The sequence below is a fragment of the Pseudoalteromonas sp. 1CM17D genome (genome assembly GCF_023161805.1).
Lineage (GTDB): Bacteria > Pseudomonadota > Gammaproteobacteria > Enterobacterales > Alteromonadaceae > Pseudoalteromonas > Pseudoalteromonas atlantica.
On sequence record NZ_JALNTP010000010.1, the window covers coordinates 2,200 to 117,542 of the forward strand.

Here is a 115,343-nt window from a genome sequence, read left to right on the forward strand (position 1 = left end):
GCTATAACAGTAATAACTGGGCTCTAAATATGACTTTTAGATCACCTTTCGTAGAGCACCACAGCATGTGGCGTGTGGGAAACTGATCACCTTTTAACTTAATTTACCGGTTAGGCCACGACCTACCGCGCTATAACAGTAATAACTGGGCTCTAAATATGACTTTTAGATCACCTTTTAACTTAATTTACCGGTTAGGCCACGACCTACCGTGCTATAACAGTAATAACTGGGCTCTAAATATGACTTTTAGATCACCTTTCGTAGAGCACCACAGCATGTGGCGTGTGGGAAACTGATCACCTTTTAACTTAATTTACCGGTTAGGCCACGACCTACCGCGCTATAACAGTAATAACTGGGCTCTAAATATGACTTTTAGATCACCTTTTAACTTAATTTACCGGTTAGGCCACGACCTACCGTGCTATAACAGTAATAACTGGGCTCTAAATATGACTTTTAGATCACCTTTCGTAGAGCACCACAGTATGTGGCGTGTGGGAAACTGATCACCTTTTAACTTAATTTACCGGTAATACCACGGTCTACCGCGCTATAACGGAAAGAACTAGGTGGACTCCCAGCTTTCACTAGACAGTTTTTAACTCAGAATAGTACGCATCTTCAAACTTATCAGGTAAACACTGCATGTGTGTGAATGGCGCTTTTTAATTGTCGCAAAAAAGCTTTCTGCAACCGCATTATCATGACAGTTAACAGCGCGACTCATTGAAGGCACAAGATTATGTTCTTTCTAAAATGCGAGATTGGACTTCAGCTTCTACCTAACCAGATTGTTCTATGGCATTGCAAAGCTCAGCATCACTACACAGTTTATTTAAATAATTAGACCATCGCTGCATCATTGCACGTCTTTGAGTAAGATATTCAGCGTGGTTATATGCAAGAGCTGTGGAGTTGCCCACTTTATGGGCAAGTTGCATTTCAATATGCTGATAGTTTTCTTCTTGTTCGTTTAGTAATGTTGAAGCTGTTCCTCGAAAGCCGTGTGAAACGATATCATTAGCCGAGTAGCCCAATGCACGTAGACGATTATTCAGTACGTTTTTGCTAAATGGTTTAGAAGAACTCATCTCTGAGGGAAAAACGTACTTTGAGTAATTAGTGTATTTATAAATATCTCGAAATTTAGATAGAGTTTGAACTGAAAGAGGAACGATATGAGTTTTACCTGCTTTCATTAATTCGCCGGGTATTTTAATATATTTATTTTCAAAATCTACATGTTCCCATCTTAAGCAACGAAGTTCGCTAGGGCGTAAAAATAGATGAGGTAGTAGTTTCAATGCTTCCTGAGAGCAGTAAGAGCCTGAGTTGTTATTCTCAATAGTTAAAATGAGCTGTCCCATTTCTTTCGAGTTAGTAATAGCTGCATGATTTTTTGGAGCTGAAATTTTTCCAGTCAATGCTATGTAGTCGAAATTAGTTAATGGGCTATTGTTAGTGAGGTCTTTTGTAATCGCATAACGAAAAATACGATTTAGCATGGACAATAATGGGGGAACTTTTTTCACGGTATTAGCTTCAACTAGAGAGTCTACGATATTAATAATGTGATTCTTAGTAATATGGTCAATCTGTAGTTCACAAATCCCCTTAAGATCGCTTTTAAGCCAACGCAATAATTTTTCTTGGTAGGCATTGCTCCATTCTTTTTTATTAAGTTCGAACCATTGCAACGCAATCTCACCGAAATTTAAATCTTTGCACGTACTTTGAAGTTTAAGAAGCTTGCGTTGAGCCATCGGATCAATAGAATCACTGAGAAGCTGACGGGCCTTATCTGCTTTAGTGCGAGCTAGTTTTAGGGGTATTGTGGGGTATTTTCCTAAGGCCATTTCTTTATATTTACCACCAAACTTATACTTAAAGCGCCAAAGCTTAGAACCATGACTAGTTACTAATAAAAACAAGTTGTTACCATCATATTTTTTAAAATTTTTACCATTTTCTTTGGGCTTCAGTGCTTTAATCTTTTCGTTATTCAGTTTCATTTTTGATACTCTTTTTAAATTTATTTGGGGTATTTTATTTAAAAATGGATCTATTTTTACTCCTATGTATGTGAGTTACCCCACATTTACCCCTTAAACCTTTGAAATTTAAAAAGCGCCAATGAAACCTAATGAACTTATCGAAGTTATAAAAAAACCCGCAAAGCAGTGCTTTGCGGGCCTTATAAAACTTAATGAACTCTTATGAATTCGATAGGAGGAAGATCACATCATTCCGCCCATGCCACCCATTCCGCCCATGCCACCCATATCAGGGGCACCAGCAGCTTCTTCTTTAGGGATTTCAGCAACCATTGCTTCGGTAGTGATCATTAGACCCGCAATCGAACCTGCAAATTGTAGTGCAGAGCGCGTTACTTTAGTTGGATCTAGGATACCCATTTCAAGCATATCGTTGTATTCGCCAGAGGCTGCGTTGTAACCGTAGTTACCTTCGCCACCTTTAACAGCGTTTATTACTACTGACGCTTCGTCGCCTGCATTTGTTACGATTTGACGAAGTGGTGCTTCCATCGCACGAAGTGCAACTTTAATACCGTGGTTTTGGTCTTCGTTGTCGCCAAGTAGCTCAACTAGCTTGCTAGCAGCACGTACTAGAGCAACACCACCACCAGGTACTACGCCTTCTTCAACCGCTGCACGAGTTGCATGTAATGCATCTTCAACACGGTCTTTTTTCTCTTTCATTTCAATTTCAGTCGCTGCGCCTACTTTAATTACTGCAACACCGCCGGCAAGTTTAGCCATACGCTCTTGTAGTTTTTCTTTATCGTAGTCAGACGTTGCTTCTTCAATCTGTGCTTTAATTTGAGCAACACGGCCGTTAATGCCATCTTCTTCACCCGCACCATCAATGATAGTTGTATCATCTTTAGTGATTACTACACGCTTAGCAGTACCTAGGTCTTCGATAGTTGCTTTTTCAAGCTCTAAACCAATTTCTTCAGAGATAACAGTACCGCCAGTTAATACGGCGATATCTTGTAGCATTGCTTTACGACGGTCGCCAAAACCAGGGGCTTTAACTGCTGATACTTTAACAATACCGCGCATATTGTTAACTACAAGCGTTGCAAGTGCTTCGCCTTCTAGGTCTTCAGCAATGATTAATAGTGGCTTGCTTGCTTTAGCAACGGCTTCTAATGTAGGTAGTAACTCACGAATGTTAGATACTTTTTTATCTACAAGTAGAATGAACGGGTTGTCTAGCTCAACAGCGCCTTTTTCAGCGTTATTGATAAAGTACGGAGATAGGTAACCACGGTCAAACTGCATGCCTTCTACAACATCTAGTTCGTTCTCTAGTGATTGACCTTCTTCTACAGTAATAACACCTGTGTTACGGCCTACTTTTTCCATTGCTTGTGCAATGATGTCGCCAATTTCTTTATCAGAGTTAGCTGAAATAGTACCTACTTGTGCAATAGCTTTAGTATCAGCACATGGTACAGATAGCGCTTTAAGCTCTTCTACAGCAGCGATAATTGCTTTATCAATACCGCGCTTAAGATCCATTGGGTTCATACCCGCAGCAACCGCTTTAAGACCTTCGTTTACAATAGATTGCGCAAGTACAGTTGCGGTAGTAGTACCGTCACCCGCTGCATCATTTGCTTTAGATGCAACTTCTTTCACCATTTGTGCACCCATGTTTTCAAACTTGTCTTCAAGTTCGATTTCTTTTGCTACAGATACACCATCTTTAGTGATTACTGGAGAGCCAAATGATTTATCTAGTACTACGTTACGGCCTTTAGGACCTAAGGTCACTTTTACTGCGTTTGCTAGGATATTTACGCCTGTTAGCATTTTAGCGCGTGCGTCACCTGCAAAAAGTACTTCTTTTGCTGCCATCTTTAATTTCCTCTAAATTCTTAAATGTTTGTTAAACGAAAAGTAGGGTTAGCCTACAATGCCTAAAATGTTGTCTTCACGCATGATCAGGTACTCTTGACCTTCGATCTTTTCAGTTTTTTCAACATATGAGCCAAATAACACAGTGTCACCGGCTTTTACTTCTAAAGCTCTAACGTCACCGTTATCTAGAACGCGACCATTGCCAACAGCAATAACTTCTCCGCGAGTTGATTTCTCAGCTGCAGAGCCAGTTAATACAATACCGCCAGCAGACTTGGTTTCTTCTTCTAGACGCTTAACGATTACGCGATCTTGTAAAGGACGAATGTTCATTTTTTTAGTTCTCCTAACAGTTTCTGAACAGTACAGAAAAAAGCTTTTCTAATTTGCATTCATTAATGGGGGTAGAGTGTAAAATTCCAAGAGAAAAATCGATAAATTTTTAATCTTTTCTCTCATACTCGCCATCAATGGTAGTTGGTTTATTTACATGCTGTTGTTCTTGCTGCGAGTGTGGGTGTTGTGTAAAGGCTGAAGAGCCTTGCTGTGCACCTGTGCTCATGCGTACCGTTGCTTGACTTGCAAGGCCTGCAGCAAGTTTGTTGCGTATTGAGGGGGTTAATAATAGTAGGCCGAATACATCGGTCATAATGCCTGGGGTTAGCAATAAAACACCCGCAATGATCACGCAAATACCGGTAAATAATTCTTTAGCTGGCATTTGCCCCTGAGCCATTTGGCTTTGTGCATTTTGTAATGCACCCATACCTTGTTGTTTAACCATTCTGGCGCCCAAAATAGCCGTAACAATCACTAGGGCTATAGTCGCAAATCCACCAATTACATCGCTAACCTGTATTAGTAGCGCAATTTCGATGATAGGAATGATAATAAACAACACAAATAAAAATCTAAACATAGGGCTCTCTAAATAATGGCACTCAAAAGAGTGGATGAAATATAAGTGAGGGTGAAGGGGTCTATTTTCAAGGTTGAGCTTAAAGTGATTAATAATTGCTTAATATCTACAATTATTCATCGCCTACACATTACACTAGCTATCAGATACTATTGCATTAGTTCCCTATAAATTAGTAAAGGTTAATTATGACTACGCAATTTAAATTGATATTTACCACGTGCAAAGATGAGGCTGAAGCACGCACTTTAGCAAAAGCACTTGTAGCGCAAAAATTAGCGGCGTGTGTAAATATTTTACCAAATATGACCTCAGTTTATATGTGGGAAGGCGATGTTGCCCAAGAGATAGAAGCAAAGCTACTGATTAAAACAAAATCAGAAAAAATGAATGATGTTTTTGAAACTATCAAAAGTTTACACAGTTACGAAGTACCCGAAATTCAAGTGGTTGATGTGGCCACTGGTAATTTGGCTTATTTTCATTGGATGGATGAGGTATTAAATTAATGCGGTTTTTCTTTTTATTATTGGTTAGCTTGCTGGCGCTTCCTGCAAAGGCAAACACCAATAATGTGCTAGGTGATTTACTTGCCCCGCCACAGCAAACCTTTTTACCCGTAGACCAAGCGTTTGTATTTGATTTTGATCAGCAAGGTAGCACTTTATTTGTGGGGTGGGATATAGCCCCTGATTATTACCTTTATAAAAAGAAAATAGAAATTATCGCTAAAGGCGCCAACATAAAGGTCGGCGATGCCGGTACTGGCGAAATAATTGAAGACGAGTTTTTTGGCAAAACCGAAGTTTTTTTCAATAGTGTGAGTGTTATAAGTAAGGTCAGTAATGTTACAGAGGGTGCTGTTGTAAAGGTGCGTTATCAGGGCTGTGCCAAAGCAGGGCTGTGTTATCCGCCTGAGGTTATTAGTATTCCTTTAAGTGTTATTGCCTCAGAGCAAGCGCAAGGTAAAAACTCATCTGCTAATGCCGCTGATACATTAAACGCATTGACTCCTTCTGTAGACTCAACGCGTAGCCAAAGTAATACAACCACTCAAGATTTAAGTTTTACAGAGCGATTAGCAAGTCAAAGTTTAGTAACCAATTTACTCATATTTTTTGCTGTTGGGGTGGGGCTTGCGTTTACACCGTGTGTGTTCCCTATGTTTCCTATTTTATCGAGTTTAATTGCAGGGCAGCAAAATCTATCTACTAAAAAAGCGTTTGCGTTGTCGTTTGTATATATACAAGGTATGGCGCTTACTTATGCTGCATTAGGGTTAGTAGTGGCGGCCTTAGGCGGGCAAGTGCAGGGGTATTTACAACACCCTTATGTACTTATTAGTTTTAGTTTACTGTTTGTATTGCTGGCAATGTCGATGTTTGGCTGGTACGAAATTAAGTTACCCAGCGCCATGATGAGCAAGCTAACGCAAGTCAGTAATAACCAAAAAGGCGGCAATTACCTAGGTGTGTTTTTAATGGGGGTGTTGTCAGGGTTAATTGCATCACCTTGTACCACAGCTCCGTTGTCTGCTGCGCTATTATTTGTAGCGCAAAGTGGTGACTACCTTGTCGGTGGTTTAACCCTGTATGTATTAAGTTTAGGAATGGGCCTACCGCTTTTATTACTCGGTACGTCTGGTGGCAAATTGCTTCCTAAAGCTGGCGGTTGGATGGAGCAAGTTAAAACGTTATTTGGTTTTATTATGCTTGTTGTGCCACTTATTTTATTAGAGCGCATAATTAGCGCCGACATTATTTTACTTATGGCAGGTATTTTAGCACTGGCAACGGCTGTTTATTTACACTATTGGCAGAGTGCGCAGCCACAAAGCAAGCTTAAAACAGCGCTTTGGTTTAGTGCTACATTTTTAGTAGTTACTGGTTTTACATTAGCTAAAAACGTTATTTGGCCGCAGCAACAGGTTGAGCAGGTTAGTCAGCAAAGTAATGAGTTTAAACAAGTGGCTAATTTAACCGAGCTAAAAAACGCTGTTGCTGAAGCTAATCAGCAAGGCAAACTGGTGATGGTTGATTTATACGCCGATTGGTGTGTGGCATGTAAAGAGTTTGAACATTACACATTTCCAGATGCCAAAGTACAGAGCGAGTTTAGTCACTATCAGTTAATTCAAATCGATTTAACACAAAGTGATGACACCACCATTGAGCTGATGGAAGAGTTCACTGTGTTTGGTTTACCCAGTATTTTGTTTTTTAACACACAAGGGCAAGAGCTAAGTTCAGAGCGCGTTACAGGATTTTTAAACGCTGATGATTTTGCCAACCACCTAGCTGCAGTGCGCGCCAGCGCACAATAATAGTGCAATTTAGCCGCTTGGGCTTACCAAGTGGCTTGCCTCCAATTACGTCATATTTATTACACCTCCAGAGATTAGACCAGTATTTTGCTGCTATTTACATCGAACTGACTATAATAGTTGGCTAACGTGAGAATTTGTTGCAATTTTTGTTTTTTATACTTACTTTAGTGTACAAAATTAGCTCGCAACGGCTTAACTCATTACTTAGAGGATATATCGCGTATTATGGCTGCAAAATTTAAACTTTTAGTTATAAATGGTCCAAATTTAAACATGCTAGGAAAGCGTGAGCCAGAAAAGTACGGTTTGCACACTCTTGGTGAAATTATGAGCGAACTAACGACTGCCGCAGAGGGTCTAGATGTTCAGCTTACGCATTTTCAAAGTAATAGTGAGCAAGCCCTTATAGAAAGAATACACGATGCTTGGCAGGCAGTTGATTACATAATTATTAATCCTGCTGCATTTACGCATACTAGCGTCGCTTTACGTGATGCATTGTTAAGCGTTGATATTCCTTTTTTTGAGGTGCACTTAAGTAATGTGCATGCACGTGAAGCATTTCGTCATCATTCGTATTTTTCTGATGTGGCGCAAGGTGTGGTATGTGGATTAGGTGCAATGGGTTACCACGCAGCATTGAACGCTGCCGTGGGCCGGTTGCAAAACTCGAATTAATTTAAACTAACAAACTTATAGGCGGGTCGTTCATGGATATTCGCAAGATCAAAAAGCTAATCGAATTAGTAGAAGAATCAGGTATTGCTGAGCTAGAAATCACTGAAGGTGAAGAATCAGTACGTATTAACCGTAACAACATGAGCGCAGGTCCTGCTTACGCTCAGTACGCACCACAGCAATTTGCTGCTCCAGCGCCTGCGGCACCAGCACAAGCTGCGCCAGCCGTTGAAGCCGATGCTACACCAGCAGCGCCTGCAGGCCATCAAGTTAAATCACCTATGGTTGGTTCATTTTACTCAGCAGCTTCTCCAGAAGCGCCAGCATACGTAGAAGTTGGTTCTCAAGTTAAAGTAGGTGATACATTATGTATCGTTGAAGCAATGAAAATGATGAACCAAATTGAGTCAGATAAAGCGGGTACAGTTACAGCTATTTTAGTTGAAAATGGCGAACCAGTAGAATTTGATCAACCTCTATTCATCATTGAATAATTTAGTAACCTAAAGGCCAACTCTTATGTTAGATAAAGTAGTCATTGCAAACCGAGGTGAAATAGCACTTCGCGTATTGCGCGCCTGCAAAGAGCTTGGGATCAAAACGGTTGCTGTGCATTCAACGGCGGATCGCGATCTTAAGCACGTATTACTTGCAGATGAAACCATTTGTATCGGTAGACCTCCAGCCACTGAAAGTTACTTAGATATTCCGCGCATTATTGCGGCTGCTGAAGTAACAGACGCTGTAGCGATTCACCCAGGATATGGTTTTCTTTCAGAAAATGCAGATTTTGCTGACCAAGTTGAGCAAAGCGGCTTTGTATTTATTGGTCCAAAAGGCGACACTATTCGTCTTATGGGCGATAAAGTATCGGCAATCAATGCAATGCGCAAAGCCGGTGTACCATGTGTACCGGGTTCTGACGGTCCGGTATCGGATGACAAAGAACGCAACATGCAAATTGCAAAGCGCATTGGTTACCCGGTAATTATTAAAGCCGCTGGTGGCGGTGGTGGCCGTGGTATGCGTGTAGTACGTAGCGAAGCTGAATTAATTGATTCAATCGCACTTACTCAACAAGAAGCGAAACAGTTTTTTGGTAATAGCATGGTTTACATGGAAAAATTCCTTGAAAACCCTCGCCATATTGAAATTCAGGTACTTGCTGATGGACAAGGTAATGCTGTTCATTTAGGTGAGCGTGACTGTTCTATGCAACGTCGTCACCAAAAAGTAGTTGAAGAAGCGCCTGCTCCAGGTATAACGGCAGAAGTGCGTAAATTTATTGGTGAGCGCTGTACACGTGCATGTATCGAAATTGGTTACCGTGGTGCGGGTACGTTTGAGTTTTTATACGAAAACGGCGAATTTTACTTCATCGAGATGAACACCCGTATTCAAGTTGAGCACCCAGTGACTGAAATGGTAAGCGGTGTTGATTTAATTAAAGAGCAGCTAAAAATTGCTGCTGGGCAACCGCTATCTTTCACGCAAGATGACGTTGTTATCCGCGGCCATGCAATTGAATGTCGTATTAACGCAGAAGACCCAGAAACGTTTATCCCGTCGCCGGGTAAAATTACACGTTTCCACCCTGCAGGTGGTTTAGGTATTCGTTGGGATAGCCATATTTATGCTGACTATACAGTACCTCCACATTACGATTCGATGATTGGTAAGCTTATTACTTACGGTGAAAACCGTGATGTTGCTATTGCCCGTGCTCGTAATGCGCTGAACGAATTAGTTATTGATGGCATCAAAACAAACACGCCATTACATAAGAAAATTCTTGCAGACGAAAACTTCCAAAGTGGTGGTACAAATATCCACTACCTTGAGAAAAAACTAGGGCTATAAAGCACCAGTTAATTAAAACCGGCTTAGGCCGGTTTTTTTATGCCTAAAACGCCAATTTATCGCCTTCAAGAAATATTCTGGTATGATTAGCAAAGATGCGCTTTTAGTAAATTTTTGAGGTAACAATGACGCGTAGTTTTGAAGCTCACCTAAATGATGAAATAGCCACAGTAGCAATGGGTAACAAAGTGGCTGCTATTATAGAGCAAGGTGCAGTAATTTATTTACACGGCGATTTAGGTGCAGGTAAAACAACATTTACGCGTGGTGTAGTGCAAGGCTTTGGCCACACTGGTAAGGTAAAAAGCCCAACCTATACGCTGGTAGAGCCATACGAACTGACACGTGCTAATGTATATCATTTTGACCTATACCGGTTAGGCGATCCTGAAGAGCTTGAGTACATGGGTATAAGAGATTACTTTTCTGAGCAGGCTATTTGTATTGTTGAGTGGCCAGAAAAAGGGGGAGAATTTATACCAGTTCCCGATTTAGACATTACCTTAAGTTACGTTGGCGATGAGCGCAAAATTGTTATTAATAGTGCCAGCGAGCGCGGAATAGCAATTGTCGAAAAACTAACTAACCTAAACCCGAGTTAATATACTTACTAACACATTGAAATATAAAAGCATCAAAGTTACCTTTTTAGTTGGCGTACAAAATAGCAGCTTAAGGTAGATTTACTATCCAACGTTTAGGTTAATAAGCTAATAGCGGGTTAAGGCGCCCGCTCTCATAATAATAAATAGTTAAGGCAATGGTAGTTATAATGAATCGAGGTGTAGTTAAACTTTTTATTTGTTTCATAGTTTTCGCTGTGAGCTTACCGTTGTGGGCAAAAAATACCATAAATAGTGTACGCGTATGGCCCTCGCCAGATAGCACGCGGGTGGTATTTGATTTAGATGATAAGCCCGATTTTAGCTATTTTATGCTTAAAAACCCGAGTCGCTTAGTGGTCGACCTTGAAAACACCAAGGGGTTAAAAGTATTACCGAGTATTCCTTCTAAGCACAAAATTGTAAGCAAGCTGCGCTATTCAAAACCTAAAAATAAACAAAGTGTACGTTTTGTATTTGAGCTAACCGCGCCTATTAAGCCGGTTATTTTTGCGCTGGCACCTACTGGCCCGTACAAAAACAGGTTAGTTGTGGATTTATATAATAAAAGTGAACCTGCAGTAAGCTCTACACCTGCCCAAAAAGCAGCTAAAAAGCGCCAGTTAAGCCAAGAGCGAGACATTGTTATTGCAATTGATGCGGGCCATGGCGGAGAAGACCCTGGTTCTATTGGCCCCTCTGGTACGTATGAAAAAACCATTACCCTGCAAATAGCTAAACGTTTAGAGCGTATGATTGACGGCGAACGTGGCATGATTTCGCGCATGGTAAGAAGTGGCGACTACTTTGTTAAGCTTAATACCCGTACCAACCGAGCACGCCAGAAAAAAGCCGACTTTTTAGTGTCAATTCATGCTGATGCATTTACCAGCCCTGGGCCAAATGGTGCTTCGGTGTGGGTGTTATCGCTTGGTCGCGCTAATTCTGAGATTGGTAAATGGATAGAAGATAAAGAAAAACACTCAGAGCTTTTAGGTGGTGCAGCCGATGTAATTAAAGATGCTGCTAACGAAAAATACCTCGCGCAAGCGCTGCTCGATATGTCGATGGACCACTCAATGAAAACGGGGCTTAGTGTGGCCGAAGAAGTAGTAAAAGAGCTAAAAAAGGTCGCTAAATTACATAAAAAAGATCCACAACATGCAAGTCTTGCCGTATTAAAGTCGCCAGATATCCCTTCCATTTTGGTTGAGACAGGTTTTATTTCAAACCCCCGTGAAGAGCGCATGTTAAAAAGCGCTAATCATCAGGAACGCTTAGCTAAAGCGATGTTTACGTCTATAAAAAATTATTACTTAAAAAACCCACCAGATGATTCGTTATTTGCAAAGCTTAAATCGCAGTACCCAACTAAGCATAAAGTTCGCCCAGGTGAATCGCTAAGCCTATTAGCGAGTCGGTATGGCGTATCGGTAGCCAAATTAAAGCAAGTTAATCAACTACGCTCAAACACCTTGTTTATAGGTCAAGAGCTGGACATACCGCAGAGTTGATGTTTATTAAACCTGTACACGTATTAGGGGCCTCATGAGTATTGAAATATTACCTGCACGATTAGCTAACCAAATAGCGGCAGGTGAAGTGGTTGAACGCCCGGCTTCAGTGGTTAAAGAATTAGTAGAAAATAGCTTAGATGCGGGCGCTACGCGTGTGCAAATAGACATAGAGCGGGGCGGTCACAAGCTTATTCGTATTCGTGATAATGGCTCAGGTATTGGCAAAAATGAGCTCACTTTAGCGCTTTCTCGCCATGCAACAAGTAAACTTAAATCACTCGATGATTTAGAAAACATTTGCTCCTTAGGCTTTAGAGGGGAAGCGCTTGCATCTATTAGTTCGGTATCGCGTTTAACGCTTAGCTCAAAGCCCAAAGCACAAGATGCCGCGTGGCAAGCGTTTGCACAGGGGCGTGATATGGACGTGCAAGTAAAGCCGGTAGCCCACCCAGATGGCACAACGATAGAAGTTAAAGATTTATTTTTTAACACCCCAGCAAGGCGCAAGTTTTTACGCACCGAAAAAACCGAATTTAGCCACATTGATGAGCTTATAAAGCGTATTGCACTGAGTCGTTTTGATGTGTCGATTACACTGACGCATAACCAAAAGGTAGTTAGGCAGTACCGTGCTAAAACCGATCCAAATCAAGCGATTACTCGGGTTGCGCAAGTTGCAGGTAAAGCCTTTGCTGAGCAAGGATTGCATATTCAATCTGGTGAAAGTGGTTTACAGCTACATGGTTGGGTATTGCCAGTGGGATCAGCTAATACCACGCAATATACATATGTAAATAATCGCATGATGCGCGATAAGCTAATTTTACATGCTATTCGTCAGGCGTTTGAAGAGGTAAGTGGAGCGCAAGAACTCCCAGGTTTTGTTATTTATATTGATATTGACCCAAGGCAAGTGGATGTAAATGTTCATCCTGCTAAGCACGAGGTGCGTTTTCATCAAGGCCGGTTAGTGCACGACTTTATATTACAGGCGATTAAGCAAGTAGTTGTGCCTCTACAAGGCGAATTTGCAACTAATCAAGCGCCCACAGACGATTACCAATCCTCCGCGTTTATTGAGCAGCCAAATCATGCGGCTAATAACCAGACAGTTCAGCAGGGGTATGAATACCCTAAGTCACAGTTGCAGCCAATAGATTCACAAAACGGTGGTTTTACTAGTCGTGCCTCCTCTAATCGCGCAGGGTCAGGTGGTGGCGCTACGGGGTATGCTTCACCGTCTCAAAAACATGGTGCAAATCATCACGATGTAAATGCATTTTATCAAGGGGTGAGTGAGCAACAAGCCGCTCATTTTGAGCATAGTGTATCAACGCAGCCCGTTACTGATGAAAGCGCTGCACACGCATTAAAAAGTGTGCAGGTATTAAATGTAAATAAAGGTGTGTGTGTATTTACTCAGCAGCAGCAGTTATTTTGCTCACACTATAAGTATGCACTTGTTGATTACTGGCATGCACAAATAAAAGAGCTGGGTAATTTAGAGGGTAAAGCCTTGCTACTACCCGTAAGGGTTAACCTTGAAAAAGCTGACTGCGAACTAATAGCTCAGCAGCAATCGTGGTTTACTTTATTAGGCTTTGAGCTAGTTATTGAAAAACAGTTTGTGATGGTTAAAAAGCTACCCACGTGTTTATATTTACTTGAAGTATCATCTGCGGTCGAGAGCTTGCTTGGCGCATGTAAAACACAGCTCAACGAGTTACAAGCGTGGCTTACATGGCAGCTTGGTTGTGTACCAGAACGCTTTTATGAAAGTAATGCATTTATTGAATTACAAATTAGCTTACAAAATAATCCGCAAACAATTGAACGTTTAAAAGAAAAAGCAGTTAAAATAGACCTAGAACACTATTTAACGCAATTAAATTAAGGTACCCGTGTTGAGCAATTTACCGGTCATATTTTTAATGGGCCCAACCGCAGCTGGTAAAACGGCGTTGGCAATTTCACTGTGTGAGCACTTAAATACAGAAATAATCAGCGTTGATTCAGCGTTAGTGTATAAAGGTATGGACATAGGTACGGCAAAGCCCGATGCAGAAGAGCTTGCTCGTGCTCCGCATCATTTAATTGATTTACTCGATCCGAGCGAAACCTATTCGGTCGCCGATTTTAGACGTGATGCGATAAAAAAAATTGATGAATTCCATCAACAAGGTAAAGTACCAATATTAGTGGGTGGCACCATGATGTACTTTAAATCTTTAATTGATGGATTATCGCCACTGCCAGAAGCCTGCTCAGTAGTTAGAGCAGAGCTTGAATCGCAAGCAAAACAATTTGGCTGGCCACATTTACATCAAGAGCTGGCTAAAGTAGATCCGCAAGCGGCCGACAAAATAAGTGAAAATGATTCACAAAGAATAAATCGAGCTTTGGAAGTTTACCGTATTAGTGGTAAAACAATGACTGAATTGCAAAAGCAAAAGCAGCCAACGTTACCATATACTTTTCATCAATTTGCGATTGCGCCTGATGATCGCAGTGAATTACATCAGCGAATTGAAAAAAGGTTTAAAATAATGATAGAACAGGGGTTTGAAAAAGAAGTTTCGACCCTATATCTACGTAAGGATTTACACCCCAATATGCCTTCTATTCGTTGTGTAGGTTATAGACAAATGTGGGATTATCTTGCGGGTGAAGTAGACCATGATGAGATGGTTTTTCGCGGCATTGCTGCAACGCGTCAACTGGCAAAACGTCAGCTAACGTGGTTACGGAGTTGGCCTGATGTTACTTGGTTAACAACAGACGATGAAGAAAACTTGCATCGCGTAGTAAGTTCGCTAAGCTAGTAGTAGTTGCGAATTATTTAATTAAATAAGTTCAGCTACTTAAATTATAATAACACCTAGAACGAAGGAACAATAACATGGCAAAAGGCCAATCGTTACAAGACCCATTTTTGAATGCACTACGTCGTGAGCGCATTCCAGTATCAATCTTTTTGGTAAATGGCATAAAATTACAAGGTAAAATTCAGTCATTTGACCAATTTGTTATTTTACTTGAAAACACTGTAAACCAAATGGTGTATAAACACGCAATTTCAACAGTTGTACCTGCTCGTGCAGTCAACTTCCAAGGTGTTCAAGGGAGCGATGACACTGAAGAGCAAGAACCAGGAAATATTTAATTAGGAGCGTAATGCTTGTTTGACCGCTATGAATCCGGCGAACAGGCAGTCTTAGTTCATATCGACTTACCTAAAGATGGCGATCGTGAAGATCTTCATGAATTAGAGTTGTTGGTATCTTCTGCTGGTGTTAGTAGTTTGGCGGTTGTGCAAGGCAGCCGCCAAGCACCACATCCGAAACTATTCGTCGGTACCGGTAAAGCAGAAGAAATAGCTGAGATTGTCAAAATCCACAATGCAGATGTTGTCATCTTTAATCATCAATTAAGTCCGTCTCAAGAACGTAATTTAGAGCGCGTTTGCCAATGTCGTGTACTTGATAGAACAACACTTATTCTTGATATTTTTGCCCAAAGAGCCCGTACCCACGAAGGTAAGCTACAAGTAGAGCTTGCTCAGCTTAGGCATATGTCTACTCGATTAATCCGAGGGTGGACTCACCTTGAGCGCCAAAAAGGGGGAATAGGTTTACGAGGCCCAGGCGAAACACAGCTTGAAACCGATAGACGTTTATTGCGCGCGCGCATTAAAAATATTCGTGCCCGATTAGCCAAAGTTGCTGTACAACGTGAACAGGGTAGGCGTGCGCGTACGCGTAACGAAATTCCTACCGTGTCGCTTGTAGGGTATACCAATGCGGGTAAATCAACCCTGTTTAACCGTATAACAGACTCAGATGTATACGCAGCGGATCAGCTTTTTGCCACGCTTGACCCAACACTACGTAAACTTGATATAGGTGATGTTGGTTCGGTTATTTTGGCCGATACAGTGGGATTTATTCGCCACTTACCACATGACTTAGTGGCAGCCTTTAAAGCAACATTAACAGAAACGCGTGAAGCCGACCTACAATTACATGTAATTGATGTGGCAGACCCGCGCAGACGCGAAAATATAGAGGAAGTACAGTCGGTTTTAAAAGAGATTGAAGCTGATGAAGTACCGCAATTATTAGTTTATAACAAAATTGATGCGCTTGATGATGTAAGCCCACGAATTGATCGGGATGACCAAGGGCTGCCTATAAGAGTATGGTTATCTGCACAAACCGGCGAAGGGTGTGAGCTACTTAGCGAAGCAATAAGTGACCTGCTTGCTAAGAAAATGCTTAGTGGTACGTTATTACTTGCCCCTCAATATGGCCGCTTAAGAGCGTCTTTATTTAGCTTAAGTGCAGTCCATGAAGAGCGCTTTGATGAAAAGGGTAACTGGTTGTTGGATGTACGTTTACCTATGGTTGAATGGAACCGATTAATTAAAGAGTTTGGTCCTGAAATTGAAGGTTTTATCAATCGCGATTAAAAATTGGCATATAAATGTCGGTTTTTGTATGAGAAACGCGGTAGATTTGATAGATTTAACACAATTTCCTAATTTATTTAGATAACAATGGAGTATAGCTATGGCCTGGAATGAACCGGGTAATAATGGCAATGACAAAGATCCGTGGAACAATAAAGGCGGACGTGATCAAGGCCCACCTGATTTAGACGAGGTGTTCCGTAAGTTTAGCAACAAGTTAGGCGGCATATTTGGCGGTAAAAAATCCGGCAATAATAGTGGCGGTGGACTTGGCGGAGCCGGTATTTCATTTATCCTCATTATCGCCGCAATTGTGTGGGCGTTAAGTGGTATTTATACGGTTAAAGAAGCCGAACGTGGTGTGGTACTGCAATTTGGTAAGTATGACCGTATTGCAGAGCCAGGCTTACGCTGGAAAATGACCTTTATTGAAACGGTTATCCCGGTAGATATTGAAGCTGTACGTTCATTATCTGCATCAGGGTTTATGCTAACGGAAGATGAAAACGTAGTAAGCGTTGAGTTTGAAGTGCAATACCGTGTTATTGACCCGTACCTTTACAAGTTTAGCGTAACTAATGCTGATAACAGCTTAGAAGAAGCGCTTGATAGCGCGTTACGTTACGTTGTTGGCCATGCAAAAATGGACCAAGTACTGACTAATGGCCGTGAAGTTGTTCGTCAAAATACGTGGGATGAGCTTAATAAAATCATCGAACCGTATAACTTAGGTTTAATTGTGACCGATGTGAACTTTAAAGATTCACGTCCACCAACTGAAGTAAAAGATGCATTTGATGACGCTATTGCCGCACAAGAAGATGAAGAGCGTTTCATCCGTGAAGCAGAAGCGTATGCACGTGAAATTGAACCGCGCGCGCGTGGTCAAGTAACACGTATGACGCAAGAAGCAGAAGGTTATCAAGAACGCATTACACTTGAAGCACAAGGTGAAGTGGCTCGTTTTGAAAAGCTATTACCTGAGTACCAAGCAGCTAAAGAAGTAACGCGCGAACGTTTATACATTGATGCTATGGAAGAGGTGCTTAGCAGCAGTTCTAAAGTCATTGTTGATGTTAAAGGCGGTAACAACATGATGTACTTACCACTTGATAAAATTATGGAAAAGCAAGGCACTGCAACACGTGTAGCTTTACCAAGCTCAAGTGATATTCAAGATTTACGCAATAAAGTAAATACATCACGAAATAGCACTGTGAATAGCGGTAATGACCGTTTTAACAGTGATCGCTTTAACAATAACGGGAGATAAGCGTAATGAAAAACTTTAGTTTAGTCATACTATTAGCTGCCATTGTTATGTCTTTCTCTGCGGTATTTGTAGTACCTGAAGGGCAAAAAGCGATTGTGTTGCTATTTAGCAAAGTTGAAAAAGACAGTGAAGACAAAGCCGTTGTATACAGCCCAGGCCTTCACTTAAAAGTACCATTTTTTAGCCAAGTACGTCGTATTGATGCACGTATTCAAACGCTAGATGGCACGCCAGACCGCTTTGTAACAAGCGAGAAAAAGGACTTAATTGTTGATTCGTTTGTTAAATGGCGCGTAAATGACTTTAGCGCATTTTACCTTCGTGCTCGTGGTGATAAGCAATACGCTGAAACACTACTAAAGCAAAAAGTTAATAATGGTCTGCGTACTAACTTTGGTACGCGTACTATTCGCGAGATTGTATCGGGTGAGCGTAGTGAGCTAATGGAAGAGGCGTTAGTACAAGCTTCTGAAAGTGCGCGCGAGTTAGGTATTGAAGTACTTGACGTGCGTGTTAAGCAAATTAACTTACCACAAGAAGTGAGTAGCTCTATTTACCAACGTATGCGCGCTGAGCGTACTGCTGTTGCAAAAGAGCACCGCTCGGAAGGTCAAGAAAAAGCGGAAACTATTCGTGCTAATGTTGACCGCCGTGTAACGGTAATGCTTGCTGATGCAGAGCGTAATGCGCGCTCAGTACGTGGTCAAGGTGATGCAGAAGCTGCCGCTATTTATGCTAAAGCATACAACAAAGATCCAGAGTTCTTTGGTTTTGTTCGTTCTTTAGAGGCGTATAAAAAGACCTTTAAAGATAAACAAGATGTTATGGTACTTTCGCCAGATAGTGACTTCTTTAAATATATGAAAGGCGCTGCAGCGCAATAAGCGATGCCTTAATCATTTAAAAAGTTATAAAGCCCCGCCTATGCGGGGCTTTTTGTTAAGTATAATTTAAAACTTTAAATTACTGTTATATATGTGGTTATTTAAAAAGTGTGATGGCCTAAAAAATACGCGCAGAAAAAATAAGCTGAACAGGGGTGATCTTTACTTCCGTTTTCTGGTAAAATCTCGTCCTAATTTTCTCGAAGTGAATTTACAATGGGTAAAAACGTTGTTGTATTAGGCACCCAATGGGGTGACGAAGGTAAGGGTAAGGTTGTTGATCTCCTTACAGACAAAGCATCTTTAGTAGTTCGATACCAAGGTGGCCACAATGCGGGTCATACTTTAGTTATTGACGGTGAAAAGACAGTTCTACACCTTATTCCATCGGGTGTATTACGTGACAATGTTAAATGTGTGATTGGTAATGGTGTGGTTTTATCACCAGAAGCGCTAATGAAAGAAATTGGCATGTTAGAAGAGCGTGGCGTACCTGTACGTGAGCGTCTTTTAATTAGTGAAGCATGTCCGTTAATTTTGCCTTTCCATGTTGCATTAGATGTAGCTCGCGAAACTGCTCGCGGCGACAAGCCAATTGGTACAACTGGCCGTGGTATCGGTCCTGCGTACGAAGATAAAGTAGCCCGTCGCGGTTTACGCGTAGGTGACTTATTCAATCCAGAATTATTCGCAGCTAAACTAAAAGAAGTACTTGAATACCATAACTTCACTTTAGTTAACTACTACAAAGTAGATGCTGTTGATTTCCAAAAAACGTTTGATGATGCAATGGCTGTTGCAGACATCTTAAAAGCAATGGTTGTTGATGTAACTGAGCTTTTAGATCAAACACGTTTAGCGGGCGAACACATTTTATTTGAAGGTGCGCAAGGTACATTACTTGATATCGATCACGGTACTTACCCTTATGTAACCTCTTCAAACACCACTGCTGGTGGCGTTGCGACTGGTGCTGGTTTTGGTCCATTAAACCTTGACTACGTGTTAGGTATTATTAAAGCGTACACTACACGTGTTGGTTCTGGTCCTTTCCCTACAGAGCTTTACGATGGCCTTGAAAAACAAGACCCAGTGGGTAAGCACTTAGGTGATAAAGGTCATGAGTTTGGCGCGACAACAGGTCGTTTACGCCGTACTGGTTGGTTAGATGCTGTGGCAATGCGCCGCGCAGTTCAAATCAACAGCATCTCTGGTTTTTGTTTAACTAAGCTAGATGTTTTAGATGGTTTAGAAACGCTTAAAATCTGTACTGGTTACCAGCTTGAAGATGGCACAGTGACTAATGTAACGCCATTAGCTGCTGAGGGTTACGAGAAAGTAACACCAGTATATGAAGAGATGCCAGGTTGGTCTGAAAACACCGTTGGTGTAACTAGCCTTGAAGGCTTACCAAAAGCTGCGATTGACTACATCAAACGTATCGAAGAAATCACAGGTGTACCTGTTGATATTATTTCTACCGGCCCAGATCGTGTAGAAACAATGGTACTTCGCAACCCGTTTGCTTAATCACCATTAGTTTAAAAAAAGCTGCTTTTTGCAGCTTTTTTTATGCCTAAAATTCAACTTGGAACGATCTTTGTATATTATTTGATAAGTTTTATTTTATACGTGGTAAACATGCGCCTATCTACCTGTAACACTTTTCTAGCGTCTTTGCTCACTCCGTTACTTTTATCTATAAGTAGCAATGTGTTAGCTGAAGAAACGCCCGCTGCGGTGCCGCTTTATACCGAACCGGAGCTGATTGCACTAATAAATAAAAATACACATTTGCAGCGTGTAAAGGCAGACGATTGCCAATTAGTACAAGATATAGAGGCAAGGGCCAATAAAATGGCGCTGCCATCTTACCAATTTTTATATGGCGATATGCTGGCATATAACGTGTGTGTTGAACGCAATGTGGAATTAGGTGTGTACTACATGCGTAAAGCGGCTGAACAAGGCTTAGCGGCTGCGTTAGAGCAGCTTGGACGTTATTACGACACGGGTCGCTTAGTGCAGCAAGATAAAGCTATGGCCATTACCTACTTACGAGAGGCCTCAGCGCAAGGGAACTTAAAAGCACAGCTAAGGCTGGTTAAGCTTTTTAATGCAGGCTACGGAAGCCCACGTGACTTTGAAGATGCGTATCGCTGGTTATTCAATGCCATGGTGGCAGATAAAGCAACCCATAAAAAAATTGAGCGTGCGCTTAGCTTACTCGCTCAAAAAATGCCCGATAGTGTTGTTGCCCGCGCGAGATTACCCATGTAAGTGTCGATAATGCACGCTATTTTTATAAAATAAAAAAGCCCTAATATTTAATTAGGGCTTTTTTGCAATAACTAAAAAGAGGTTAGCTCTCTTCTTTATTTTTTGTTTTAGCGGGGTCTTTTAACACCGACATTTTTGGCGGCTGAAGTGCAAAAATACGCTCTCCCTCCTGCGGTGGCTTTTCCATATTACTGGTAAATGGGCGAAGCTTTACTGGCGTATCGTCGTCGTTGTCTTTATCACCTTTTAAAATAAACAACGGGATCGCTTCAGGGTTCATCTCTTGGTATTTTTCCCAATCAAATTCTTCTGAAATACGCGTCGCACTCACTTTACCGCCTTTAGCAATAATACTGCTTAGGCGAGCGTAAGAGCCATCTTCACCAAACAAAATTTGTCTAGATAGGAATGTTGCACTGTCTTTATTCGCTTTAGCATGCGAGGTAGATGAGCGCAGTGAAAATACATTTTTTTCATTCAACAAGTGAGAAAAATATTGTACACCAAGCGCATTATGGTGGCGGTTTGGTGAAAGTGCTAATACCGTTCTTATTGTTGTGAGCGGCAAGTAACGCTCAGCATGCTCTGATTGTGGGTTACCATAATAACAGGCAAGGCCGTCCATACGAGCCATTTTACAGTTCTCCCATGCGGGGTCTGATAGATGAACAGGAATGCTTTGCTCTTGTAAACCTTTACCTATAGCGCGAGATACATGGTTTGCACCAATAATCAGTATGGTATTTGGAGAAGGTTGGCGCACGCCCAATAGTTTAGCAACAGGAATAGCAGTTAAGCTTTGCAATACTACAGTGATGATAATAACGGTAAATATTAACGGCACCATTTTTTCTGCATCAGCTACGCCAGCTTCCATCATACTTAGCGCAAATACCGAGCCAACAGCAGCTGCAACAATACCTCTAGGGGCTATCCACGATAGCACCAAGCGCGATTTCATTGGCAAGTCAGTACCAAAAGTAGATATGGCAATACACAATGGACGCGCTATAAATAACACCACTGCAAGGAATATAAATACGTCGCTGTCTAACATCATCAAGTCAGAAAGCTGTAGCCGCGCAGCAAGTAAAATAAACAGTGATGATATTAAAATCATCGATAAGTCTTCTTTAAACTCAAGTACAGAATCGATTTCTAAATCATTTTGATTAGCAAGCCAAATACCAAATACGGTAACAGCCAATAATCCCGATTCGTGACTTAAGTGATTAGATACCGAAAAGCTAATAAGCACTAAGGCAAGTATGCCAAATTTATGTAATTCAAACGGTAGCCATTCACGGCGCATAAGCTGTGTGGTGATCCAGCCCGCAACAACACCTATAGAAAGCCCTACGCCGACTGTTTTAACAAGTGCAACAATAGTGTGGCTAAGCACTTCTCCTTGGCCTACCAGCATGACTGCTTCAAATACAAGCACAGCAAAAAGAGCGCCGATTGGGTCAATTACAATGCCTTCCCATCGTAATATACGGTCAATATCTTGTGTTGGGCGCATCGAATTAAGTAAAGGGGCGATTACCGTAGGCCCCGTTACTACTAGTACAGCGCCTAATACTGCAGCCACCCGCCAGTTAAGCTCCAGTAACCAATAGGCACTTAAGCTTATTACCACACAGGTGGTGATCATGCCGATAGAGCACAGGTTACGTACGACCTTACTTATGCCTTTTAACTCTCTAAAGTGCAAAGTAAGGGAGCCTTCAAATAAAATGACAGCCACACTCAGTGACACAACAGGAAATAATAAATCACCCAGTAAAGCATCAGGGTCTAATACACCACTAAACGGCCCTAGCAATAAACCGGTAAGCAATAAGAACAAAATAGCGGGTACTTTAAACGCCCACGCTACCCATTGGGCAAGCACCGAACAAAGTGCGATACCGGCTATATAAATTGCTGACATAAATTAAGAATTCCTTATTTATCACAATGTGAAAAGTATAACTTTTGTTAAATATTAATACAGGGGTATACACGTGAAATGTTTAATTTGCTAATAAAATTTTAGCGCTTAATACAAAAATTGTAGGTTAAACTTATTGATTTATTTATAAAAATTGAATTAAAACTCAAAAATAAATATAACCCCTTGATTTTAAATGATTAACCGCTTAGAAGTGAGGCGTAGCTCTACATTAGAGTGATTTTTAGCCTTGATCTTACCCCTTGAAATGTCGTATTATATTTAGAGTTCAAACAATTAGTCATCTAAATATAATTTTGCAAAATAACGGTATGTATTAATACTAGCGTCATATTTGCCCTCTAATAATAGATTTGTACGCTATTTTTACCATTAATTAGTAGCTATTGTATTATTGAATATCTTGGTATGGTTTTTTCAAACAAGTTTATTTAAGCAATTAAGTAAATAAATGTTTGAGTTGAACTATTACTTTCAATGTTTAGCTCCCATCGTGGCGGCTAAATCTCGGTCCTTAAGTCATCACCCTATCTGTTGGTGTATCTGACTTTAGAGGCTCTATGTATGTTGTTAACAAAAAGGCCGCACACAGCTTTTTACAGCGATACATAAACAACACTTTTTATTTTTATATTTAATAGACCTCCATTTAATTTGGTTGGTGCTGTTTCATGTCTTTACAAATCTAAAAGCAATTTTAGGTCGTGTATTTGCGTGCGTTTAAAAAGTGTATAAACAAACAACCTATTCGAAATTGCGTGTTTTTTTCGCAATTACCTAGTTTTAGTTCACACTATGTGAATGCAGATAAAATGGAAAGTTGAGATTTTATGCAAAAGTTAAATTGGCGTCGTATTGTTTTAAAAGTAGGTAGTGCATTAATTGCTCCAGATCAAGATGGGTGCCGTTCACGCTACTTATTAACCATTGCGCAATTTATTGTTCGCTGTCGTGCTCGTGGTATTGAAGTTATTTTAGTATCTTCAGGCTCAGTAGCTGCAGGCTCACACTTATTCCCATCTGACATTCCACGTTCAGTTGTGATGAAAAAAGCGATGGCAGCGGCAGGTCAAACTGAAATGATGGCCATGTGGGATCGCTTTTTCGATTTTCCTTCAGCGCAATTATTATTAACCCATGGTGATTTGCGTGACCGTGAGCGCTATGAAAGTATTCGCGAAACTATTTTTACTTTGTTAGAGCATGGTGTACTGCCTATCATTAACGAAAATGATGCTGTAACAACGGATGACTTAAAAGTAGGTGACAACGATAACTTATCAGCCATGGTAGCGGCGGCCGCTGATGCAGATGCATTAATGATTTTTTCTGATGTAGATGGGCTGTATGATAAAAACCCAAATTTGCACGACGATGCAGTTTTACTGCCTGAAATAAAATCAATTGATGAGTCTATTTATGCTATGGCAGGATGTGCTACAAGCTCTGTAGGAACCGGTGGCATGAAAACCAAAATTGAAGCTGCCGAAAAAGCAACGTCTCACGGTATTGCTACTTATATTATTAATGGCTTTAAAGAAGAAACCTTTAATAGATTATTGGCAGGTGACAACCCTGGTAGTGTTTTCCTTCCTTATGAAAAACCAATGCAAGAAGCTGTGCACTGGATGACGCATACAGCTAATGAGCAAGGTGAAGTAGTTGTAGATGGCTCGTTTGATGAGTCTCTTGAAGGTGAAAACGGTTGCATACGTGGCGATGAAATAATGGAAGTTCATGGTGAGTTTGCCATTGGCGATACCATTTTAGTTAGAAGCGAGGATGGCACACGTTTAGCAAAAGCCACCGCAAATTATAGTAGTTGCTTGTTAAGCTTTATTGCAGATAACGAGCAAAGTGAATTTAGCGAAAAAATGCAGGATTCTATTGGTCCTGTTATTTCAGAAAAAGATATCGCATTATTGGAGAAGTCATGAGTTTGATTACGGATATTTCACGCCAGGCAGCAAAAGCTGCAAACACACTTGCTTTACTCGACACCGAGACCAAAAACCAAGTGTTAACCGAAATGGCGGCAGCATTACGCGCAGAAAAAGCATTTATAATTAAAGAAAACGAAAGTGATTTAAGCGCAGCACGCGATAATAACTTAGCCGCTTCGATGATCGACCGCCTAACGCTTAACGAAGAGCGCATTGAAGCAATGGCAGAAGGTATTGAAGTTATTGTAAGTTTAGATGATCCTGTCGGTCAGCTACGCGACATTGCAGAGCGCCCAAATGGCATTAAAATACGTAAAATGCGTGTGCCATTAGGTGTTGTATGTATGATTTACGAAGCGCGTCCTAATGTAACTGCGGATGCAGGCGCATTGTGTTTTAAATCGGGTAATGGTGTTATTTTACGCGGCGGTAAAGAGGCCCTTAAAAGCTCGCAAGCCATTGCAAGTGTAATGCACGATGTACTTGAAAAACATAACTTACCTAAAGCGCTGATCTCAGTTATTCCTGATCCAGACCGTGCATTGCTTATGGAACTAATGCAGCAACGCGAAAGTATTGATTTAATCATCCCTCGTGGTGGCGAAGGCTTAATTAACTTTGTTACAGAAAACAGTACTATTCCTGTTATTCAGCACTTTAAAGGTGTGTGTCATTTATACGTAGACAAAGATGCCGACTTAGAGGTTGCACTTAATTTACTATTAAATGGTAAAACACAGCGCACAGGCGTATGTAATGCGCTTGAAGGGCTAGTGGTTCACCAAGACGTTGCTGATGAATTTTTAAATTTATGTGCCGTTGTATTGCGCCAAGAAGGTGTGAAAATTAATGCAGATGAGCAAGCTGCAAAATACTTCGATAACGCAACAGTACTTGCTGATAATGAATTTGGTGAAGAATACTTAGATTTAGAAATTGCTATTCGTGTAGTACCAAGCTTTAGTGCTGCTGTGGAGCATATTGCTCAATTTGGTTCAAACCACACTGAGGTTATTTGTACTAAAAACGATACTGCGGCTGAGCTTTTCCAACGCAGTGTTGATGCATCGGTAGTAATGGTAAATGCATCATCACGTTTCTCAGATGGCTCGCAATTAGGGTTAGGTGCTGAAATTGGTATAGCTACAACTAAGCTACATGCTTATGGTCCTATGGGTCTTGAGTCACTTACAACTGAAAAGTATTTAGTTAATGGCGAAGGCCAAGTACGGAAGTAATATATTTCACATATAAAAAACGCCGATTGTTTAATCGGCGTTTTTTTATGCGTTTTGCAAAGTATGGTTTAGTTTTTCTAACCAGCTTTCTAATGGCTCAGGCCGGTGCAGATGGTATCCTTGTAGGATAACCTCAGGGTACTCTTGTAATAAGTCAAAGTGCGATTGATTCTCGACTCCCTCCGCTACCACTTCTAATTGAAACAACCTGCCAAGGCTGACAATCATATCAATAATTAATTTATCGTTGTTATCAGTGGGGGCTTCAAGCACAAATGAGCGATCTATTTTTAGCTCATGAATAGGTAACTGTTTTAAGTAGGTTAAACTTGAGTAGCCCGTGCCAAAGTCATCTATTGATACACGTACGCCCAGCTTTTTAAGGTAGTGTACGGCTTCAATGGCCGCTTCCATGTGATTAAGTAACGTCCCCTCTATTATCTCAATGGTGAGTTGCTGAGGATTAATATCAACATTTTTAATTTGCTCGCTTATAAAGTTTAAAAATCGCGGTTCATGAAAATGTCGACCGCTTATATTTACCGAAATATTCAAACTTGGGTGGCTGTATTTAAGCTTGGTAAGTAAATTAAGTGCATTAGTTGTAACCCAGCAGTCTAACTCAAAAATAACATCAGATTCTTCAGCTATTGATATAAATTCACATGGGCTTATAAAACCTTTTTGAGGGTGATTCCAGCGCAGCAGTATTTCTGCGCCTTTTAACGTTTGCTTACTATCAAATTGCGACTGTAAAAATATGGATAGCTCATTTTGAGGAATGGCTTTTCTTAAGTCTTGTTCAATTTCAAAACGTCGTTTAGCCTGCTCGCCAAATGTGGTATCAAAAAATGTAACTCTGTTTCCGCCTTTTTCTTTGGCTTTATAGCAGGCTGCTTCACAATTTCTGATTGTCTCAATAGCACTTTCCCATACATCGTCTCGCGGGAAAATATAAGTGCCTATACTAATTGTTAAGCTAACCTCTTGCCCATCAACGTCAAAAGGGCGGTTGACTGCGTTTAAAAGCTCTTGCGCTTTGTTTTCGGCGATTGATTGCGCACGTGTACGCCCAATTCCTTTATCTACGCTACATAAAGCAGCAAATTCATCACTGCCTAAGCGTGCAATAATATCTTTTTTATCTACATTGGCATGAATACGCTGAGCAAGCTCCTTTAAAATATTATCCCCTGCTAAAAGCCCTAAGCCATCATTAATAGAGTGGAAGCTGTCAATGTCGATAATATAAATATAGGCACATGTTTTATCGCTACTGCAATCTTGTAGTTGCTGTTCTAATTGCTTTAAAAAACCGTTACGGTTTGGCAGCTTAGTAAGCTCATCATGCCAAGTTAGGTAATCTATGCGCTCTTGCGTTACTTTTACGCTTGAAATATCACTAAAAACGCCAATGTAGTGAATGTTGGTATCTTGCTCGCTTTTTACCATGCTAAGTGTTAATAGCTCAGGGTATAGCTCGCCATTTTTTCTTCGTGTTACAAGTTCACCGCTCCAGTAGCCCGCTTCGTTAGCGTGCTTCCATACCTCATCAAAGCTAATACTTGGGTGATTATTTTGTTTGATCTCTTTTAAATCCATTTCCAACGATTCGGCTTCGCAATAGCCGGTAATTCTACAAAACGATGGATTAACAGCGATAATCTTGCCATCGCTATTAGTAATTACAACACCATCGGCGGTACTGGTAAGTGCCTGGTAAAATAACTTTTGCTTAGATGACAGCTGCTTTAGTTCTTCCTCGCGTTGGCTTAACTCTTTTGCAAGGGCTTCTATTTCGAGTAATTTGTCGTGTAAGTCAAAGTTTTTTTCGATAAGTCTGTCTAGCATGCCTTGTGCAGTAATGTGCGTACGTATGCGCGCTCTAACCAAAGCTAACTTGTAAGGTTTATGGATATAATCAATGGCACCCATTGCAAAGCCTTTCTCTTCAGACTCTACTTCAGTAAGTGCGGTGACAAAAATGATGGGAATGCCTTTGGTATTTTGCTTTGCTTTTAATCTTTTACATACTTCATAGCCATCCATGCCTGGCATCATAATATCGAGTAAAATTAAATCTGGGCGTGTGGATTCAACAAATACAAGCGCTTGTTCACCACTTGTTGAAATGCGTACATCGTAGTCTGCAAGTAGGCCCTCAACTAATACATGTAGGTTGCTAGGTTCATCATCAACAATGAGTATCAAAGGCTTTCGCGGTTGAGTTACTGCAGGTTGATTGCTGCCAGCGAGAAAGGTTGAATGCACACTAAATCCTTATTCTTTAATTACCCCTTAAAGTTAGTTTATAGTTGCCATAATTGTCTAGTTTTTATAGTTATTTCTGTATTTATCAATAAGTTTAATCACTAAAGCGTAGTTAAAGTTATCTATTGCCTCTTTTAGCTTGAATAATGGATGGGAATGATCGAATTTTTGAAGCGCAATTTCTCTAACTAATTTACTAGGAATAGGGCGGGCAGATAACGCTAAAGAATAGATTTCATCAATTAATGTATCTGGATTTTGCCCAGAGCTCATAGCTTCTGGCTGATGATTATAAGAGTTTGTTACCAGTAGCTGTCTTACTGCATAAAGTGCTAAGGTCAATTGTTCATTAAAAACACTAAGATCGGTGCATGCGTTACTGCTCAGTTCTAACTCTGCTTTTTTAGCGCTTTGCTCTAGTAGCTCTAACCCTAGGGTGCCGGCTAAGCCTTTTAAGTTATGCATCGCTCTAGCTAATGTTTTATGCTCATTATTTTTCAAGTGCTTTACAGCTACCTCCATAAAGTGGCTGTAATCGGTATTAAACTTAGTGAATATTGAATTAATGAGTTCATTATTATCTTCAAGATTAGAGCGTGCTACATTGAGGTTTAATGTACTTAACGTATGGGTTTTTGTTAGATGCTTTTCTATGCTGTCACAAAGCAGACCAAATAATAACGGCTTGACTAAATAGTCATCCATGCCTGCTCGAATGGCGGCTTTCTTATCATTAGAAAACACTGCTGCAGTTACAGCAACAATAGGCGTTGTATAACCCCTTTGACGCAATATACGTGTCGCTTCTAGGCCATCCATCACTGGCATTTGAATATCCATAAAAATAATATCAATTGTGTTTTCTTCTACTTTAATGAGTGCTTCCTCGCCATTACTTGCAGAGATAACAGTCATATTCATTTTAGTTAATAGTGCTTCAAGAATCTCTTGGTTTACAGGGTTATCATCTACTGCAAGTGCGGTGTAACCGGTAAACTGTGGGTAAGACTCTCCTTCTTTAAGCTGTGTTGAGTCGGGTAATAATAAACGCATTAACTGAGAATCAGTGTGAGTATTACCTATTGTTATAATATCAATATGATCGCTATCGGGGACTGCCTGCGGGTGCTCTTGATCGTTAATGAGTAAAATAAGCAGCAGTTTGTGTTTATTTTTTTGTTTTTGTAAGTACAGTTGCTGCAAAATAAAATTATCTTTTAGTTCTTTGTGTGACAACGTCATGATCACAATATTAAAAGGGTTACTCGGTTGAGACATTTTTGCAATTGCACGTAGCGGCTCTTGGGTAATTTCTGCAGTAATATCAGCGTTACTTAATAACTTAGTGAGTGATTTTATTTGCTCAGTATCGGGACTAATTAGTAAGGCATGCTTTTTAAGCGCTTCTTTGCTCGTCATTTTAAACGGTAGTGTAAAATAAAACTCACTCCCGACGTGGGGTGTGCTGCGTACTTGTATTTCGCCGCCTAGTAACTTGGTTAGTTGCTTACAAATAGTTAAACCTAATCCGGTGCCGCCATATTTACGTGTTGTACTGGAATCGCCTTGGTAGAACGAGTCAAAAATTGAGGCGGTTTGCTCAGGCGTCATGCCTATGCCAGTGTCTTTAATACCAAAGCGTAACTGTATTTGCTGCTCATCTTGTGTTGTGGCTTCAATTGTTACTGTTACTTCACCGCGCTCTGTAAATTTAATGGCATTACCTACACAGTTATTAATAACTTGACTCAAGTGCAGTGGATCGCCCATCAGCTCAAGCCCTGCATCAACATGCAATACAAAATTAAGGCGCAACCCTTTTTGTTTCGCATTTACCGAAAATAAATTTTTTACATTAGAAACCACGGTATGCAAAGTAAAAGGGATTGATTCAAGCTTTACTTTGTCAGACTCAAGCTTTGAAAAGTCGAGTACGTTATTAAGTATTTGCAGTAAGTTTTGAGCACTAGAAAACGCTTTATCTGCATAGTGTTTTTGTTTTGCTGGAAGAGCGCTGCTTTGTAATAGCTGCAGCATGCCTAAAATACCGTTCATTGGAGTGCGAAGCTCATGGCTCATATTAGCTACAAAGTCACCTTTCGCTTGGTTGGCATTTTTTGCTTGGGTGATGGCAACTGTAAGCTCTTTATTCATTAATTCCATTTTAGAATTAAGCGCTTGGGTTTCTGCTAGTAGCTCTTTTGTTTGTTTGTTTTTTAAATACAGCGCATTAGCCGCGGTAATAACCGAGTTAATTTCATTTTGATGATGCTCATCACTATTTAGTGTTACTTGCTTTTCATTGCTCATATCATTTAACAGCTTAGTTAATTTCGCAATGGGCTTAATGACAGAGTTAAATATAAAAAAGGTAATTACTATTATGATAACAGTGATCAGCGCGGCAAAAAGGTTGGCCATTTCGGTACTTTTTAATACGTGGTCTCTTAGCTGCTGCTCGGTCTGGGTGAGCTTTTGCTTCTCTACATCCCTAATTTTTTCGGCTAGGTAAAGCAGCTCGTTTTCTATTCCTGTTAAAACTACATTTATCGAAAACGTATAGCTACGGGTTAAAATAACTAATTGGCTATACGCTTGCTCAAGCTCGTCAGTATTATTAAGTAGGTTAACATTAGCGGTTTCAATACTCGCCAGTAGGGTATTTAAGTGTGCTAGGTTATCTTGCACATTTTGTGCTTCATCATAATTTGGCTTGTGTAAATAATTGGTTGTTGCTTGTTCTATATTGCTAATAGTTAAAAGGGTATTCACTATTTTATTTTGCTTGCTGGTTAGCGTGTTTTTTTTAAGCTCATTAAGTTGTGCTTTTAGCGCTTCAATAGGTTGTTTGAACTGTGTAATGTACAGCTGCTCTCGTTTGGTTCTGTTAACGACTACGCGATTAAATGTATCTTGGTAATTATTTAAGTACTCGTTAAGGCGCTTTATATTGTTTTGATAGTTTTCATCATACTCATTTAAATATGTACTTAGCGTATCTAAATCCCTTTTTGCAGCATTTAAGTGCATATTAAACTTTTCAATGGTATTGCTATTAGCATGATCTAGATAAGCAATGGCTTGGCTTTGTAAAGAAATCACATCGTTTTCTAAACGGGTAACAGACTCGCTTTGTAATAAAGCTTTGTGCTGCGCATTTTGCAGCTCAAAAAGTGATTTTTGCGAATAATTGAATAGGTAACTTTGCAAAATTAATAAAGTAATTAATACGCATAGGGCAATTATTATTTTTGATTTTATTGAACGGGTTATCATTATCTGCTTATTAACTCATACCATTTTTGCAAGCTGTAATCGTAAGTCGGCATAACGCTATTCCAAACAGCTACATTGCTTAAGCGTTTTAAATAGCTACCACCATTTCGCTGCTCGCCGGCTTTTACTGCGACTTGTTTTTGGGTGTTTAGTAAGTCAACCGTAGTGGGCTTGCCTAAGTACCAGTAATCCCATTCACTTGGTGAAAGCATTGCTTTTGAGCGTTGTGGGTTACTAATGTAATACCCTTGGCGAGCAATAAATGCGCCGGCCCACCCCGAAAGCCACCAGTTCATGTAATCGTATGCGGCATCTTTTTGGTTATTATTAACCTGTGACGATAAGCACATTACCCCATGCCAGCCACGGTAGCCCTCTTTTGGAGCGGCAAATCGCACGTTAACATTTTGACTATTGAGCGCGGCCACAGCGGGGGAAAACATACTTTCTATGTGCACGCGTTGGCTTTTCATAAATTCAACAGACTCTGGCACCGAGTTCCAATAACCTGCAAAATGCCCTTGGCGTTTATAGTCAATTAAAATACTAAATAAACGGTCAAGCTCGGAGCGAGTAATCGCACCAATATCTTTAAATGTTATTAACCCTTTGCTTTGTGCTGCCAAGGCAAGGTCAAATAAGCCAATTGTGGGTGCATTTACAATGCCTACTTTACCCCGGTGGGCATCATCAAGTAACCAGCCCCAACTTTCAGTTTCGTAGGCAATACCAGGTTTTATCTTAGCGGTGTTATAGCCAAAAGAGTCAACATTATGTACATAGGGCAAAAAGCTAATGTAATCGCTTTCGTTTGCGCTTAGTGTGCCGTCCTCTTGTACATTGAGTAATTTATAAGGAGCGTCGCCTGCACCTAATTTTGCATCGGGGGTGAGCTTCCCCGTTTTGGTAAGAGAATTTATTTCATTAAAGTAGGTTAGCCGTTTTTTTTCTATAGGCTGAATAGACCCCGCCCGCCAAAGTACATTAATACTGTTTGACCATTGCTCGTATAAATCAAAGGAGCCAGGGTCCATGGAGGCTTTTTGTAATACGGCAGCACTACCAGCAGGGGAAAATTCTATATTTATGCCTAAATCAAGCATTGCTTGTTTACGAATGGCTTCTTGTAGCGTTACATGTGTTCCTAAGACTCTTAGGGTTACTTTTTTTCGGGCAAACACATATGGTACATGAGTAACTACACCCGCGGTTAAACCGATGACAGCGAGCTTTTTTAACGTGGTGCGTTTAGGGGTATCCATTGTTTAAGCCAAAAGTATGATTGCTACAGATGAGATAATTTATAGCCAACAAAGACTAAACAAACAAGGAATGCGCAAATATAAAAGTTATTTTGTAGAAGATAAAAGAATAATAAGACGATGAAAAATAGGAAGTAATAGAAGAGTAGGAAAGTGGTGGAGCTAAGCAGGATCGAACTGCTGACCTCCTGCGTGCAAGGCAGGCGCTCTCCCAGCTGAGCTATAGCCCCACATTCCTAAATTACATAGTTGTAATTACTTGGCTGCTGAGTTCCAAGCGGGGTGAACTTTAAATATTTTTATAAATTTGGTCAAGTATTTTTTAGCAATATTTAACTGTTATCGTTTATTTTTGATAGACTCGAGAAAAATACCTCGCGAAACGACAAAAACAATGAAAAAAAGTATCTGTATACTTGCTTTGCTACTTGCAGGGTGTGCCAGTAATGAAGCGCCTCCTTATGAAATAAATAACAAGCAGTTTTATGAGAACGTGGATGAGCAAGGTAACAAAATATTTGCTTATGTTGTATCGGTAAAGGCTGAGCATCGCAGTAACATAAACTTAAATAACGGCGGGCGAGGCGAAAAAAGACCGAGCCGCTCTGATGTAAAACGTTACATAGAACAAGAACACTTCGAAGACTCTAGTGTGTTAAAACTTAAGCTTGAGGATGAAGCCGTCAGGTTTTTAAACGAAACCCTCAGTGAAAATAACTATTGTGAAAATAAACACGAAATTACACAAGTACTATGGCGTGACTTAAGTGTGCAGCTAAGAGGGCGTTGTTTGTAGTATGTTGGCCGATAAAGCAAAGCTTGCGCAGTTGTTAGCGCAATTAGGTATAAATTACGATGTAATAGAACACCCTGCGTTACATACCAGTTTAGATGCTGATGCATTTATGGTGGAGCGCCCAGGTACGCGACTTAAAAACTTGTTTTTGCGTGATAACGAGGGCAAAAAGCACTTTTTAGTAATTACCGCACACGACAAACAGCTCGATTTAAAAACCCTATCTAAGCAACAGGGACTTTCTCGGTTGGGGTTTGCCTCTAGCGAGCGGTTAGCACGTTATTTAAAAGTGGCGCCCGGGTGTGTGTCTATGCTTGCTTTAGCAAACGATAAACAAAGCAATGTTACTTTGTGGCTTGATCAAGATATTTGGTTTAACGAGCTGTTTCATTGTCACCCGTTTGAAAACACCCAAACTTGGCTGCTTTCAAAAAATGATTTAAATACCTTTTTTGAGCATACAGGGCATCAGCCTCGGGTAATGTTTTTACCTTCTCGATAGCCTAAAGTGACTAAGACTAAACCAATAAAACACACACTCAGTAAGCAAAGCATAAATGCAGTTTGCCCTGAGTGTTGATAAACAATACCAGGCAATAACGAGCCCAGTGCCCCGCCACTATAATAAAACGATACATACCCGCCATTTGTTACACTTGCAGGCGCTTTGCTAATCTTGTTAACAAGCGGAGCAGCGCTTGAGTGTATAACAAACATAGCAGCACAAAATAACGTAAACGCGATTAAAAATACACTCAGTTGCTGGCTTATAAGTAATACAATGCTTAAGTTATACACGATAAAAACCGCAGCAAGTAAATGCCAAGCTGAAGGCACTTTTTTAGCAAGCCAAGGTGTTGCAATAGATGCTAAAGCACCGATTAAGTAGCCGCTGTACACTAAGCCAATATCGCGTGTGTTTGTAATTAAAAAGGTGTTTTGCAAAATAAACGGTAGGTAATTTAATAAGGCTGCAAAGCAAAAAAACATACAAAAAACGGCACCATACAATTTTAGTACTGCCGCATCTTTTAGCTGCTTAATATACGTTAACGGCGTAAGTGCTGACTGATTAGATACCACAAAGCCCGTGGGCTTTATACTGATAGCCAGGCCAATAAGCACAATCGAAATAACATAATAAAAACTTTGCCAATGCCATACATCACTAAATAAAGCGGCCAATACTCGGCCAAAGTAGCCCCCAGCTATGGTACTGCCTATGTATAAGGTCATATTTTTTTGTAAGGCATCTGCGCTGTAACGTATACCAATAAAGCTTGTCATCGCGGTGAGCGCGGCAGGTAAGGTTAAGCCTTGTATAAAACGCACCAAAAGTAATAGCTCAAAACTTGGCGCTACTGTAAACAGTATGCAGCTCACTCCTAAAATAAACATAGCAATACGTAAAATAATAAGCGGGTTTTGCTTGGCTAAAAATAGCCCATAAACCAAAGGTGCAATTGCTAAAGGCAGCATGGTTACGCTCATTAAGCTGCCGGCAAGCGCAGGGGGAACGTTAAATTCGCTAGCAAATAAGCTCAATAAAGGCTGAGGCGCGTACAGCACAAAAAATATAAACACCGAGCAAATAAGTAAGTGAGCAAAACGCATTGTAGGGCTTAAAACATAAGCTGATAAGTTAGCCAAAGTATATGAAAAATGGCTTATATTTCATAGGTTAAATCATTAACAATTGCGCTAAATCAAAGTGTATATTCAGCCCTTTGCTAGATTAATGCTAATAGCACTGTTATTTGTACTCGTTGGTGATTAAAATAAACCTAATATAAGTTTTTAGTGGAACAAAGCCATGGGTTCATTACAAGACCAATTGCTGCAAGCAGGGTTAACAACATCGCACAAAGCTAAAGTTGCTAAGTCAGAAAAACGTAAGCAACAAAAAAAGCAAAAAAAAGGGGCTACCAGTAACCCAAGCGATCTGCAAAAGCACATACAGCAAACTAAATTAGAGCAGCAAAAAAAGGCTGAAGAACTTAACCAGTCGCGCCAAGAAGAGCTTAAGCAACGTGAGCAAGTTGCTCGTGTTAAGCAAATACTTGAGCACCATAATCAAGACTCTATTCGTGGTGAGCGTACCTTTAATTTTACTTACGATAACAAAGTAAAAGGGATAGATGTAAACGAGAAAACCCAAAAAGCGTTATCGGGTGGTCGTTTAGCTATTTGTGTACTGGAAGGGCAGTTTTACGTACTCGATGATGAGCCGGCGCGTAAAGTCGCAGAAGTTGATGAAAAGTACATTGTTTTTCATGTTGAACCTGAAAACAAACCAAAAGATGAAGACGACCCATATGCAGACTTTGAAGTACCAGATGATTTAGTATGGTAAGTGTCTGTTCAGTATTGTTTGCTAAAGTTAACAACAATGGCTGAAAACGTAGTCATGTTTGTTTGATCGCCTAACGTAAATTGATACGTATGCTTTTTACTAGATTGTTTACTACAATCAATAGACTATTTTCTAACCGTCAAAAAGAAGAGTGAATATAATGAGCAAGATGAAAGCACTAATAGTAGGCGCGGGTATTAGTTTAGCCGCAAGTTTTTCGTTTAACGCCGCCGCTGCTGATGGCGAAGCCCTTTACACCCAAAAAATGTGTCAAACATGTCACGGTGCAGAAGGTAAAGCACCTATTATGGGCGCATACCCTAAAATTAATGGTCAAAACAAAGACTATTTAGTGGCCCAAATGAAAGATATTAAATCGGGCGCGCGTAGCAATGGTATGACTGCCGCAATGAAAGCAATGGTTGCAACGGTAACGGACGAAGAGTTTGAAGCAATTGCTGACTACCTTTCAAAGGTAAAATAAAGCACCGCGTTTAAAAACGTATTATCGTTTTAAATTAAAGTGCAGCGTAAACAGCCACACAATTGTGTGGCTGTTTTGTTTGTGTTTGCTATAAAATTAATACTGCTTTAGACTTCTAAACATCTATTCGTACTTGTGTTGTTGTACGTATTTTAAAAGGCTGATTATGATTGATTTACCCCAACTAGATTTAAAAAATAAAGTGTCGGAGCAAGAGTGGCAATTGCGCGTAGATTTAGCAGCTTGCTACCGATTAGTAGAGCATTTTCGTTGGGGGGATTTAATATACACGCATTTATCGGCACGTTTACCTGGCACTGATCACTACCTTGTAAATGCGTTTGGCTTAACGTTTGACGAAGTAACTGCATCAAACTTAGTAAAGGTTGATTTGCACGGCAATATTATTGACGACACCCCCTTTAGCATTAACCCAGCTGGTTTTACTATCCATAGCGCAATTCACGAAGTGCGTGAAGATGCTCATTGCGTTATTCACTTACATACTAAAGAAACCATTGCCGTTGCTACACAAAAAAATGGCCTATTGCCACTAAGCCAATACTCTATGTTTTCGCTCCCTTCGCTGTCGTACCATGGCTATGAAGGGCTGGCTGTAAATGATGACGAGCGCAAAGTATTACAAGATGATTTAGGCAATACCAATCATATGCTATTGGTAAATCATGGTGGCTTAACCGTAGGTCCAACCGTAGGCGATGCCTTTATGCGTTTTTATGACTTGCAACGTGCCTGCGAAATTCAGCTTGCATTACAAGCCAGCTCACAAGAGGTTATTCCGGTGCCGCAGCCAATTATCGACAATATTTATAACCAAGCTAATGTGGTACATAGCGGCAGCACAGGTGGGCAATTAGCGTGGCCTGCCATGCTGCGAAAAGCGTACCGACTTGATCCCAGTTTTGCACAATAGCCTGCGTGGCTAATAAGGAATTTTAATGAAAGTAAATCGCGTAGAAGTATTTGATATTCATTGCCCAGAGCGTCCAGCTTGGACGCCGGTTTTTGTACGTATTCATACCGATGAAGGTATTAGTGGTGTAGGTGAAGCTGGTTTAGCTTACGATTTAGGCCACAGCGCAGCAGCAGCAATGATAAAAGAAATGGCTGATGCTTTTTTAATTGGGCACGACCCGTTTCAAACCGAAAAGTTATGGTCGCGTATGTTACGCGAAAGCTTTTGGGGTTTAGGTGGCGGCCCTGTTGTTTATGCAGCAATGAGCGCCATAGATACAGCACTTTGGGATATAAAAGGTAAAGCACTTGGTTTACCGGTATACCAATTACTAGGCGGTAAAGTAAACGATAAGCTACGTACTTATGCATCGCAGCTACAGTTTGATTGGGACAGCGAATTTAAAGCGTTAGTACAACCGCAAGAATACGCAGAAGCGGCGTTAAAAGCGATTGGCGAAGGTTATGATGCAGTAAAAGTTGACCCTATCCAATACGATAAAGACGGCAATACGTATTACGACCGTACTAAAATAATTTCTCGCGCTGAAATGAAGCTATACCGTGCTCGTATGCAAGCTATACGTGAAGCAGTTGGCGATGAAGTGGATATTATTTTTGAATGCCACAGCTTACCTGGCGCAACCTCTGCTATACAAATTGGTGAAATAGCCGAAGAGTTTGATTGCATGTACTACGAGGAGCCAGTTAACTACTTAAACCATTCTTTACATGCAAAAGTAGCAGATAAAGTGGCAGTGCCAATTGCAGGCGGTGAGCGTTTATACAACCGCTGGGGTGTGCGCCCTTATTTAGAAGATCAAAGCATTGATGTACTTCAACCTGATATCGGTTTATGTGGTGGCTTTACTGAAACTAAAAAAGTATGTGACTACGCTGATATTTTTGATGTGCGTATTCAGGCGCATGTATGTGGTGGGCCTGTTGCTACTGCCGCGTCGTTACATTTAGAAACCGCTATTCCTAACTTTTTGATTCATGAGCATCATACATATGCCATTAAAAAGTGGAACCGAGAGCTGTGCTTACAAGATCCACAACCAAAAAATGGCTTTTTTGAAGTATCAGAAGAGCCAGGCTTAGGCATTGAATTAAATGATGAGATTGTTATGCGCTCGCAACGTGTAGAAATTAAATAATTTAAGCTTTATTTAAAGAGCGTTATTTAAATACTATTGTTTAAAGTAAAAGCCGGTAAGTGATAGCTCACTTACCGGCTTTTTTATAGCTGTGTTTCTCTAATACCTATGAGCAATACCATTTGAATAGTTAGTGGGTTTAATTGGCAAGATTGATTGTACACGTAACGCCTTTTATCTCAGCGGTGGCTTTACTATCAAGGTGGCGTATATAGCAGCGATTATTGTTTATCATTAATTCAAATTGATCAGGAAAGTTAAGCTGTTGATTGGCTGTTATATCGCTACGGTTTGTGTTTTTAAGAGTAAAGGTACTGGTGTGAATAAAGATATCGTCAGCAAGCGTTACGTTTTTTATATGCATTAAGCGCTCTATAACACGCTCTACCGCTTGGCTATTTGGCTCGGTAAGTAAGGCGTGGTGCAGCTTAGGAGTAGGCTGCGTGTTAGATGCGCAACCACTTAAAATAGTTAAGATGCCAAGGGCTGATAATTGCGAATGTAATGTCATAGTCATTGCCGCATTTACGTAAGTGGTTAAATTTAATATAGCTTATCTAGGGTATGTTATAAAAATGCTTAGCATTTGCGTAGCTAAGGTTGTGCCATATTTTATTTGTTTTACACAAAGCTTGATGGCTATGCCAAACATCATTATAGCTTGCGTTAATTTGGCAAACCGGAAAGTTACTCGCAAACATAATGCGCTGCTCGCCAAAGTACGAGAGCATAGTTTCAAAACAATCTTGTTGCTGTTGTAAATTCAACGCTAAAAGCTCAAAACCCGAAAACTTAATCGCTATATTATTGTGCGCACTTAGCATGCGAATGCTTTGCTGCCAGTTATTAATATTATTAGGTAGGCCGCCATGGTTTATTATTATTTTTAGCTGAGGCAGCGCCTTAGCGTAACGAGCAAGCTGAGCAGCTATTGCAGTATTTTCAAGCTCAAACTGGGCTTCATAATGCAGCCCTTGCTGGCAAAGGGTTTGCAAATTACTAAAGCACTCTGGGTTTAATAATCGCTGTGCATCTGAGCCTTCGGTGATATCCCGTATGCCTATTAAATGCGGGTGGGCAAGGGCGTTTATTGCTTTTGCAAATTGCACAGGTGCGCAATCTAACTGAGCGTAACTAATGGCTTTAAAGGGAAGCTTTTTTAAATGCGCCGTTAGCCAATTAAGTTCGTTAATGGGGGCGTTGTTATCAAAACCTGCCTCTATATGTACTATGCCGGCGAGGGTAAAGTCACTGCTCTCTAGTAGCTTTTTTTCACTAATAGGTTGTTTTATTAACTCTAAATTTGGCCATGCTGGTGGGTTTTCGCCTTGCAGCCAAGTATATTGCCCCTCGGCAAGGTTAAAAAAATGCACGTGGGGGTCAATAATTTTCAGGCTCATCGGCATGTGCTCATTGTGTGGTATAGCCGCCATCAATATGTTGTAGGCTACCGGTTATAAAGCTTGCATCATCACTTGCTAAAAAGCTAACTAACGCGGCAACTTCATCAGCTTGTCCTAAGCGGTTTAGCGGTTGAAGGCTTGCCTCTTCTGCCACTATATCGGCCTTGTTAGCCCCACTTTTTTTACAATAAGCATCTATCGCGTTGTGAAATAGAGGGGTTTCTATTGTCCCTGGGCATACCGCATTCGCGCGAATATTAAATTGGGCGTAATCAAGCGCTGTGGTTTTTGCCATAGAAGCAAGAGCATGCTTTGTCAGGTTGTAGGCAAACGAGTTAGGTTTACCAATTATTGCCTGATCTGAGGCTATTAAAATAATGGCGCCATTGTTTTGCGCTTTCATGCTGGGTAGTACACTTTGTACAGCCGCATAGGCCCCTTTAACGTTCAATGCAAATAATGCATCGAAAGTATGCTCATCGGTATCCTCAATGCTAGCACTGAGGTGTTTACCGGCGTTAGAAACAAGTACATCTATGCGTGGGCTTTGTTTACAAATGGCCGTAATACATGCTTTTACAGCACTAACATTACTCACATCGCATTGGTGAAAAACCCCCAGCTCGCTGTACTCAATATCCAAATTGTGCACCGTGTAGCCATTTTCAATAAAGCGTTTTACAACTGCTAATCCAATGCCTTTTGTACCGCCTGTAACAATAGCAACCTTAGACATACTTGCTCCTAATTTAAGGTGTGTGATTAGTGAGAGTGACCACAGCCGCCTTCAGCGTGAACATGGCCATGCGAAATCTCTTCACTGGTTGCTTCACGAACCGATACCACTTCTAAATCAAACGTTAGTGTTTTGCCTGCAAACGGGTGGTTTAAATCGCAATCTGCATTAAAGCGGCCTACTTTAACTAATGTTACCTGGTGTTGTCCTTGGTTTGAGTGCACCATCGCAGTCATACCTGGTTTCCACACCTTTACGTCACCTTGTAGGTGCTTAAGCGGAATACGCTGAATTAAATCGTCAACGCGCTCACCGTATGACTCGCTAGGTTCAAGTGTAACGCTAAACTTATCGCCTGCGGCTTTACCTTCAAGGGCTTTTTCTAAGCCAGGAAGCATGCCTTCGCTGCCATGAATATAGCTAAGAGGCGCGTGGTTTATACTGCTTTCTAGTTGCTCGCCCGCTTCGCTTAATGTGTAATGAAATTCAACTGCTGAATTTTTGCTAATTTGCATGCTTGTCTCTTTAAGTTTTTGACTAAGTTAAAAGCCGATTTTACGCGAAATACCGAGCTTTATAAACTCAGCGTGGTTGAATAAGTGATTTTTGTAGATCTTGCAGTAAATCTTGTTTTTGCTGCGGCTGTTTGGGTTTTTCTGCCTGGGGAATAAATAGCGTTAATTGCGTGCCAGGCTTTAAAATGCTTGAGGCACTTAAGTTGTTCCATTTAGCTAAATCACTGTGCGGCACTTCGTAAAGCTGACTAATGCTCCACAAGCTATCGCCTTGTTTTACTTCATAGTCTATTTCAAGAGTGGGGATCACGACTTCTTGTGGCTCTAAATAAGGACTAATTTGATAATCTATAGTGAGCGATTTTGGGAGCGTTTTAGGCTGTCCAACCAGCAGTTTTTCACCTATGCCTATCATATTATTTTGTTTGCCATTGAGCTGCTTTAACGCGCTTACCGACATGCTGAAGCGTCTTGCAATGCTGTATAGCGTATCATTTTTTTTAACGATGTATTCGCCAGCAAAATTAGACTTAAAAAACTTACTTTTTAACAGTGCCTCTTGGCCGATAGGTAAAAGCAATGAGTGGGGGCCATTAGGTGAGCTTTGATTTTTTAAATAGCCCTGGTTAAGCGCGTGCAACTGTTTTGAGCCAACCCCAGAGAGCTTAGCGATGACCGAAAAATCAAACTGTTGGCCAACATTCATTTGCGTTGTTATTGGTTTATTAGCCAGTTTAGGACGCTTAAAGCCTTTTTGCGGGTGTTTAACTAAGTAGCTTAGCGCTAACAGTTTAGGTACGTAGTCGGCCGTTTCTTTTGGCAGCTTTAGAGAAAAGTAATCGGTACTTTTACCGCGTTTTTTATTTCGCTCAATGGCTCGTTTAACACGCCCCTCACCACTATTATAAGCCGCTAGGGCGTGTAGCCAGTCGCCATCAAAGCGTTTGTGTAAATAGCTGAGGTATTCAAGTGCGGCATCGGTGGAGGCAAGTACATCTTGTCGTCCGTCATACCACTGATCGGATTTAATCCCAAAATGATGCGCTGTGGCGGCCACTAATTGCCACACGCCTACTGCTTGCTGCGATGAGGCAATGGTGGGTCTAAAATCACTTTCTACAAAGGGCAGTAAAGCCAGCTCCATAGGCAGGCGCTTTTGCTCAATTTTTTTTACGATATGATACAAATAAGGCGCGGCGCGTTTATTTACCGTGGGTAAATAGTTAGGTTGTTTTAAATACCAGTTAATACGCTTTTTTAAGGCGCGATTTTGATACACCGTAAAATGTAGGTTGTTGGCAATATGCGCCCATAGGTTTTTAGCTTTGGTGGGGCGCTTTTTTACAATTGTTTTTTTTGCCTTTACTGGCGGCGCAGTATTGGCTTGCTGTAATTGTTTTGGCTGTACAGGCTCAAGCTCTATTTGGTTTTCGTAGCTTGGCTCAAAGTGAGTAAAAATTTGTGGTGCGTCTGTTTCGGGTTGTGTTTGTGTGCTGTTACAGCCATACAAAAAAATAATTACACAACTTACAAGCAATCCACGCATCTTCATCTCTTATCTACAATCCTTTATTTTATAACACTACTGCGCGTGCTCAATTAACTGGGCGCGCTTAAGCCCAGCCTGTAAAAATAACTGGCTCGACTTTGTATTTAACGCTTCTTGTTTATATGGTGCTAAAACATCCGCAGGGAAACTCTCAGTAAGTTGCTCAAGCGTTTGTTTTTTATTGTTTTTCACATGGGTTATTAAATTTGTTAAAAACAATAAAGGCTGCTTAAGTTGTGCTTTTTCAAGCGCCCCGCCGTGGCCGGGAAGTATTGTACGCAAATTAGGCTGATTAATATAGCGTTTGAGCAAGGCTTGCCAATTTTGTAACTGGCCGTGGCCTGGGTAGGGTAGCCAGTCAACAATATCGCCGCCTATTAGCAGCGTGCCATTATTGGTACTAAGTGTTAAATCGCCGTTTGTGTGGGCTTTTTCGGACGTTATTTGTACCGCAAAGTTACCTAAATCAATACTTTGTTGCTCGCTGATTACGGTGCTAGGTGATTGTAAGTTATAGTTTTTCCAACGTAAAAAACGTTGTTTAGCTAAAGAGAGCTTTTCGCGCCACTGTGTTTGCTGTTGCTCGGGTAATGTGGCTAAGCGCTGATAGCTCAGCTCTATACTTTTTTCATAGCCTGCTAATTTATCATCGTAAGCCTGTTGGTATGTGGCAAAATTATCGGCTACTTGTTTATGTACTATTAGCTGCGCTTTTGGGAAGGCATTTTGTAATACGGCCATGCCGAGTAAATGGTCGTCATGAAAGTGAGTCGCAACTAAATAACAGAGCGGGGTTTTAAGGTGTTTTTTTAACTGTTTTGCTAGTGCTTCAACGGCTGCAAAGTTTCCGCTTGCATCTACCATTAGTGCGCATTGCTCGCCCTCTATGAGCACTTGGTTGGAATCGTAAAAACGTAGCTTATCTTGTTGTTTTAAAAATTGTACATTTTCGTTTATTTGCTGCCAAGTAACCGCTGCCTTACTAGAGTGAGAAAATAGGCTAAGGGTAATAAAAAGGGCGGGGATTACAGTTACTAAAAGGGGTTTTAATGTCATTGTGTGTCTCTGCGCAGCATTTATTTACCCTCATAATAAACAAAAAGCGCACGGGGCGCTTTTTATTTTTTTATTGGGTCACTCGCCAAGCATTGGCTGAGTTTATCAATGAGTTGATCTTGCTGCTGTTGCTCTACACTGGCATGCGTTTTAGCTTCTAGCAACTCATGGCTAAGTGTAAGTGCTGCTAAAAGTATCGCCTGTTGTTCGTTACGAACTGATGAGCGTTGCTTTGTTTGCTCAACCAAGTCATTTAAATTTTGTGCTGCTGCTATTAATGCATCTTCTTGCCCAACCGGGCATGCAAACTGCTGCTCTTTACCTAGCAACTCAACTGTGACCCGCTGGTTTTGCAGCTCAGACATTAGCTTGCCTGTTGTGCGCTTTGTAGTTTATCAAGTAAGCCTGTTAACGTAGAGCTGGCATCTTTTTGCTTTTCTTCGTTTTCAAGGGCTTCTAGTTGTAAAATTTCGTTTTCGTCACTTAGTTTTGCGTTTTGCTCTTTTAAGCTAGCAACATCTGTTTGTAATTGGTTGTTGCGCTCGATAAGCGAGTCAATCAGTTGTTCGAGTTGTTGAAGAGTTGTGTTGTTCATAAAGGCGCTCATATAACTGTAATTAATGTCATGCAAATGTAAAGCAAAGTGTGTTGTTTTGCCAGCATTTACGGTGGTTTTAGCACAATTTTATTGTTTATTAAGTGATAATTCAGGGTGGCGGCTTTTTTGTTCATAAATGGTTCACTTAACTGCTCGCAAAGCGGTGTATAGGTTGCCAAAATACAGAGCTTATGGTTCACTGCCGATATTAAATTGCGTATAGCGAAAATTAACAATGCTTAGTTACAGACACTCTTTTCATGCAGGTAACCCTGCCGATGTACTTAAACATTTAGTACTTGCACAGGTACTTCAATATCAAACCATTAAAGATAAACCCCTCGATTATATTGATACCCACTCAGGTGCGGGATTTTTTGAGTTAAGTTCATCTGATGCCCAAAAAACACAAGAATACAAAGAGGGCATTGCTAAGCTTTGGCAACATAGCAGTAAACACGAAGCGCTAAACGATTATATTGCATTAATTAAATCGTTTAATGATGGGGATGAACTGGCGTTTTACCCCGGTTCGCCAAAAATTGCTGAGCATTACTTACGTCGTCAAGACAAAGGCTGGTTTTTTGAATTACACCCGCGCGATTTGCAGTTACTTGAGCAAAACATGCAAGGTAAGCGCTCTATTCGCGTACGTGGCGAAAACGGTTTTGCCGGATTAATAGGGCTACTTCCGCCAGCTTCGCGCCGTGCATGTGTGCTTATTGACCCACCTTATGAGATAAAAGACGATTACGAAACTGTTGTAAGCACACTAGTTAAGGCGCACCAGCGCTTTGCAACCGGCACATATATGATTTGGTATCCCGTTGTTGATAGAGAGCGAATCAATACAATGGAGCAAGGGCTGATTGAGTCGGGAATGCGTAATATTCAATTATTTGAGTTAGGCACGCAAGCGGATACTGACGTACACGGTATGACGGCATCAGGCATGATTGTTATTAACCCACCGTGGAAATTAAAACAAACTATGGACAGCATATTGCCTGAGTTAGTTGAGCTTTTAAGTGAGCCTAGCGGGTTTTATAGAAGCGAGCAGTTAGTCGACGAATAACTGCCTGCCATTATGTAAAGTAAAAGCCCAACAGGGCTTTTATTTAATTAAAATAAACCGCATTAAAGGTGGCAAGCGTGTTGCCACTGTTATCTTTTAATTCTAAAGACTCGCCTTCTATAGCCCACTTTTGCGTGTTATTGAGCATGTTTAACATAGCCGCTTCTTGCTCCATGCTTTGTGAGCACATTTTTTTTGTACTTGCCAATTGGCTAAACGAAATTGAATGTTGCTCTGTGTTATAGCTACCGCTTACGTTATTACACCCTAAAAAGCCGTTAACGCGGTTATCTTTATCAAATTGTATAAATGGCTCTTTTGTTCTTACACTGACTGTTTGCGCGTTAATTGTAACGGCTTTCCAGTATGTATTTGCAAGGGTAACATCGCTTTTAGGTGAGGCGACTTTTTCAAGCTCAATTTCGTGAAGAATCCCCGAGTTTGCATTTTTAAAAGGGTCGTACTGCATTGTGCTGGTATAAAGAACCTTGTCTTTATTAATGATTCTAGCGGTGAGGTTATAGCGGTGTTTATCAACAATGTTGTTGTCATCATAAGCTAGCTCCACGGTATACGGCGGTGCTTTATTTATATCAATTACTTGTTGCGTAATTATTTCGGCTTTTACATCTGCTTTTGACACATCAGATAGCGTTACAATTAGTTGTGAGCCAGGGCGTGGCATACTGCGATCTTTATAGCTCACTTGCGTGGTTAAACCCATAACGCTTTTTTCTTGTACTGTGGATTGTGATTCGTTAGCTGGTTTTTCACAACCCGCTAATGTGAGTGCACTTAGGGCTAATAAACCTAAGCCAGTAAATGTACGTTTTTGAAACCTAAATTGCTGCTTTGCCATGCTTGCGCTCCTTATTCCTATATTGCTGGTAAGTGTAGGGGGGAGGAGCTTAATCATGGCTTAATTTTTTTAGCCACAAAAAAAGGCGCTAATGCGCCTTAATATAATGCTTTAACGCTATTTTTTTACAAACTTTGTTAAAATAACAATACGTTGGCCGTCTACTCGCCCTTCAATATGTTCAGGGTTATTTGTTAAGCCTATATTGCGTACCGCTGTGCCGCGTTTGGCGGTCAAGCTACTACCTTTAACGTCTAAGTCTTTAATTAAAGTAACCGTATCGCCAGCTTGTAGCACTACGCCGTTACTGTCTACGTGTTTTATATCGTCATCTTCAGCAAGGGCTTTTTTGGCCCAAGCAAGGGTGTCTTCTTCTAGGTAAATCATATCTAGCGCATCTTGTGCCCAGCCATTATCAACAGCTAAGCGCGTTAGCATTCTGTAAGCCACTACTTGTACGGCAGGTGTTTGGCTCCACATGCTGTCGTTTAAACAGTGCCAATGTGTTGGGGTAAGCTCGCTGTTGTTTTCTATTTGATCTTTACAGATTTGGCAGATGTAAATGCATTTGTCTGAATGGGTTTCGGTAACAGGAGGCACTTCGTAAACAGATAAATGTTCGGTTGCGCTGCATAATTCACACTGGTTATTACTGCGCTCTATTAAGGCTTTTTCAATACTCATAAGGCGTTCTTATATAGGAAGAGGTTTACATTTGGCCGTATTATACCCTAGCAAAGGTGGGCGGCGATACTAATCCCTTAAATTTTGTGCGGGTATTGGGTTAATGTATTTATCTTCTATGCGTTTTATGTAACCACTGCTATGTAAGTGGGCAAGGGCTTGGTTAATTTTAGGCAGTAACGCTTTGTGCTTAGCAAGTAAACGCACTCTTAAATAACCATGCGAATGCTGGGCGCCAAACTCAGTATTAATATTTAATTGTTTAGACCAATACGCTGCGGTATGAATACCCATAATAGCAACGTCAATACGCGCTTTAGATAATGCAATCATTAGCTCTTTTTCAGAGGGAAAATCGACGCGGTTAAATTTTGCATCATCATGGTAGTAGTAGCCAAGTACTGTACCAACCTCTTTAGAGTATAAACTTTGCTTAGTTTGATACTGCGCGACGTTATCAGGCAGGGCGACAATCATTTCGGTTGCGGGGATCAGCGGCTCTGAAAATATATAGTATGGATTATCTCGCTCGCTTTGCGCTAACCATTTTAAAGAAATTACATCAAAATCAATAAAGCCGTTTTCTAAATATTTGGTAATTCGCTTAGAGGGAAGCTCAACGTGATTGGCGGTAATATTTGCTTGCGCCATTAAAGCGGTGATTATTTCTGGCAAAATGCCGGGTTTTTCTGGGTTGTTGGTGTAAAAAGGGTAGTGACTACCTGACGCACTGACATTGTAATTTAGTTCTGGCTGGTTTTGCTGGGCATGAGCAAACGTAGCAAGATGCAAAATAAATAAGGGTAAAAACAACTTTAAAAAAAACAAATACGTAACCTTTGCTAAACTTTTAACCTTGAGCGTTATGTAATTTAACTCCGCTTGTAATGATTCTAGAATCTTCATAGCGGTTGAATTACAGTGTATAACCTAATTGTAATAAACAACGTCAAATTAGATAGGCTTTTATTAAGTGAATCCCACAAATATTTTACAGAACGGGCAAAAGATAACACAGTTTGTTGCAAGGCAACCTATTTTTGATGCGCAGCAGAATGTGTTTGCTTATGAGCTGCTTTATCGTGATTCAGCCCATAATGCATTTCCTGTGGGAACATCTGATGAGCAAGCAACCAGCCGTTTGTTTTTTAATACGCTGATGATGCTAGGGCCAGACAAACTTACAGCGCATCATTTAGCGTTTATTAACCTTTCTTCAGCCACTATTTTAGAAAATTTTCCTAAATTGTTAGTACCACAAAATTGTGTGTTAGAAATCGTTGAGCGTACGAACAAAATAGCTGAGGTAACTCAGCGCGTGAAAGCGCTCAAGCAAGAGGGATACAAGTTTGCCCTAGATGATTACGATGGCGACGATAAATGGGCGCCATTACTTGCGCATGTAGATTACATTAAAATTGAAATGGACGATGTAATAATTAAAACCAATATGCGCATAAAAAAAATTAAACGTGCTAATCCGCATGCAAAAATTATTGTTGAGCGTATAGAAACTCATGCGCAATTTCACTCGTTAAAACAAGCCGGTTGCGATTTATTTCAGGGTTACTTTTTTGCCCGCCCAGAGATGATCACTTACAAAGATGTGGAGCCGGGTAAGGTGATTGTGTTTGATTTACTGCGCTTTACGGCAAAAGAATCTTTATGCTTTGATGAAATACAAAAACAAGTAGCCAGGGATGTGGCAATTACAGCGCGAGTATTGAAATTAGCGAATGCCCGCTCGGGCAGTACTAAATTAACCATTACCTCTATTTCGCAAGCGGTTGTGTATTTAGGAGAGGACAGTATAAGGCAACTGGTACGCGTGCTGGCGCTGAGCGAATTAGGCGCCGATAAACCCTCAGAACTCACAAAACTTGCCTTAACCAGAGCGCAGTTTATTGCGCTATTGCTAGGGCAAAACCACGCAGAACTGGTTGGTCAGGGTTACTTGGTGGGGTTGTTTTCTGTGATGGATGCAATTTTAGATACAGACCTTGAAGCGATTGTTAAAGAGTTTTCGCTAGATGAAAGTATTGCTCAGGCATTATTAAACAATGAGGGCATTTTAGGGCAAAGCCTTGCGCTTATTAGGGCGTTTGAACTAGATGAAATGGATAAAATAGCGGTGTTAATGCCAGTAATAAACAGTGATTTGCACATAGGCCATATTTTTAATTATGTTCTTGATGCACTGTTGTATAGTGACGAAATTATTGAGGCTATTGCAGAATAAATATGCGTAATTGGTTATCTATTTTAAGTATTGTGGTTGCATTAGGGCTGTTATTTCCTGGTGTTACCAAACCTGTATTATCGATTGAGGGCAACATTGATAAATCGCAACTCGCCAAAGCAGGCATAGAAATGCTGGCTGAGGAAGGCGATGGCCGTACTCGCAGTATGTTAATGATGTTCTCTAGCATGTTAGGACTTGATAAATTAGAGGGTGAAATAAACGCGTATAGCAAAACACAAAGTATTTGGGGGACCGTAAACGAGCTAGCTAATAATAATAATTTATTTGTAGCGGCGTTAGTTGGGTTGTTCTCTATTGTGATCCCAAGCTTAAAATTACTGCTGCAATTAGTGTATTGCTGCTTGTCGGCCAGCGCATTTAAAAATAAGTTAGCTGTGGTTATTTGCGTACTGAGCAAGTGGAGCATGGTGGATGTGTTTGTTATTGCGTTAATAGTGACTTATTTGGCAGGCAATGCACATGGCAAAAGTAGCGATTTACTAATTACGCATAGCACTTTTGGTGAGGGATTTTGGTATTTTAGTGCTTATTGTATTTTTGCTATTTTAGCGAGTAGCTTAATTAAACCGCCTAAAAAAGAAAATTAATTATTTGAGTTAGCTCAATAACTCAAATATTATTACTGGGTAATTTACTTAATAGGTTTTGTTTTGCAGCGTTTTTACTCAAATTTACTCGTTGTTGTGATGCTACTCACGTTTGTGGGGCAAGCCGTTGCGTCTGTAAATCAGCAGTGCGAAATGCCACACATGAGCCTATCAGCAAAGCATGCCACACATGTAATGAGCGAGAGTAAATTGCATACAGGTATGATGGAAATGGATTGCTGCAGTGATGAAGCAGATGTTCAAAATGATTGTCATTGCCCAATAAATGGCTGTGGAAGCAGCTCTATTTTAACGTCCCCGGCCTTATTTACTGCTTTTTCGTTATCGAGTGAAAAAGTTACCCAGCTTAATAGCGGTATTTCCTCCCCACCTAGTAATACCTTATATCGCCCTCCTATGTTTGCTTAAACGCAGGATAGGTGTGATACCAATCGACTTGATTATTTAGTCATTTAGCGTGCCAAATAAAGCGTTAACAGCGTTATAAACCTCTCGTGTAGAGCAACTACATGTCGATGTTTATGCCTTGTTATCACTCTATTTAACTGTCGCTATAAATAACTAATAACTCAACACCATTGGTATGAGTGAAATTTAGCTATATTCGCTAAAAGCGCCTGTTCTGCTTGTTAATTTAAGATTTTATTTTTAATTTTAGATGGAGCAGGCAATGACCCGCACTGTAATTTTTAAAGCTGTATTACTGAGCGCCACCTTATTTGGTGCTGTATTTAATAGTGATGCTATAGTAAAAGCATCAACCCTTAATTTAACGGATGCCATAAACCTAGCGCTCAATAACGAGCCGTGGCTGAGCGCCAGTGAGCAAAAGCAAGCCGCCGCCACAGCGCAAAGTATTGCTGCAGGAACACTACCAGATCCCGTATTAAGCATAGGTTTGCAAAGCGTACCCGTAGATGGCTTTGCGTTTGATCAAGAAAACATGACGCAGTTAAAACTGGGTATAAGCCAAAGCTTTAGCCGTGGTAATAGCCTAGCACTTAGCCAACAAGCAATAAAAGAAGAAGCACTTGAGCAGCCATGGCTTAGGGCCCAGCGAAAGGCGCAAGTAAAAGCTAGGGTAATAGAGCTGTGGTTAAATGCATATAGAGCACAGCAAAGTATTGCGTTAATTGAACAAGATAAAGCATTGTTTAGCCAGTTAATTGAAGTTACCGAAGCCAGTTACTCCAGTAGTTTAGGTAAAACCCGTCAGCAAGATATTATTCGCTCACAATTGGAGCTCACACGCCTTGAAGATAAACTGATTGTATTAGCGCAGCAGCTAGATGCCGCTAAACAAGGGTTAGCCCAGTGGTTACCACAGAGCATATTACGCCAACCATTAAGCCTAACTTTTACAGCGCCAGCCCCGCTTACCCAATTTAATAGCTTAGACTTTGATGAGCTCATTAAGTTACTTATGGCGCATCCCTCTATGGTGGCTATAGATCAACGTATAGCCGCTAAACGTACACAAGTGAGCCTTGCTAAACAAAGTTATAAGCCACAACTTGGCGTAAATATGGGTTATGGCTACCGCGCTGATAACCAAGCTGGTGAATCGCGTGCTGATTTGCTTTCGGTGGGGGTGAGTATTGATTTACCTTTATTTACCGACAACAGGCAAGATCAGCAAGTTAATGCGGCTATTGCTAATGCAGAGGCCATTAAAACCGACAAACGCGTGGCGCTACAAAGCTTAAAAGGACAGTACTTTAAAGAGGTTAGTCAACTTGAGCGAATTGAGCAGCGCAATACGCTTTATCAAAACACGTTAATACCGCAAATGTCGCAACAAGCTCAGGCTACTTTAAACGCGTATACCCGTGACGATGGCGACTTCTCTGATGTTATGCGCGCGCGTATTAGTGAGCTAAACGCCAAAATAGATGCCCTTAATATTCAAATAGACAAACACATAATTATTGCTCGCTTAAATTATTACGCAGCCAGTTTAGACTCGCTAGTAATGGCTGAGTTACAAGGATAAAACAATGAAAACTAACTTAAAATACCTTGTAGCGCTGCTTATTGGTGTCGCGTTAATGTTTATTGCTAATCGCTGGTTGATTGATAATACCGAGCACTTAGCCACAACCGCGGATAATAAAAAAACGAAGCCGCTGTATTGGGTTGCGCCAATGGACAGTAACTATAGGCGCGATGAACCAGGGCTATCACCAATGGGGATGGAGCTGGTGCCTGTATATGCAAACGCTGAAAACGACAGCCCAGGTACTATAAAAATATCCCCTGAAGTGGTTAACAACTTAGGCGTTAAAACCAGTAAAGTGCAAGTTAAAACACTGCAACGTGATATTCAAACAATCGGTTATGTGCAATACAATCAAGATCAGTTAACCCATATTCATCCTCGCGTAGAAGGGTGGATAGAAACCCTATTTGTAAAAGCGCAAGGAGAGCCCGTTAGTGCCGGTGAGCCTCTTTACACACTTTACTCTCCTCAACTTGTGAACGCACAAGAAGAATTTTTACTCGCAGTAAATAGAAAAAACAGCGTATTGATCAGGGCTGCTAAGGCGCGTTTAGAGTCGCTAAATGTGTCTGATGGCTTTATTAAGCGCTTAGAAAAAAATAAAAAAGTGATGCAAAACATTACATTTTACGCGCGCCAAAGTGGCGTGCTTGATGAGCTTAATATACGTGAAGGTTTTTATGTTAAGCCTGGCACCTCAATGATGAGCATCGCTAAACTAGATCAAGTATGGGTAGAGGCAGAAGTATTTGAGCGCCAAGCAGCTTTAGTGAGCAAAGGGCTACCCGTTACAATGACCCTTGATTACATTCAAGGTAAGCAGTGGCAGGGCGTAGTAGATTACATTTATCCAGCGCTGAATGCTCAAAACCGTACTCTACGTGTAAGGCTGCGTTTTGAAAATACCGCAGGGCTACTTAAGCCTAATATGTTCGCCCAAGTAAGTATTCACACACACAGTGACTCACCGCAATTAGTTATACCTAAGCAAGCGCTTATTCGTACAGGTGCACAAAACCGAGTAGTACTTGCCCTAGGCGATGGGCGTTTTAAATCGGTGGCGGTAAAAGTAGGGCAAATTAGCCAACATGAGGTGGCTATTCTATCGGGCATTACCAAAGAAGACCGTGTTGTGTCTGCTGCGCAGTTTTTAATAGACTCTGAGTCGAGTAAAGACTCGGACTTTAAGCGTATGAGCGCACCAAGCACTCATGCCATGAGCGACATGCCTAACATGGAAATGGACAAGGCTGAAGCGGTTCAAACAGCTACAGTAATGGGAACCATAAATAATATAAACGCAGCGCAGCGGGTTATTAATATTAGCAGAGAGGCTATCGCTAAATGGAACAGAGGCCCTGCTACTATGGACTTTATACTTGCTAAAGAGCTTGATATTAGTGCGCTTTCTCCTGAACAGCAGGTGCATTTTACATTTAGCATTATTGAGGGCGAATTTGTAATAAGCAAAATTGCTGAGCACCCTACTGACGAAGGCGCAGCTCATCATTCAATGCATGGGGAGTCATTATGATAGCTGCTGTTATTCGCTGGTCGGTTGTTAATCGTTTTCTCGTTTTGTTACTGAGTATTATTGTATTTGGCGCGGGTATTTACAGTGTTAAACAGACACCCGTTGATGCGCTTCCGGATTTATCTGACGTACAGGTAATTGTTAAAACCAGCTACCCAGGCCAAGCACCCCAAGTAGTGCAAGACCAAGTTACCTTCCCGCTCACCACGGCAATGCTATCTGTGCCCGGCGCTAAAACAGTGCGTGGTTTTTCGTTTTTTGGCGACTCGTATGTGTATATTATTTTTGATGAAAATACCGATATTTACTGGGCCCGAAGCCGCGTACAAGAGTATTTAAGTCAGGTAGAAAGCCGCTTGCCGGCAAGTGCAAAGGCACAACTTGGGCCCGATGCCACAGGAGTGGGGTGGGTATATTTATATGCGTTAGTCGATAAAACAAATCAGCTCAATATTAGCCAGCTTCGTAGCTTGCAAGACTGGTTTTTAAAATTTGAACTGCAAAGCGTTGAAGGTGTATCTGAGGTAGCCGCTATAGGTGGCATGATAAAGCAGTACCAAGTGGTTGTAGACCCCGTTAAGTTGCGTGCTTATGGCCTTCCTCTTAGTTTGATACAAACTGCAATTAGCCAAGGTAATCAAGAAACTGGCGCCTCAGTAATCGAAATGGCTGAAGCCGAATACATGGTAACCAGCACAGGTTATATTAAAAGTGTCGCCGACTTAGAAGCCATTCCATTAGAAATTAACGCCCAAGGAAGTGCATTACAATTACGAGATGTAGCAAATGTACGCTTAGGTCCTCAAATGCGAAGAGGCATTGCAGAGCTAAATGGCGAAGGCGAGGTTGCGGGTGGCATTGTGGTGATGCGTTATGGCGAAAACGCCCAAGAAACGATTTCTCGGGTAAAAGCAAAACTTGAGTCTTTAAAACAAGGGTTACCCGAAGGGATTGAAGTAATTCCGGTTTACGACCGCTCCACGTTAATAAAAAGCGCGGTTGATAACCTAAGTAGTAAATTGTTTGAAGAGCTCATTATTGTAGCCTTAGTGTGCGTGGTATTTTTATTTCATGTGCGCTCATCGCTGGTGGCTATTATTACCTTGCCTATGGGTATATTAATGGCTTTTATTGTGATGTATTGGCAAGGTGTAAACGCTAATATTATGTCTTTAGGCGGGATTGCTATTGCTATTGGCGCTATGACAGATGGTGCTATCGTAATGATAGAAAACATGCATAAACACATGGAAAAAACGCCACTGACCAAGCAAAACCGCTGGCAAATAGTGACTAAATCGGCCACCGAGGTAGGCCCTGCATTATTTTTTAGCTTGCTCATTATTACTGTAAGTTTTATGCCTGTATTTATTTTAGAGGCGCAAGAAGGGCGCATGTTTGCTCCGCTTGCTTATACAAAAACGTATGCGATGGCAGCCTCTGCCGGCTTAGCTATAACCTTAGTGCCGGTGTTAATGGGCTACTTTATTCGGGGTAAGGTCATTTCTGAGCATAAAAACCCTGTTAATAGAGCCTTGGTTGCAGGGTATAAACCGTTGTTAGCCACCGTACTTAAATTTCCAAAAAGTACGTTATTTATTGCATTTATAGTGACGGTTATAGGCTTTTATCCGGTAAATAAAATAGGCAGTGAGTTTATTCCTTTGCTAGATGAAGGCGACTTAATGTATATGCCAACAACTTACCCTGGGCTCTCTATTGGTGAAGCGCGAAAAATTTTACAGCAAACAGACAAGCTCATAGCCTCTGTGCCTGAAGTAAAAACTGTATTTGGTAAAATAGGGCGCGCCGATACCGCAACTGACCCCGCACCGCTGACAATGATTGAAACCTTTATTCAATTTAAGCCCAAATCACAGTGGCGAGAGGGCATGACGAAGCAAAAAATTAAAGCAGAGCTGGAAAGCTTAGTTGCATTACCGGGCCTTACAAATGCGTGGGTTATGCCAATAAAAACGCGAATTGATATGCTTGCCACCGGTATTAAAACGCCTGTGGGTATTAAAATTGCGGGCCCAAGCCTGTTAGAAATTCAAAACATTGGGCAGCAAATTGAGCAATTGTTAAAAGATGTGCCCGGCACAGCCTCAGTGTACTCAGAGCGTGTAGCCACAGGGCGTTATATTAAAGTGGATATAAACCGTGAAAAAGCAGCACGGTATAATCTAAATATAGCCGACATACAACAGGTTGTGGCCACTGCTATTGGCGGCTCAAACGTGACTGAAACAATTGAAGGGCAACAGCGTTACCCGGTAAATTTACGCTACCCGCAGAGCTTTCGTGCTTCGCCTGAAGATTTAAAATTATTACCTATTATTACACCATCAGGCCAACATATTGCACTTGGCGATGTTGCTAATGTATTTATTGAAGATGGCCCTACCGGCATTAAAAGCGAAAATGCGCGTTTAAATGGGTGGAGCTTAATTGATATTAAAGGCAGTGATATTGGCAGCTATGTAGCACAAGCTCAGCAAGTACTTGGCGATAATCTAAAATTACCCGCTGGTTATTCAATTACTTGGGCAGGGCAGTACGAATACATGCAACGCGCAAAAGCAAAGCTTACTTATGTGATCCCGCTTACACTCGCGATTATTGTAATACTGCTATACCTTAATTTTAAATGCCTAAGCGAAGTACTTATTATTATTGCCACCCTTCCTTTGGCTATGGTGGGCGGCATTTGGCTAATGTACTTTGAAGCGTTTAACTTTTCGGTGGCAGTGGGTGTAGGGTTTATTGCATTGGCCGGTGTTGCCGTAGAAATAGGCGTCATAATGCTTGTATATTTAAACCAAGCTTATACAGAGCAGCGCCAGCAGTGCGAGCAAACTGGAACTGCATTTAACTTACAAGCGCTACAACACGCTATTATGCAAGGTGCAGGGCTAAGAGTGCGGCCCGTAATGATGACGGTAGCTACCATTATTGCTGGCTTATTACCCGTTTTATACGGCACCGGCACCGGTAGCGAAGTAATGAGCAGAATAGCAGCGCCGATGGTAGGCGGGATGTTAAGCGCAATTATACTTACGCTATTGGTTATACCTGCGGTGTATTTACTGTGGAAAAAGCAGCATATTAGTCAATAGGTGTTGTTCTTTGTGAGTTAAAATTTGCTGAATGTAGGGGTGGTTAAATCGCGGTGTACGGTTTGTACCCTCGTGAGCTTGATAGCTGCCCCTAATTCAGCAGGCTCTAATAGCACACTGTGGGCAATACCTGTTTTATTGCCCTATAAAAATTACCCGTATTTTGTAACTTGTACCAAATAACCCGCCTAGCTGCTGTTTTTTTATTTTTAATACATTGTTTTTAATTGAGTTTATGTTGGCACGGTTTACGCAACCTATACCTTATACAGTCAACTTAGTAAGGAATGCACATGCAAGTTAAAACAATTAAAGAAGTGTACGATTGGACCGTTTTATTTCACACACAAATGGCGGCAAATTTTTACAGCGTTAAGGAGTTACTTGATGAACGTAACGCGATGCTAGTGGACTATTATTTAGATTATGAAAAAAAGTTAGCTGAAGACTTAGTTGGCTTTAAAGCAATTACAGAGATCAACACTTTAGATACTTACAGCTACGAATACTTTGCAGACAACCCCGAGTTAATTACATTTAACGATATTAGCAAAGACCAAGAATTTGATGAAAAGGTGATTCAAAACTACCTCTCTGAGCAGCACAAAAAAGTAATCGAACTTTACGAGTACTTATTAGAGCGCGCTGAGACAGAAAACGGTAAAGAAAAGCTCGAGCAAATTTTAGAGCTTGAAAAGCAAGGCGTTAAGCAAATGATGCAAAGCTCAAACCGCCATATGGATATGTAAACCTGATAAAATAACCTGGTTTTATCTTTATAGGTAAAGCTTCAAACGCCCTTGGGTTTACCCCGAGGGCGCTTTATTATGTGTGCTTTACATGGGTGTAAATAAAGCAGTAAGCTCACTTTAAAAAGCGCGTGTCGCAATTACATTACTTTAGAATAAACAATGTCACAGGCTTTTAATAGCCTTATAAAATTAAACGCACTCAAACTGAATCCCTGCTTTTTTAAGATAGAGCTGCTCTTGCTCTAGGTCTGCTTGTAGCAATGTATGCTCTTGCAAATAGCTGTTACTAAACTTAATAAATAACCCTAAGTTGCTTGCGCTTATTTCCATATCCGGCTTTAAGCTCACTTGGCGCTTTTGATTAAATAAAATGGCCAAGCGTAAAATAACAATCAGTTTAAGCACGTGCTTTTGAGAAATAGTTAAAAACTCAGGCAGCTCAGTCAGTTTAATTTTTTTACGATAAAAGCGTATAAGTGAGCTTAAAATAAGTTGCTCTTGCTGCGTAAAACCGGGTAATTGACTATTCGCCACTATATAAGCGCTGTGTTTGTTAATCCCCGATGAGTTAATTGATAAACCAATTTCGTGTAATTTTGCTGCCCACGTTAACAAAGCAATATCGTCGTTATTATCTAAATGCCATACATTTTTTAACTGTTTATAGAGCCAAATAGCCGTATCAGCAACACGCGCTGCATGCGCTTTATCAGCGGTGTAGCGCTCACTTAAATTATTAATGGTGTTTGAGCGAATATCTTTATCGGCCAGCTTTTGCTGCATTTCGTGCAGCAACCCTTCGCGCAAAGAAAAATCGCTGTAGGTCAGCTCTTTAATGGCAAACTCTGTAAATATCGCAATTAAAATTGCTAAGCCACCGCATATGCTTTGTTGGCGCTCGGGTGTAAGCCCTGCAATAGCTAAGTTATCAATATGTTTAGCACTAATAAACTGTTGTTTTAACGCGAGTAAATCGTCGTAAGTAATGTTAGGTTGTTGCGGGTTTGTGGCGCTTATCATCGCTAAGATTGACTTTATAGTGCCCGAGGTGCCAATTACTGATTGCCAATTTTCGCTTACATAATTAGAAAAAATAGCTTCAAGCTCCTGCTCGGCTCTTATTTGCGCTTTGTTAAAGCGTTTGGCCGTTATTTTTCCATCGCTAAAAAACTGCTTTGTAAAGCTAACGCAGCCCATATTACGGCTAGATAAAAGCTTATGCTTAAAATGTTTACCTATTATAAGTTCGGTACTGCCACCGCCAATATCGATCACTAAACGGTTTTCTTCATTATGAACATAATGCGCAACGCCCTGATAAATAAGGCGTGCTTCTTCTTGTCCTGCAATTACATCAATATGAAAAGGAAACACAGCGCTAGCTTGGGCTAAAAAGGCGTTAATATTTTTAGCGCGCCTAAAAGTGTAAGTGGCAGCTACCTTTACATTACTTGCGGGGAACTCATGTAAGGTTTTAGCAAATTGCTTTAGTACCACGAGGGCGCGGTCTATTGCAGCTTGGCTTAAGCGAAATTTATCATCTAGTCCATCGGCTAAATAAACGCGTTGTTTTTCTTTGTGCAAAATTTGCAAAGTGCCGTTTACTTCTCGGGCAACCACTAAATGAAAGCTGTTGGAGCCTAAATCAACTGCGGCTATTGAAGGGTGATCATTCATTATAATAAGTGTGTTCCCATTTTTTTAGATAATCGTAAATTGCTATTTGAGAGCGGATTTTTTTACGGTTACCCCTTCTTACATAAGCGTTTTTTTGCTCGCTATCAATAATGCGTGCTTTGGTACGGTCTTTAAATTGTAGCTCTAATATATCAACTATAAGGCGTTTTAACTTAACATCCAAAATAGGAACGCCTACTTCAACACGATGATCTAGGTTACGTGTCATCCAATCAGCAGAAGATATAAATACTTTTTCATCGCCATTGTTACCAAATACCATTACGCGAGGATGCTCTAAAAAGCGATCAACAATACTAATTACCTTAATATTATCGCTAAGTTTAGGCACGCCAGGGATGAGCGAGCACATGCCACGTACAATAATTCTAATTTTAACGCCGATTTGACCAGCTAGGTAAAGCCTGTCTACCAGCTCCTTATCGACGAGGTTATTTATTTTTACCGTTATTTTGCCTGGTTTGTTGTTTTTAACATGGTCAATTTCGTTATTGATTAAATTAAGCAGCGTTTCACGGGCATTAATTGGCGAAAGCATTAAGTAGTCAAATTTGAACGGTTTATAACTGCTTTCTATAAATCTAAATACGCTGTCGCTTTCTTCACAAATACCAGTGTGGCGAGTAAATAGGCTAAAGTCAGTGTAAATTTTGGCTGTTTTTTCATGGAAATTGCCTGTGCCAATATGAGCATATTTTACTATTTGGCCTTTTTCTTTACGGTGCACCACACATAATTTGCTGTGCACTTTTAGTGCGGGTATACCAAAAATTACTTTAATACCTGCACTGCTTAGCACCTTTGCCCATTCAATATTATTTTGCTCGTCAAAACGTGCTTTTAGCTCAACCATAACGGTCACTAATTTACCGTTTTGTGCGGCATTAATTAACGATGAAATCAGCCTAGATTTGCTCGCTACACGATAAATATTAACCTTTATTTGCGTAACCTTAGGGTCGAAGGCCGCTTGGCGCACATATTCAAGCACATGATTAAAAGTATGATAGGGGTAATACAGTAAAATATCTTGCTCGCTAATAGCGTCAAATACACTGGCATGTTTATTAAACGCACTACTTTGCAATGCTGGGAGGGGGTTGTTTTCTAAATATTGGCGCCCTACATTAGGAAACGATATAAAGTCTCTAAAATTACGATAACGCCCCCCGGGGATTAACGCATCATGATGCGTGACACCGAGGCGCTTTTTCATCACTTTTAGCATGTTTTCAGGCATGGCTTGATCGTAAACCAATCTTACTGGCTCAGCATAAATACGTTGTTTTAACCCTTTGGACATTTTATCAAGTAAGCCAGCCTCTAGCTCGTCGTCTAGGTTGTACTCTGCATCGCGAGTTAATTTTATCGCATAACCGGCAATGCTTTTATAAGAAAAAAAGCTACTAAATACATCGTTTAAAAAGTAAGTGATAACATCATCAAGCATTACAATGGTTTTATGGCGGCGGGTTTTTTCTGGAGGCAGGTTTATAAAGCGATCAACCCTGTCGGTGGGTACCTCAAGCATTGCGTAATAACTTTTTTCATCACTCATTTCTACAAATAAGTAGGTCATGGTGTCGTTTATATAGGTAGAGAAGTCTTTGTTCTCGTTTAGCAAAATAGGAGAGGTATGTTGAAGAACGTGATCATGAAAGTAATTTTTTAACCAGTTTAAATGAAACTCACTGAGCTCATCGGGGCGACTAACATGAATGTTATGATGGTTTAAGTCGGTTAATACCTGCTGGTGTATGTGGTTAAATTTTTTGCCTAACTGGAGTACTTTTTTTTGTATTTCACTAAGCAGTATTTCGTCTTCTTCAAAATTAGCATCGGGGAGTTTATTTAATAAAATTCGGCGCTTTACATCAGCAACGCGTACTCTAAAAAATTCATCTAAATTATTAGAGAAAATGCCCAAAAAACGCATGCGCTCAATAATCGGGTTATTTTTATCTTTAGCCTCTTGTAGTACACGCTCGTTGAATGACAGCCAGCTTAATTCTTTTGCAAAATATTCAGTTGTTTGAGGGGGTTCTATATGGGCATTCATATCTATTCCGTTATCAGGATATGTTTCAAATTTAATTTGGGGCTGTGCGTGCGCTTATGAGGTTTACAATGTAAAAAACGATAAAAGTAGTAATAATCAGCCCTTTTTACTCAAACATACGCCAGTTAGATGACATAAAAATGACTACCATGTCATTTTTATGTCAACGGCGTTTGGGCTATGCCTCTTCAATATCTACAATTAAATCACTGGTAATCGATTCAAGTGCATCAATAACTTCTTCTTTATTCATACCGCTGGGTAAGGTGACTGTAGCTACGGCACTAAAAATAGGCACTCCCCAATTTGGCGCACTTTGTTGCCTTGAGTTTAAGTGAGTAATGCTAGCGCCTTTGTGGCGTATTACACTTGCCAGCTCCTGCACAATGCCCGGGCGGTCATTGCCAGTAATGACAAAATTTATTTGCTCTTTGCTACTTGGCTCTACTTCTGTGTTGCCAGTTTCAATCCGTACGTCGAGTTTAGGTAAGGCATTTAATGCGTTTTGCAATGCTTCAAAGTGCTCTTGCGCTACTTCTACCTGAATAATGCCGGCAAAGTGGCCTAGTAAGTGGCTTAAATTACTGCTCAGCCAGTTACCCTTGTTTTGCAAGATAACCGATGAAATACTTTCTACTAATCCGGGCCGGTCTTGCCCTAAAATGGTGATCACCAACTGCTTCATAAATAGCTCTCTCTAAGCCTGAAAATGTAAATGCGTAGGCATTAAGTGTTTATAACGTTTCTATCATTGTAGTGGGTAATATAAACCCATAAAAAACTAATTGTTTATTATTACTTATTTGTGTCTTTATCGTTGAGTTTTTTTAACTTTAGCGCTGCGGTCTGGTTTCGTTATACATAGATTTAGTATTGTCTGCGTTAAATTGTTTGTCCAATAAAAGCACAAATTAGTTCCCATAAGAAGATAAACTCACACTGAATTTATTAACAATTTTATAGCACTTTTGATAATAAGTGTCATTTATGAACCATAACATTTATTTTTTCCATGCTTTGAGCGCTATGCACTTTATTTAACCATAAAAGTGTTAACAACTAATGCGCCATAAAGGCATAAATTTAGTCATCTCCAGCAGGGCAGTAAAACGCGTTATTAAATAGCTAAATAGGCACTAATTTAGGGCATTTATATTAAATATTTCCCCTTTTTTGTATCGATTTATGTTGTGGCATATCAGTGAGTAACAATTAAGCAAGCGCTGTCATTAGAAAAAAGGACTGATTTTAAAGCATTTAGGCGGGTATTTATTACATCTGTAACATTACTGTCATCTTGATGAAATATAATTTGCGCAACGACAGAATTAAAGGGTGTTTTGATGACTTCCAATCCGAATAAGCCGACTTTAAATACGGATCGAAGCCGTCTATTTAAAGACCGGTTTGCAAAGTGGGGTATTTCCGCAGGCGGAGTAATGGTATTAATAGCATTGTTATTAATATTCTTTTACCTTCTTTATGTAGTACAACCAATTTTTGAATCAGCAAAAGTAGAAAAACGTAACAGTTTTAACGTTGCTAATGCTGAACAAATTGTGGGCTTAGGTGTTGAGGAGCAAACTGAGGTTGCTTTTTTACTCTCTCAGCAAGGAAAGGTAGATTTTTATAGTGTGCAAGATGGCAGCTTTGGTAAAAAGCTTAAAACATTAAGCGCCGAGCTACCTAGTGATGCATCAAGCTTTGCAAACAGTGCGCCGTTTCAGGGGCATTATGCGTTTGGTTTAGAAAATGGCTCAGTGGTGCTGGTAGCACCTAAGTTTTTAGTTACTTTTCCTAACAACGAAAGAAAGCTAACGCCACGTTTAGATTACCCACTTGGCAAAATGGCATTAGAAGTTGACGAGCAAGGTGCTGCCATTAAGCGTTTTGCATTTAGTCATTACGAAGATAAAACAGCTGTGGTTGCTTTAACCGAAGACAAACGCGTTTTATTTAGCAGCTTTGTTGCTGAAGAAAACATGTTTACCGGTGAAGTAGAATGGGTAGTTGAGCGTACTGAGCTTAATATTGAAGGCCGTGTTGATGAGCTTTTAATTTCGCCAGACACCACCCGCACATTTGTACGTTCGGCGAATCAAATTTATGTTTACGATACACGCTATCCAAGCGAAGTAGAGCAAATTCAGCTGCTTTCGGCTAACGAAGAAAGTGCTAACTTAGTGTCTGCGCAGCTACTTGCTGGTGCTAACTCACTCATGCTTGCAAACGATAACGGTGAAGTATCGCAGTGGTTTGAAGTCAATACAGACAGCGGCCGTGAGTATCAAAAAATTCGCTCGTTTGAAACAACTAAACAAAGCAAGCTGAACATTTTTACCGAGTTTTATCGTCGAACTTTCTTCACTACGAGCAGTAACGGTGAGTTAGGTGTGTATTACACCACTAGTGAGGCAAAACTTTGGCAAGGTAAAGTAAGTGATGGCGAGATTAAAAACTTTGCTATAGCTCCGCGCTCAAATGCCGCCCTTATTTTAGCCGATAATCAACTAACCGTATTAGAAATTCATAATGAGCACCCAGAGGTTACCTGGTCTGCACTTTGGCAAGAAGTGTGGTACGAAGGTTACCCTGAGCCTGGTTATATTTGGCAATCTACATCGGCAAGTGATGACTTTGAGTCTAAATTTTCTTTGGTTCCTATTTCGTTTGGTACGTTAAAAGCAGCGCTTTACGCCATGCTATTTGCAGTACCTATTGCGCTTTCTGCTGCTATTTACACCGCTTACTTTATGTCGAGCGAGCTGCGTAAAGTGGTAAAGCCAACGGTAGAAATTATGGAAGCCCTTCCGACTGTAATATTAGGCTTTTTAGCAGGCCTGTGGTTAGCGCCACTTATAGAAGAGCACCTACCTGCTATTGTCGGCTTACTGATTTTATTACCGTTAGGTGTATTAGCAACAGCACTAGGTTGGACTAAGTTACCAGCGAGTATTCGCCATAAAATCCCTGAAGGGTCGCACTCTATTTTACTTATTCCGGTTGTTCTATTAATTGGTTGGTTCTCGTTCGCGATGAGCGAAACAGTAGAGCTTTGGATGTTTGATGGCAATGTACGTCAATACTTAACAAATGAGCTTGGTATGACGTTTGACCAACGTAATTCATTAGTGGTGGGTATTGCGATGGGCTTTGCCGTTATTCCTACTATATTCTCGATTGCAGAAGATGCCGTATTTAGTGTTCCTAAACACTTATCAAATGGCTCACTAGCACTTGGTGCTACGCAGTGGCAAACGCTAGTACGTGTTGTACTACTTACAGCAAGCCCAGGTATTTTCTCTGCCGTGATGATGGGACTTGGCCGTGCAGTAGGCGAAACCATGATTGTATTAATGGCAACAGGTAATACGCCAATTATGGATTGGAGTATTTTCCAAGGTATGCGTACGCTTGCAGCAAACATTGCAGTAGAAATGCCTGAATCAGAAGTAGGCAGCTCGCACTATAGAATATTATTCTTAGCAGCATTTGTACTATTCATATTCACCTTTATTTTCAACACAGTGGCTGAGTTTGTTCGTCAGCAACTGCGTGAAAAATACAGCTCAATGTAAGTGGAGAGACACGACATGGTAAAGCAGTGGTTTAAGTCTGGTTCTCCTTGGATTTGGATGACAGGTGGTGCGGTAAGTATCAGCTTAATTTCAGTTCTCGGTTTATTAGCAATGATAGCTTGGAAGGGATTAAGCTTTTTCTGGCCATCAGAGGTAGTTCAATTTGAGCTAGAAGGGTCTATTTCAAAACAAACCATAATTGGTGAAGTTTACGACCGAGAACTTGTGCCTACAGCGCGTTTAGCTGCAACAGGTATTGATGTATCAGATTTTAATAAAGACGAAGTTGAGCGTTTACTTATAAAAACAGGTAACCGCGAATATGTAGATTTAGATTTTCGTTGGATATTAGAAACCGATATTACTGAGCAAAGTACACCGGCTACGCTTGCTGTATTTGAGCGCAGTAAAAACGGTAACTTTTATGGCTACATAGAAGGTGTAATTAAAGATGGAAAGCCGGTTACTGGCGATAAAATCGAAACCTTACATGAGCTAGTAGAGCGTGCGGTTGATTTAAACGATGAAGCGCTTGATTTACAAAATGGCGACATTGGTCATATCAACTACGAATTAGAGCGTCTTCGCTTACAAGAAAAAGCGTACCTACTTGATGACGAACTAACCGATGAGCGTGTTGCTGAGCTTGCTCAAGCACGTGCCGAGTTACGTAACGAATACGCAGTACTTGAAAAAGAGTTATTTGCACTGCGTAAAAAAGCCAAGCGTGACCAAGTTTTAGTTAAGGACATGCGTGGTGAAGTAGTCACCATTCCACTGTATCAAGTGCTTGATGTTTGGTTGCCTAACGACATGGGCTTTTTCTCAAAGTTAGGTCATTACTTTGTACAACTGGGTAAGTTTGTATCAGACGACCCACGTGAAGCAAACACCGAAGGCGGCGTATTCCCTGCTATATTTGGTACAGTATTTATGGTTATGCTAATGGCCGTTATTGTGACCCCATTTGGTGTTGTAGCTGCAATTTACTTACATGAATACGCAGCTAAAAATGCAGTAACTAAGATGATTCGTATTGCGGTAATTAACCTTGCCGGTGTACCGTCTATTGTTTACGGTGTATTTGGCTTAGGCTTTTTTGTTTACATGTTAGGTGGTAGCCTTGACCAACTGTTTTACCCAGAAGCTGCGCCAACGCCAGTATTTGGTACGCCGGGTGTTATGTGGTCTGCGCTTACATTAGCTATTCTTACATTACCGGTTGTTATTGTATCAACCGAGGAAGGTTTATCGCGTATTCCAAGTACAGTGCGTGATGGTTCATTAGCGCTTGGTGCAACCAAAGTTGAAACCTTGTGGCGTATTATTATTCCTATGGCAAGCCCAGCAATTATGACAGGTTTAATACTTGCTGTTGCTCGAGCGGCCGGTGAAGTTGCGCCGTTAATGCTCGTAGGTGTGGTAAAAATGGCCCCTACGTTACCACTTGATGGCAACTTCCCTTATTTTCACTTAGATAGAAAGTTCATGCACTTAGGCTTTCATATTTATGATGTGGGCTTTCAAAGCCCGAATGTTGAAGCGGCACGCCCGCTGGTATACGCAACGGCCTTCTTATTGGTGTCGGTGATTATTACCCTCAACATAACAGCGATAGGCATACGTAACCATTTACGTGAAAAATTCAGATCGCTTGAACACTAATTAGTAAAGAATTATAGGTAACAAACATGATTACAGTCGCTCCACAAGTAAACCAAGCTAACAAAAGCTTGAAGTTAGACTTAGAAAACTTAACTGATGACCAAAAAGCGTTAGAGATTAAGGACCTTGATCTTTACTATGGTGAAAAGCAAGCGCTTAGCAAAGTAAATATGAATATCCCGAAAGGCCAAGTTACGGCGTTTATCGGCCCGTCGGGGTGTGGTAAATCAACGCTATTGCGTTGTATTAACCGCATGAATGATTTAGTTGATGTGTGTCGTATTGAAGGTGAAATATTGCTTCACGGCCAAAATATTTACGATAAAAGTGTAGATGTAGCCGCGCTTCGTCGTAACGTGGGTATGGTGTTTCAGCGTCCTAACCCATTTCCTAAATCAATTTATGAAAATGTGGTTTATGGCCTACGCTTACAAGGTATTAAAGAAAAGCGTAAGCTAGATGAAGTGGTAGAACAATCACTTCGCGGTGCGGCTTTATGGGATGAAGTAAAAGACAGATTACACGATAGTGCATTTGGCCTATCAGGTGGTCAGCAACAGCGTTTAGTTATTGCCCGTTCAATTGCGATTGAACCTGAAGTACTATTACTTGATGAACCAACATCGGCACTTGACCCAATTTCTACTTTGGTTATTGAAGAGCTAATTAACGATTTAAAGAACAAGTTTACCGTTGTTATTGTGACACATAACATGCAACAAGCAGCGCGTGTATCTGATCAAACGGCCTTTATGTACATGGGCGAGTTGATTGAATACTCAGACACAAATACCTTATTTACAACGCCAAGCAAAAAGAAAACGGAAGACTACATTACAGGCCGTTACGGCTAGTCGTATACGTTTTAGTGTTGTAAACGAATTTAAGAGAAGGTAATTATGGAACATAATATAAATAAGCATATTTCTGGGCGCTTTAACCAAGAGCTAGAAAATGTTCGTAACCATGTACTTAACATGGGTGGCCTAGTTGAGCAGCAGCTAAGCAGTGCATTAGATGCAGTAAGTCGCAATGATGCTGAACTGGCACAAAAAGTACGCCAGAACGATTACAAAGTAAATGCGATGGAAGTTAGCATTGATGATGAATGTACGCGCATCATTGCGCGTCGTCAGCCTGCAGCGAGCGATTTACGCTTAGTAATAGCCATTGCAAAAACGATTGCCGATTTAGAGCGCATTGGCGATGAAGCAGAGCGCATTGCTAAAGTGGCACTTGATTCATTTACTAAAGATCAGCAAGATTTATTAGTGAATATTGAAAACATGGGTCGCCAAGTTTTAAAAATGCTACACGATGTACTTGATGCATTTGCGCGCATGGATGTACAACGCGCCTTTGAAGTACATAAAGAAGATGCAAAAGTTGACCGTGAATATGAAGCAATCACGCGTCAAATTATGACTTACATGATGGAAGACCCACGCTCAATTCCTAAAATTATGGATTTAGTATGGTCTGTACGTTCATTAGAGCGTATTGGCGACCGTTGCCAAAATATTGCGGAATACATTATTTATTTTGTTAACGGCAAAGATATTCGTCATACATCTCAAGAAGATATAGAAAAATCGTTGTAGGTTTTTATCTATCATTCTTTTTTATTAAAGCGGCTTAGTGCCGCTTTATGCATTGTTAGCCATGATGAAATAATAAAAAGCGTTCACAATCGCGGCTAATACTGTAAAATTCATGCTGCAAAGCATATCAATTTGATTAAAGGGTCAGTTATGCCTACAAACGCGTTTTTAGGAGTATTTGCAAAATCTCCTATCAAACCAATGGAAGAACACATCAAGAAGGTTCATCAAGCAAGTAAAGCCTTGATACCTTTTTTTAATCACGTATTTAAAGAAGAGTGGCAGCAAGCAGAAGAGCTTCGCTTAACTATTCGTAATTTAGAGCGTGAAGCTGATGATATGAAAAGAGATATACGCTTACAATTACCGCGTGGTTTATTCATGCCGGTAGAGCGTACAGATCTGCTCGAACTCGTAACTCAACAAGATAAAATAGCAAATAAGGCTAAAGACATTGCAGGGCGCGTAATTGGCCGTGAAATGACAATTCCTAGTGCTATGCAAGCAGACTTTTTAGCTTATCTAACACGTTGTGTTGATGCGACTAAACAAGCATCAAAAGCAATTAATGAGTTAGAAGAATTGTTAGAAACGGGCTTTAAAGGTCGCGAGGTGACTTTAGTAGAAAAAATGCTCGTAGAATTGGATGCCATAGAACAAGACACGGATGAAATGCAAATTAAAGTACGCCGCCAACTACGCGATGTAGAAAGCGAGCTAAACCCAATTGATGTTATGTTTTTATACAAAATAATTGAATGGGTTGGCGAACTTGCAGATATTGCAGAGCGCGTAGGATCACGTCTTGAGCTGATGCTAGCTCGTTAATTTATAAAAATCAGTTCAAACGAAAGATTAAGGTTACACAATGGATATCATTGCATCTTACGGCACGGTATTAGTTTTAATTGCCGCAGCAGTCGGCTTTTTTATGGCTTATGGTATTGGCGCGAACGACGTTGCTAATGCGATGGGGACTTCGGTAGGTTCAAAAGCGTTAACAATTAAACAAGCAATTATTATTGCTATGATTTTTGAATTTGCTGGTGCTTACTTAGCAGGTGGTGAGGTTACATCAACAATCCGTAAAGGTATTATTGATGCTGCGCCTTTTGCTGCTCTCCCTGATTTAATGGTTTTAGGTATGATCTCTGCACTTTTTGCAGCGGGTACTTGGCTATTAATTGCCTCATTTTTAGGTTGGCCTGTTTCAACAACTCACTCAATTATTGGTGCAATCATTGGTTTTGCATTAGTTGCAGTGGGTACAGAGGCTATTCAATGGAATAAAGTAGGTGGTATTGTAGGTAGCTGGATTATTACACCTGCTATTTCGGGCTTTATTGCTTACTTAATCTTTATGAGTGCGCAAAAGCTGATTTTTGATACTGATGCACCACTTAAAAACGCAAAACGCTTTGTACCTTTGTACATGGGTTTAGCGGGCTTTATTATGGCGCTAGTAACAATCAAAAAAGGCTTAAAGCATATAGGTATTAACCTAGGCGCTACTGAAGGTTATTTAATTGCGATCGCGATTGCTGTGATTGTAGCTATTATTGGTAAAATTGCGATTTCACGTTTAAATATCGACCCTAAAGCCGATAAACAAATGCAATTTAATAACGTAGAAAAAGTATTTGCGGTATTAATGGTATTAACAGCGTGTTGTATGGCGTTTGCGCATGGCTCAAACGATGTAGCGAATGCAATTGGTCCACTTGCTGCGGTTGTGAACATTGTTGAAAGTAACGGTGAAATTGCTAAAAAAGCGGCTATTGCTTGGTGGATTTTACCACTAGGTGGTTTTGGTATTGTTGCCGGTCTTGCTATTTTAGGTAAAAAGGTAATTAAAACGATAGGTGAAGGTATTACTCACTTAACGCCTAGCCGTGGTTTTGCTGCCGAATTAGCTGCTGCGTCTACCGTTGTTATTGCATCAGGTACAGGTATGCCAATTTCTACTACACAAACCTTAGTTGGTGCGGTATTAGGTGTAGGTATGGCACGTGGTATTGCTGCACTTAACATGGGTGTTATCAGAAACATTGTAGTTTCTTGGGTAATTACATTGCCAGTTGGCGCTGCCCTTGCTATTGTTATTTTCTACGTACTAAGAACCGCGTTTGGGGTTTAACAAAAAATTACTCAAAGACTTTTAGCTTGAAAAGATCTCAACGCCCTAGGTGTTGGGGTCTTTTTATTTGTGGAAAGAAAAAATGACCAACCTACCAAGTATTAAACAGCTACAGTATTTATTAGCTGTACATCAGCACCAGCATTTTGGCCGTGCAGCAAGTGCGTGCTTTATTGGGCAATCTACTTTAAGCAGTGCAATTCAAAACCTTGAAGAAACACTCGGTTGTCAGCTAATTGAGCGAGAAAATCGCAGCCTTATGTTTACCAGTATTGGTGAAGAGGTCGTGGAGCGCTCTCGTAAAATTATTAATGATACAATTAGTTTAAAAGAGCTAACCAAAAGCTTTTTAACGCCACTCAGTGGTAAGTTAGTGGTAGGGGTTATACCCACTATCGCCAGCTTCATAGCGGCGCCTTTGTATCACTTTTGTAAGCAAAATTTTTGTGATTTAGAGTTGGTACTTGTTGAAGATACCAGCGACAAGTTATTAGATAAGCTTGAACACGGCCATATTGATTTAGCCTTATTAGCCTTACCGTACCAAACGGAGAAGTTTCATACTCAAGTATTGGCTAAAGATCACTTTAGTTTAGTGCACCATAAAGATTACAGCCCTGCTACAGGCGTTGAAGACTTTAACTTGCTACCCGATGCTAGTGTATTTTTATTAGAGCGAGAGCATTGTATGACGGGGCATGCATTGAGTGCGTGCCACTTAAACCGCTCAAGCTGTATTAACCCTTTTGAAGCTGCAAGCTTACATACCTTATTAAGCATGGTAGAGCATCAGTTGGGGGTTACATTTTTACCGCAAATGGCGATTAATGCGGGCATTCTTAAAGATAAAAACATGATAGCAACCCCATCGCAAGGCGATGCCTACAGAGATATAGGCATACTGTGGCGTAAAACCACAGGAAGAATTCGCGACTTTAAGTTATTCAGCCAACAGCTAGAAGTGTTTTTGGCTCGCCAATGTAGCTTAGACTTTGAGAGTTAAGCCTATTTACCTTTAAGGTTAAAGTGCAGCAGTAATATGTTGTTTTAGGGAAACAGGGTCTGTGCATTGTGGTTATTGGTCACTATTAAGCACCAGCGTAGCATAAACAAAACAGCAGCCTACAAGGGCTGCTGTTTGCTATGTGTTTGGCTTTCAAAGGGTTCGAGTTCGGGTAGAAAAAGCAAGTAAATCCAAACCACTACATTAAAATACGGGAGTAGGCCTAAAGTAGCGAATACGCCTACTGGGTAGCCCTTTAGCTGCGCGTACCGATAGCACTGATACGCAATTACACAATGTATTACGAGAAGTAAAATAATCAACTGCGCCATACCTTCCTCCTTAAACCTGACAAGCTTTAACCTCTATGTAATTGCTAGTCATGTATGCTTATAGGTAATGTCATGTTTTTATTGTTAAATCATCAAAATAACAAGACATTTACTAAGTGGTACGTAAAGTATAGGCAATAAGTGCAATAATGATAGTAATAAAATGCTTAAAACTGTTTAAAAATGTTTAGCTGGCGCTAGTGTGTTGTTGGATAAAAGGTTTCTTCTGGTAAATAATTTTAAGCGTCGATTGTACTTTTTCTACAGGCACAGGACGGGCAATAAAATAGCCTTGTCCGTAGTCAACACCAATCTCTTTTAGTGCAAAAAATATCTCTTCGCTTTCTACGTATTCTGCCACAGAGCGCTTATCAAGGGAGCGGCTTATATCGTTAATGGCCTTAACCAGTGCTAAGTCAATGGGGTCGTTAATCATGTCGCGTACAAACGAGCCATCTATTTTTACATGTTGTGCAGGTAACTGTTTTAAATAGTTAAATGTGCTAAAGCCTGTACCAAAGTCATCAATAGAAAAATGACAGCCTAAACTGTTTAGCTTTTCTATCATTTTACGGGTGGCTTTTAAATTGTTAACTGAGGCTGACTCGGTAATTTCAAAAATAATACGCGAAGGCGGTACGTGGTATTTTTCTAGGCTCGATTCTATATGTGGCACTAAGCGCTCATCTAAAAACGATTGAGCAGAAAGGTTAATAGCCACTTGGTTTAAATCTGGGTGTTCAGCCACGCTAGCAATGGCATTGCGAATAACACATTGGTCCATTAAAAAGGTGTCGTTTAGCAGCTCAAGAGAGGGAATAAATTGATTAGGGAAAATAAGTTTATCGTCTACTTTTAAACGCAGTAACGCTTCAAAATAAGCCACTTTATTGGCTTTAAAGTCCCATATTGGCTGATAGTGCAGTTCTACGTTATCTTGCTGAAGTGCTTGTCGAATCTCATGCCCCCACTCAAGCCCGGTTTGCAAGGTGTTATTTTGCGCATCTTCTTTTGAGTAGCAGTGCACTAGGTTACGGCCTAAACTTTTAGCAATATATAAGGCTATATCGGCTTGCTTGAGGCACTCACTCGGGTCGCAATTTTTAGCCGTTATTTGCGTTAAGCCAATAGAGCAGCTAATTGAATATACTTGGTCTTCAGATTTAAACTCGTGCTGTTCAATCGCGCTACAAATACTCTCTGCAATTAGGTGAGCGTCAAGCAGCTGCGTATTTTTTAAAATAACAGCAAATTCGTCACCGCCTATTCTACACACTAAATGTTTAGCGCTAATGTTTGCTTCAAATAATTGAGCTACATCTTTTAGTACAATGTCGCCTTGTTGGTGGCCTTTGCTGTCGTTAATTATTTTAAAATGATCTAAATCGATGTAAATAAGCGCGTGCTCTACATCACCATAGGTGTGCTTAGTTTGGCATATATTATTGAGTTGTTGATCAAAATAATAACGGTTATGTAAGCCTGTTAGCGTATCGTGCAGGGCTAAGTGGCGCAGCTTTAATTCAGCTTGTTTACGCTCGTGTATGTTGTCGATTGTAGCAGTAATAGTGGCATTATTGCGGCTGTTTTTTATTAGCTGTAAGCGGCATTCCACCCAAATCTGATTGCCATTTTTATGATTAAGTTGAATCTCAACTTGCTGCTGATGCATGTCACCATTAAGAATATCGTTAATGGTCGTATTTAGTTTTACTTGGCATTCATCAGAGCAATAATCAATTAATGATTTTTGCAAAGACGATTTAACCCCAAAGCCACTTAGTGTTTCCCAAGCAGGATTGATAAAGCGAATTTTACCTTGTTGATCAAGCTCTAAAACCACCGTATTTAAATGCAGCAAAATACGTTGGTGCGCCGAAAAAAGCTCTTTGTAGCGTACTTCGCTAATACTTAACTGCTCAACCTTTTGGGCAAACTCAGCATAACTAACCATAAAGTCTTCACGGCGCGCAGCATGGTCACATACTTTATTTAAAAACGACGGGTCGTATGGCGCTCTTATAAAGTCGGTAACACCGGATAGCAGCAGCTGCTCTGCATAGTCGGCATCGTTATTATCAATAATAGTTACAACGGCTTGTTTAGGGTTATGTTGCAGTATTTCTTCGACTAACTTATCGGATGTGCCCGCATGTGAAGCGGTTGCATCAAGTAGGACAATAGCAAACTGTTGTTGATTATAGGCACTGAGAGCACTTTGGCTTGTGGTGACATGGGTAATGGCAAAATTGAGCTTAAGTTGCTCAGCTATTTCATCGGCTTTTTGCGCTATTGGTTCAAGCAAGAGTAAATTAAGGCGACTGCTTTTTTCTAAATGCGTAGACAGAACATTGGCTAGAACCTGCGGTAACATATCTTGGTGCTCAAAGGGCAGTACGGCATCTATGCCATAACTACGAGCGGTGGTTTCAGCTATACGCTCACAATAAATAGGCGGAATAAGTAAAATAGGGGTGTTTTTAGGTGTTTTAAGTAAGCCTGAGCGGATCATGCGAGAAAAACGCCAGCCATCTATTTTCCCCACGCTCAAGCCCGTAATAATCATGTTTACTGGCTGCTTTTTTAACAGAGTGAGCGCATCTTGGCTATCTGCTACTTCTATGAATTCAAATACCTTTAAATGTCCTAAAGTGGCGCGAATAGTGCGGCGTTCTTCACTACTTGCGTTTAGAATGAGCAACTTCAGCTTACCTGCCACTTTTTTAACCCCGAAATTAGAAACATCATTATTTAAGGTGAGTAAGAATAATGATATTTACCAATAAGAACAAGATTATTTAAAGTAGTTACTCAAATGTATCTAAAATAGGACGAATCCTCTCAACTGTTTTAGATATCTTGAGCTTAGCCGAGGATAGATATACACTTGGCGCGATTTTAATGATGTGGAATACCGACTATGCGCGTGGCTGACTTTAGCTTTGACTTACCTGATGAATTAATTGCTCGTTTTCCTAAACAAGACAGAACCAGCAGCCGTTTACTAACCCTAGATGGCCCAACTGGCAACGTTGAACACAAAGTGTTTAGCGACCTACTTGATTTAGTAAACGAAGGTGACTTATTAGTATTTAATAATACCCGCGTTATTCCTGCCCGTATGTTTGGTCAAAAAGTCTCTGGCGGTAAGGTCGAAGTACTTGTAGAGCGTGTAGTTGATGAACACCGTGTACTTGCCCATGTAAGAGCAAGTAAGTCGTTAAAGCCTGGTAACGAGGTTATTTTAGAAGGCAAAGCAAAAGCGACAATGATTACGCGTCACGATACGTTATTTGAGCTTGAATTTGATCGCAGCCAAAATGTACTCGATATTCTAAACGACATTGGCCACATGCCTTTACCTCCTTACATTGACCGCCCAGACACCGAAGCTGACCGCGAGCGTTATCAAACCGTTTATGGCGAAAAGCCCGGTGCAGTAGCAGCGCCTACGGCAGGGCTGCATTTTGACGATAAGCTAATGGCGGCATTAAAACAAAAAGGCGTAAACATGGCGTTTGTTACGCTACATGTTGGCGCAGGTACGTTTCAGCCGGTGCGTGTAGAAAGCGTAGATGAGCATGTAATGCACTCTGAATACATTGAAGTACCTGATGAGGTGGTTCACGCTGTTGCTAATACAAAAGCTAACGGTGGCCGTGTTATAGCTGTGGGAACTACTTCTGTGCGCTCGCTGGAGTCGGCAGCAAAAGTACACGGCGGTAAATTAGAGAGCTATTTTGGCGATACCGATATTTTTATTTTTCCGGGTTATCAGTTTAATGTAGTTGATGCCATGGTGACTAACTTTCACTTGCCAGAATCAACCCTCATAATGCTAGTAAGTGCCTTTAGCGGCCAAGATAACATTATGGGCGCGTACAACACGGCTATAGAACAAAAGTACCGTTTTTTTAGCTACGGCGATGCGATGTTTTTAACACGTAAATAAGCACGTTTTTATCCGGTACCGTTTTTAAAAGCCCAGCTCGCACGTTGGGTTTTTATTTGCCTGCGCTAATACGCAGTGAATTTAGCGCAGCTAATAGTAATAACGGGGCAAAAAGGGTAGAATCGAGCGGTTAAATTATAGCTTGTTGGACTGTTTTTCCGACATTGAGGATGATATGAAATTTGAATTAGACCGCACCGACGGAAAAGCGCGCCGCGGCCGCTTGATTTTTGACCGTGGTGTAATAGAAACGCCTGCATTTATGCCAGTAGGTACTTACGGTACTGTTAAGGGCATGACCCCAGATGAAGTTAAAGCCACAGGGGCGCAAATTTGTTTGGGTAACACCTTTCATTTAATGCTACGCCCAGGTACTGAAATCATTAAACAACACGGTGATTTACACGATTTTATGAATTGGGACTTTCCAATTTTAACCGACTCAGGTGGTTTCCAAGTATTTAGCCTTGGTGCTATGCGTAAAATTACCGAAGAAGGCGTGTTGTTCCAATCGCCGGTAAATGGTGACCAAATTATGATGTCGCCTGAAAAATCAATGGAAGTACAGCGTGATTTAGGCTCAGATATCGTCATGATTTTTGACGAATGTACGCCATACCCGGCCACCGAAAAAGAAGCAAAAGACTCAATGGAGTTATCGCTTCGTTGGGCTAAGCGCTCTAAAGAAGGCCACGGCGATAACCCATCAGCCTTATTTGGTATTATCCAAGGTGGTATGTACCCAGAGTTACGTGCACAATCACAAAAAGGCCTAGAAGAAATTGGCTTTGATGGTTACGCATTAGGCGGCCTATCGGTTGGTGAGCCTAAAAACGAAATGATGAATATTCTTGATCATTGTGCGTACAAAATGCCAGAAGACAAACCGCGCTACTTAATGGGTGTAGGTAAACCTGAAGACTTAGTTGAGTCTGTACGCCGTGGTATTGATATGTTTGACTGTGTAATGCCTACCCGTAATGCACGTAATGGTCATTTATTTATTACCACAGGTACAATTAAAATTCGCAACGCAGTACATAAAACAGACACTGGCCCACTTGATCCTGAGTGTGATTGTCATACCTGTAAAAATTATTCGCGTGCTTATTTGCATCACCTTGATAAATGTAACGAAATTTTAGGCGCACGACTAAACACAATCCATAACTTACGTTACTATCAGCGTGTTATGGAAGGCCTACGCAATGCAATTAGCGAAGGTAAACTAGAAGAATTTGTTAGTGATTTTTATGCTCGCCGTGGCCAAGACGTGCCAGAGCTTGCAGATATAAATTAAAATTTAAAAATATAGAGGAAGTATTATGAGTTTATTTATTTCAAACGCACACGCCGCTGCTGGTCAACCTGCTGCAAGTGGTGGCTGGGAAATGCTAATTATGTTAGCTATTTTCGGTTTAGTTTTTTACTTTTTAATTTACCGCCCACAAGCTAAGCGTGTTAAAGAGCACAAAAGCCTTATGAGCGCGATGGCTAAAGGTGATGAAGTACTTACCCAAGGCGGTTTAGTAGGTAAAATTGTTAAAATTACTGAAGATAAAGATTTCATCGTGATTTCTTTAAATGAGCAAGCTGAAGTAACAGTACAAAAATCGGCAGTATCTGCTGTATTGCCTAAAGGCACAATGAAGTCACTATAAAAATAAAAAGGACATGCCTGTGTTAAACAAGTTTCCAATTTGGAAGTATTTACTTGTTTTAGCTGTGGTAGCCATTGGCCTTTTATATGCTTCTCCAAACTTGTATGGCCGCGATCCGGCCATTCAGGTTTCGGGGGCAAAAGGCGCAGATGTCGATCTCAGTGTAGTAGACAAAGTAAACGCAACCCTCAAACAACATAATGTAACAGCTAAGTCTACCGTGCTTGAAGGCGGCCAAGTATTAGTACGTTTTAAAAATGTTGAAGAACAGCTAAAAGCGCAAGACTTACTGCGTAATTCTCTTAGCGACGATTATATCTCTGCTATTAATATGGCACCTGCGCAACCTGCATGGTTAAAATCATTGGGTGGTAACCCTATGAAGCTAGGTCTTGATTTAAGTGGTGGTGTTCACTTCACCATGGAAATCGACATGGCAACCGCGGTAGATAATCAGCTAGAGCAAATGGAACAAGATTTTCGTAGCGACCTACGCGAAGAAAAACTTCGTTACCGTAGTGTTCGCCGCGTAGCTGGCTCTGAACGTATGCGTGTAGAAATGCGTACCGAAGAAGATAAAGAGGCGGCTGAACGCTTTTTAGCATCGCGCTACCCACTAAACGTATACATTGATGATAGCAGTAACGATCGCGCATTTTTTGCCACTATGAGTGAGCAAAAGCTTAAAGAAATACGTGACTACGCTATTAAGCAAAACGAAACCATTATTCGTAATCGTATTAACCAAATTGGTGTTGCAGAGCCTAACGTACAGCGCCAAGGTGCTGAGCGTATTATTGTGCAACTACCAGGTGTTCAAGATACAGCACGCGCTAAAGAAATTTTAGGTGCAACGGCCACGCTTGAATTTCGTGAAGTAGACGAAAACGCAGACCCAAGTGCTGCTGCTCAAGGACGTATTCCTGCGGGCACAGAAATGATCATGAGCCGTGATGGCTACCCTGTGGTACTTAAAAAACGTGTCATTCTTGAAGGTAGCCATATCACTGGTGCACAATCAGGAAACGACGAATACCAGCGCCCACAAGTAAGCATTACCTTAGATAGCAAAGGTGGGGCAAAAATGAATGCCTTTACCAAGCGTGCAATTGGTAAACGCATGGCAACGGTATTTATTGAATACAAGCCATCGGGTAAAAAAGATGCTGACGGTAAAGCACTTCCACCTATTAAGGTAGAAGAGGTTATTAACGTTGCGACTATTCAGGCTCGTCTTGACCGCTCATTCCGTATTACAGGTATTGATAACCCAGCCGAAGCCCACAACTTAAGCTTACTATTACGCGCCGGTGCATTAGTAGCGCCAATTCAAATTGTTGAAGAACGCACAGTAGGCCCAAGCTTAGGTCAAGAAAACATTGAAGCTGGTATGACAGCTGTAGCCCTTGGCTTTGCGTTTGTACTTGCCTTTATGCTTATTTACTACAAAGGGTTTGGTTTAGTTGCCAACATTGCACTAGCAGCTAACTTAGTGCTTATTGTAGGTGTAATGTCGTTAATCCCAGGCGCAACTCTAACGCTGCCAGGTATTGCCGGTATTGTATTAACAGTGGGTATGGCGGTTGATGCTAACGTACTTATTTTTGAGCGTATTCGTGAAGAGCTGGCCGATGGCCGCAGCCCTCAACAAGCCGTTCATTTTGGTTACGATAGCGCCTTTAGTACTATTTTTGATGCCAATATTACCACTTTAATTGCTGCGGTTATTTTATTTGCAGTGGGCACTGGCCCTATTGCAGGTTTTGCCGTAACACTCGCAATTGGTATTTTAACTTCAATGTTTACAGCCATAGTTGGTACCCGTGCGGTAATTAACTTATTTATTGGTGGTAAGCGCATTGATAAACTTTCAATTTAAGGAGCGGACATGCAAATTTTAAGTTTGGGTGGTAAAACCCTACGTTTCATGTCACTTCGTAAAGTGGCAATGGGTTTTTCTACGCTATTAATTTTAGCGTCGTTTGCCTCAATTTTTATCAAAGGTTTAAACTTTGGTTTAGATTTTACTGGCGGTACCGCTGTAGAGGTTGGTTTTTCGCAACCTGCAGATTTGAAAAAAGTACGCTCAGTATTAGCTGAAAACGGGTTTGCCGATGCCTCAGTGCAGCTGTTTGGCTCTAGCCAAGATATTTTGGTTCGTTTAGCGCCGCGTGGCAGTGAAGTAAAAGCCGAAGTTATTGGTAACCAAGTTATTACTGCCTTAAAGCAAGCTGATGAGAGCGTAGTAATGCGCCGCATTGAGTTTGTAGGCCCAAGCGTAGGGGAAGACTTAAAAGAGCAGGGTGGCCTTGCCATGTTAACTGCGCTTATTTGTATTTTGATTTACGTGGCATTTCGCTTTGAGTGGCGTTTTGCTGTGGGCGCGGTAGGTGCACTATTACACGATGTAATTATTACAGTTGGTTTGTTTTCTGTATTAGGGTTAGAGTTTGACTTAACTATTTTAGCGGCAATATTGGCGGTAATTGGTTACTCACTTAACGATACTATTGTTGTATCTGACCGCATTCGTGAAAACTTCCGTAAAGTACGCATCGACGACACTATCGAAATTATCGACATGTCGTTAACGCAAACACTTAACCGTACACTTGTAACGTCAATCACCACTATTTTGGTATTGATTGCGCTATTTGTGTGGGGCGGACAAACCATTCACGGCTTTGCTACAGCCCTGTTATTTGGTGTGTTCATTGGTACTTATTCTTCAGTTTACGTTGCAAGCTCGGTAGCTATTACCATGGGCGTAAGTAAAGAAGATTTAATACCAGAGGTAATTGAAAAAGAAGGCGCAGACTTAGACGCATTGCCGTAATAGAGTTAACGCTAAATAAAACCGCTCAATTGAGCGGTTTTTTATTGCGCGCTGTTTTATAGAGCTTGGTTGCCTTTAAGATTAAACGTACACGCTTTTTAGGCTGAACTTAAAGCCTAAAGCCGATTATATAATTAAGCCATTACAATAACGTATGAATAGTTAACAGTATATTAGGCTATAAACTTAGTGCTGAGGTTGTACCGCCCCTAAATTGAGCAAATTTAATCCTGAATGGTCAATAGCGCCTAATGCCATAAAATTGTCATACAGGCTTGCTACTTTAATGCCCCTATTAAACGACAATCAGGTTTTGCAGTGACGATGCAGCGCAAAGTACTAGAGTACATTTTAAGTAACGGTGAAATAACCACGTTATTTCAGCCTATTTTTGATATAGCTAATCAAACAATTATAGGTTACGAAGCGCTAAGTCGAGGGCCTAAAAACAGCCCTTTGGAAATGCCTAACAGACTGTTTGAAGCGGCCAGTGAACACGCTTTAATTTCAGAGCTTGAGCTATTATGCCGCTCAAAAGCAATTGAAAACTTTGTAAAGCTTAATCTAAACGGTAAGTTATTTTTAAATGTAAGCCCTAAAACCTTGCTCGACCCTTGCCACCCAAAAGGTGAAACCTTGCACTTAATAGAGCAGTTTGGTTTAGCAGCAAACCGCGTGGTAATTGAGGTGACAGAGCAAGAAAAGGTCGACGATGGTTTTTTATTATTAAAAACAATTGCACACTACCGCGAGCTTGGTTTTACCATTGCCATTGACGACTTAGGTGCTGGTTACTCGGGCTTAAAACAGTGGTCTGAACTATGCCCCGATTTTGTAAAAATCGACCGTTACTTTATTGATCATTGCGATGAAAGCGAAGTTAAAAAAGAGTTTTTAAAATCGATTACGGTACTCGCAAAAGCAACAAACACCGCAGTAATAGCCGAAGGCATAGAAAGAGTAGAAGAGCTTGCCTATGTTGAAAGCTTAGGAATAGCAAACGTACAAGGTTTTTTACTGGAAAAACCAAACTCAAATCCAAGCCTTGATTACAGCTCAGAGCAATTACAAGCATTGAACTTTAAACAGCCAAGCAATACGTTTGATCAATCAATGGCGATTGGATGGCTTGCTGTTACACAAGAAGCAATAGACAGCGAAACCCGTTGCAAAGACGCCCACAAGCTATTCGAAAAAGACAAAGCCGTGATGAGCCTAGCGGTTTTAGATAAAGCCGGCCAACCGGTTGGATTACTACATAAAGATCAGCTCACTGAGGTGTTTGCAGCGCCCTATGGCCATGCACTTTACGACAAGTGCCCCGTAACTGACTTTATGGATAAACAACCTTTAGTGGTGGATGAAAACCAACTTCTTGATACCGTGAGTCAGCAAATTACAGAGCAAGACTTTGATATTCGCCGCCATATTGTGATCACCCGTAATAAACGTTACCTAGGGCTTGCCCCTTTGCGTGATATTTTAAAGCACATAACAGAAGAAAAAATTCGTCACGCCCAGCATGCTAATCCACTCACTATGCTCCCTGGTAATGTAGCGATCAATGAGGCAATAGAGCAAAGGTTACGCTCACAAAGTGCGTTTTCGCTTGCCTATATAGATCTTAATCACTTTAAGCAGTTCAATGATTTATACGGCTATGCCAGTGGCGATAGTGTGATTAAATTATTGGCAGATGTAACCGTGCAAGCATGCGAAAACAGTGCTAACTTTGTAGGACATATAGGTGGTGATGACTTTATGGTTGTGTTTGACCAATCAGATGCTGTGTATATTTGTAATACCATAATTGAGCAGTTTGAACTTCAATCACGCACTTTTTTTACGCCTGAGCACATTAAGAGCAAAGGCTACTGGGCTACAAATCGTGAGGGAGAAAAGCAATTTGTACCTTTACTTACGTTATCAATTGGCCTTGTGGAGCCCGACTTACAAGAATGTAAAAACAGCCATCAAGTTGCAGCACTTGCAACAGATGCTAAAAAAGAGGCTAAGCGATATCGCCATAGTTATTTGTTTATTTGTAAGCGCAGAAAGCCTGCGCCTGCCGTAGTGCGCTTAGCACCAGAGAATAAACAGGTGGTATAAAAAATAGGTAATTATTATGTTGCCATTAAAAGTAGTTGTTGGTGGGTTTGCTTTATTTGCGGTTAGTTTTTTTGTGCAAGGGGTAGAGATTGTTAATGTTGCTCAAAAGCAAAGTGTGCAAAATGCCCGTGAAGAATACCTAAGTGAGCTATTAACACGAGCCCTAGAGCGGGCTAATTATCCTGTAGACATAAAAATGCAGCCAGTGAGCTTACAGCAACAGCGTGACCTGATTGAGCTAGATAAAACAGAGTTAGATGTTTATTGGAGCATGAGCAGCCCAGAACGAGAGGCACGGGCAATAGCCGTTAAAGTCCCGCTATTTAAAGGCTTTATAGGGAAGCGCGTTTTATTAACCAGTAAAAAAAATGTCGAAAAATTTAAAGGCATTACCACTTTGGCGCAATTAAGTGAGCTCTCGGCAGTGCAAGGGCATGATTGGCCAGATACAAAAATAATGGCCTATAACGGCTTACATGTAAGGCCGCTGAGTAACTATCAAGCTATGTTCACGCTCACTAGCCGGGGCAGAATCGATTACTTTCCTCGCTCATTTATCGAAGTTAATTCTGAGCTTGTTGCCAATGCGCAGAGTAACTTAGTTATTGTGCCTAATTTATTTATTAGTTATCCCACCGGTATTTATTATTTTGTTGTAAGTAGTAAGCCAGTTTTAGCGCAAGCCATAGAGCTTGGGTTGCAAAACATGCAAAACAGCGGAGAGTTTGATGCGTTATTTGATGAGTATTTTGCAAAAGACATAAACTCTCTCCCTTTTACAAAAGGTTATACCACGGAGCTAAAGCTCGATAACCCTTACTTTTAAAACAAAAAAGGAGCCATAGGCTCCTTTTTTATAATAGGGTTACATGCACTTTATTAACGAAGTAACGCTTCAGGTAATACTGGGCGAATTTCACGAATAATTGCTTGAGTAAGCTTAGGTGCACCACAAATAATGTTACCGCTATTGTTATAGTTAACGCCACCTGCAAAATCAACAACCATGCCGCCAGCTTCTTTTACAAGTAACTCGCCTGCTGCTGTGTCCCACGGTTTTAAACCAATTTCAAAAAAGCCATCAACACGGCCCGCCGCTACATATGCCATATCTAGCGCTGCAGAACCTGCACGACGAATATCAGCAGTTTGTGTAAACAATGCTTTAAACGCGTCTGTGTATGCATCTAAGTGGTGTTTTTGTTTGAAAGGGAAGCCTGTTGCTAAGATTGAACCAGCTAATTCTACGGTTTTAGTAACGCGTAAACGCTTGCTGTTTAGCTGTGCGCCTTGACCACGAGATGCAGTGAAAAGCTCGCCACGAACTGGATCGTAAATTACAGCTTGGTCTAAACGACCTTTTACTTTAAGTGCGATAGAAACCGCGAAATGAGGGATACCCTTGATGAAGTTAGTTGTGCCATCAAGCGGGTCAACAATCCATTGGTAATCTGCATCTTTGCCTTTGTGCTCACCTAGTTCTTCACCAACAATGCAGTGATCAGGGTAAGATTTTAAAATTGTATCACGAATTACGGCTTCGGCTTCTTTATCAATGTTAGTCACTAAGTCGTTAGTGCCTTTTTGTTGAATTTCAACTTTTGATAAATCTTCACTTGCGCGAAGTAAAATTTTGCCTGCGTTGCGCGCAGCGCGAACCGCAATGTTTAACATTGGATGCATGGTATTACCTTTGGGTTGTAAAAGAACGTTTATATATTTAAGCCGGCGTATTTTAGCGACTTTTGCCATAAAGTAAACAATAAACCCTAAATACTTTTGTGCGTTTTTTGTACGGCCTTGAAATGCATGTAAATTTATTCGTATCTAAGACATGTTGGCGTGTATGGATTGAAATTTGTTCAACCGAAGGGCAACTTAATCACAGCCATGATGCAAAGCTTTCGCGTCCTGCTAGCCAACGTATAGATGTAAAAATTAATCTTAAAAGGGCAGTACTCGCCAATATTATTAAAAACTAAAAAAAGTGCTTTACCTAAAGTTAGCTTGAGGTTTTATCTTGTGTTTAAGCAATCAACTAGGGTAAATAATAATGAAATTAGAACACGTACATTTAGTAGTAAACGATATAAATGCCATGCTTAAATTTTACCAAGCAGCCTTTCCTTATTGGTCAATTAGAAGTGAAGGGCATAACACCTGGTATGGCAAACCTAAGCGCTGGGTACATTTTGGCGACGATAACCATTACATTGCTATAAGCGATAATGGCGAGCATAAAAACAGAGATTTGGCAGGGCATCAAGTCGGGCTGGCTCACTTCGCCTACGTTACAAACAACCTAGACGCTGTTACACAGCGCTTAAAACACGCCGGATTTAGCATTGATAAAGAGGGCGCAGAAAACCCATTTAGAAAAAACGTATATTACTTAGACCCAGCCGGGTTCGAGGTTGAGTTTGTGCAGTATATGAGTGACATTCCAAGCGAGCGTAATAACGACTTATAAAATAGGCAGTAACTAACGGTGTAGAAAAGCGCATAATATGGCTTTTCTACCCATTGTGTTTTTACCCGTATTATTTATTACTCACCCCAAGCTGGGCCTTTAAATCATTAGCAAAACTCACAAACTTTTCTTTAATGGTGCGTTTAACTTTTACCTCCACCGAACCTAAAACTGTTTTACCTTCTAGGTTAATTGTGGGGCCTTGGCGCTTATTAAGCGACACCGTTTTGTTTTCAAAACTGCCTAATATACAAAACATTTTAGAAACTACATTAACATGCTCTGGTACGTAAATTTCTTCGCTGCCAAAAATACAATTTATATGCACGGTAACATGTTGGTGGGCAAAAATGGCATCAGTAAAATCTAAAACAATCGACCCCATATAGTTTTGAATGTAAATATTTTTAGGTACCACCCATTGGCCGCTACGCTCACTTGAGCCTAAAATACTTCGCAGTGTTAAGTTTTCTTCATCCGCTTGTTGGGCGCTGTAGTTAGGGGCAAATTGAGTTTGCTTTTGAGCACTGTACTGGGTATCTGTAGTAAGGGTTAAATCCTCTACTAAATTAAGTAATGCGGTATTTTCGGTTGCTTCCATTGCACTGTCTAAGCGCCTTTCAAAGGCTTCAGCTGAAATAACGCCATGGCTGTAGTTATAAATAAGTTGATCTATCACTTGTTCGCGAACTTGCTCTATTGGGCGGTCTTCAATTTTTACAGACATGGGAATAATCCTTTTTATATGAGTTACCACTGTACATAGCAAGTGGTGTACCAAAATTTAACTATTTATATATCAATGATTTATTGTTTTAGTAGCGTCGCTTAATTTATTATATTAACGATAGATTAACCAAAACAGCAATATAATCGTTATTTTCACCACTTAAGAAAGTTTTACCTAATAGCCTGTAAATGTTTACTCGGAGGTGTTTTTATTTATACCTAATAAAATAGCTAACTCCATGAATTTAAAGTGTTAATAAAGTTGGCCTAAAGCTCGCATATATAAGAGTGTCTTTAATCAAAAGGAGAAAGATTATGAAAACATTCAACAAATCTATGATTGCGGCTTTAGTTCTAGGTACTACAGCTATGGGTGCTCAAGCGGGCACTTGGGAAAATGAAAGTAAAGATGCTTGGATTGATGGTAAGGCAGAAACAGTGCTTCTTATGAACACTAATCTAAACAACTTTGACATTAACACTGATGTAAAAAATGGCAAGGTAGTACTTACAGGTAAAGTAAACAGCGACCTTGATAAAGAGCTAGCTGAAGAACTTGTAATTAGCCTAGATGGCGTATCTGATGTAGAAAACAACCTAACTGTTGTGAAAAACATGGATATGGACGACAAAGATCGTGACACTATGGATGATGACGATAACGACTTAACTGACGCTAAAATCACCACAGTAATTACTACACGTTTCTTATTTGACTCAGAAGTTGACGGTACAGATATCGACGTTGATACCGACAACGGTATAGTAAAACTTAAAGGTTCTGTTGAAACAGAAGCTGAAAAGCAGTTAGCAGTAAAAATTGCTAAAAATGCTGAAGATGTTCGTGACGTAGTAGATGAACTAACTATTGTTGCTGAATAATACACTATACTAAAAAGCCCAGCTTAGCTGGGCTTTTTGCTTGTCATTTTTAAAGGAGCTATATCATGGATATCATTCGTATAATACTGTCGATTTTATTACCGCCACTGGGTGTATTTTTACAAGTTGGTTTAGGTATGCACTTTTGGCTAAATATTTTACTAACTTTACTGGGTTACTTCCCTGGTTTAATTCACGCTATCTACATTATTGCTAAAAAATAATGTGTGGTGTGTTCAATGTGAGCCGGCCACTTTTTTATAGTTATTAAAATTGTAAAAAAGCGGCTTACATACTTCTGTGTTTATTTTTCTGTTATTTCCTGCCTATCCGCATGCAAAAAGATTACTATTTAAGCAGTCAGCTTACTGATTGTTAAAATAAAGGTTTTTGCTAGTGACAAGCCTTAAAAAACTTTTTATACTGCAACCCGCTTTAGTCGCTCAGTGGCTAAACGCTTCAAAAATTAACTACCTCGTAGTTATACAAAGTTGGCCCCTTAGCTCAGTTGGTTAGAGCACACGACTCATAATCGTTAGGTCCCCAGTTCGAGTCTGGGAGGGGCCACCACTTTTCAAAGCTTTCCAAGTAAATACCTACTAACCGAAATCACCCTGTGCTACCTCTGTGCTACTTTTAGTATAGCGGAAAACATCTCTATATGTTTAATATGATTATTGCCTTACCTTTTCCTTCTACGGAGTTTCGTTTCTAATTAGAAAAGTTTGTTGTTATATGATTAGGTATTTTGCTTCTGCCTGATTGTAGTCAATATTCAGGTAAATCATTCCTTCACCAAGTAAATGCTATAATATTGATCGCTCTAAGCAATAGGAAGCGAATGATGAATACTATTTTCTAATGAGCTTTTTAAAACCCAAAAGCTCATTGAAGGTGTTGAGTATGAGAGAACTTCAAAAGGAACCATAAGTGCACAAAAATAAAGATTTAGAATTTAAATTTAAAAAACCATCAAACAAAGACGAATATCTAGCTGCGCTTTATGAAGAGATTTCCGAAAATGAAAAATCAAATGGTAGTGTTCGTACATTAAAAACATACGTTTATGAAATTCTTGAACGGTTGAGAAAAGATGATCAGAAACGAAAAGATAAGTCAGAGCAAAAAGATTTCAATATTAGCTGGTCGCTTGGCTTCTTAGCATTTGTTGCACTCGTACTGATTATTAACGGCTCGAATGAAAGCCATGATTTTAATTGGTTACAACAAAATAGCTTTTCCATAAAAATTTTGGGGATTGCTCTAGCAACATTGTATATTGGGGTATCAATTGAAAGGTTCTCAATTTTTCGAAATCTATGGCAATTTGGATTTACAAAGCTGGTTGTATCAATTGCCATTTCAGGCTTGATTGTCTTTTCTACAGGAAAAGCAGCTGGCGCTATAAATTCTGTATTTGGCGTTGATGCATCAGCTTTTCCATTTACATTAACTTTTACATCTGGTTTGTTTTTCTTTCACTACGTACTCCCTTTTCTAGCCTTTGTTGGAATCGTTGCGGTATTTTTTGCTCTTGATGCCATAGGCTATCTTAAGTCTAAACTAAGTGATGGCAGAAACTATGAATTGCCACCTGTTCATTCATTTGTATTTCCTATATTGGCAACTATCTTGTTGGTAATTTTTTTAGGGTGGTCGAAAAATGACCTTGGCGAGAAGGTTTTACCATCGAAGATTTATAAATTGGCTCATATGTTAGACTTCAATAATAAAAACGAATGCGCCAATATTCGAGCAGAAGTGCCTGTTGTTTACTTGGGGCCATCGCAATCAACTGTATTGGCAGATGTGAACGTAACAAATGTAGATAACCTAAAGTCCTTTTTTGAACTAAAGGTTGAAGTTCCAAAAAGGTTTTATCGCTTAAGTTGTGAGTTGCCGGAATATCAGAGTGAATAGGTATAAAAAAGCGCAGAACGCGGCGTTATGAGCGACCGAGTTTGGCACACAACAACTATTTACTGTCAGGTTTAATGAAACTCTAAAAATCAAACCTGACAGATTGAGTTAAGATTTATTCAGTTAATGCTTATAGTAATTTTATATTCGGAAAAGCTTTATGCTCCTGATAAACTTAATAGCTTTTAACTCTAATTTACAGCAACGGAAATAGGGGTTACCTTAAATAAACTTCAGTAATTTCAGCCCTGAAGTGACCTAGCTCTTGCGATACAGTTTCGAGAGCAGTTGCTCTACTTAAACCTAAGCTTTTTAGCTCAGCCATTCTCTCTTGCGCATAGCTATGCCTAAGGCCATGCCCGCCATTAGAAAAAAAGAGTGTGCGGCTAGATGCTTTCGAGAATGAGCATGACCATTTATGACCACCTCCAATATCATAACGTTGCAAATAGTTAATTTCCCTATCACGAATCGTTATAGGCTGCGCTAAGCGCCTTTGTTCTAGCAGGTTAGCTAAAGTGTTAGGTATTAGTACATCACGGATTAGGCCGCCTTTGCCTTTCACTGTATAAATACTACCTTCTCGACCAAGCCACTTGCTGTCTAGCGCTGGACGGCTATCAGCTTTTCGCTCTGATACTCTGGCTATAGTTAATAGCTCATGGGCTCTTAATCCTGCTGCGTAGGCTATTTGTGTAGATAAATTATATTTTCTAGTTTGATGTTCACTAATTGCATGGGCTTGAGCAGGAGTGTAGGCGCGAGACTTTTCGATTATCTCTTTTTCGGATTTTATTACTGTCAGCGTTTCTTTAGGGCCAAGTTTGCCGTTGAGTTTAAACATAGCTTGGATTGCTTGCCGTTCCATATCTAACGTTTTTTGGCCTGCAAACTCACTGCGATAATCAAGGTATTTATAAGCATCCTGAATGCTCATCCCTTGCACACCATTAATGCCAATATCCTTTGACCACCGAGCTATTTTTATAAGTGCTGTTTTATAGCTTCGAGCAGTACCTAAAGATTTAATAATTTTGTGCTTAAATAAGTTTTTAGCTAGCTTTTCCGCTTGCGTTTCTGGTTTTGCGAACTTAGGCATTTTTATCGACCCACCGTTTTACAGTTGTCCAATGTGCTCTCACTCCTTTACGCAAAAGCCATCTTTGTAGGTTGGCTATATTCGTACCTTCTTCGTAAAGAGCTAAAAGTCGTTGTTTATGTTTATCTAGCTTGGATGACTTAAATCGTTTTTTACTGATCAATTTTTTCTCATTTTTTAGGCGCAATGCTTCTGCTTTAGCATTAAAGGTCATAGTTATTCTCCGGTGTGATTGTAAGAAAAACTGGCTGATAAAGCTCAGCGGCTAACGCCTATTCGCCCCTGTTTTACGCATGCGTAAGGCTCGGACTGATCGCGCCTAAAAATCAAAAGACTTGGTTTTATGATGAAGCTGAAAGCTTCTGAAGTGGGGGTTACAGAGAATGTAACAACGTGTTGAAGGCAGCAGAAAGCGCCTGTTTTCTTCAGGCCCGAAGGGCTTGATTAATATTTAGATTAGCAGCTTTAATTTAAATTTCAATCTGCAAATAAAAATCTGCGTGTAAGATGCTCAAGAGTCCATCCCCCGCTATGTGCAAGCCTATTTTAGGCTTCTACATAGCGGGGGATGGGCGAAGCCCAGAAAAGAGGAGGCGATTGCTCATGATGCCTCAATTTTAAATATTTAAATTGTAGTTCCATCTACCAAGAGAAGTACATATGATGTAATTTGCACTATTAAAAGCTTTAAATTACTGAGAATAAAATGGATTTTCTAAAAAATAATTTTATACGAGTTCCTATATTGTTATACCTAGTTGGTTTTGTTGTACATAACTCATATTTGGCAAGTTATGGTAGTTATGAATTTGAGCTTGTAGAAGCTAGGTATATGCTTACTGGATTTGGTTCAGTTTTTATTTTTACATCAATGTTCCTGTTTGTGTTTTATAGAACGAATATCTCAGATGTTTCTAAAAGTTATGAGCCCAAAATTTTGTTCCCCTGGTTACTGAGAATTTCATCGATACCAGCAGGAATATACAGTATTTTGCATAGTGCTGATTTTTTAGAATTACCTTTCTCAGCATTTGGCGCTTACATGAATTTTGGTATTTATATCTTCTATAGTAGTTTTTCTTTGTTAGCTATAGAGGTCATAAGAGGAAAGCGGTTTCAGTCAAAGTTGCTTAAGATATTAATCTATATAATTACAATCCCTTTTATAGCTCTTCTTTTCTTTGCAAGCAGTGAGAGTGAATTATTGAGTCAGTACTCAAAGTTTACTTTGTATTTTTTCTTAGGTGCTTATGGTATAGCGATTTCTCAAGATGATGAAAAAAAGGGTGTGCAGCTTAATCATTTAGATCTGGACTCAGATCCGAATCATGAAAAATATTTTTCTCTAATGTTTGCTCTTCTTTGCTTGGGATATGGCCTTTTTCAATTTATTTCTATTTATTCGAATCATATTTACCCTTATATACCAACTGCTTTGGGTGGCTCAAAAGTAATTAATGCAACACTTTATCTAGCTGACTCAAAAGCTAAAGTTAAAATTATTCAAGAAGGTCATAATTGGTTTCTAATATACAATGAAAAAACTTCTACCATTGAGAAAATTAAATCATCAGAAATTTTAAAAGTTAAATATCATATGGATAAGCTTCCTAAGCTTCCTAAGCTTTTAAAATAAAATATTAATTAGTAAAAGTAATTTTAGGTGTTATCCAATGCTTCACCATAATGTTCTAGAATAGCTTCTGCTAATCCATTCTCAATACAATACAAGTAAGCAGTAGGCACTTCTAAAATATCAGCAAGTGCTTTTACTGTTTTAAAGTCTGGAGCATGCACGCCTTTTTCGTATTGGTTCATTCTTGCTGATGCCGCAAACTCATCCATTCCAGCTAAAATCCCTAACTGTTTTTGTGATAGCCCTTTGGCTTTTCTTGCTTCTTTTAATCGGTTTGGAAATGGTGATTCGTCATTAGTTTTCATTATTTATTGTTCTTAACTTGAAAACTAAGAGTTTCTTAGCTTTAATGAATATTTAATACTAAGGAATCCTTAGTTTTTGCTTTGTAACGAATTTAGTTTGGAGGAATGAATATGCTTGAAACGTTTGTGTGTGTATTGGTCGGGGCTATCTACTTGCTGGTAAGTATATTTACAAGTGATGAGCAGTTGTCGAACGAAAACGAGCAACTAGATCAATTGAATGATGGTATGGGCAATATTATCGCTGATGGTGAATTTATGTCGCGTGAAGAAGCTGAAGATGCACAATCACGTGGAGAGCTTTACGACACCTATTACTAGTAATAGTTAGGCATGCCTAACTTTAAAGAATAGGGTAGTGAGCAAAATTAGGCATGCCTAATTTCAGGAGTAATGTAATGCTACTTTTAGATCTATACAAAAATGTTGAGCTAAGGCCATTTATACCTGTAGTAGCTGAGTTTCAAAGCCGCCTAGCTGGTATCGAAGCTGAATGTGAGCCATTAGGACTATCATTTGAAAAAGAAGTGCAGTCAGAGCAGGAAATCTTTTTTGCTTTGATTTCTCAGAAAGCACTGGCTTTCGATATAACAAATGAAATAGGTGAGGTTTGGGATATTAGGTTAGAGCCTTTCAGTCATTTCAAATCTCGAAGCAAAAAAATCACTTTCCCCTTCATGGGCTGTAATGAGCAGAAGCAACAAAATATTAGTGAGTGGACTATTGCTTTGTGTAATTGGGAAGGATCTTTTCTATACTCAAGTGCAAAGCATTAGCTGAGATTGCAGTTATGACATTATACGAATGGTTTCAAATGTGGATTTTAATGGTGTTAGCGATTCGCGCTACTCGACGCTACGACAAGCTGAAAAATGATCTTTTCACAGCAATTAAAGAAGGCAGGATTTAAACATGGCTCCTGTACTCGCTGGTTGCGCTCTGATTCCAAGTCTTGTAATCTTCTTCGCTACTTTGTTTTATCTTAAATGTAAGTGATATTACGTAGACCTCTCCAAAAGCCTACTTAAAAAGATTATCAAGAAAATTTTTTTGTAGGTATTTTCACTAGCCAATCCCCACTTTAAAAAATAATATAGATAAAAATCATAAAGTTATTCTTTTTCGTTTACTAAATCATTTCACTTTGTCCCTAAAATATCAAAAACCCCCTGAAAGTTCCCCTAGCTTTTCAAGGACAACTATCTGATCACTTAATTACCATTATCGCTCAACTAATTAATAATGTGTTGAGCTAATAATTGAGCTCAACGCTTACGCTTTGAGGTCAGTATAATGGAAAAGGTATTTTATCGTTCAGAAGAAGTAGCCGACTTACTTTTTATCAGCAAACAAGCTCTTTTTAATCAAATCTCTAAGAACAAACAAGGCTGTGGAAATTACCCATTACCGCCACATATTAAAATTGGCGCTCGATTACTCTTCCCTGTTGAAGACTTTCACAACTGGTTAGCTTCTCAACCAAGAAACAAGTAACGCTAGCTATGGCGCATTTCGAATGCAAAATGACTCATGTCAATTTGAAATCAGATATGTTTTCAATGGTGTGGCCTGTGTTTGCATTAGACGGCAAGTCTAAAGGTGTTTTGGATTTTTCATATAAAGGCGTATCGATAAAAATTGTTCCAAGCGTCCTGGGTCGAGCAACCATCAAAGATAAAGAAATACTCATTTATTGCTTAAGCCATATCATGGCTGCAAAAAATGCTAGGTTAGAGCTTAGTAACACGGTTCGCTTCAACACCTATGATCTCCTAAAGGCTACAGGGAGAGGAACATCAGGAAAAGAGTATAAACTTGTTGAAAAGGCTTTATATCGACTCGCAGGAACTTTAATCACTACTGATTATAAGTTTAATGGCCGAAGATTTTTAGAAAGTATGGGCCTCATCGAAGGCTTTAAGTTAATCGAAGGTAGTGGTTTAAGCCGCTGGCAAGTAACATTGCCCGATTGGCTCATTGAGACGGTTGATGACAATGATGTCTTAACATTACATGATGATTACTTTCAATTATCCAAACCATTTGATCGCAGACTTTATGAGGTCTGCCGGAAGCGTTGTGGTAGACCTTCTAAGCAAGTTATCAAGTTAGATAATTTACGAGAAAGAATTGGTATTAGATCGTCATTGTCAGATTTAAAAAAGCGTCTTAGAAAAATAGAAAAAATACTCGATTACCTATTGAAGGTTGAAGGCGACAGCTTATTTATTTTTCGTGATACTGAAAGTGGAAGGATGGAACTCGCAAAGCTTAACTCCGAACTTTTTATGAAAAGAATAAACACAGGTTAGTGTCGTACTTTTGATCTTGAATAGTATCGTACTTTTGATGAAAGCTGTCGTACCTTTAACTTTTTTGATTCGTACTTTTGATTTTTTATATCCCTTGTAGCCCCTGTATTAGCTGTATATTGAGTGCTCTAAATAGGGAGAAGCGCTAAACGTATTTATAAATAAAGAAATAAACGCATTAATGGTTTAATTTAAGCAGTTTTAAGAACCCCTCACTAAATTACTTTGAATAAACCAAAAAGTTTCAATTCATTACTTGAAGATTTCAAATTAAAGAGCATGAGCCTACTTTACTAGGTTTTAAGAACTAACAGCTTGCTTAATGAGGCCTTCTAGAAACAGCCATAGTATTAGGTAGGAATAAGTAAATTCAAAAAAACAGCAGTTAGAGTTTGTTTTCGCGTTTTTTTTGCAAAAAATGCTTTTAAATGGTAATTTACTCTGCAATTAACTTAGGGATTAAAATAATGCTTATAGACTTTTCAGTCCAAAATTTCGGTTCTTTTAATTCAAAGCAAGAGCTTAGCATGCTAGCTTCTACTTCGACCAAAGAGCAGTGTGTGTTTAATAACCTGAAAGAAGTCAATTCATTTGGAGTCAAGAATGTTCTTAAAAGCTCTGCTATTTTTGGCGCTAACGGTTCAGGGAAGACAAATTTAGCGGAATCATTTAAGGTCTTACAAACACTTGTCCTAGGATCTTTAGATTCAGTAGGCGATAGCGCTACTCGGCGAGCAATACCTTTTCTATTAAAGAATGATTATTTTGATATACCAACAGAATTTGAGGTTACCTTTATATCTAATGAAAAGTTATATAGGTATGGAATCGCTCTATCTGAAGGTGAAATAGTTGAGGAATGGTTGTACTGGAATAAAAGTTCAAGAGAAACATTACTTTTTCAAAGAGACGGACAGACTGTTAATTATAATCAACGCTCTTTTTCAGAGGCTAAGCTGTTTACCAGACGTGACGGAGATAAGCTTATTCTAGAAAAAACGAAAGAATTTGTTCCTTTTATTTCTGTCTTATCACAGTTTGACGGTGAGCAGTCAAGTATTGTGACATCATGGTTTGAAAAGTTTCATGTTTTGTCTGGACTTTCAGATAAAGGTTTCAAGGATTTCACAATAAATTTGTTTGATGAAGATGAAAAATTTAAAGCTTGGGCAACTGAAATATTAAAATCATTTCAAATTCATGATTTAGTTATAGATGAAATAGAGAAGACTATACCCTTACCTAAAGGGAGAAGAAATTTGGATGATAAGGAACTTAATGATGCAGTCTCAAAACTTCAAGGTTTTCTTGAAAACACAAAAGTGAAGCATAAAGAAGTCGATGTAGTAAAAATTGATTCAGAGACGGGTGAGCAATACTCACTGCCTCTCAGCTTTGAATCGGAGGGAACAAGAAAGTTTTTATACCTTCTAGGTCCGCTATATGATGTTTTAACTAATGATGAAATACTTTTCGTAGATGAATTCGATAATAAGTTTCACACGCTCTTATGTAAATTTATTATTGATATATACAATAAGAATAATCATGGGAATAGTCAGCTTATTATTACTTGCCATGATACAAATCTACTAACAAATGAGCTATTTAAGAGAGATCAGATTTGGTTTATCGAAAAGAATCAATCAAATGAGAGCGAACTTTATTCTTTACTAGAATATAAGGAGCATTACACAAGGAAAGGTGATAGCTACAGCAAAGATTATCTTGCTGGTAAATATGGTGCCATTCCTCTTTTCAGTTCTATTGCGACTTTAGAGGAAATGTTAAATGGCTAAGGATAGAAGTAGAAAAAGGGTTAAGGCTAGGAAAGAAAATACCAGAGAAGAGCTAAAAGTAGTTAGTGATCGAGAGTTACTGACTTTTAGCTTTAAATTTTTAGATCAGACACAACCTCCTGGAAATTGTGAAACAATTGAATTATGGGAAGGTGAAGGCCTTTTAAAACCTTTTATGTCTCGGCTAAAAGAGCTTTCAGCTTTAACTCGTGAAGAAGCTTCTAACCAAAATCAAATTAAGATTTATCGAGATTTTCCACCTAAAGATAAAACAGATTTTTTTCACCCAAGGCATGTAGATAAAAATGTTGCTTGGGGGGTCATAGAGGGGATTGGTGGCCTTCCTAGAGTTGCAGGGTTTATTCAAGAGAGTACTTTCTATGTTGTTTTTCTGGATAGTAAACATCGTTTTTGGATTTCTCAGCTAAAGCACACTTAAATAATTAAGTTAAAACCCTTCATTACCTTTTTAATAGGTACTGCCAAGTTAAATATTGCATAAACTAGACTCGGCAGTACTTATCAAACTTCAAATTAAATTAACAAAGTGCTCATCAGCTCAACTTTTTGTTCCTTAGTTAAGCTTGCTAGCAGACTTTTCATTTCACTCATTTGTTCGTCAGGCTTTTGTTCAATCAAACCTGCATATTTGGCAATTGTTTCGGTTACCTTTTCTGCTGGCTCTTTAAGCTCCTCAGCGGTTAAAATTAAATAGCCAGCAGTTACGTCACTTTTATCTGTAATATGGTTTAGAAGGCGTTTCAGGAGGTATCCTGATACTCCGCTGCTTTCAGCCATTGATGTAAATGTGCGCCGTAAATCATGCGAAGTGATTTTTACTCCTGCAATTTGGCATACATGTTTCAACGTCTTTTTAGGATCAGTTAGATAGCCCTTTTTACTGTTTGTCCCAAACACATAATCAGATACTTTGTATTCTTTTCGTCGATTAAATATCTCAGCTAATCGATCTGTAATAGGAAACTCGGCGTCCAAGCCATTTTTTGTATCTTCTAAAATGAATATCCTATCTTCAAGATGTACTTGTGACCATGGAAGTTGCAGTAGCTCAGACCTTCTCAGGCCTGAAAAGGTTAAAAATTCTAGGTAATCACAAAAACCGACACGACTATTTTGACGATATTTAGCAGCTTCATTTCTTACTTCATATAATGCATCTACAAAAGGTTTTAGCTGTGAACGGCGCAGCCGTCTTGTTTTACGTTTTATATTATTCCAACTACGTTTTTCAGAAAGAGCATCTACAGGGTTTTCTGGAAATAGTGAACGACCTTCGGAAGACTTGTATTCAGCTTTAGCAAAGTTAAATAAAGCGCGCATTAGGCGCATGGTATAATTTGCCTGAGCAGGACTTCTTGAGGTTATTTCTCGTTGGCGCTTTAAAATCATTGTTTGATTAATATCGGCTAGACGTTTGTTATGCCAATCAGGTAGATAGCAGTCCATTTTTTGTTTATAACCTCTTTCAGTTATAGGCTTGAGATCTCTAGATTCGATGTATGAATCAAAAGCTTCTTTCAAGGTAACTGAAGCCGCTCTAAACTGGCGCTTAAGGTCATTAGGATTAATACCCTCAGCTATATCTGCCATTACCTTTCTAGCCATTCGCCTTGCATCATCGAGTGCAATTGATGGAAAGTAACCAAGGGTGACATTAATAGGAGTATCTCTCCCTGGTATCTTTTTATAAACTCTAAATGATTTTTTACCAGCTACGCTCACATCTAAAATGAGTCCTGACAATAGACTGTCATAGTAGCGAGTGCGTTTACCGTTTGATTCTATCTTTTCAAGCGACAATTCTGTGAAGCGAAATTTTGTGTCTGACATATGGTGCTACCTCTGTGCTACTTTGAACGTAAAATTTAACGTTCTGAAATACATAATGATTTATGCATTAGAGGTGGGTTTTATTCAATAACCCTATGATATAGCTATGAAAATTAGTAAATAGTTATATCAAAAAGTAACTCGTAGTAAGTCTTTGTTTTGCAACTCATAATCGTTAGGTCCCCAGTTCGAGTCTGGGAGGGGCCACCACTTTTACAAGCTTTCCAATTTTTTAAATAGTTATAGCCAATACAAAATATTTTCTACGGTACTTTTTATACAGTATTTAGGTTAGTTGTTTGTGTGCCTATACCGCCTCTATTATTTAAAAACCAGCTTCAATCATTTTTCTTTTTTACTAATAACAGCGACATATGTTGGTTCGGTTGCTAGATTCATATTTGCAATCAAGAACCTAGTTGTGTACTTTTTAGGGGCAATTTAAGGTTGTTAAAATAAATTTAAAAGGAAGTATTATGAAAAAGAATAAAATTGCAATCTTGCTAGTGACTGCTGTTATTACAAGTCCAGCTGCTTTTGCAGAGTCACCTAACTTTAACTATGTTGCTGCAGGTTATCTTGACGGTGATATTGATGGCGATGATGCAGATGGATGGACATTTGATGGTAGTACGCTATTAGGTGAAAACTTTTTCCTATCTGGTCAATACCAAACTCTGGGTAATTCAGATGATGGTGTTGATGTCGACTTAAACTGGCTTAGTGCTGGAATAGGTTATCGCACAGCTATTGGCGCGAACACTGACTTCTATGGTTTAGCAACTTACGAAAACGTAGAGCTAGAGGCATCGTATCGTGGAAGTAGTGCTTCGAATGACGAAAATGGCTATAGTCTATCTGTAGGTGTTCGCTCTATGGTAAGTGATAATATTGAGCTAGATGGCCGAGTAGGCAATGTCGATATTGCAGATGAGAGTGAAACATCTTTCAGTGTGGGCGCACGTTACTACATTAATAACAACGTTTCACTTGGGGCTAATTACACCTCATTGGACGAGCTAGATTTAGTAAGCTTAACTGCTCGTTATAGCTTTTAAGTATTAATAAATAAAAAATAAGCGCACTAAACAGTGCGCTTTTTTTATGCCATTTACTTTTTATAAGTAGTTTCTAATCTACTTGGTACTTACTGTTAGTACGAATGTAAATAGTGGCTGTTTTGTCGCTAGTGTTCTCAATCGTGTGGGTAAAGTTACCGGTTGATTCTACATAGCTGCCTGCGCTTAGGTTTTGCGCTTTATCTTGCTCGCTTGAGTTGTACTCTACGGCGCCGGCTATAACAACAGCACGAAATTCGCTTGCATCTGTTTTTATTTCACCTTTAAAGCCGGCAGGAAGTTTAATCATTGAGCCGTTCATATCGGCTGTACTTCCCCAAAGGTAGGCGGTTTGCACGCCTTGGGCGTTAATGTCGTTTAAATCGCTGCTGTTTAACCATACTATGTTGTCTGCATGTAGGTTTAACGGGCGCTCACCATTATCAAACTGAGCATTAGTCGGTTTAACTAAGTACGGCCCTGAGTCGATTTCTAAGTAAATTAAGTTTGTTTCAGCATTGGCTGCAGTGGTGTGGTTTTCACCTGCAGGTTGTGTCCAAAACGAACCCGCTGGCATCCACATTTTTTCGGCTGTTGGGTCGTCATTATGCATTTGCCCTTCAATAACGATACCGCGGTAGGTAATGTTGTGAATGTGCGGCGGAGATTCAAAGCCTTTTTTAAAGCGTACTAACATGCCTGTTGCAGTGTCGGTTGTGCGGTTTCCCCATAAATCTGCAGCGCCAGGGCTTTTATCACCACGTAGCGGGTTTAAGTAACCCCAGTCAATATTGCTTGCAGCAACAACTTGTGATGTGCTTTGCTCTGCAGAGGCTGGCGTTGATATAAGTGTTGCAACCAGTGCAAGAGTTGATGCGTTTAGTAAAAATTTCATTTAAAAGCTCCGTTAAGTTGGTATAGCGCTATAGTACGGCTTAAAATTCAGTCAATAAATGGGCATAAGTTAAATACACTTTCGCAAAAACGTGGATAATAACGCTATAGTTACGCATGCTGGTTTATGCAATAAGAGGGTTTGATGAAAATAGCTGATTTACAAGTATTACTCAAAGTGGCTGAGCTGCAATCAATTACAGCTGCTGCAAATCAATTAGATATGAGCTCATCGGCTGCAAGTGTCTCATTAAAGCGAATAGAGCAGGCGCTTGGGGCACAAATATTTGTACGCACAACAAGGCAAATTCGCCTCACGCCCGAAGGGGAACGGTATTTACCCCTGTGTCAGCAGGCTCTCGATTTATTGCAACAAGGGCAAGTGCTTATTCATGAGGAGCAGCAATCTATTAGTGGTGAAGTGCGAATAGCAGTGTCATCGGAAATGGGGCGCAACCTTATGCGGGTATTGCTAAATAATATTATGGATAAACACAGTGAAGTGACGCTGCGCTTACAAGCAAGCGACAGCCGCGCTGATTTTTACCGTGATGGAATTGATGTTGCGCTGCGTGCCTTAACTAAAGAGGCCGCACAGGAGCTAAATTTATACGGCTTTAAAATTTGTAACATTGCACACGTGCTATGCGCCTCGCCTGAGTACATTAAAAAGCACGGTGAGCCGTTAACGCCAGATGACCTACTGAATCATAATGCCCTTTTATATAAGCTCTACGAGGTAGTGCATGATGGGTGGGAGCTGTATAACGATAACCAAAAATACAAGGTTAAAATGAGCAGCGACCGCGCCGTTAACGATGGCGATATAGTTAGGCGTTGGTGTGTTGATGGCACCGGGATTGCCAAAAAATCGGCCATTGATGTAGCTGAAGATTTATTAGCGGGCAGATTAAAAAGATTAATGCCCGATTACAAAATCCCCCTCACTGAAATGTGGTTAGTACTACCTAGCCGCCAGCTTATAACGCCTGCCATTAGGCTTATTCGTGATGAGTTAAAACACACGATTAGCCAATTAAGAAAAAACCTGATTGCGCAAGGGATAATTAACGAGCAAGAGTGGCCCGATTCACCCTAGCGCACCTTACGCGAGGTTAGTTTTAGCTAGCCTTGCGCCTTTAAAATTTAATTCGCTTTCCTGTGGTTGATTAAATTAAAATACACGCTCTTCTTTTATGTTCTATTTTTTCTAATTATTGGGCTTATTGCTCAGCTGATCCTATATTTATTCTAAGCAAGTGTTAGTTAAGTCCTTTATCCATTTACAGGTATCGTATGTTACTTAAACAAAAAGTTTATATTAGTCTTATTTTGGCTATTGTTGTGCCGTTAGCGGTTTCTACATTTTTATTTTCAAATAGTATTCAAAATCATACCGATGAAAAGCTCGCAAAGGTTGATCTACCCACCGCACTGAGTGAAGTAAAAAGCAAAATTGAACTCGAACTTGCCACTCCTATAATTGTTGCCAAAGAAATTGCGCAAAACAGCTTTGTTAAACAGTGGCTAAGCAACGGTGAAAGTGAGCAAGCAAGAGCCGATTATATTAATTATTTAGCCAGTATTAAAAAAGATAACAACGCAGTTATTGCTTATATAATTTCCAAAAATACCAACAACTATTACACCGATATTGGCATATCTAGACAGATAGATAGAAGCGAAGATGTATGGTTTGATCAGTTTTTATCTTCTAACAGACCCTTTGAAATAGCACTGGATATAGATAAAACTACAAATAGCATGGTGGTTTTTATTAACTATGCGCTGCAAATTAATGGTGAGCGTACCGCCATTACCGGCGTAGGGCGCTCGCTCGATTCTATGATCAACTTAATTAACGAATACCGTATTGGCGAAGCCGGCGTGGTGTATTTGGTCTCTGATGAAGGTGAGGTAATGCTTCACAGTGACAGAAGTAAAATGGGTCAAAAAATTAATATTAACGATATTAAAAATGGCGCCATTATTAGTAAAACAATGGCAGGTGAAGATTATGTTGTGTCGAGTACGCCTATTGAGTCATTAGGTTGGCATTTAGTGGCAGAAGTGCCCGAGCAGCAGTTATACGGGCCAATAAATAGTGCCATTAATAGCAATTTATTATTTGGTGTGATCATTGCCATTATTGGCTTTGCCTTGGCCAGAGTTTTAGTGTCGCAAATATTTAAACCCATTGAAAACATAACTGCTGCAGTGAGCGCGTTAACTAAAAAAGATGGCGATTTAACCGTAAGGCTGCCTACTAACGATAACAACGAAATATCAGAGCTTGCCGCTAACTTTAATTTATTTTTAGAGCAGTTACATGGCATGTTTAAGCAAGTGTCGGACTCAGCAAACCATGTTAAAAGCATTTCAGAAAATGTGTTAGTACAAGTACAAGGCGCGGCTAACTTGGCCGAGGTGCAATCATCTAGCACGCAAACGGTGGCGGCAGCCGTTAACGAAATGGAAGTAACCGTACAAGACATTTCAAACAGTGCCAGTAACGCCTCTGACATTGCGACTTCAACAGAAGAAGCGACTCATAAAGGAGTAGAGTTTGTAAATAGCACGATAAAGCAAATGGAGCAGCTAGAAAACGCCATGGCTACCTCGGTTGCCTCGGTAACTGAGCTTTCAGGTGAGATAAAGTCAATTACGCAGGTGCTTGATGTTATTAAAGCAATATCGGAGCAAACTAACTTACTGGCACTCAATGCTGCCATAGAAGCTGCGCGGGCAGGCGAACACGGTCGTGGTTTTGCCGTTGTAGCCGATGAAGTAAGAACCCTTGCTATGCGTACTGCAGAATCGACCGAGCAAATTAACGAAATGATAGACACGTTAAATTCTAAGGCTTCAAGTACGGTGTCGGCTATAGAGCTTGGTAGTAAAAATACCCTAGAAAACGCCGAACGTTTAAAAGTAACAGGGAGTACCTTAACGGGTATATCTCAAGAAATTGTTACGCTAAGTGAGCTAAATAGCTCAGTGGCTACAGCCACCCGCGAGCAAACGTTGGCTACCTCAGAAATTAGTCAAAATGTGGTGATGATTTCTGATTCTGCTGAGCAAACAAAACAAAATATGAAAACCTCAGAGCAGCTATGCAATGGGCTAAATGAAGAGTCGAATATATTAAAAGACTTACTGGGTAAGTTTACACTCTAAAAAGTGACAACATTAAGCTAAAAAACGCGTTGTAACTTAGTTAATCTAAGCTTTGGTTAAGAGGTTTATTATCCAAAGCTTAGGTTAAAAAAACGCGTTTTTAAAAGGGTTAATTTTTACGGTAAATTTCGTGTTGAATGTCGTAAATATTAACGCTTAAGCTGTCAGAATCTCGGCAATAAGTTTTTAAGCACTCAAGCAAGCTCTCGCTTAACATTTGCTTTTGTTCAATAGAGCGCCCGGCCATGATATGCGCCGCAATATGAATAAACCCTTCTTTTCCTTCACCTAGCTGGTATTGCTGATAAGCAATAGCGCGGGTTTTAATGGTTTCTAAGTCAAACAAACCACTTTGAAAAGTCGCGTTGTGCACTTTTTCAACAAGTACTTGCGGTAATACAGGAAGATCTTCAGAGTGTTCAATAATAATGTGCGGCATTTACGCGTTTCCTATTATGAGTTACTACGTGGGCGTACGTATAATTGTACCAAAGCCTGAACTGTGCGCTAACCCCTCAATGGCCTAAATTTAGTTGTATTAATTTTTGATGGTAGTATAAAAACAGTCACGTGAACCTTCGCTTATAAAGCAAAATTAAGGATTAATATGAAATTTCCACACCGCTTTAAACGTTTAGCTGTGCTATTAAGTGCAGTGGTTACCTTAAGTGCCTGCTCAGATGATGTTGCATCGGTGAGCTTAGGGCTGTTTACTACTAAAGATGTAGTGGTAAATTCGCAGCAAGACCCGCTAGTAAAAGGGGTTACGTGCCATATTAGCCATATTGAGGCCGATTTAGATTTTTCAGATCCCTCTGATATGTCTATTGCGTGTCGCCAAACAGGGCCAATTACAGCCGATATGTTACTAGCAATAGATCGCAGCAAGTCGGGCGAAGTGGTGTTTAAGTCATCAAAAAGTATTTTATTTAAATCGCTAAAAGTGCGCCGTATTTACGATGCACAAAACCGCACATTACTGTACTTATCGTACTCGACTAAGGAGTCGAGCGGTAGCCACCACCACGCACTTTCAACTGTGCCTTTATACAATACACAAGCTTGGAACTGGGCACTTGAACAAAAATAAGAGCACACTATGTTAGCGTTATTTAAATCAAAGCCGCTGCTAGAACAAGCCGAGCAGCAGTGGCTAATTGATACCTTTATTTGGGCGGTAGAGCACTTTGATGCCGCATTTTTTACCAAGCACACGCAAATAATATTGCCAACGGTGGCGCATTTTCCTGATTCGGTATCGAGTATTGAGGAAATGGCCACTAAGGTATTTGTACGAGTACGTGATTACGCAGGTATGAGTGCGTGGCCAATACAATTAGTTGCGCCACAACAGTTACAGCCGCAAGTATTTCCGCATTTTGAATTTGCTGAACACTTACGCGGAGAGCAAAGCCAGCTTATTGTACCGCCAAGCCATACGATTAATATCTCATTTAACCCTAATCAAATTAATCAGCCGCAAGATTTAGTGGCCAGCTTTGCCGGTACGCTGGCTACTGTATTAATTCATCATGTTGGGGTGTTACCGCCAGGTGGTAAAGACTACTTGCCACAAGCGGCAGATGCGCTGGCCTGTTTTTTAGGGTTTGGAGTAATGATGAGCAACACTGTGTATCAATTTAAAGGCGGGTGTGGCTCGTGCTATAACCCTTATGCTAATCGTGAAGCGAAGCTCAGTGAAACTCATACCGTATTTATGCACGCGCTGATCAGTTATTTTAAAAACGATCGTGACTCTAAAAAACATTTAAAGCCACATTTGCGCAGCCAATTTAAAAAAGCCCAAAAAGAGATCAAAGCATTAGTTGATAATTCTGCTAATCCGCTATTGCTTGCCTATGCACCAACTTAAACCGGATACTTGTGAACTACTTAGACGAATTTTTACTGATTGCCATCGCCCACTTTTTTGCAGTAGCCAGCCCAGGCCCCGACTTTGCCGTGGTGCTCAAACAAAGTATACAGCAGGGCAGGCGTAACGCCCTATGGACGAGCGCTGGTGTGGGAGCTGCTATTTTATTACACGTAGGATATTGCGTATTAGGGGTAGCGCTAATTTTAACGCAGTCGCCTAATTTATTTATGGCATTAAAGTATGTTGCGGGGGCGTATTTAGCCTATTTAGGCGTACAAGCATTAAGGGCTGCCAAACCACCGGTAAATAAAACAGACAACATAGAAAACAAAACAGCCCCACAAGAAAGCGTATGGCATGCATTTAGACGTGGCTTTTTAACCAACGCGCTTAATCCTAAAGCCACTCTCTTTTTTATGTCGTTATTTACCTTAGTTATTAGTGTAACTACACCAACTAGCGTGCAAATTGTGTATGGGGTTTATATGGCTTTGGCAACGTGGGTGTGGTTTTCTATGCTTTCTTTAGTGCTGTCAAAACCCAGTGTACGGGCGTTTTTTCAAAAAAGCGGCTATTGGTTTGACCGGGGTATAGGTGTTATTTTAATTGCTTTAGCCATTCGTGTAGTAATTTAACCCTAGGGAGAAGTCATGCCTATTTATAATTTTTCGTTTGGATCGAATATGTCCTCTAACCGCTTGCTTGCGCGTTTGCCAAAAGCAAAGCGAGTTGGCACAGCTGTACTAAAAGGCTACGAGCTTACGTTTAATATGTTATTTAAAGATGGCTCGGGCAAGTGCAGTATTCAAAAAAGTGATGACAAAAACGCCTTGGTATATGGCGTGGTGTATGAACTTGATGAAGCCGAAAAAGCAATTTTAGATACCATAGAAGGCCCAGGCTACGATTGCGTGGCTATTAAGCCCACTTTGTTAGATGGTGAGCAAATAGAGGCCCATTGCTATATTGCAAACACCCACGATAACGATGTACTGCCATACGACTGGTATATTCAGCACGTTCATCGCGGCGCGCTTGAGGCGGGCGTACCAAAAGAATACAGTGATGCAATACTTAATCGGCCGCATAAGCCCGATACAAATAAAGAGCGTGCTGATATTGAATTTGCAGTGCACCAAAAATAATAAGGATAATCATGAAACTCACCAAATTAGCCAGTTTAGCGTTGCTTGCCAGTGCCACTTTTAATAGTTGGGCACAAATTAATACTACGGATTTAGAAGAGGTCATTAACACCTCAATGGCACGCTTTGACGTACCGGGTATGGCGGTAGCGGTTGTGCAAGACGATAAAGTTGTATTTGCTAAAGGGTTTGGGACAAGCAACCTCAATACAAATGCAAAAGTGAACAAAGACACACTTTTTGGTATTGCCTCAAACACAAAAGCGTTTACCAGTGCAGCGCTGGCTAAGTTGGTTGATGAAGGTAAGTTAAGCTGGGATGACAGGGTAATTGACCACTTACCTGAGTTTAGGTTGTACGACTCCTACGTCACCCGCGAAATGCGTGTTCGTGATTTATTAAGCCATCGCAGTGGCTTAGGGCTTGGGCAGGGCGATTTAATGATTTGGCCAAGTACTGATAAATCTATAGAGGATATTTTAGCCGGCCTACAGTATTTAAAGCCAGCCAGCAGCTTTCGCAGCCAGTATGCCTATAACAACTTAATGTTTGTAACCGCAGGCGAAGTGGTGGCACGTGTATCAGGTATGAGCTGGAACGATTACATCGAAAAAAATATATTACAGCCTTTGCACATGGATAACTCGCGCGCGGGCTTTTCGCGTATTCCAAAAAGCAATAAAAACTGGGCAATTGGCCACATACCAATGGATGGTAAGCTCAATCCTTTTTTTGTTAACTACCTAGAAGATTTTAGAGGCGCAGGGGCTATTGCATCGAGCGTAAACGATATGAGCCAATGGTTACTAACGCAGTTAGCTGGCGGAAAAATGCCAAGTGGCGAGCAACTATTTAGTGAAAAACAGCAAGCGCAAATGTGGCACCCGCATATTACCTCTATGGCTTCTAAAAGTGCGTATGAGGCCTATCATCAGCAATTTAGAGGCTATGGGCTAGGTTGGAGCATTGAAGATTACCACGGCTTTAAAAAGCTAGGCCATGGCGGGGGTATTTTAGGTATGGTGTCGCAAGTTACATTATTGCCTGAGAAAAAGCTCGGCATTGTTATTTTATCTAATCAGCAAGCATTTAGTGCACTTTCGGCAGTAACCCACGAAGTGCTTGAAGATGCCCTCGAGCTTGAAGATAAAGACTGGGTTGAAGAGTTGGCTAAAAAACATTTTGCGAGTAAACAAAAAGCCTACGCCAATGCAAAACCCGACACCCCAGCAGATTACCAGCCACAGTTACCTAATATAAATTACACCGGCACGTTACATGACGATTGGTACGGCGATGTAATTATTGAGCAACTAGATGGCAAACTACGTATTGATTTTACCCATACCAAACGCTTAAAAGGCACGCTTGAGCATTACACAGGTAATACGTTTATTGTTAAATGGGATGAAAAGCTACTGGAGGCCGATGCGTTTATTCGTTTTGATATGGGCGCAAACAACCGTGTTAATAGCGCAAAAATGCGCGCGGTATCAACAGCGGTAACAGACTTTAGTTTTGATTTTAGAAACCTTAATTTAAAAGCTAAGTAGTGATGCTATACACCAAAGTCGCAAAGCCACCGTAAGGTGGCTTTGTTATATTAAGCACTCACATTAAAGGAGCGTTTATGCGTACTGCAGTTATTTCACACCCTCATTGCCGTAAACATAAAATGATTGACGATCATCCTGAGTGCCCAGAGCGCCTAGACTCTATTGCCGATAGACTTTTGGCAAGTGGTGTAGATATTGGCTTAACGCATCTACAAGCGCCTAAAGCGCAGCGTGAGCATTACTTATTAGCCCATGATGAGTCATTAGTTAACCTTGTGGAGCGCTTAGTTCCTGAGCAGGGGCTGCATAACCTTGATGGCGACACCTGGCTTTGCCCTGATTCGTTTAAAGCGGTAGAGCGCGCCGTAGGAGCAGGGTTGTTGGCTGTAGATGAAATACTCGCAGATAAACTCGATGCGGCGTTTTGCGCTGTACGCCCGCCAGGACATCATGCCAATGCACATGCTTCTTCTGGGTTTTGTGTATTTAATAATTTAGCTATAGCGGTTAAGTATGCCCAAAGTAAAGGCATTAAACGTATAGCAATTGCTGATTTTGACGTACACCATGGTAATGGCACCCAAGACATATTTATAAACGATGAAAACATATTACTTTGTTCGTTATTTCAATACCCATTTTACCCAAACACGGCCGTAAAAAATAACAGCCACATAGTTAATTCCCCTTTGCCAATTGCCAGTAGTGGCGATGATTTAAAAGAAGTGTTTAATACCCAATGGTTGCCAAAATTAAAAGCCTTTAAACCAGAGCTGCTATTTATTAGTGCAGGGTTTGATGCCCACCTAGAAGATGACATGGCAAGTTTAAAGTTTGTAGAAGATGACTACAGCTGGCTTACAGAGCAATTATGCGACGTTGCAAAAGAGAGTGGTTGCAAGGGTGTTATATCTTACCTTGAAGGGGGCTATGCGCTATCAGCATTAGGAAGAAGTGCTGTAGCGCATATAAAAGTGCTTAGTGAGTACTAATACCAATCCGCAATAATACTTAATTAAGCGAATTGGTATAACTAAAGGGTTATAAACCTAGTAAATCAAACGCCTGCTTGGTATTAAGGGTTTTAATTTTGCCAAGGCAGCATTGCCCTTCATTTAATAAATAAGTGGTGACCAGTTGCGCTAGCTGCTCCTGTGAAAGAGGGGCGCATGCAGCGCCTTGCAGGTCAACGTACTCACCTTGCTTGTTCAACACGCGCACATTACTAAGCTCACTTTGCGTAACGCTGTGCAAACACGCTTCTTGTTCTTGTTTATCGTGCGCTATTTCAAGCTCATTATAAACAATTAATAACTGTGGAAAGCTGTTTAGCATAGTTACCCTACTGTTACCTCGTATGAGGTAAATTTACGCACATTAATAACGCCAGTATCAAAAATTAAGTACTGACCTTTTATACCTTGCAGCACGCCGCTTACTACTGGGTTTTTATCAAAATTAAACGAGCTAATTTTAGTAGGGTACTCTGTTACCGGAAAGTTTAAATCAACCACGTCTTCATCAAGTTGCTCTATGGCTGTGGCACCAAATAACTCGCTTAGCTCGTTTAATTTATCGCTAATTTGCGGGATCAGCTCTGCCGCGGCGGCTTTAAGGTCAATGGCTTCGTTTTGGCCCTTTAGCATGTTACGCCAATTGGTTTTATCGGCAATAAACTCGGCCAATGCCACCTCAACTAAGCCTGATTGCAAACGTGTTTGTACTTTAAAAATAGGCAGTGCTTGAGTGGCGCCTTGATCAACCCAACGTGTCGGTATTTGCGTATGACGAGTAATACCTACTTTAAGCCCTGAGGTATTGGCTAAATACACATAATGCGGGATCATGCAGTTTTCTTCGCCCCATTGCGGCTCGCGGCAGGTGCCTTTATCGTAATGGCAGGTTTCTGGTTTCATAATGCACATATCGCAGCTAGCAAGCTTGCGCATACACACAAAACAGTGGCCTTGCGAGTAACTCTTTTTGGTTTTTTTGCCACAGTTTGAGCATAAAATGGTACCGCTAAACGTCAGCGTTAACTCTTTACCAATGAGTGCGTTTAGGTCGACTAGGTTGTCGCCCACAGGAAGATGATATTGAACCGGCTCTGTTAAGCTCGATTTTAATTTACGCAAAGTGCCTTGCATCTTTACTTGGCCCCTAAAGATGTTGATATTAAAACGTGGAGTTTAACATCTTTAAACTGTATTGGCTTTTTAAGAAATACAAATAGTCATTTAGGGGGAGTGGCCTAGCGTATAGGTAACCTTGCGCTCTGTCGGCGCCCATTTCTTTTAATAAGTGGTGCACATCTTGGGTTTCTATGCCTTCCATGGTTATAGATAGCCCTAGGTTATGTGCCATATCTATAGCGGTTTGCACAATCACTTTATTGGCGGTGTTATTCGTTAAATCAAATACAAACGATTTATCTACTTTGAGCTCCGTAAAGCGATAATTAACCAAATAACTTAGCGATGAATAGCCAGTGCCAAAGTCATCAAGGACCACGCGCACCCCTAAATCAGAAAGCTCATTAACCAATGAAATAAGCGCTTCGTGGCTTTCGACTAATGCTGACTCCGTTAATTCAAACTTAAGAAGCTGCGCCGGAACTTGGTATTTTATAAGGACGTTTTCGACTTTTTCGGCTAGGTTTTTAATCGACAGATTTTTAGCACTTAAATTTACGCTAATTGGGTGATCGTTATAGCCTTGCTCGGTTAGTTTGACGATATCTTTACAGGCTTGCTCAATAACCCATAAGGTAAGCTCGTTAATAATACCTGTGTGCTCAGCAAGGGTGATCAGCTCTTCTATCGATACGCCTTTAAAAGCCGGGTCGGGCCAACGTAGCAGCGCTTCGGCGCCACATACTTGATTAAAGTTCAACCCTATTTGAGGCTGATAATACAACGCTAGTTGGTTGTCTTTAATTGCTTTTTGTAATTTAGCGGCCAATGCCACATCCATTAATATATTACTGCCGTTAGAGGCGCTTACTACTAAATCGTTATTACTTTTAGCTTTTTTAAGTGCCAAGTAACCCCGTTTTGTCCAGTATTCAAAGTCGTCACTGTGGGCTGCGCTACTAATCCCTATGTTATAGGTAAGTTGTAAGTTTAAGCCTTGAATTTCGTATTGTTTGGGCAGGCTATTTATAACTTTAATTAAGGCCCCTTCAAGTGACTCCTGGTTTTGGTTTTTAGTAGATATGCAGGCAAATACCCCGCTGCCTAAGTCGGCTAAGCGGGGGCTGTTATTAAAATCTGTATCTAGGCTGGTAAATTCGCGCTCATGGCTAAGCTCTAACTCTATTTGTTTAGCCACGTGCTTTATTAAAGTGTAGCCCTGCGATGGGGTAATAATGGTATTGAGCGAGTTAAAATGGCGAATTTTAATTAAACACAAGGTGGTATTTCGCCCCTGTGCTTGTAAGCTCATAAACGCTTGTTTTAATTTGGCACTGTTAAGTAATTTAGTTTGCTGAGTATGTGTAGCATGATAAAGCGCACGCTCGCGCTGGTAGCGCACTCTATCGGCAAGTGCCATAGCCATTAAAATAACTTCACACAATATAGCCACTAAAAACGCGTGACGAATCGCAAAGCTATAATCCAAATAGCCCGTTAATTCTAATGGCTGTATTGCCGCGCCAACAATGAGGGGAACCCACGAAAAAACGTAAAACTTCGCCCACCTAAAGCCCGTGCGTAGTTTGTTATAAATTAAAATAATACACGTAATATATAACAAGCTTAATACACAAAAAAAGATGGGTGCTGCAATGTACTCGGGTATAAATAAAGTGGTGATTGATAATAAAAATATTAAAATAAGTAGCGCTTTACTCATTTTATAGCGCCAGCATTTGTCCTTGTGGTAGCGCAAAAACATGGTGCAAAAGGCGAGCGTAAAAAAGGCCATTGCGTAGTTTGAAAAAATCACTTTTTCGTGTAAGTACAATTGCCACTCTAGGGGCCACAAGTAAAAGCCAAAGCCCATTACAATGCCCATTAAACACAGCGCACTAATTATATAGCCTATATAAACTAAATAAACGCGGTCTTTAATCCCAAAATAAAGCACTAAATTATACAGAGCAGCCATTAATAACACGCCGGCAAATATGCCCCAAATGCCGGTTTGCGAGCGAACTAAATCAACAAATTCTTTATGGCGATACAAATTAACCGGGGTTTTGCTGATCCCCGTCGTATCTATTTTTATGGCTAAGCGCTCTGTTGTTTTACTCTCAAGTGCAAAACGTATATGCGGTACGCTATATTGAAAAAGCGTAAGAGACTTTACTTTATCACCTAATTTATAGCTTTCTATAAGCTCATTTCTTTTGTTTAACCGATACACGCTTAGGTGATCAACCATCGGGTTATCAAAATGGGCAACAATGTCTTGAGCATCTAAACTTTTATTTTCAAGGTCTATAAATAGCCAATAGTTTTGCTGCTTAAAGCTCCACTGAATATCGGTTAACGGCTGGTGGGTGATTAGCTCGGGATTTAAAATAATATCGTTGAGTGTGTGAGATTTACTTTCATCTATGTAGTAGGCAAAGTCTAAATATACAGGCGTGGTTTTATCGATGGTATAGCGAGTCGGCACAACCAGGTTAGAAGCGAGTGTGCTAATAATATAAAATATGAAAATCAGTATGGCTATGGCCGCGGCATGATAACGTAAAGTTTTCGTTTCCAACGTTGTATACTTGTAATAACTCTTTTAATTAGTGTAGCACTAAAAAAGCGCATATAAACTGCGCTTTTTTAGTTAAATTTTTAGGGCCTGCTTATCCTTCAGGATTAAAATTTGTTCTAACTAGGGACGATTTAATCGTGGCGCGAGGTTTGCAACCTAGTGGGCTAAGTAAAAACCGAGCAACAAAGAGTTAATCGTCCCTAGGACGAACCTTCGTGCAGCGCGTGTTTGGTATTTATACTGCGTTATCGCCTATTTATGGGGAATAACCACACTACATAGGCTCTGCCTTGCCTAAATACCAAACACACTGCTGCAAATTTAATCTCGAAAGATAAACAGGCCCTAAGTTAAACCAATAATTTAGTTACAGGCTACTGCTCTCGGGCAATCGCTCTGTAAGCAATATCGGTGCGGTACTCCATACCTTCCCAGCTAATTTGTTTTACAAGCTCGTATGCACGTTGCTGTGCCTCGGTAACGGTATTGCCGAGTGCCGTTGCACATAATACACGTCCACCTGCGGTGACAACGTTTTCGCCATCTTGCTTAGTACCCGCATGAAATACTTTTTCATCAGCAGGGTAGTTAACTTTAAGGCCTGATATTGCATCACCTTTAGGGTAATCACCTGGGTAGCCTTTAGCGGCAAGTACAACACCTACGGCTGCGCGCGGGTCAAACTCAATGGTTGTTTTATCAAGTTCTTCGCGGTTAGCCGCCTCAACTAGTTCAACTAAGTCTGATTTAAGACGAAGCATCATTGGTTGCGTTTCAGGGTCACCAAAACGACAGTTGTACTCAATTACTTTGGGCGTGCCCTGGGCATCTATCATTAAGCCTGCGTATAAAAAGCCAGTATAAGGATGACCTTCGCTTGCCATACCCTCAACGGTAGGAACGATTACTTCGTTCATAATGCGCTGGTGGATTTCGTCGGTTACTACAGGTGCTGGTGAGTATGCGCCCATGCCGCCAGTATTTGGACCTTCATCGCCATTGTATGCACGCTTATGATCTTGGCTTGTTGCAAATGGCAAAATGTTTTTACCATCAACCATAACAATAAAAGAAGCTTCTTCGCCTTCTAAAAACTCTTCGATCACGACGCGGCTGCCAGCCTCGCCAAAAGCATTACCAGCAAGCATATCGCGAATAGCATCTTCAGCTTCGCGTTCATCCATTGCCACAATAACGCCTTTACCAGCTGCTAGGCCGTCAGCTTTTATTACAATTGGCGCGCCTTTTTCTTTTAAATAAGCAAGGGCAGGGTCAATTTGTTCAAACGTTTGGTAATCAGCAGTTGGTATAGCATGGCGAGCTAAAAAGTCTTTAGTAAACGACTTAGAGCCTTCTAGCTGCGCTGCACCGGCTGTTGGACCAAAAATAGCGAGACCGTGTTCACGGAACTTATCTACTACGCCTAATACAAGCGGTACTTCAGGGCCAACAATAGTAAGTTCTACATTGTTTTGTTGCGCAAAGCTTAATAGGCCATCTAGGTCTTCAACGTTAATTGCAACGTTTTCTAGTTTTGGCTCAAGTGCAGTACCGGCATTACCCGGTGCTACAAATACAGTGTTTACTTTCGTGTTTTGAGCGGCCTTAAACGCAAGTGCGTGTTCGCGGCCGCCGCTGCCAATGACTAATACATTCATGGCGAAATATTCCTATTTAAAGCGGTTTTTTAAATTTCAGCGTCATACGGTCGCTTTCACCAATAGCTTTGTATTTATCAGCGTCTTGTTCGCCAAGGCGTAAGCTAGGTGGTAGCGTCCACACCCCTTTAGGGTGATCGGCTGTATCCTTTGGATTGGCGTTAATCTCACTGCTTGCAACTAATTCAAATCCAGCTTTTTTAGCTAAATCGACCACGTAACTTTGCTTCATGTAGCCGGTTGATTTTTGGTCCTCATCAGGTCGGCTTTCATCTAAGCGATGTTCAACTACACCTAATACGCCACCTGGTTTTAAAGCCTTATAAAAAGACTTAAATGCACTGAGTGCGCCTTTAGTGTCTTTACCCATGTACCAGTTATGTACATTGCGAAAGGTTAATACCATGTCGGCAGTGCCGGCAGGGGCAATATCAGTGTGCGTTAATGGGGCAAACTCAGAAATTTTTACTTTGCTAAAACGCTCATCTTCGGCCACTTTTTTCTTAAAGCCGGCTAAAGAGCGCTGGTAGTAACCTACTGATGAATCACTCGGAAAATGCGCTGCGTAATATAAGCCTTGCTCTTTAAGTGCAGGGGCTAAAATTTCGCTGTACCAACCACCGCCTGGGGCAATTTCAACCACGGTCATTGTTGGTTTAAAACCAAAAAATGCCAGTGTTTGCTCAGGGTGACGGTATTCATCGCGGGCGCTATTTTTAGCGCTACGCTCGCTTGATTGAATAGCATGGCTAAGGCTTGACTCATGGTTATGGCTAAGTGCCATTGTTGAGGTTAGCGTAAGCGAGGCAACAAGTAGTGACTTTAGTGCAAATTTCATCGTTTGTTCCTTAACATTTTAAATAGGTGTTGAACCAGAATACGTGAATTGATTGCAAACAAAAAGGGCTAAACGTTGTGTTTAACCCTTTGTGTGATTAGTGGCGGAAGTGGCGCATGCTGGTAAATACCATCGCCATGCCAGCTTCGTCAGCGGCGGCGATAACTTCTTCATCGCGCATTGAACCACCCGGTTGAATAACCGCGGTAATACCAGCGGCTGCGGCTGCATCTATACCATCACGGAATGGGAAAAACGCATCTGATGCCATTACAGAGCCTGGTACTTCTAGGTTTTCATCAGCGGCTTTAATACCCGCTATTTTAGCTGAGTAAACACGGCTCATTTGGCCTGCGCCTACGCCAATGGTCATACCGTCGCGGGCATATACAATCGCATTTGATTTAACAAACTTAGCTACTTTCCAGCAAAATAGTAAATCTTTAAGTTCTTGCTCAGAAGGTTGGCGCTTAGACACGACTTTTAAATCGCCTTGGGTAACCATGCCTAGGTCGCGGTCTTGTACTAAAACACCGCCGTTAACGCGTTTAATATCGTGGCCAGTTGCTTTGCCACTCCATTGACCACACGCTAATAAGCGTACGTTCTTTTTAGTTTCAACAATTTTTGCTGCTTCGCTTGAAACGCTAGGGGCAATAATTACTTCAACAAATTGACGCTCAACAATGGCTTGTGCTGTTGCAGCGTCAAGCTCGCGGTTAAAGGCAATAATGCCACCAAACGCTGAGGTTGGATCTGTTTTAAAGGCGCGGTCGTAAGCACTAAGAATATCTTCGCCAATTGAAACGCCACATGGGTTTGCGTGTTTAACAATAACACATGCAGGTACATCAAACTCTTTAACACACTCAAGTGCTGCGTCGGTATCTGCAATGTTATTAAACGACAGGGCTTTACCTTGTAGCTGAGTAGCTGTTGCAACAGACGCTTCGCTTACGTTGTTTTCAACATAAAAAGCAGCATCTTGATGTGAGTTTTCACCGTAACGCATATCTTGCTTTTTAGTGAACTGCATATTGATAGTGCGTGGGAATTTAGTCTCTTCAGCGGCTTCTTCAGTGTAATCAGGTACCATTTTGCCAAAGTAGTTAGCAATCATGCCATCGTACTGAGCTGTGTGCTCATACGCGGCAATGGCTAAATCAAAACGTGTTTTGTACGTTGTTGAGCCATTATTGTTTTGCATTTCGCTAATAACGCGCTCGTAATCGTTTGCGTTTACCACGATGGTGACGTCTTTGTGGTTTTTAGCGGCTGCACGAACCATGGTAGGTCCGCCAATATCAATGTTTTCAATAGCATCTTCAAGGCTGCAGTTTTCTTGAGCGACAGTATTCGCAAAGGGGTATAAGTTAACTACAACAATATCGATAGCAGAGATGTTGTTATCTGCCATTACGCTTTCATCTTGTCCGCGACGCGCTAAAATACCGCCGTGAATTTTAGGATGAAGGGTTTTTACGCGACCATCCATGATTTCAGGATGACCTGTGTGATCTGATACTTCAGTCACTTTTATGCCGTTATCAGCAAGGAGTTTGCAAGTACCGCCAGTTGATAAAATATCTACACCTTGCGCTTCTAGTGCGCGGGCAAATTCAACAA

The 115,343-nt window shown here is 40.4% G+C and carries 105 protein-coding genes and 2 tRNA genes (1 of these 107 running past the window's edge); 67 read left to right on the forward strand and 40 right to left on the reverse strand.

The genetic code is table 11. From position 1 onward, the window contains the following. Positions 1-788: 788 nt before the first annotated feature. The 4 genes from MSC25_RS16050 to MSC25_RS16065 all read right to left on the reverse strand — a co-directional run bounded on the left by MSC25_RS16050 (position 789) and on the right by MSC25_RS16065 (position 4,815). A complete protein-coding gene (locus tag MSC25_RS16050) occupies positions 789-2,018 on the reverse strand; it encodes a tyrosine-type recombinase/integrase (protein WP_248443962.1) in 1,230 nt (409 codons plus the stop codon). 225 nt (positions 2,019-2,243) lie between these two features. Beyond that, positions 2,244-3,893 carry a chaperonin GroEL gene (gene groL, locus MSC25_RS16055; protein WP_004587677.1) on the reverse strand — a complete coding sequence of 550 codons (1,650 nt, stop codon included), beginning with the start codon at positions 3,891-3,893 and terminating at the stop codon, positions 2,244-2,246. A 48-nt stretch (positions 3,894-3,941) separates the two neighbouring features. Further along, positions 3,942-4,229: a co-chaperone GroES gene (locus MSC25_RS16060; RefSeq protein WP_004587676.1), complete on the reverse strand. Its 288-nt coding sequence runs from the start codon at positions 4,227-4,229 to the stop codon at positions 3,942-3,944. A gap of 109 nt (positions 4,230-4,338) precedes the next feature. After that, the gene (locus MSC25_RS16065; protein ID WP_004587675.1) at positions 4,339-4,815 is read right to left on the reverse strand and encodes an FxsA family protein; all 477 of its coding nucleotides are present in this window, start codon (positions 4,813-4,815) and stop codon (positions 4,339-4,341) included. Between the two features lie 188 nt (positions 4,816-5,003). On the opposite strand from MSC25_RS16065, the gene cutA reads away from it, so the two are divergent. The 15 genes from cutA to MSC25_RS16140 all read left to right on the forward strand — a co-directional run bounded on the left by cutA (position 5,004) and on the right by MSC25_RS16140 (position 20,703). Further along, the gene (gene cutA / locus MSC25_RS16070; RefSeq protein ID WP_029772613.1) at positions 5,004-5,324 is read left to right on the forward strand and encodes a divalent-cation tolerance protein CutA; all 321 of its coding nucleotides are present in this window, start codon (positions 5,004-5,006) and stop codon (positions 5,322-5,324) included. After that, a complete protein-coding gene (locus MSC25_RS16075; protein ID WP_248443963.1) occupies positions 5,324-7,138 on the forward strand; it encodes a protein-disulfide reductase DsbD in 1,815 nt (604 codons plus the stop codon). The genes cutA and MSC25_RS16075 overlap by 1 nt, the downstream gene beginning before the upstream one ends. 228 nt (positions 7,139-7,366) lie before the next feature. Continuing rightward, complete coding sequence (gene aroQ / locus MSC25_RS16080) at positions 7,367-7,819, forward strand: type II 3-dehydroquinate dehydratase (RefSeq protein WP_248443964.1); 453 nt, start codon at positions 7,367-7,369, stop codon at positions 7,817-7,819. 32 nt (positions 7,820-7,851) lie between these two features. Next, positions 7,852-8,313, forward strand: a complete 462-nt coding sequence (gene accB / locus MSC25_RS16085; RefSeq protein ID WP_004587671.1) for an acetyl-CoA carboxylase biotin carboxyl carrier protein — start codon at positions 7,852-7,854, stop codon at positions 8,311-8,313. Between the two features lie 25 nt (positions 8,314-8,338). Further along, positions 8,339-9,679: an acetyl-CoA carboxylase biotin carboxylase subunit gene (gene accC, locus MSC25_RS16090; protein WP_024031477.1), complete on the forward strand. Its 1,341-nt coding sequence runs from the start codon at positions 8,339-8,341 to the stop codon at positions 9,677-9,679. 125 nt (positions 9,680-9,804) lie between these two features. Further along, a complete protein-coding gene (tsaE, locus tag MSC25_RS16095) occupies positions 9,805-10,281 on the forward strand; it encodes a tRNA (adenosine(37)-N6)-threonylcarbamoyltransferase complex ATPase subunit type 1 TsaE (protein WP_004587669.1) in 477 nt (158 codons plus the stop codon). A gap of 170 nt (positions 10,282-10,451) precedes the next feature. Continuing rightward, complete coding sequence (locus tag MSC25_RS16100) at positions 10,452-11,795, forward strand: N-acetylmuramoyl-L-alanine amidase (protein ID WP_004587668.1); 1,344 nt, start codon at positions 10,452-10,454, stop codon at positions 11,793-11,795. Positions 11,796-11,829: 34 nt separating this feature from the next. Continuing rightward, positions 11,830-13,692: a DNA mismatch repair endonuclease MutL gene (gene mutL / locus MSC25_RS16105; protein ID WP_248443965.1), complete on the forward strand. Its 1,863-nt coding sequence runs from the start codon at positions 11,830-11,832 to the stop codon at positions 13,690-13,692. A 10-nt stretch (positions 13,693-13,702) separates the two neighbouring features. Continuing rightward, positions 13,703-14,620, forward strand: a complete 918-nt coding sequence (gene miaA, locus MSC25_RS16110; protein ID WP_095206660.1) for a tRNA (adenosine(37)-N6)-dimethylallyltransferase MiaA — start codon at positions 13,703-13,705, stop codon at positions 14,618-14,620. A gap of 77 nt (positions 14,621-14,697) precedes the next feature. Further along, entirely contained in the window at positions 14,698-14,961 is a 264-nt protein-coding gene (gene hfq, locus MSC25_RS16115) for an RNA chaperone Hfq (protein WP_004587665.1), read from the forward strand. Positions 14,962-14,976: 15 nt separating this feature from the next. Continuing rightward, positions 14,977-16,266: a ribosome rescue GTPase HflX gene (hflX, locus tag MSC25_RS16120; protein ID WP_248443966.1), complete on the forward strand. Its 1,290-nt coding sequence runs from the start codon at positions 14,977-14,979 to the stop codon at positions 16,264-16,266. Positions 16,267-16,366: 100 nt separating this feature from the next. Continuing rightward, positions 16,367-17,539 carry an FtsH protease activity modulator HflK gene (gene hflK, locus MSC25_RS16125; protein WP_004587663.1) on the forward strand — a complete coding sequence of 391 codons (1,173 nt, stop codon included), beginning with the start codon at positions 16,367-16,369 and terminating at the stop codon, positions 17,537-17,539. Positions 17,540-17,544: 5 nt separating this feature from the next. Next, on the forward strand, positions 17,545-18,423 hold the full coding sequence (hflC, locus tag MSC25_RS16130) for a protease modulator HflC (RefSeq protein WP_004587662.1): 879 nt from the start codon (positions 17,545-17,547) through the stop codon (positions 18,421-18,423). 216 nt (positions 18,424-18,639) lie between these two features. Next, on the forward strand, positions 18,640-19,953 hold the full coding sequence (locus tag MSC25_RS16135; protein WP_004587661.1) for an adenylosuccinate synthase: 1,314 nt from the start codon (positions 18,640-18,642) through the stop codon (positions 19,951-19,953). Positions 19,954-20,064: 111 nt separating this feature from the next. Beyond that, complete coding sequence (locus MSC25_RS16140; protein ID WP_248443967.1) at positions 20,065-20,703, forward strand: tetratricopeptide repeat protein; 639 nt, start codon at positions 20,065-20,067, stop codon at positions 20,701-20,703. 82 nt (positions 20,704-20,785) lie between these two features. On the opposite strand, the gene MSC25_RS16145 is transcribed toward MSC25_RS16140, so the two are convergent. After that, entirely contained in the window at positions 20,786-22,636 is a 1,851-nt protein-coding gene (locus tag MSC25_RS16145) for a sodium:proton antiporter (protein ID WP_024031470.1), read from the reverse strand. Positions 22,637-23,487: 851 nt separating this feature from the next. On the opposite strand from MSC25_RS16145, the gene proB reads away from it, so the two are divergent. Beyond that, entirely contained in the window at positions 23,488-24,594 is a 1,107-nt protein-coding gene (gene proB, locus MSC25_RS16150) for a glutamate 5-kinase (protein WP_004587658.1), read from the forward strand. Continuing rightward, a complete protein-coding gene (locus MSC25_RS16155; RefSeq protein ID WP_248443968.1) occupies positions 24,591-25,838 on the forward strand; it encodes a glutamate-5-semialdehyde dehydrogenase in 1,248 nt (415 codons plus the stop codon). The genes proB and MSC25_RS16155 overlap by 4 nt, the downstream gene beginning before the upstream one ends. Positions 25,839-25,883: 45 nt before the next feature. On the opposite strand, the gene MSC25_RS16160 is transcribed toward MSC25_RS16155, so the two are convergent. The 4 genes from MSC25_RS16160 to MSC25_RS16175 form a co-directional block, all read right to left on the reverse strand. Next, a complete protein-coding gene (locus tag MSC25_RS16160; RefSeq protein WP_248443969.1) occupies positions 25,884-28,109 on the reverse strand; it encodes an EAL domain-containing protein in 2,226 nt (741 codons plus the stop codon). Positions 28,110-28,166: 57 nt separating this feature from the next. After that, the gene (locus MSC25_RS16165) at positions 28,167-31,385 is read right to left on the reverse strand and encodes an ATP-binding protein (protein WP_248443970.1); all 3,219 of its coding nucleotides are present in this window, start codon (positions 31,383-31,385) and stop codon (positions 28,167-28,169) included. Continuing rightward, entirely contained in the window at positions 31,385-32,647 is a 1,263-nt protein-coding gene (locus MSC25_RS16170; protein WP_024031466.1) for an extracellular solute-binding protein, read from the reverse strand. The genes MSC25_RS16165 and MSC25_RS16170 overlap by 1 nt, the downstream gene beginning before the upstream one ends. 154 nt (positions 32,648-32,801) lie before the next feature. Beyond that, positions 32,802-32,877: transfer RNA gene (locus MSC25_RS16175), tRNA-Ala, on the reverse strand. A 164-nt stretch (positions 32,878-33,041) separates the two neighbouring features. On the opposite strand from MSC25_RS16175, the gene MSC25_RS16180 reads away from it, so the two are divergent. Both MSC25_RS16180 and MSC25_RS16185 read left to right on the forward strand, forming a co-directional pair. Continuing rightward, on the forward strand, positions 33,042-33,443 hold the full coding sequence (locus tag MSC25_RS16180; RefSeq protein WP_024031465.1) for a hypothetical protein: 402 nt from the start codon (positions 33,042-33,044) through the stop codon (positions 33,441-33,443). A 1-nt stretch (position 33,444) separates the two neighbouring features. Continuing rightward, positions 33,445-33,945, forward strand: a complete 501-nt coding sequence (locus MSC25_RS16185; protein WP_004587652.1) for a prolyl-tRNA synthetase associated domain-containing protein — start codon at positions 33,445-33,447, stop codon at positions 33,943-33,945. Here MSC25_RS16185 and MSC25_RS16190 read toward each other — a convergent pair. Beyond that, entirely contained in the window at positions 33,912-35,057 is a 1,146-nt protein-coding gene (locus MSC25_RS16190; RefSeq protein ID WP_029772600.1) for an MFS transporter, read from the reverse strand. The two genes, MSC25_RS16185 and MSC25_RS16190, sit on opposite strands and share 34 nt — an antisense overlap. 199 nt (positions 35,058-35,256) lie before the next feature. Between MSC25_RS16190 and MSC25_RS16195 the strand changes: the two genes are divergently transcribed. The 4 genes from MSC25_RS16195 (at position 35,257) to MSC25_RS16210 (ending at position 38,415) form a co-directional block, all read left to right on the forward strand. Next, positions 35,257-35,796, forward strand: coding sequence for a DUF2058 domain-containing protein (locus tag MSC25_RS16195; protein WP_004587650.1), 540 nt, complete (start codon positions 35,257-35,259; stop codon positions 35,794-35,796). A gap of 160 nt (positions 35,797-35,956) precedes the next feature. Then, positions 35,957-36,280, forward strand: a complete 324-nt coding sequence (locus tag MSC25_RS16200) for a c-type cytochrome (RefSeq protein WP_004587649.1) — start codon at positions 35,957-35,959, stop codon at positions 36,278-36,280. 166 nt (positions 36,281-36,446) lie between these two features. Next, on the forward strand, positions 36,447-37,214 hold the full coding sequence (locus MSC25_RS16205; RefSeq protein ID WP_024031462.1) for a class II aldolase/adducin family protein: 768 nt from the start codon (positions 36,447-36,449) through the stop codon (positions 37,212-37,214). Positions 37,215-37,239: 25 nt separating this feature from the next. Beyond that, positions 37,240-38,415, forward strand: coding sequence for a mandelate racemase/muconate lactonizing enzyme family protein (locus MSC25_RS16210; RefSeq protein ID WP_054983246.1), 1,176 nt, complete (start codon positions 37,240-37,242; stop codon positions 38,413-38,415). A 139-nt stretch (positions 38,416-38,554) separates the two neighbouring features. Here MSC25_RS16210 and MSC25_RS16215 read toward each other — a convergent pair whose 3' ends face one another. The 8 genes from MSC25_RS16215 to zapB form a co-directional block, all read right to left on the reverse strand. Continuing rightward, positions 38,555-38,926: a hypothetical protein gene (locus MSC25_RS16215; protein ID WP_029772597.1), complete on the reverse strand. Its 372-nt coding sequence runs from the start codon at positions 38,924-38,926 to the stop codon at positions 38,555-38,557. A gap of 46 nt (positions 38,927-38,972) precedes the next feature. Next, positions 38,973-39,815, reverse strand: coding sequence for an amidohydrolase family protein (locus MSC25_RS16220; protein WP_096042385.1), 843 nt, complete (start codon positions 39,813-39,815; stop codon positions 38,973-38,975). Positions 39,816-39,825: 10 nt separating this feature from the next. Beyond that, positions 39,826-40,554: an SDR family oxidoreductase gene (locus MSC25_RS16225; protein WP_096042384.1), complete on the reverse strand. Its 729-nt coding sequence runs from the start codon at positions 40,552-40,554 to the stop codon at positions 39,826-39,828. A gap of 26 nt (positions 40,555-40,580) precedes the next feature. Further along, the gene (locus tag MSC25_RS16230; protein ID WP_096042383.1) at positions 40,581-41,069 is read right to left on the reverse strand and encodes a peptidylprolyl isomerase; all 489 of its coding nucleotides are present in this window, start codon (positions 41,067-41,069) and stop codon (positions 40,581-40,583) included. Between the two features lie 67 nt (positions 41,070-41,136). Further along, entirely contained in the window at positions 41,137-42,615 is a 1,479-nt protein-coding gene (locus MSC25_RS16235; RefSeq protein WP_096042382.1) for a LysM peptidoglycan-binding domain-containing protein, read from the reverse strand. A 36-nt stretch (positions 42,616-42,651) separates the two neighbouring features. Next, positions 42,652-43,674, reverse strand: a complete 1,023-nt coding sequence (locus MSC25_RS16240; protein ID WP_096042381.1) for an MBL fold metallo-hydrolase — start codon at positions 43,672-43,674, stop codon at positions 42,652-42,654. 62 nt (positions 43,675-43,736) lie between these two features. Beyond that, entirely contained in the window at positions 43,737-44,039 is a 303-nt protein-coding gene (locus MSC25_RS16245; RefSeq protein ID WP_004587640.1) for a cell division protein ZapA, read from the reverse strand. Next, positions 44,039-44,269, reverse strand: a complete 231-nt coding sequence (zapB, locus tag MSC25_RS16250; protein ID WP_024031454.1) for a cell division protein ZapB — start codon at positions 44,267-44,269, stop codon at positions 44,039-44,041. The genes MSC25_RS16245 and zapB overlap by 1 nt, the downstream gene beginning before the upstream one ends. A 238-nt stretch (positions 44,270-44,507) precedes the next feature. Between zapB and rlmJ the strand changes: the two genes are divergently transcribed. Then, positions 44,508-45,347 (forward strand): 23S rRNA (adenine(2030)-N(6))-methyltransferase RlmJ, encoded by an 840-nt coding sequence (gene rlmJ, locus MSC25_RS16255; RefSeq protein WP_096042380.1) that lies wholly within the window; start codon positions 44,508-44,510, stop codon positions 45,345-45,347. A gap of 43 nt (positions 45,348-45,390) precedes the next feature. Here the strand turns inward: rlmJ and MSC25_RS16260 are convergent, their stop codons facing one another. The 3 genes from MSC25_RS16260 to MSC25_RS16270 all read right to left on the reverse strand — a co-directional run bounded on the left by MSC25_RS16260 (position 45,391) and on the right by MSC25_RS16270 (position 47,718). Further along, positions 45,391-46,206 carry an META domain-containing protein gene (locus tag MSC25_RS16260; protein ID WP_096042379.1) on the reverse strand — a complete coding sequence of 272 codons (816 nt, stop codon included), beginning with the start codon at positions 46,204-46,206 and terminating at the stop codon, positions 45,391-45,393. Between the two features lie 117 nt (positions 46,207-46,323). Beyond that, complete coding sequence (locus MSC25_RS16265; protein WP_096042378.1) at positions 46,324-46,890, reverse strand: alkylphosphonate utilization protein; 567 nt, start codon at positions 46,888-46,890, stop codon at positions 46,324-46,326. Between the two features lie 69 nt (positions 46,891-46,959). Beyond that, positions 46,960-47,718, reverse strand: coding sequence for a transporter substrate-binding domain-containing protein (locus MSC25_RS16270; protein WP_248443971.1), 759 nt, complete (start codon positions 47,716-47,718; stop codon positions 46,960-46,962). Between the two features lie 145 nt (positions 47,719-47,863). Here MSC25_RS16270 and MSC25_RS16275 point away from each other — a divergent pair, with 145 nt between their 5' ends. The 7 genes from MSC25_RS16275 (at position 47,864) to MSC25_RS16305 (ending at position 57,162) form a co-directional block, all read left to right on the forward strand. Continuing rightward, entirely contained in the window at positions 47,864-49,129 is a 1,266-nt protein-coding gene (locus MSC25_RS16275; protein WP_096042376.1) for an EAL domain-containing protein, read from the forward strand. 2 nt (positions 49,130-49,131) lie between these two features. Next, complete coding sequence (locus MSC25_RS16280; RefSeq protein ID WP_096042375.1) at positions 49,132-49,740, forward strand: paraquat-inducible protein A; 609 nt, start codon at positions 49,132-49,134, stop codon at positions 49,738-49,740. Between the two features lie 63 nt (positions 49,741-49,803). Further along, positions 49,804-50,169: a hypothetical protein gene (locus MSC25_RS16285; RefSeq protein ID WP_024031447.1), complete on the forward strand. Its 366-nt coding sequence runs from the start codon at positions 49,804-49,806 to the stop codon at positions 50,167-50,169. A gap of 262 nt (positions 50,170-50,431) precedes the next feature. Continuing rightward, on the forward strand, positions 50,432-51,754 hold the full coding sequence (locus MSC25_RS16290; RefSeq protein WP_096042374.1) for a TolC family protein: 1,323 nt from the start codon (positions 50,432-50,434) through the stop codon (positions 51,752-51,754). A 4-nt stretch (positions 51,755-51,758) separates the two neighbouring features. Beyond that, positions 51,759-53,294 carry an efflux RND transporter periplasmic adaptor subunit gene (locus MSC25_RS16295; RefSeq protein ID WP_096042373.1) on the forward strand — a complete coding sequence of 512 codons (1,536 nt, stop codon included), beginning with the start codon at positions 51,759-51,761 and terminating at the stop codon, positions 53,292-53,294. Next, positions 53,291-56,413 (forward strand): efflux RND transporter permease subunit, encoded by a 3,123-nt coding sequence (locus MSC25_RS16300; protein WP_248443972.1) that lies wholly within the window; start codon positions 53,291-53,293, stop codon positions 56,411-56,413. Before MSC25_RS16295 ends, MSC25_RS16300 begins: the two co-directional genes overlap by 4 nt. A 293-nt stretch (positions 56,414-56,706) precedes the next feature. Beyond that, positions 56,707-57,162: a hypothetical protein gene (locus tag MSC25_RS16305; RefSeq protein WP_004587628.1), complete on the forward strand. Its 456-nt coding sequence runs from the start codon at positions 56,707-56,709 to the stop codon at positions 57,160-57,162. Positions 57,163-57,354: 192 nt separating this feature from the next. On the opposite strand, the gene ppx is transcribed toward MSC25_RS16305, so the two are convergent. The 3 genes from ppx to MSC25_RS16320 all read right to left on the reverse strand — a co-directional run bounded on the left by ppx (position 57,355) and on the right by MSC25_RS16320 (position 61,607). Next, positions 57,355-58,842, reverse strand: a complete 1,488-nt coding sequence (gene ppx, locus MSC25_RS16310) for an exopolyphosphatase (protein ID WP_126008341.1) — start codon at positions 58,840-58,842, stop codon at positions 57,355-57,357. Next, the gene (gene ppk1 / locus MSC25_RS16315; protein ID WP_248443973.1) at positions 58,835-60,922 is read right to left on the reverse strand and encodes a polyphosphate kinase 1; all 2,088 of its coding nucleotides are present in this window, start codon (positions 60,920-60,922) and stop codon (positions 58,835-58,837) included. Before ppk1 ends, ppx begins: the two co-directional genes overlap by 8 nt. Positions 60,923-61,100: 178 nt before the next feature. Beyond that, the gene (locus MSC25_RS16320; RefSeq protein WP_024031441.1) at positions 61,101-61,607 is read right to left on the reverse strand and encodes an ACT domain-containing protein; all 507 of its coding nucleotides are present in this window, start codon (positions 61,605-61,607) and stop codon (positions 61,101-61,103) included. Between the two features lie 658 nt (positions 61,608-62,265). Between MSC25_RS16320 and MSC25_RS16325 the strand changes: the two genes are divergently transcribed. The 7 genes from MSC25_RS16325 to MSC25_RS16355 all read left to right on the forward strand — a co-directional run bounded on the left by MSC25_RS16325 (position 62,266) and on the right by MSC25_RS16355 (position 70,906). Beyond that, on the forward strand, positions 62,266-64,500 hold the full coding sequence (locus MSC25_RS16325) for an ABC transporter permease subunit (protein WP_029772783.1): 2,235 nt from the start codon (positions 62,266-62,268) through the stop codon (positions 64,498-64,500). A 15-nt stretch (positions 64,501-64,515) separates the two neighbouring features. Beyond that, entirely contained in the window at positions 64,516-66,165 is a 1,650-nt protein-coding gene (gene pstA / locus MSC25_RS16330) for a phosphate ABC transporter permease PstA (protein WP_004587623.1), read from the forward strand. A gap of 26 nt (positions 66,166-66,191) precedes the next feature. Next, positions 66,192-67,019, forward strand: a complete 828-nt coding sequence (pstB, locus tag MSC25_RS16335) for a phosphate ABC transporter ATP-binding protein PstB (RefSeq protein WP_004587622.1) — start codon at positions 66,192-66,194, stop codon at positions 67,017-67,019. Positions 67,020-67,064: 45 nt separating this feature from the next. Continuing rightward, positions 67,065-67,766, forward strand: a complete 702-nt coding sequence (gene phoU, locus MSC25_RS16340; RefSeq protein ID WP_004587621.1) for a phosphate signaling complex protein PhoU — start codon at positions 67,065-67,067, stop codon at positions 67,764-67,766. Positions 67,767-67,916: 150 nt separating this feature from the next. Beyond that, positions 67,917-68,594, forward strand: coding sequence for a TIGR00153 family protein (locus MSC25_RS16345; protein ID WP_004587620.1), 678 nt, complete (start codon positions 67,917-67,919; stop codon positions 68,592-68,594). Between the two features lie 40 nt (positions 68,595-68,634). Then, positions 68,635-69,903: an inorganic phosphate transporter gene (locus tag MSC25_RS16350; protein ID WP_024031439.1), complete on the forward strand. Its 1,269-nt coding sequence runs from the start codon at positions 68,635-68,637 to the stop codon at positions 69,901-69,903. A gap of 82 nt (positions 69,904-69,985) precedes the next feature. Then, positions 69,986-70,906, forward strand: a complete 921-nt coding sequence (locus tag MSC25_RS16355; protein ID WP_248443974.1) for a hydrogen peroxide-inducible genes activator — start codon at positions 69,986-69,988, stop codon at positions 70,904-70,906. A gap of 119 nt (positions 70,907-71,025) precedes the next feature. Here the strand turns inward: MSC25_RS16355 and MSC25_RS16360 are convergent, their stop codons facing one another. Beyond that, positions 71,026-71,238: a hypothetical protein gene (locus MSC25_RS16360; protein WP_024031438.1), complete on the reverse strand. Its 213-nt coding sequence runs from the start codon at positions 71,236-71,238 to the stop codon at positions 71,026-71,028. Positions 71,239-71,425: 187 nt separating this feature from the next. After that, entirely contained in the window at positions 71,426-73,957 is a 2,532-nt protein-coding gene (locus MSC25_RS16365; protein WP_248443975.1) for an EAL domain-containing protein, read from the reverse strand. Between the two features lie 201 nt (positions 73,958-74,158). Between MSC25_RS16365 and queA the strand changes: the two genes are divergently transcribed. The 7 genes from queA to MSC25_RS16400 all read left to right on the forward strand — a co-directional run bounded on the left by queA (position 74,159) and on the right by MSC25_RS16400 (position 82,622). Then, positions 74,159-75,190, forward strand: coding sequence for a tRNA preQ1(34) S-adenosylmethionine ribosyltransferase-isomerase QueA (gene queA, locus MSC25_RS16370; protein WP_248443976.1), 1,032 nt, complete (start codon positions 74,159-74,161; stop codon positions 75,188-75,190). Positions 75,191-75,365: 175 nt separating this feature from the next. Then, entirely contained in the window at positions 75,366-76,490 is a 1,125-nt protein-coding gene (gene tgt, locus MSC25_RS16375) for a tRNA guanosine(34) transglycosylase Tgt (protein WP_004587614.1), read from the forward strand. 25 nt (positions 76,491-76,515) lie between these two features. Next, complete coding sequence (gene yajC / locus MSC25_RS16380; protein WP_004587613.1) at positions 76,516-76,851, forward strand: preprotein translocase subunit YajC; 336 nt, start codon at positions 76,516-76,518, stop codon at positions 76,849-76,851. A gap of 19 nt (positions 76,852-76,870) precedes the next feature. Continuing rightward, entirely contained in the window at positions 76,871-78,730 is a 1,860-nt protein-coding gene (gene secD, locus MSC25_RS16385; RefSeq protein ID WP_004587612.1) for a protein translocase subunit SecD, read from the forward strand. 9 nt (positions 78,731-78,739) lie between these two features. Continuing rightward, positions 78,740-79,687 (forward strand): protein translocase subunit SecF, encoded by a 948-nt coding sequence (secF, locus tag MSC25_RS16390; RefSeq protein ID WP_004587611.1) that lies wholly within the window; start codon positions 78,740-78,742, stop codon positions 79,685-79,687. A 318-nt stretch (positions 79,688-80,005) separates the two neighbouring features. After that, on the forward strand, positions 80,006-81,796 hold the full coding sequence (locus MSC25_RS16395) for a bifunctional diguanylate cyclase/phosphodiesterase (RefSeq protein ID WP_024031436.1): 1,791 nt from the start codon (positions 80,006-80,008) through the stop codon (positions 81,794-81,796). A gap of 16 nt (positions 81,797-81,812) precedes the next feature. After that, entirely contained in the window at positions 81,813-82,622 is an 810-nt protein-coding gene (locus tag MSC25_RS16400) for a transporter substrate-binding domain-containing protein (protein ID WP_248443977.1), read from the forward strand. Positions 82,623-82,675: 53 nt separating this feature from the next. On the opposite strand, the gene suhB is transcribed toward MSC25_RS16400, so the two are convergent. Then, entirely contained in the window at positions 82,676-83,479 is an 804-nt protein-coding gene (suhB, locus tag MSC25_RS16405; RefSeq protein ID WP_024031435.1) for an inositol-1-monophosphatase, read from the reverse strand. Between the two features lie 122 nt (positions 83,480-83,601). On the opposite strand from suhB, the gene MSC25_RS16410 reads away from it, so the two are divergent. Further along, positions 83,602-83,778 (forward strand): hypothetical protein, encoded by a 177-nt coding sequence (locus MSC25_RS16410; protein WP_248443978.1) that lies wholly within the window; start codon positions 83,602-83,604, stop codon positions 83,776-83,778. 71 nt (positions 83,779-83,849) lie between these two features. Further along, positions 83,850-84,266, forward strand: coding sequence for a VOC family protein (locus MSC25_RS16415; RefSeq protein ID WP_248443979.1), 417 nt, complete (start codon positions 83,850-83,852; stop codon positions 84,264-84,266). A 70-nt stretch (positions 84,267-84,336) separates the two neighbouring features. Here the strand turns inward: MSC25_RS16415 and MSC25_RS16420 are convergent, their stop codons facing one another. After that, positions 84,337-84,993 (reverse strand): LiaF domain-containing protein, encoded by a 657-nt coding sequence (locus tag MSC25_RS16420; RefSeq protein ID WP_248443980.1) that lies wholly within the window; start codon positions 84,991-84,993, stop codon positions 84,337-84,339. Positions 84,994-85,310: 317 nt separating this feature from the next. Between MSC25_RS16420 and MSC25_RS16425 the strand changes: the two genes are divergently transcribed. The 4 genes from MSC25_RS16425 to MSC25_RS16440 all read left to right on the forward strand — a co-directional run bounded on the left by MSC25_RS16425 (position 85,311) and on the right by MSC25_RS16440 (position 87,797). Beyond that, a complete protein-coding gene (locus MSC25_RS16425; protein WP_004587605.1) occupies positions 85,311-85,877 on the forward strand; it encodes a BON domain-containing protein in 567 nt (188 codons plus the stop codon). Positions 85,878-85,942: 65 nt separating this feature from the next. Continuing rightward, on the forward strand, positions 85,943-86,101 hold the full coding sequence (locus MSC25_RS16430) for a YqaE/Pmp3 family membrane protein (protein ID WP_004587604.1): 159 nt from the start codon (positions 85,943-85,945) through the stop codon (positions 86,099-86,101). Between the two features lie 269 nt (positions 86,102-86,370). Then, positions 86,371-86,447: transfer RNA gene (locus tag MSC25_RS16435), tRNA-Ile, on the forward strand. A gap of 360 nt (positions 86,448-86,807) precedes the next feature. Continuing rightward, entirely contained in the window at positions 86,808-87,797 is a 990-nt protein-coding gene (locus MSC25_RS16440) for a hypothetical protein (protein WP_248443981.1), read from the forward strand. 217 nt (positions 87,798-88,014) lie between these two features. Here MSC25_RS16440 and MSC25_RS16445 read toward each other — a convergent pair whose 3' ends face one another. Further along, positions 88,015-88,896, reverse strand: coding sequence for a site-specific integrase (locus MSC25_RS16445; protein ID WP_248443982.1), 882 nt, complete (start codon positions 88,894-88,896; stop codon positions 88,015-88,017). After that, the gene (locus MSC25_RS16450; RefSeq protein ID WP_138594693.1) at positions 88,889-89,110 is read right to left on the reverse strand and encodes a hypothetical protein; all 222 of its coding nucleotides are present in this window, start codon (positions 89,108-89,110) and stop codon (positions 88,889-88,891) included. Before MSC25_RS16450 ends, MSC25_RS16445 begins: the two co-directional genes overlap by 8 nt. 492 nt (positions 89,111-89,602) lie before the next feature. Here MSC25_RS16450 and MSC25_RS16455 point away from each other — a divergent pair, with 492 nt between their 5' ends. Then, the gene (locus MSC25_RS16455; RefSeq protein WP_248443983.1) at positions 89,603-90,532 is read left to right on the forward strand and encodes a hypothetical protein; all 930 of its coding nucleotides are present in this window, start codon (positions 89,603-89,605) and stop codon (positions 90,530-90,532) included. Between the two features lie 23 nt (positions 90,533-90,555). Here the strand turns inward: MSC25_RS16455 and MSC25_RS16460 are convergent, their stop codons facing one another. Further along, positions 90,556-90,837 carry a helix-turn-helix transcriptional regulator gene (locus MSC25_RS16460; protein ID WP_248443984.1) on the reverse strand — a complete coding sequence of 94 codons (282 nt, stop codon included), beginning with the start codon at positions 90,835-90,837 and terminating at the stop codon, positions 90,556-90,558. Positions 90,838-90,948: 111 nt separating this feature from the next. Between MSC25_RS16460 and MSC25_RS16465 the strand changes: the two genes are divergently transcribed. From MSC25_RS16465 to MSC25_RS16490, 6 genes are all read left to right on the forward strand, one after another. Further along, positions 90,949-91,158 carry a hypothetical protein gene (locus MSC25_RS16465; protein WP_182732034.1) on the forward strand — a complete coding sequence of 70 codons (210 nt, stop codon included), beginning with the start codon at positions 90,949-90,951 and terminating at the stop codon, positions 91,156-91,158. 77 nt (positions 91,159-91,235) lie between these two features. Further along, on the forward strand, positions 91,236-91,613 hold the full coding sequence (locus MSC25_RS16470; protein ID WP_248443985.1) for a hypothetical protein: 378 nt from the start codon (positions 91,236-91,238) through the stop codon (positions 91,611-91,613). 517 nt (positions 91,614-92,130) lie between these two features. Further along, the gene (locus MSC25_RS16475; protein WP_033032042.1) at positions 92,131-92,331 is read left to right on the forward strand and encodes a helix-turn-helix domain-containing protein; all 201 of its coding nucleotides are present in this window, start codon (positions 92,131-92,133) and stop codon (positions 92,329-92,331) included. A gap of 8 nt (positions 92,332-92,339) precedes the next feature. Next, positions 92,340-93,149, forward strand: a complete 810-nt coding sequence (locus MSC25_RS16480) for a replication initiator protein A (protein ID WP_138616110.1) — start codon at positions 92,340-92,342, stop codon at positions 93,147-93,149. 428 nt (positions 93,150-93,577) lie between these two features. After that, a complete protein-coding gene (locus tag MSC25_RS16485; protein WP_248443986.1) occupies positions 93,578-94,948 on the forward strand; it encodes an ATP-binding protein in 1,371 nt (456 codons plus the stop codon). Then, a complete protein-coding gene (locus MSC25_RS16490) occupies positions 94,941-95,387 on the forward strand; it encodes a hypothetical protein (RefSeq protein WP_248443987.1) in 447 nt (148 codons plus the stop codon). Before MSC25_RS16485 ends, MSC25_RS16490 begins: the two co-directional genes overlap by 8 nt. Before the next feature lie 95 nt (positions 95,388-95,482). Here the strand turns inward: MSC25_RS16490 and MSC25_RS16495 are convergent, their stop codons facing one another. After that, positions 95,483-96,799: a tyrosine-type recombinase/integrase gene (locus MSC25_RS16495; RefSeq protein ID WP_248443988.1), complete on the reverse strand. Its 1,317-nt coding sequence runs from the start codon at positions 96,797-96,799 to the stop codon at positions 95,483-95,485. 476 nt (positions 96,800-97,275) lie between these two features. On the opposite strand from MSC25_RS16495, the gene MSC25_RS16500 reads away from it, so the two are divergent. Beyond that, positions 97,276-97,857 (forward strand): outer membrane beta-barrel protein, encoded by a 582-nt coding sequence (locus tag MSC25_RS16500; protein WP_248443989.1) that lies wholly within the window; start codon positions 97,276-97,278, stop codon positions 97,855-97,857. 73 nt (positions 97,858-97,930) lie between these two features. Here the strand turns inward: MSC25_RS16500 and MSC25_RS16505 are convergent, their stop codons facing one another. After that, positions 97,931-98,752: a DUF4437 domain-containing protein gene (locus MSC25_RS16505; protein WP_248443990.1), complete on the reverse strand. Its 822-nt coding sequence runs from the start codon at positions 98,750-98,752 to the stop codon at positions 97,931-97,933. Between the two features lie 144 nt (positions 98,753-98,896). On the opposite strand from MSC25_RS16505, the gene MSC25_RS16510 reads away from it, so the two are divergent. Together MSC25_RS16510 and MSC25_RS16515 are read left to right on the forward strand one after the other, a co-directional pair. Beyond that, positions 98,897-99,850, forward strand: coding sequence for a LysR family transcriptional regulator (locus MSC25_RS16510; protein WP_064387367.1), 954 nt, complete (start codon positions 98,897-98,899; stop codon positions 99,848-99,850). A gap of 197 nt (positions 99,851-100,047) precedes the next feature. After that, a complete protein-coding gene (locus tag MSC25_RS16515; RefSeq protein WP_055252630.1) occupies positions 100,048-101,928 on the forward strand; it encodes a methyl-accepting chemotaxis protein in 1,881 nt (626 codons plus the stop codon). A 109-nt stretch (positions 101,929-102,037) separates the two neighbouring features. Here the strand turns inward: MSC25_RS16515 and MSC25_RS16520 are convergent, their stop codons facing one another. Then, entirely contained in the window at positions 102,038-102,367 is a 330-nt protein-coding gene (locus tag MSC25_RS16520; protein WP_004588643.1) for a 5-carboxymethyl-2-hydroxymuconate Delta-isomerase, read from the reverse strand. Between the two features lie 168 nt (positions 102,368-102,535). On the opposite strand from MSC25_RS16520, the gene MSC25_RS16525 reads away from it, so the two are divergent. The 6 genes from MSC25_RS16525 (at position 102,536) to MSC25_RS16550 (ending at position 107,497) form a co-directional block, all read left to right on the forward strand. Further along, positions 102,536-103,018 carry a CreA family protein gene (locus MSC25_RS16525; RefSeq protein WP_248443991.1) on the forward strand — a complete coding sequence of 161 codons (483 nt, stop codon included), beginning with the start codon at positions 102,536-102,538 and terminating at the stop codon, positions 103,016-103,018. Between the two features lie 9 nt (positions 103,019-103,027). Next, positions 103,028-103,801 (forward strand): hypothetical protein, encoded by a 774-nt coding sequence (locus tag MSC25_RS16530; RefSeq protein WP_055252632.1) that lies wholly within the window; start codon positions 103,028-103,030, stop codon positions 103,799-103,801. A gap of 11 nt (positions 103,802-103,812) precedes the next feature. Then, positions 103,813-104,439 carry a LysE family transporter gene (locus MSC25_RS16535; protein WP_096740214.1) on the forward strand — a complete coding sequence of 209 codons (627 nt, stop codon included), beginning with the start codon at positions 103,813-103,815 and terminating at the stop codon, positions 104,437-104,439. Positions 104,440-104,454: 15 nt separating this feature from the next. Then, positions 104,455-104,949 carry a gamma-glutamylcyclotransferase family protein gene (locus MSC25_RS16540; RefSeq protein WP_029772759.1) on the forward strand — a complete coding sequence of 165 codons (495 nt, stop codon included), beginning with the start codon at positions 104,455-104,457 and terminating at the stop codon, positions 104,947-104,949. A gap of 11 nt (positions 104,950-104,960) precedes the next feature. Next, a complete protein-coding gene (locus MSC25_RS16545) occupies positions 104,961-106,502 on the forward strand; it encodes a serine hydrolase (protein ID WP_138579473.1) in 1,542 nt (513 codons plus the stop codon). 77 nt (positions 106,503-106,579) lie between these two features. Continuing rightward, entirely contained in the window at positions 106,580-107,497 is a 918-nt protein-coding gene (locus tag MSC25_RS16550) for a histone deacetylase family protein (RefSeq protein WP_121638031.1), read from the forward strand. Between the two features lie 49 nt (positions 107,498-107,546). Here the strand turns inward: MSC25_RS16550 and MSC25_RS16555 are convergent, their stop codons facing one another. From MSC25_RS16555 to purH, 6 genes are all read right to left on the reverse strand, one after another. After that, positions 107,547-107,840: a hypothetical protein gene (locus MSC25_RS16555; RefSeq protein WP_004588636.1), complete on the reverse strand. Its 294-nt coding sequence runs from the start codon at positions 107,838-107,840 to the stop codon at positions 107,547-107,549. 2 nt (positions 107,841-107,842) lie between these two features. Then, positions 107,843-108,652 carry a DUF2797 domain-containing protein gene (locus MSC25_RS16560; protein ID WP_055252638.1) on the reverse strand — a complete coding sequence of 270 codons (810 nt, stop codon included), beginning with the start codon at positions 108,650-108,652 and terminating at the stop codon, positions 107,843-107,845. 28 nt (positions 108,653-108,680) lie between these two features. Then, positions 108,681-111,221 (reverse strand): EAL domain-containing protein, encoded by a 2,541-nt coding sequence (locus MSC25_RS16565; protein WP_248443992.1) that lies wholly within the window; start codon positions 111,219-111,221, stop codon positions 108,681-108,683. Positions 111,222-111,595: 374 nt separating this feature from the next. Beyond that, a complete protein-coding gene (purD, locus tag MSC25_RS16570) occupies positions 111,596-112,879 on the reverse strand; it encodes a phosphoribosylamine--glycine ligase (RefSeq protein WP_024031418.1) in 1,284 nt (427 codons plus the stop codon). Between the two features lie 16 nt (positions 112,880-112,895). Further along, the gene (locus MSC25_RS16575; RefSeq protein ID WP_024031417.1) at positions 112,896-113,717 is read right to left on the reverse strand and encodes a class I SAM-dependent methyltransferase; all 822 of its coding nucleotides are present in this window, start codon (positions 113,715-113,717) and stop codon (positions 112,896-112,898) included. A 97-nt stretch (positions 113,718-113,814) separates the two neighbouring features. Continuing rightward, positions 113,815-115,343, reverse strand: the 3' portion of a protein-coding gene (purH, locus tag MSC25_RS16580) for a bifunctional phosphoribosylaminoimidazolecarboxamide formyltransferase/IMP cyclohydrolase (protein WP_248443993.1). It continues 58 nt past the right edge of the window; only the last 1,529 of its 1,587 coding nucleotides appear in the window; the start codon falls outside the window, past its right edge; it ends in the stop codon at positions 113,815-113,817.

Excerpts from the sequence above, each read along its gene's own strand:
- MSC25_RS16185 (WP_004587652.1), top strand. The coding sequence starts at position 33,445 with ATGTTGGCCGATAAAGCAAAGCTTGCGCAGTTGTTAGCGCAATTAGGT.
- MSC25_RS16490 (WP_248443987.1), top strand. The coding sequence starts at position 94,941 with ATGGCTAAGGATAGAAGTAGAAAAAGGGTTAAGGCTAGGAAAGAAAAT.
- MSC25_RS16520 (WP_004588643.1), bottom strand. The coding sequence starts at position 102,367 with ATGCCGCACATTATTATTGAACACTCTGAAGATCTTCCTGTATTACCG.
- tsaE (WP_004587669.1), top strand. The coding sequence starts at position 9,805 with ATGACGCGTAGTTTTGAAGCTCACCTAAATGATGAAATAGCCACAGTA.
- rlmJ (WP_096042380.1), top strand. The coding sequence starts at position 44,508 with ATGCTTAGTTACAGACACTCTTTTCATGCAGGTAACCCTGCCGATGTA.
- MSC25_RS16420 (WP_248443980.1), bottom strand. The coding sequence starts at position 84,993 with ATGTCTGTAAAAATTGAAGACCGCCCAATAGAGCAAGTTCGCGAACAA.
- MSC25_RS16195 (WP_004587650.1), top strand. The coding sequence starts at position 35,257 with ATGGGTTCATTACAAGACCAATTGCTGCAAGCAGGGTTAACAACATCG.
- MSC25_RS16190 (WP_029772600.1), bottom strand. The coding sequence starts at position 35,057 with ATGCGTTTTGCTCACTTACTTATTTGCTCGGTGTTTATATTTTTTGTG.
- MSC25_RS16515 (WP_055252630.1), top strand. The coding sequence starts at position 100,048 with ATGTTACTTAAACAAAAAGTTTATATTAGTCTTATTTTGGCTATTGTT.
- MSC25_RS16280 (WP_096042375.1), top strand. The coding sequence starts at position 49,132 with ATGCGTAATTGGTTATCTATTTTAAGTATTGTGGTTGCATTAGGGCTG.
- MSC25_RS16170 (WP_024031466.1), bottom strand. The coding sequence starts at position 32,647 with ATGGATACCCCTAAACGCACCACGTTAAAAAAGCTCGCTGTCATCGGT.
- MSC25_RS16225 (WP_096042384.1), bottom strand. The coding sequence starts at position 40,554 with ATGTCTAAGGTTGCTATTGTTACAGGCGGTACAAAAGGCATTGGATTA.
- MSC25_RS16325 (WP_029772783.1), top strand. The coding sequence starts at position 62,266 with ATGACTTCCAATCCGAATAAGCCGACTTTAAATACGGATCGAAGCCGT.
- MSC25_RS16180 (WP_024031465.1), top strand. The coding sequence starts at position 33,042 with ATGAAAAAAAGTATCTGTATACTTGCTTTGCTACTTGCAGGGTGTGCC.
- secF (WP_004587611.1), top strand. The coding sequence starts at position 78,740 with ATGCAAATTTTAAGTTTGGGTGGTAAAACCCTACGTTTCATGTCACTT.
- purD (WP_024031418.1), bottom strand. The coding sequence starts at position 112,879 with ATGAATGTATTAGTCATTGGCAGCGGCGGCCGCGAACACGCACTTGCG.
- MSC25_RS16550 (WP_121638031.1), top strand. The coding sequence starts at position 106,580 with ATGCGTACTGCAGTTATTTCACACCCTCATTGCCGTAAACATAAAATG.
- MSC25_RS16295 (WP_096042373.1), top strand. The coding sequence starts at position 51,759 with ATGAAAACTAACTTAAAATACCTTGTAGCGCTGCTTATTGGTGTCGCG.
- MSC25_RS16260 (WP_096042379.1), bottom strand. The coding sequence starts at position 46,206 with ATGGCAAAGCAGCAATTTAGGTTTCAAAAACGTACATTTACTGGCTTA.
- MSC25_RS16510 (WP_064387367.1), top strand. The coding sequence starts at position 98,897 with ATGAAAATAGCTGATTTACAAGTATTACTCAAAGTGGCTGAGCTGCAA.
- hflC (WP_004587662.1), top strand. The coding sequence starts at position 17,545 with ATGAAAAACTTTAGTTTAGTCATACTATTAGCTGCCATTGTTATGTCT.
- MSC25_RS16505 (WP_248443990.1), bottom strand. The coding sequence starts at position 98,752 with ATGAAATTTTTACTAAACGCATCAACTCTTGCACTGGTTGCAACACTT.
- MSC25_RS16485 (WP_248443986.1), top strand. The coding sequence starts at position 93,578 with ATGGTAATTTACTCTGCAATTAACTTAGGGATTAAAATAATGCTTATA.
- MSC25_RS16410 (WP_248443978.1), top strand. The coding sequence starts at position 83,602 with ATGCATGTAAATTTATTCGTATCTAAGACATGTTGGCGTGTATGGATT.
- cutA (WP_029772613.1), top strand. The coding sequence starts at position 5,004 with ATGACTACGCAATTTAAATTGATATTTACCACGTGCAAAGATGAGGCT.
- MSC25_RS16235 (WP_096042382.1), bottom strand. The coding sequence starts at position 42,615 with ATGCGTGGATTGCTTGTAAGTTGTGTAATTATTTTTTTGTATGGCTGT.
- accB (WP_004587671.1), top strand. The coding sequence starts at position 7,852 with ATGGATATTCGCAAGATCAAAAAGCTAATCGAATTAGTAGAAGAATCA.
- pstA (WP_004587623.1), top strand. The coding sequence starts at position 64,516 with ATGGTAAAGCAGTGGTTTAAGTCTGGTTCTCCTTGGATTTGGATGACA.
- MSC25_RS16555 (WP_004588636.1), bottom strand. The coding sequence starts at position 107,840 with ATGCTAAACAGCTTTCCACAGTTATTAATTGTTTATAATGAGCTTGAA.
- MSC25_RS16470 (WP_248443985.1), top strand. The coding sequence starts at position 91,236 with ATGCTACTTTTAGATCTATACAAAAATGTTGAGCTAAGGCCATTTATA.
- MSC25_RS16155 (WP_248443968.1), top strand. The coding sequence starts at position 24,591 with ATGAGTTTGATTACGGATATTTCACGCCAGGCAGCAAAAGCTGCAAAC.
- MSC25_RS16425 (WP_004587605.1), top strand. The coding sequence starts at position 85,311 with ATGAAAACATTCAACAAATCTATGATTGCGGCTTTAGTTCTAGGTACT.
- MSC25_RS16540 (WP_029772759.1), top strand. The coding sequence starts at position 104,455 with ATGCCTATTTATAATTTTTCGTTTGGATCGAATATGTCCTCTAACCGC.
- yajC (WP_004587613.1), top strand. The coding sequence starts at position 76,516 with ATGAGTTTATTTATTTCAAACGCACACGCCGCTGCTGGTCAACCTGCT.
- MSC25_RS16135 (WP_004587661.1), top strand. The coding sequence starts at position 18,640 with ATGGGTAAAAACGTTGTTGTATTAGGCACCCAATGGGGTGACGAAGGT.
- MSC25_RS16475 (WP_033032042.1), top strand. The coding sequence starts at position 92,131 with ATGGAAAAGGTATTTTATCGTTCAGAAGAAGTAGCCGACTTACTTTTT.
- MSC25_RS16355 (WP_248443974.1), top strand. The coding sequence starts at position 69,986 with ATGACCAACCTACCAAGTATTAAACAGCTACAGTATTTATTAGCTGTA.
- MSC25_RS16445 (WP_248443982.1), bottom strand. The coding sequence starts at position 88,896 with ATGCCTAAGTTCGCAAAACCAGAAACGCAAGCGGAAAAGCTAGCTAAA.
- MSC25_RS16060 (WP_004587676.1), bottom strand. The coding sequence starts at position 4,229 with ATGAACATTCGTCCTTTACAAGATCGCGTAATCGTTAAGCGTCTAGAA.
- proB (WP_004587658.1), top strand. The coding sequence starts at position 23,488 with ATGCAAAAGTTAAATTGGCGTCGTATTGTTTTAAAAGTAGGTAGTGCA.
- MSC25_RS16205 (WP_024031462.1), top strand. The coding sequence starts at position 36,447 with ATGATTGATTTACCCCAACTAGATTTAAAAAATAAAGTGTCGGAGCAA.
- groL (WP_004587677.1), bottom strand. The coding sequence starts at position 3,893 with ATGGCAGCAAAAGAAGTACTTTTTGCAGGTGACGCACGCGCTAAAATG.
- MSC25_RS16290 (WP_096042374.1), top strand. The coding sequence starts at position 50,432 with ATGACCCGCACTGTAATTTTTAAAGCTGTATTACTGAGCGCCACCTTA.
- pstB (WP_004587622.1), top strand. The coding sequence starts at position 66,192 with ATGATTACAGTCGCTCCACAAGTAAACCAAGCTAACAAAAGCTTGAAG.
- MSC25_RS16400 (WP_248443977.1), top strand. The coding sequence starts at position 81,813 with ATGTTGCCATTAAAAGTAGTTGTTGGTGGGTTTGCTTTATTTGCGGTT.
- ppk1 (WP_248443973.1), bottom strand. The coding sequence starts at position 60,922 with ATGAATGCCCATATAGAACCCCCTCAAACAACTGAATATTTTGCAAAA.
- MSC25_RS16560 (WP_055252638.1), bottom strand. The coding sequence starts at position 108,652 with ATGCAAGGCACTTTGCGTAAATTAAAATCGAGCTTAACAGAGCCGGTT.
- MSC25_RS16240 (WP_096042381.1), bottom strand. The coding sequence starts at position 43,674 with ATGACATTAAAACCCCTTTTAGTAACTGTAATCCCCGCCCTTTTTATT.
- MSC25_RS16140 (WP_248443967.1), top strand. The coding sequence starts at position 20,065 with ATGCGCCTATCTACCTGTAACACTTTTCTAGCGTCTTTGCTCACTCCG.
- MSC25_RS16545 (WP_138579473.1), top strand. The coding sequence starts at position 104,961 with ATGAAACTCACCAAATTAGCCAGTTTAGCGTTGCTTGCCAGTGCCACT.
- MSC25_RS16495 (WP_248443988.1), bottom strand. The coding sequence starts at position 96,799 with ATGTCAGACACAAAATTTCGCTTCACAGAATTGTCGCTTGAAAAGATA.
- MSC25_RS16455 (WP_248443983.1), top strand. The coding sequence starts at position 89,603 with ATGGATTTTCTAAAAAATAATTTTATACGAGTTCCTATATTGTTATAC.
- MSC25_RS16200 (WP_004587649.1), top strand. The coding sequence starts at position 35,957 with ATGAGCAAGATGAAAGCACTAATAGTAGGCGCGGGTATTAGTTTAGCC.
- MSC25_RS16480 (WP_138616110.1), top strand. The coding sequence starts at position 92,340 with ATGGCGCATTTCGAATGCAAAATGACTCATGTCAATTTGAAATCAGAT.
- aroQ (WP_248443964.1), top strand. The coding sequence starts at position 7,367 with ATGGCTGCAAAATTTAAACTTTTAGTTATAAATGGTCCAAATTTAAAC.
- MSC25_RS16320 (WP_024031441.1), bottom strand. The coding sequence starts at position 61,607 with ATGAAGCAGTTGGTGATCACCATTTTAGGGCAAGACCGGCCCGGATTA.
- MSC25_RS16575 (WP_024031417.1), bottom strand. The coding sequence starts at position 113,717 with ATGAAATTTGCACTAAAGTCACTACTTGTTGCCTCGCTTACGCTAACC.
- MSC25_RS16345 (WP_004587620.1), top strand. The coding sequence starts at position 67,917 with ATGCCTACAAACGCGTTTTTAGGAGTATTTGCAAAATCTCCTATCAAA.
- MSC25_RS16415 (WP_248443979.1), top strand. The coding sequence starts at position 83,850 with ATGAAATTAGAACACGTACATTTAGTAGTAAACGATATAAATGCCATG.
- queA (WP_248443976.1), top strand. The coding sequence starts at position 74,159 with ATGCGCGTGGCTGACTTTAGCTTTGACTTACCTGATGAATTAATTGCT.
- MSC25_RS16305 (WP_004587628.1), top strand. The coding sequence starts at position 56,707 with ATGCAAGTTAAAACAATTAAAGAAGTGTACGATTGGACCGTTTTATTT.
- MSC25_RS16050 (WP_248443962.1), bottom strand. The coding sequence starts at position 2,018 with ATGAAACTGAATAACGAAAAGATTAAAGCACTGAAGCCCAAAGAAAAT.
- zapB (WP_024031454.1), bottom strand. The coding sequence starts at position 44,269 with ATGAACAACACAACTCTTCAACAACTCGAACAACTGATTGACTCGCTT.
- MSC25_RS16525 (WP_248443991.1), top strand. The coding sequence starts at position 102,536 with ATGAAATTTCCACACCGCTTTAAACGTTTAGCTGTGCTATTAAGTGCA.
- MSC25_RS16530 (WP_055252632.1), top strand. The coding sequence starts at position 103,028 with ATGTTAGCGTTATTTAAATCAAAGCCGCTGCTAGAACAAGCCGAGCAG.
- MSC25_RS16245 (WP_004587640.1), bottom strand. The coding sequence starts at position 44,039 with ATGTCTGAGCTGCAAAACCAGCGGGTCACAGTTGAGTTGCTAGGTAAA.
- MSC25_RS16360 (WP_024031438.1), bottom strand. The coding sequence starts at position 71,238 with ATGGCGCAGTTGATTATTTTACTTCTCGTAATACATTGTGTAATTGCG.
- tgt (WP_004587614.1), top strand. The coding sequence starts at position 75,366 with ATGAAATTTGAATTAGACCGCACCGACGGAAAAGCGCGCCGCGGCCGC.
- MSC25_RS16210 (WP_054983246.1), top strand. The coding sequence starts at position 37,240 with ATGAAAGTAAATCGCGTAGAAGTATTTGATATTCATTGCCCAGAGCGT.
- MSC25_RS16265 (WP_096042378.1), bottom strand. The coding sequence starts at position 46,890 with ATGAGTATTGAAAAAGCCTTAATAGAGCGCAGTAATAACCAGTGTGAA.
- MSC25_RS16500 (WP_248443989.1), top strand. The coding sequence starts at position 97,276 with ATGAAAAAGAATAAAATTGCAATCTTGCTAGTGACTGCTGTTATTACA.
- hfq (WP_004587665.1), top strand. The coding sequence starts at position 14,698 with ATGGCAAAAGGCCAATCGTTACAAGACCCATTTTTGAATGCACTACGT.
- accC (WP_024031477.1), top strand. The coding sequence starts at position 8,339 with ATGTTAGATAAAGTAGTCATTGCAAACCGAGGTGAAATAGCACTTCGC.
- suhB (WP_024031435.1), bottom strand. The coding sequence starts at position 83,479 with ATGCATCCAATGTTAAACATTGCGGTTCGCGCTGCGCGCAACGCAGGC.
- MSC25_RS16065 (WP_004587675.1), bottom strand. The coding sequence starts at position 4,815 with ATGTTTAGATTTTTATTTGTGTTGTTTATTATCATTCCTATCATCGAA.
- MSC25_RS16220 (WP_096042385.1), bottom strand. The coding sequence starts at position 39,815 with ATGAGCCTGAAAATTATTGACCCCCACGTGCATTTTTTTAACCTTGCC.
- hflK (WP_004587663.1), top strand. The coding sequence starts at position 16,367 with ATGGCCTGGAATGAACCGGGTAATAATGGCAATGACAAAGATCCGTGG.
- MSC25_RS16450 (WP_138594693.1), bottom strand. The coding sequence starts at position 89,110 with ATGACCTTTAATGCTAAAGCAGAAGCATTGCGCCTAAAAAATGAGAAA.
- MSC25_RS16350 (WP_024031439.1), top strand. The coding sequence starts at position 68,635 with ATGGATATCATTGCATCTTACGGCACGGTATTAGTTTTAATTGCCGCA.
- MSC25_RS16460 (WP_248443984.1), bottom strand. The coding sequence starts at position 90,837 with ATGAAAACTAATGACGAATCACCATTTCCAAACCGATTAAAAGAAGCA.
- MSC25_RS16145 (WP_024031470.1), bottom strand. The coding sequence starts at position 22,636 with ATGTCAGCAATTTATATAGCCGGTATCGCACTTTGTTCGGTGCTTGCC.
- MSC25_RS16215 (WP_029772597.1), bottom strand. The coding sequence starts at position 38,926 with ATGACATTACATTCGCAATTATCAGCCCTTGGCATCTTAACTATTTTA.
- mutL (WP_248443965.1), top strand. The coding sequence starts at position 11,830 with ATGAGTATTGAAATATTACCTGCACGATTAGCTAACCAAATAGCGGCA.
- MSC25_RS16430 (WP_004587604.1), top strand. The coding sequence starts at position 85,943 with ATGGATATCATTCGTATAATACTGTCGATTTTATTACCGCCACTGGGT.
- phoU (WP_004587621.1), top strand. The coding sequence starts at position 67,065 with ATGGAACATAATATAAATAAGCATATTTCTGGGCGCTTTAACCAAGAG.
- MSC25_RS16230 (WP_096042383.1), bottom strand. The coding sequence starts at position 41,069 with ATGCAAATTAGCAAAAATTCAGCAGTTGAATTTCATTACACATTAAGC.
- MSC25_RS16075 (WP_248443963.1), top strand. The coding sequence starts at position 5,324 with ATGCGGTTTTTCTTTTTATTATTGGTTAGCTTGCTGGCGCTTCCTGCA.
- MSC25_RS16300 (WP_248443972.1), top strand. The coding sequence starts at position 53,291 with ATGATAGCTGCTGTTATTCGCTGGTCGGTTGTTAATCGTTTTCTCGTT.
- ppx (WP_126008341.1), bottom strand. The coding sequence starts at position 58,842 with ATGAATGATCACCCTTCAATAGCCGCAGTTGATTTAGGCTCCAACAGC.
- MSC25_RS16465 (WP_182732034.1), top strand. The coding sequence starts at position 90,949 with ATGCTTGAAACGTTTGTGTGTGTATTGGTCGGGGCTATCTACTTGCTG.
- MSC25_RS16165 (WP_248443970.1), bottom strand. The coding sequence starts at position 31,385 with ATGATAACCCGTTCAATAAAATCAAAAATAATAATTGCCCTATGCGTA.
- MSC25_RS16100 (WP_004587668.1), top strand. The coding sequence starts at position 10,452 with ATGAATCGAGGTGTAGTTAAACTTTTTATTTGTTTCATAGTTTTCGCT.